At 40.1% G+C, this 115343-nt stretch carries 106 protein-coding genes and 1 pseudogene (2 of these 107 cut by a window edge); 58 read left to right on the plus strand and 49 right to left on the minus strand.

Translation table 11 applies throughout. The features are described from left to right. The 3 genes in view from recF to dnaA are tightly spaced (at most 9 nt apart) and all read right to left on the minus strand, a layout consistent with a single transcriptional unit that may run on beyond the window. Nucleotides 1-433, minus strand: the 5' portion of a protein-coding gene (recF, locus tag PR767_RS11765) for a DNA replication/repair protein RecF (RefSeq protein ID WP_004906804.1). 662 nt of this gene lie to the left of the window's left edge; the window shows 433 of its 1095 coding nt (coding positions 1-433); the start codon lies at nt 431-433; its stop codon lies beyond the left edge, outside the window. A gap of 9 nt (nt 434-442) precedes the next feature. Beyond that, a complete protein-coding gene (gene dnaN, locus PR767_RS11770) occupies nt 443-1543 on the minus strand; it encodes a DNA polymerase III subunit beta (protein WP_004906806.1) in 1101 nt (366 codons plus the stop codon). Nucleotides 1544-1548: 5 nt separating this feature from the next. Beyond that, entirely contained in the window at nt 1549-2940 is a 1392-nt protein-coding gene (dnaA, locus tag PR767_RS11775) for a chromosomal replication initiator protein DnaA (protein ID WP_109912543.1), read from the minus strand. A 759-nt stretch (nt 2941-3699) separates the two neighbouring features. Here dnaA and rpmH point away from each other — a divergent pair. The 5 genes from rpmH to mnmE all read left to right on the plus strand — a co-directional run bounded on the left by rpmH (nt 3700) and on the right by mnmE (nt 7591). Beyond that, entirely contained in the window at nt 3700-3843 is a 144-nt protein-coding gene (gene rpmH, locus PR767_RS11780) for a 50S ribosomal protein L34 (protein WP_004906236.1), read from the plus strand. A gap of 21 nt (nt 3844-3864) precedes the next feature. Further along, entirely contained in the window at nt 3865-4224 is a 360-nt protein-coding gene (gene rnpA, locus PR767_RS11785) for a ribonuclease P protein component (RefSeq protein WP_004906229.1), read from the plus strand. Continuing rightward, entirely contained in the window at nt 4188-4448 is a 261-nt protein-coding gene (yidD, locus tag PR767_RS11790; RefSeq protein WP_036959180.1) for a membrane protein insertion efficiency factor YidD, read from the plus strand. The genes rnpA and yidD overlap by 37 nt, the downstream gene beginning before the upstream one ends. Before the next feature lie 2 nt (nt 4449-4450). Next, the gene (gene yidC / locus PR767_RS11795) at nt 4451-6100 is read left to right on the plus strand and encodes a membrane protein insertase YidC (RefSeq protein WP_004906815.1); all 1650 of its coding nucleotides are present in this window, start codon (nt 4451-4453) and stop codon (nt 6098-6100) included. A gap of 126 nt (nt 6101-6226) precedes the next feature. Further along, complete coding sequence (gene mnmE, locus PR767_RS11800; RefSeq protein ID WP_004906817.1) at nt 6227-7591, plus strand: tRNA uridine-5-carboxymethylaminomethyl(34) synthesis GTPase MnmE; 1365 nt, start codon at nt 6227-6229, stop codon at nt 7589-7591. 137 nt (nt 7592-7728) lie between these two features. On the opposite strand, the gene fdhD is transcribed toward mnmE, so the two are convergent. Then, a complete protein-coding gene (gene fdhD, locus PR767_RS11805; protein ID WP_109912542.1) occupies nt 7729-8559 on the minus strand; it encodes a formate dehydrogenase accessory sulfurtransferase FdhD in 831 nt (276 codons plus the stop codon). Nucleotides 8560-8732: 173 nt separating this feature from the next. Here fdhD and fdnG point away from each other — a divergent pair, with 173 nt between their 5' ends. The 10 genes from fdnG to PR767_RS11855 all read left to right on the plus strand — a co-directional run bounded on the left by fdnG (nt 8733) and on the right by PR767_RS11855 (nt 22920). Next, complete coding sequence (gene fdnG / locus PR767_RS11810; protein ID WP_272520381.1) at nt 8733-11780, plus strand: formate dehydrogenase-N subunit alpha; 3048 nt, start codon at nt 8733-8735, stop codon at nt 11778-11780. A gap of 11 nt (nt 11781-11791) precedes the next feature. After that, a complete protein-coding gene (gene fdxH, locus PR767_RS11815) occupies nt 11792-12736 on the plus strand; it encodes a formate dehydrogenase subunit beta (RefSeq protein WP_004906826.1) in 945 nt (314 codons plus the stop codon). Next, the gene (fdoI, locus tag PR767_RS11820; protein WP_094961977.1) at nt 12733-13389 is read left to right on the plus strand and encodes a formate dehydrogenase cytochrome b556 subunit; all 657 of its coding nucleotides are present in this window, start codon (nt 12733-12735) and stop codon (nt 13387-13389) included. Before fdxH ends, fdoI begins: the two co-directional genes overlap by 4 nt. Nucleotides 13390-14045: 656 nt before the next feature. Continuing rightward, the gene (frc, locus tag PR767_RS11825) at nt 14046-15296 is read left to right on the plus strand and encodes a formyl-CoA transferase (RefSeq protein WP_004906829.1); all 1251 of its coding nucleotides are present in this window, start codon (nt 14046-14048) and stop codon (nt 15294-15296) included. 65 nt (nt 15297-15361) lie between these two features. Continuing rightward, complete coding sequence (gene oxc / locus PR767_RS11830) at nt 15362-17065, plus strand: oxalyl-CoA decarboxylase (protein ID WP_004906831.1); 1704 nt, start codon at nt 15362-15364, stop codon at nt 17063-17065. Nucleotides 17066-17167: 102 nt separating this feature from the next. Continuing rightward, on the plus strand, nt 17168-18112 hold the full coding sequence (yfdV, locus tag PR767_RS11835) for a transporter YfdV (protein WP_004906833.1): 945 nt from the start codon (nt 17168-17170) through the stop codon (nt 18110-18112). A 75-nt stretch (nt 18113-18187) separates the two neighbouring features. Then, complete coding sequence (gene frc, locus PR767_RS11840; protein WP_164529307.1) at nt 18188-19444, plus strand: formyl-CoA transferase; 1257 nt, start codon at nt 18188-18190, stop codon at nt 19442-19444. Nucleotides 19445-19668: 224 nt separating this feature from the next. Next, the gene (locus PR767_RS11845) at nt 19669-21402 is read left to right on the plus strand and encodes a nitrilase-related carbon-nitrogen hydrolase (RefSeq protein WP_272520382.1); all 1734 of its coding nucleotides are present in this window, start codon (nt 19669-19671) and stop codon (nt 21400-21402) included. A gap of 94 nt (nt 21403-21496) precedes the next feature. Beyond that, nucleotides 21497-22210 carry a potassium channel family protein gene (locus PR767_RS11850; RefSeq protein ID WP_196718927.1) on the plus strand — a complete coding sequence of 238 codons (714 nt, stop codon included), beginning with the start codon at nt 21497-21499 and terminating at the stop codon, nt 22208-22210. Further along, on the plus strand, nt 22207-22920 hold the full coding sequence (locus tag PR767_RS11855; protein ID WP_109912538.1) for a YoaK family protein: 714 nt from the start codon (nt 22207-22209) through the stop codon (nt 22918-22920). The genes PR767_RS11850 and PR767_RS11855 overlap by 4 nt, the downstream gene beginning before the upstream one ends. Nucleotides 22921-22964: 44 nt before the next feature. On the opposite strand, the gene PR767_RS11860 is transcribed toward PR767_RS11855, so the two are convergent. From PR767_RS11860 to manD, 4 genes are all read right to left on the minus strand, one after another. Further along, complete coding sequence (locus tag PR767_RS11860) at nt 22965-24452, minus strand: mannitol dehydrogenase family protein (RefSeq protein ID WP_115168225.1); 1488 nt, start codon at nt 24450-24452, stop codon at nt 22965-22967. Next, the gene (locus PR767_RS11865) at nt 24433-25842 is read right to left on the minus strand and encodes an MFS transporter (protein WP_004906844.1); all 1410 of its coding nucleotides are present in this window, start codon (nt 25840-25842) and stop codon (nt 24433-24435) included. Before PR767_RS11865 ends, PR767_RS11860 begins: the two co-directional genes overlap by 20 nt. A gap of 61 nt (nt 25843-25903) precedes the next feature. Continuing rightward, nucleotides 25904-26926 carry a Zn-dependent oxidoreductase gene (locus PR767_RS11870; RefSeq protein WP_109912536.1) on the minus strand — a complete coding sequence of 341 codons (1023 nt, stop codon included), beginning with the start codon at nt 26924-26926 and terminating at the stop codon, nt 25904-25906. Between the two features lie 24 nt (nt 26927-26950). Then, on the minus strand, nt 26951-28165 hold the full coding sequence (manD, locus tag PR767_RS11875) for a D-mannonate dehydratase ManD (RefSeq protein ID WP_004906847.1): 1215 nt from the start codon (nt 28163-28165) through the stop codon (nt 26951-26953). A 282-nt stretch (nt 28166-28447) separates the two neighbouring features. On the opposite strand from manD, the gene PR767_RS11880 reads away from it, so the two are divergent. From PR767_RS11880 to PR767_RS11920, 9 genes are all read left to right on the plus strand, one after another. After that, a complete protein-coding gene (locus tag PR767_RS11880) occupies nt 28448-29194 on the plus strand; it encodes an FCD domain-containing protein (RefSeq protein WP_042851476.1) in 747 nt (248 codons plus the stop codon). A gap of 17 nt (nt 29195-29211) precedes the next feature. Further along, complete coding sequence (gene uxuA / locus PR767_RS11885) at nt 29212-30405, plus strand: mannonate dehydratase (protein WP_109912535.1); 1194 nt, start codon at nt 29212-29214, stop codon at nt 30403-30405. Between the two features lie 602 nt (nt 30406-31007). After that, nucleotides 31008-31943: a formate dehydrogenase accessory protein FdhE gene (gene fdhE, locus PR767_RS11890; RefSeq protein ID WP_004906186.1), complete on the plus strand. Its 936-nt coding sequence runs from the start codon at nt 31008-31010 to the stop codon at nt 31941-31943. 22 nt (nt 31944-31965) lie between these two features. Further along, complete coding sequence (selA, locus tag PR767_RS11895) at nt 31966-33357, plus strand: L-seryl-tRNA(Sec) selenium transferase (protein WP_004906852.1); 1392 nt, start codon at nt 31966-31968, stop codon at nt 33355-33357. Further along, on the plus strand, nt 33354-35222 hold the full coding sequence (selB, locus tag PR767_RS11900; RefSeq protein ID WP_109912534.1) for a selenocysteine-specific translation elongation factor: 1869 nt from the start codon (nt 33354-33356) through the stop codon (nt 35220-35222). Before selA ends, selB begins: the two co-directional genes overlap by 4 nt. A gap of 69 nt (nt 35223-35291) precedes the next feature. Then, nucleotides 35292-36956, plus strand: coding sequence for an LTA synthase family protein (locus tag PR767_RS11905; RefSeq protein WP_109912533.1), 1665 nt, complete (start codon nt 35292-35294; stop codon nt 36954-36956). Nucleotides 36957-37179: 223 nt separating this feature from the next. Next, a complete protein-coding gene (locus tag PR767_RS11910) occupies nt 37180-38181 on the plus strand; it encodes an NAD-dependent epimerase (protein ID WP_109912561.1) in 1002 nt (333 codons plus the stop codon). 44 nt (nt 38182-38225) lie between these two features. Next, complete coding sequence (locus tag PR767_RS11915; protein ID WP_004906857.1) at nt 38226-39392, plus strand: nucleotide sugar dehydrogenase; 1167 nt, start codon at nt 38226-38228, stop codon at nt 39390-39392. A 200-nt stretch (nt 39393-39592) separates the two neighbouring features. Then, complete coding sequence (locus PR767_RS11920; RefSeq protein WP_109912532.1) at nt 39593-40297, plus strand: lipopolysaccharide core heptose(II) kinase RfaY; 705 nt, start codon at nt 39593-39595, stop codon at nt 40295-40297. Nucleotides 40298-40364: 67 nt separating this feature from the next. On the opposite strand, the gene thiM is transcribed toward PR767_RS11920, so the two are convergent. Beyond that, entirely contained in the window at nt 40365-41135 is a 771-nt protein-coding gene (gene thiM, locus PR767_RS11925; protein ID WP_004906861.1) for a hydroxyethylthiazole kinase, read from the minus strand. Nucleotides 41136-41212: 77 nt separating this feature from the next. After that, a complete protein-coding gene (locus PR767_RS11930; RefSeq protein ID WP_272520383.1) occupies nt 41213-42415 on the minus strand; it encodes an ROK family protein in 1203 nt (400 codons plus the stop codon). 189 nt (nt 42416-42604) lie between these two features. On the opposite strand from PR767_RS11930, the gene PR767_RS11935 reads away from it, so the two are divergent. From PR767_RS11935 to PR767_RS11945, 3 genes are all read left to right on the plus strand, one after another. Then, the gene (locus PR767_RS11935; protein WP_004906865.1) at nt 42605-43423 is read left to right on the plus strand and encodes a purine-nucleoside phosphorylase; all 819 of its coding nucleotides are present in this window, start codon (nt 42605-42607) and stop codon (nt 43421-43423) included. A gap of 67 nt (nt 43424-43490) precedes the next feature. Continuing rightward, complete coding sequence (locus tag PR767_RS11940) at nt 43491-44408, plus strand: DMT family transporter (protein WP_004906867.1); 918 nt, start codon at nt 43491-43493, stop codon at nt 44406-44408. Next, nucleotides 44405-45661: a nucleoside permease gene (locus PR767_RS11945; RefSeq protein ID WP_109912530.1), complete on the plus strand. Its 1257-nt coding sequence runs from the start codon at nt 44405-44407 to the stop codon at nt 45659-45661. The genes PR767_RS11940 and PR767_RS11945 overlap by 4 nt, the downstream gene beginning before the upstream one ends. Before the next feature lie 76 nt (nt 45662-45737). On the opposite strand, the gene PR767_RS11950 is transcribed toward PR767_RS11945, so the two are convergent. The 5 genes from PR767_RS11950 to PR767_RS11970 form a co-directional block, all read right to left on the minus strand. Next, the gene (locus tag PR767_RS11950; RefSeq protein ID WP_198642151.1) at nt 45738-46361 is read right to left on the minus strand and encodes a GntR family transcriptional regulator; all 624 of its coding nucleotides are present in this window, start codon (nt 46359-46361) and stop codon (nt 45738-45740) included. Nucleotides 46362-46523: 162 nt separating this feature from the next. Continuing rightward, nucleotides 46524-47315, minus strand: a complete 792-nt coding sequence (locus tag PR767_RS11955) for a carbon-nitrogen hydrolase family protein (protein ID WP_115168214.1) — start codon at nt 47313-47315, stop codon at nt 46524-46526. Nucleotides 47316-47324: 9 nt separating this feature from the next. Beyond that, nucleotides 47325-47972, minus strand: coding sequence for an RraA family protein (locus PR767_RS11960; protein WP_004906874.1), 648 nt, complete (start codon nt 47970-47972; stop codon nt 47325-47327). Nucleotides 47973-48016: 44 nt separating this feature from the next. Further along, entirely contained in the window at nt 48017-49327 is a 1311-nt protein-coding gene (locus PR767_RS11965) for an MFS transporter (RefSeq protein WP_109912527.1), read from the minus strand. A 454-nt stretch (nt 49328-49781) separates the two neighbouring features. Next, nucleotides 49782-50645 (minus strand): YicC/YloC family endoribonuclease, encoded by an 864-nt coding sequence (locus PR767_RS11970; RefSeq protein WP_004906895.1) that lies wholly within the window; start codon nt 50643-50645, stop codon nt 49782-49784. A 123-nt stretch (nt 50646-50768) separates the two neighbouring features. Here PR767_RS11970 and rph point away from each other — a divergent pair, with 123 nt between their 5' ends. Then, complete coding sequence (rph, locus tag PR767_RS11975) at nt 50769-51482, plus strand: ribonuclease PH (protein WP_004265108.1); 714 nt, start codon at nt 50769-50771, stop codon at nt 51480-51482. A gap of 112 nt (nt 51483-51594) precedes the next feature. Further along, nucleotides 51595-52239 (plus strand): orotate phosphoribosyltransferase, encoded by a 645-nt coding sequence (pyrE, locus tag PR767_RS11980; protein WP_004906896.1) that lies wholly within the window; start codon nt 51595-51597, stop codon nt 52237-52239. 49 nt (nt 52240-52288) lie between these two features. Here the strand turns inward: pyrE and slmA are convergent, their stop codons facing one another. The 3 genes from slmA to coaBC all read right to left on the minus strand — a co-directional run bounded on the left by slmA (nt 52289) and on the right by coaBC (nt 54758). Continuing rightward, complete coding sequence (gene slmA, locus PR767_RS11985; RefSeq protein ID WP_004906897.1) at nt 52289-52888, minus strand: nucleoid occlusion factor SlmA; 600 nt, start codon at nt 52886-52888, stop codon at nt 52289-52291. A 216-nt stretch (nt 52889-53104) separates the two neighbouring features. Next, nucleotides 53105-53560 carry a dUTP diphosphatase gene (gene dut / locus PR767_RS11990; protein ID WP_117162977.1) on the minus strand — a complete coding sequence of 152 codons (456 nt, stop codon included), beginning with the start codon at nt 53558-53560 and terminating at the stop codon, nt 53105-53107. Continuing rightward, nucleotides 53547-54758 carry a bifunctional phosphopantothenoylcysteine decarboxylase/phosphopantothenate--cysteine ligase CoaBC gene (gene coaBC / locus PR767_RS11995; RefSeq protein WP_272520384.1) on the minus strand — a complete coding sequence of 404 codons (1212 nt, stop codon included), beginning with the start codon at nt 54756-54758 and terminating at the stop codon, nt 53547-53549. Before coaBC ends, dut begins: the two co-directional genes overlap by 14 nt. 180 nt (nt 54759-54938) lie before the next feature. Between coaBC and radC the strand changes: the two genes are divergently transcribed. The 11 genes from radC to mutM all read left to right on the plus strand — a co-directional run bounded on the left by radC (nt 54939) and on the right by mutM (nt 64754). Further along, nucleotides 54939-55607 carry a RadC family protein gene (radC, locus tag PR767_RS12000; protein ID WP_004906900.1) on the plus strand — a complete coding sequence of 223 codons (669 nt, stop codon included), beginning with the start codon at nt 54939-54941 and terminating at the stop codon, nt 55605-55607. 274 nt (nt 55608-55881) lie between these two features. Beyond that, complete coding sequence (rpmB, locus tag PR767_RS12005) at nt 55882-56118, plus strand: 50S ribosomal protein L28 (protein WP_004265123.1); 237 nt, start codon at nt 55882-55884, stop codon at nt 56116-56118. An 11-nt stretch (nt 56119-56129) separates the two neighbouring features. Continuing rightward, nucleotides 56130-56297, plus strand: coding sequence for a 50S ribosomal protein L33 (gene rpmG, locus PR767_RS12010; RefSeq protein ID WP_004265124.1), 168 nt, complete (start codon nt 56130-56132; stop codon nt 56295-56297). A gap of 198 nt (nt 56298-56495) precedes the next feature. Further along, a complete protein-coding gene (gene rfaQ, locus PR767_RS12015; RefSeq protein ID WP_272520385.1) occupies nt 56496-57560 on the plus strand; it encodes a lipopolysaccharide core heptosyltransferase RfaQ in 1065 nt (354 codons plus the stop codon). Nucleotide 57561: 1 nt separating this feature from the next. Next, the gene (locus tag PR767_RS12020) at nt 57562-58686 is read left to right on the plus strand and encodes a glycosyltransferase family 4 protein (protein WP_117162979.1); all 1125 of its coding nucleotides are present in this window, start codon (nt 57562-57564) and stop codon (nt 58684-58686) included. Continuing rightward, complete coding sequence (gene rfaP, locus PR767_RS12025) at nt 58679-59476, plus strand: lipopolysaccharide core heptose(I) kinase RfaP (protein WP_004906907.1); 798 nt, start codon at nt 58679-58681, stop codon at nt 59474-59476. Before PR767_RS12020 ends, rfaP begins: the two co-directional genes overlap by 8 nt. Nucleotides 59477-59500: 24 nt before the next feature. Further along, complete coding sequence (waaO, locus tag PR767_RS12030) at nt 59501-60514, plus strand: lipopolysaccharide 3-alpha-galactosyltransferase (protein ID WP_117162980.1); 1014 nt, start codon at nt 59501-59503, stop codon at nt 60512-60514. A gap of 14 nt (nt 60515-60528) precedes the next feature. Further along, the gene (rfaL, locus tag PR767_RS12035) at nt 60529-61767 is read left to right on the plus strand and encodes an O-antigen ligase RfaL (protein WP_110731534.1); all 1239 of its coding nucleotides are present in this window, start codon (nt 60529-60531) and stop codon (nt 61765-61767) included. Further along, entirely contained in the window at nt 61760-62776 is a 1017-nt protein-coding gene (locus PR767_RS12040; RefSeq protein ID WP_109912524.1) for a glycosyltransferase family 8 protein, read from the plus strand. Before rfaL ends, PR767_RS12040 begins: the two co-directional genes overlap by 8 nt. A gap of 1 nt (nt 62777) precedes the next feature. Continuing rightward, nucleotides 62778-63923 (plus strand): glycosyltransferase, encoded by a 1146-nt coding sequence (locus PR767_RS12045; protein ID WP_227024237.1) that lies wholly within the window; start codon nt 62778-62780, stop codon nt 63921-63923. Between the two features lie 21 nt (nt 63924-63944). Next, on the plus strand, nt 63945-64754 hold the full coding sequence (gene mutM, locus PR767_RS12050) for a bifunctional DNA-formamidopyrimidine glycosylase/DNA-(apurinic or apyrimidinic site) lyase (RefSeq protein WP_004906918.1): 810 nt from the start codon (nt 63945-63947) through the stop codon (nt 64752-64754). A 10-nt stretch (nt 64755-64764) separates the two neighbouring features. On the opposite strand, the gene coaD is transcribed toward mutM, so the two are convergent. Beyond that, nucleotides 64765-65250, minus strand: coding sequence for a pantetheine-phosphate adenylyltransferase (gene coaD, locus PR767_RS12055; RefSeq protein WP_004906920.1), 486 nt, complete (start codon nt 65248-65250; stop codon nt 64765-64767). Between the two features lie 191 nt (nt 65251-65441). On the opposite strand from coaD, the gene waaA reads away from it, so the two are divergent. Then, complete coding sequence (gene waaA, locus PR767_RS12060) at nt 65442-66722, plus strand: lipid IV(A) 3-deoxy-D-manno-octulosonic acid transferase (protein ID WP_004906923.1); 1281 nt, start codon at nt 65442-65444, stop codon at nt 66720-66722. 199 nt (nt 66723-66921) lie between these two features. Next, nucleotides 66922-68382 (plus strand): glycosyltransferase family 39 protein, encoded by a 1461-nt coding sequence (locus PR767_RS12065; RefSeq protein ID WP_196719880.1) that lies wholly within the window; start codon nt 66922-66924, stop codon nt 68380-68382. Nucleotides 68383-68426: 44 nt separating this feature from the next. Here PR767_RS12065 and yibB read toward each other — a convergent pair whose 3' ends face one another. The 4 genes from yibB to rfaD all read right to left on the minus strand — a co-directional run bounded on the left by yibB (nt 68427) and on the right by rfaD (nt 72353). Then, nucleotides 68427-69287, minus strand: a complete 861-nt coding sequence (gene yibB, locus PR767_RS12070; protein ID WP_004906927.1) for a protein YibB — start codon at nt 69285-69287, stop codon at nt 68427-68429. A 95-nt stretch (nt 69288-69382) separates the two neighbouring features. Beyond that, nucleotides 69383-70345: a lipopolysaccharide heptosyltransferase RfaC gene (rfaC, locus tag PR767_RS12075; RefSeq protein WP_109912523.1), complete on the minus strand. Its 963-nt coding sequence runs from the start codon at nt 70343-70345 to the stop codon at nt 69383-69385. Next, nucleotides 70345-71391, minus strand: a complete 1047-nt coding sequence (gene rfaF, locus PR767_RS12080; protein ID WP_110731535.1) for an ADP-heptose--LPS heptosyltransferase RfaF — start codon at nt 71389-71391, stop codon at nt 70345-70347. The genes rfaC and rfaF overlap by 1 nt, the downstream gene beginning before the upstream one ends. Before the next feature lie 23 nt (nt 71392-71414). After that, a complete protein-coding gene (gene rfaD, locus PR767_RS12085; RefSeq protein ID WP_004906933.1) occupies nt 71415-72353 on the minus strand; it encodes an ADP-glyceromanno-heptose 6-epimerase in 939 nt (312 codons plus the stop codon). A 229-nt stretch (nt 72354-72582) separates the two neighbouring features. On the opposite strand from rfaD, the gene PR767_RS12090 reads away from it, so the two are divergent. Together PR767_RS12090 and tdh are read left to right on the plus strand one after the other, a co-directional pair. Then, entirely contained in the window at nt 72583-73779 is a 1197-nt protein-coding gene (locus PR767_RS12090; protein ID WP_272520386.1) for a glycine C-acetyltransferase, read from the plus strand. 10 nt (nt 73780-73789) lie between these two features. Continuing rightward, nucleotides 73790-74815 (plus strand): L-threonine 3-dehydrogenase, encoded by a 1026-nt coding sequence (gene tdh, locus PR767_RS12095; RefSeq protein ID WP_004906937.1) that lies wholly within the window; start codon nt 73790-73792, stop codon nt 74813-74815. A 61-nt stretch (nt 74816-74876) separates the two neighbouring features. Here tdh and PR767_RS12100 read toward each other — a convergent pair whose 3' ends face one another. Together PR767_RS12100 and envC are read right to left on the minus strand one after the other, a co-directional pair. Beyond that, entirely contained in the window at nt 74877-75935 is a 1059-nt protein-coding gene (locus PR767_RS12100) for a divergent polysaccharide deacetylase family protein (RefSeq protein WP_210850486.1), read from the minus strand. Between the two features lie 30 nt (nt 75936-75965). Next, nucleotides 75966-77255, minus strand: coding sequence for a murein hydrolase activator EnvC (envC, locus tag PR767_RS12105; RefSeq protein WP_115168198.1), 1290 nt, complete (start codon nt 77253-77255; stop codon nt 75966-75968). Between the two features lie 433 nt (nt 77256-77688). Here envC and PR767_RS12110 point away from each other — a divergent pair, with 433 nt between their 5' ends. The 6 genes from PR767_RS12110 (at nt 77689) to PR767_RS12135 (ending at nt 81361) form a co-directional block, all read left to right on the plus strand. Next, nucleotides 77689-78126 (plus strand): rhodanese-like domain-containing protein, encoded by a 438-nt coding sequence (locus PR767_RS12110; RefSeq protein ID WP_004265159.1) that lies wholly within the window; start codon nt 77689-77691, stop codon nt 78124-78126. A 129-nt stretch (nt 78127-78255) separates the two neighbouring features. After that, the gene (gene secB / locus PR767_RS12115; RefSeq protein WP_004906947.1) at nt 78256-78732 is read left to right on the plus strand and encodes a protein-export chaperone SecB; all 477 of its coding nucleotides are present in this window, start codon (nt 78256-78258) and stop codon (nt 78730-78732) included. Then, nucleotides 78732-79760: an NAD(P)H-dependent glycerol-3-phosphate dehydrogenase gene (gpsA, locus tag PR767_RS12120; RefSeq protein ID WP_004265161.1), complete on the plus strand. Its 1029-nt coding sequence runs from the start codon at nt 78732-78734 to the stop codon at nt 79758-79760. The genes secB and gpsA overlap by 1 nt, the downstream gene beginning before the upstream one ends. Before the next feature lie 23 nt (nt 79761-79783). After that, a complete protein-coding gene (gene cysE, locus PR767_RS12125) occupies nt 79784-80605 on the plus strand; it encodes a serine O-acetyltransferase (protein WP_004906950.1) in 822 nt (273 codons plus the stop codon). Nucleotides 80606-80756: 151 nt separating this feature from the next. Further along, nucleotides 80757-81002, plus strand: a complete 246-nt coding sequence (locus PR767_RS12130; protein ID WP_004906951.1) for an AbrB/MazE/SpoVT family DNA-binding domain-containing protein — start codon at nt 80757-80759, stop codon at nt 81000-81002. Then, a complete protein-coding gene (locus tag PR767_RS12135; protein WP_196719876.1) occupies nt 80999-81361 on the plus strand; it encodes a type II toxin-antitoxin system PemK/MazF family toxin in 363 nt (120 codons plus the stop codon). Before PR767_RS12130 ends, PR767_RS12135 begins: the two co-directional genes overlap by 4 nt. 29 nt (nt 81362-81390) lie before the next feature. Here the strand turns inward: PR767_RS12135 and trmL are convergent, their stop codons facing one another. From trmL to cpxR, 16 genes are all read right to left on the minus strand, one after another. Beyond that, the gene (gene trmL, locus PR767_RS12140) at nt 81391-81894 is read right to left on the minus strand and encodes a tRNA (uridine(34)/cytosine(34)/5-carboxymethylaminomethyluridine(34)-2'-O)-methyltransferase TrmL (protein WP_272520388.1); all 504 of its coding nucleotides are present in this window, start codon (nt 81892-81894) and stop codon (nt 81391-81393) included. A gap of 159 nt (nt 81895-82053) precedes the next feature. Next, nucleotides 82054-83079 carry a UDP-glucose 4-epimerase GalE gene (gene galE / locus PR767_RS12145; RefSeq protein WP_210782371.1) on the minus strand — a complete coding sequence of 342 codons (1026 nt, stop codon included), beginning with the start codon at nt 83077-83079 and terminating at the stop codon, nt 82054-82056. A gap of 17 nt (nt 83080-83096) precedes the next feature. After that, nucleotides 83097-85175, minus strand: coding sequence for a polysaccharide biosynthesis tyrosine autokinase (locus PR767_RS12150; RefSeq protein WP_272520389.1), 2079 nt, complete (start codon nt 85173-85175; stop codon nt 83097-83099). A 35-nt stretch (nt 85176-85210) separates the two neighbouring features. After that, a complete protein-coding gene (locus tag PR767_RS12155) occupies nt 85211-85639 on the minus strand; it encodes an arsenate reductase/protein-tyrosine-phosphatase family protein (protein WP_004906960.1) in 429 nt (142 codons plus the stop codon). Nucleotides 85640-85644: 5 nt separating this feature from the next. Continuing rightward, on the minus strand, nt 85645-86790 hold the full coding sequence (locus PR767_RS12160) for a polysaccharide export protein (RefSeq protein ID WP_272515900.1): 1146 nt from the start codon (nt 86788-86790) through the stop codon (nt 85645-85647). 48 nt (nt 86791-86838) lie between these two features. Beyond that, nucleotides 86839-87786, minus strand: coding sequence for an NAD-dependent epimerase/dehydratase family protein (locus PR767_RS12165; protein ID WP_117162988.1), 948 nt, complete (start codon nt 87784-87786; stop codon nt 86839-86841). Between the two features lie 3 nt (nt 87787-87789). Continuing rightward, nucleotides 87790-88524: a glycosyltransferase family 2 protein gene (locus PR767_RS12170; RefSeq protein ID WP_117162989.1), complete on the minus strand. Its 735-nt coding sequence runs from the start codon at nt 88522-88524 to the stop codon at nt 87790-87792. A 121-nt stretch (nt 88525-88645) separates the two neighbouring features. Further along, nucleotides 88646-89455 (minus strand): glycosyltransferase, encoded by an 810-nt coding sequence (locus PR767_RS12175; protein WP_117162990.1) that lies wholly within the window; start codon nt 89453-89455, stop codon nt 88646-88648. A gap of 52 nt (nt 89456-89507) precedes the next feature. Continuing rightward, on the minus strand, nt 89508-90248 hold the full coding sequence (locus PR767_RS12180; protein ID WP_117162991.1) for a glycosyltransferase family 2 protein: 741 nt from the start codon (nt 90246-90248) through the stop codon (nt 89508-89510). Nucleotides 90249-90580: 332 nt separating this feature from the next. Next, nucleotides 90581-91642 carry an EpsG family protein gene (locus PR767_RS21270; RefSeq protein ID WP_117162992.1) on the minus strand — a complete coding sequence of 354 codons (1062 nt, stop codon included), beginning with the start codon at nt 91640-91642 and terminating at the stop codon, nt 90581-90583. Nucleotides 91643-91851: 209 nt separating this feature from the next. After that, nucleotides 91852-92856 carry a glycosyltransferase family 2 protein gene (locus tag PR767_RS12185; RefSeq protein WP_117162993.1) on the minus strand — a complete coding sequence of 335 codons (1005 nt, stop codon included), beginning with the start codon at nt 92854-92856 and terminating at the stop codon, nt 91852-91854. Continuing rightward, on the minus strand, nt 92843-94396 hold the full coding sequence (locus PR767_RS12190) for a lipopolysaccharide biosynthesis protein (RefSeq protein ID WP_117162994.1): 1554 nt from the start codon (nt 94394-94396) through the stop codon (nt 92843-92845). The genes PR767_RS12185 and PR767_RS12190 overlap by 14 nt, the downstream gene beginning before the upstream one ends. A gap of 93 nt (nt 94397-94489) precedes the next feature. Next, nucleotides 94490-95623 carry a polysaccharide pyruvyl transferase family protein gene (locus tag PR767_RS12195; protein WP_117162995.1) on the minus strand — a complete coding sequence of 378 codons (1134 nt, stop codon included), beginning with the start codon at nt 95621-95623 and terminating at the stop codon, nt 94490-94492. 754 nt (nt 95624-96377) lie between these two features. Beyond that, nucleotides 96378-97817 carry a capsule assembly Wzi family protein gene (locus PR767_RS12200; RefSeq protein ID WP_117162996.1) on the minus strand — a complete coding sequence of 480 codons (1440 nt, stop codon included), beginning with the start codon at nt 97815-97817 and terminating at the stop codon, nt 96378-96380. 477 nt (nt 97818-98294) lie between these two features. After that, nucleotides 98295-99665, minus strand: a complete 1371-nt coding sequence (gene cpxA, locus PR767_RS12205) for an envelope stress sensor histidine kinase CpxA (protein ID WP_198635178.1) — start codon at nt 99663-99665, stop codon at nt 98295-98297. Then, nucleotides 99662-100360, minus strand: coding sequence for an envelope stress response regulator transcription factor CpxR (gene cpxR, locus PR767_RS12210; protein ID WP_004907000.1), 699 nt, complete (start codon nt 100358-100360; stop codon nt 99662-99664). The genes cpxA and cpxR overlap by 4 nt, the downstream gene beginning before the upstream one ends. Nucleotides 100361-100510: 150 nt before the next feature. Here cpxR and PR767_RS12215 point away from each other — a divergent pair, with 150 nt between their 5' ends. Then, nucleotides 100511-101098: a Spy/CpxP family protein refolding chaperone gene (locus PR767_RS12215; protein WP_164529273.1), complete on the plus strand. Its 588-nt coding sequence runs from the start codon at nt 100511-100513 to the stop codon at nt 101096-101098. Nucleotides 101099-101393: 295 nt separating this feature from the next. Here the strand turns inward: PR767_RS12215 and PR767_RS12220 are convergent, their stop codons facing one another. Then, nucleotides 101394-101675 (minus strand): type II toxin-antitoxin system YafQ family toxin, encoded by a 282-nt coding sequence (locus tag PR767_RS12220; protein WP_109912959.1) that lies wholly within the window; start codon nt 101673-101675, stop codon nt 101394-101396. Then, entirely contained in the window at nt 101656-101940 is a 285-nt protein-coding gene (locus PR767_RS12225; RefSeq protein WP_102140619.1) for a type II toxin-antitoxin system RelB/DinJ family antitoxin, read from the minus strand. The genes PR767_RS12220 and PR767_RS12225 overlap by 20 nt, the downstream gene beginning before the upstream one ends. 161 nt (nt 101941-102101) lie before the next feature. Between PR767_RS12225 and PR767_RS12230 the strand changes: the two genes are divergently transcribed. From PR767_RS12230 to PR767_RS12255, 6 genes and pseudogenes are all read left to right on the plus strand, one after another. Continuing rightward, complete coding sequence (locus PR767_RS12230; RefSeq protein ID WP_117162998.1) at nt 102102-102683, plus strand: HutD/Ves family protein; 582 nt, start codon at nt 102102-102104, stop codon at nt 102681-102683. Nucleotides 102684-102909: 226 nt separating this feature from the next. Then, nucleotides 102910-103662: a M48 family metallopeptidase gene (locus PR767_RS12235; RefSeq protein WP_004907010.1), complete on the plus strand. Its 753-nt coding sequence runs from the start codon at nt 102910-102912 to the stop codon at nt 103660-103662. A 237-nt stretch (nt 103663-103899) separates the two neighbouring features. Then, entirely contained in the window at nt 103900-104541 is a 642-nt protein-coding gene (locus PR767_RS12240; RefSeq protein WP_102140622.1) for a lysophospholipid acyltransferase family protein, read from the plus strand. Further along, nucleotides 104538-105482 (plus strand): annotated as a pseudogene (locus PR767_RS12245) (phosphatidate cytidylyltransferase). The gene PR767_RS12240 and the pseudogene PR767_RS12245 overlap by 4 nt, the downstream one beginning before the upstream one ends. Before the next feature lie 405 nt (nt 105483-105887). After that, nucleotides 105888-106865 (plus strand): 6-phosphofructokinase, encoded by a 978-nt coding sequence (gene pfkA / locus PR767_RS12250; RefSeq protein WP_004265237.1) that lies wholly within the window; start codon nt 105888-105890, stop codon nt 106863-106865. A 186-nt stretch (nt 106866-107051) separates the two neighbouring features. Continuing rightward, the gene (locus PR767_RS12255; protein ID WP_375372761.1) at nt 107052-108062 is read left to right on the plus strand and encodes a sulfate ABC transporter substrate-binding protein; all 1011 of its coding nucleotides are present in this window, start codon (nt 107052-107054) and stop codon (nt 108060-108062) included. Nucleotides 108063-108404: 342 nt separating this feature from the next. Here the strand turns inward: PR767_RS12255 and PR767_RS12260 are convergent, their stop codons facing one another. The 5 genes from PR767_RS12260 to PR767_RS12280 form a co-directional block, all read right to left on the minus strand. Then, complete coding sequence (locus PR767_RS12260) at nt 108405-109361, minus strand: OmpG family monomeric porin (protein WP_272520390.1); 957 nt, start codon at nt 109359-109361, stop codon at nt 108405-108407. A 125-nt stretch (nt 109362-109486) separates the two neighbouring features. Next, complete coding sequence (locus PR767_RS12265) at nt 109487-111367, minus strand: glycoside hydrolase family 3 protein (RefSeq protein WP_117163000.1); 1881 nt, start codon at nt 111365-111367, stop codon at nt 109487-109489. Between the two features lie 424 nt (nt 111368-111791). After that, a complete protein-coding gene (locus PR767_RS12270; RefSeq protein ID WP_272520391.1) occupies nt 111792-112736 on the minus strand; it encodes an OmpG family monomeric porin in 945 nt (314 codons plus the stop codon). Between the two features lie 434 nt (nt 112737-113170). Next, nucleotides 113171-113941 (minus strand): triose-phosphate isomerase, encoded by a 771-nt coding sequence (tpiA, locus tag PR767_RS12275; protein ID WP_272520392.1) that lies wholly within the window; start codon nt 113939-113941, stop codon nt 113171-113173. Between the two features lie 178 nt (nt 113942-114119). Beyond that, nucleotides 114120-114749: a DUF1454 family protein gene (locus PR767_RS12280; RefSeq protein ID WP_181937089.1), complete on the minus strand. Its 630-nt coding sequence runs from the start codon at nt 114747-114749 to the stop codon at nt 114120-114122. A gap of 35 nt (nt 114750-114784) precedes the next feature. On the opposite strand from PR767_RS12280, the gene PR767_RS12285 reads away from it, so the two are divergent. Then, entirely contained in the window at nt 114785-115204 is a 420-nt protein-coding gene (locus PR767_RS12285; RefSeq protein WP_004907027.1) for a DUF805 domain-containing protein, read from the plus strand. 73 nt (nt 115205-115277) lie between these two features. Here PR767_RS12285 and fpr read toward each other — a convergent pair whose 3' ends face one another. Then, a protein-coding gene (gene fpr / locus PR767_RS12290; protein WP_109912962.1) for a ferredoxin--NADP(+) reductase crosses the window boundary here: on the minus strand, nt 115278-115343 show its end. 681 nt of this gene lie beyond the right edge of the window; the window shows 66 of its 747 coding nt (coding positions 682-747); the start codon falls outside the window, past its right edge — the gene reads right to left on this strand; its stop codon occupies nt 115278-115280.

Raw genomic sequence — 115343 nt, forward strand, 5'->3', positions numbered from 1 at the left:
GAAAACAACCCCAATCAATAAAAGCACGTCGATATTTAGGACCACCATTTAGCAAAGTAAACCCTTCAGGGGTAATCAGTTGCATTGGCAATAATTTTGCTAGCTCTGCAATTTTATGGCCATCAGTACCGTCTATTCGAACTTTACTATCACCATCACGGTTTTTGCTTAAACCTAGTGAAAGGTCGTTTCGCTGTTCATCTAAATGGCTAAGTTTACCATGAAGAATGAATTGCTCTTGCTCATGACGAATAACTCGGTTCGCTTGAATGCTGCGAAATGCACGGCCATGACCGAGTGTATATATGGCTTCCAATATGCTGGTTTTACCGCTCCCATTGGGGCCAATTAAAAAATTGAACCCATTAGCAAGGGAGAGATCCGCATTTTCAATATTTCGAAAATCACGGATCAATAAACGCGAAAGGATCATAAATACCGATTACAAGCGCATTGGCATGACAACATACACCGCTGCTTTACTGTCAGCGTCTTCAATCTGCACACTGGAAACGGCATCGGTTAACAGAAGTTGCACATTTTCACTTTTTAGTGCATTTAAGACATCTAAGATGTAGCTGACGTTAAAGCCAATTTCCATCTCAGTACCTTGGTAGCTAACATCAACAATTTCTTCAGCTTCTTCTTGCTCTGGGTTATTAGCTGTAATGCGCAGTTGGTTTTCACTGAAATATAAACGCACACCGCGGAATTTCTCATTCGATAAAATCGCAGCGCGAGAAAAGGCTTGTTTGAGTAAATCACAGCGTGCTTCTAAGGTTTTGTTTGGATTTTTCGGTAGTACTCGGCGGTAATCAGGGAAACGGCCGTCAACCAATTTAGAGGTAAAGATAAAATCCCCAACGTGAGCACGAATATTATTACTGCCGATTTGCAGTTGTAGAGGGGTGTCACCACCATCTAACAAACGCATTAACTCAATGACCCCTTTACGAGGTACTATCACTGAATGAGAAGGTAGCGATTGACCAATATCCATCGCACACACGGCAAGCCTGTGACCGTCTGTGGAAACGGTTCTGAGCATTTGGTCTTCGGTTTCAAATAGCATACCGTTAAGGTAATAACGGACATCTTGGTGCGCCATTGAAAATTGAGTTGCTTCAATTAAACGTTTCAGTATTGATTGCGGAAGAGAAAATTCCACTTCGCTTTGCCAGTCATCCAAGTTTGGAAAGTCAGCAGCTGGCAATGTGGATAATGAAAAGCGGCTACGTCCAGAACGGACGAGCAGTCTGTCATCATTCAGCTCTACATGAATTTCAGAACCTTCAGGTAGCCCACGCCAGATATCAAAAAATTTGCGTGCGGGCACGGTGGTTGCGCCAATTTCGTGCTCCCCTGTTAGGGCAACATTGGCCATCATCTCCATTTCAAGGTCGGTCCCAGTGAGTTGGAGGGTGCCTTCTTTCACCTGTAATAAAAGGTTACCTAAAATAGGCAGAGTTGGACGCCCACCTAAAGGACCACTAACCTGTTGTAACGGTTTTAATAACTGCTCGCGTTCTATTGTAAATTTCATAGCAATTAAGATGATAATGTTCTGATTAAATTAGAAAAATCTTCTTTGATGTCATGGCTTTCTTCCCGTAATTGTTCAATTTTACGGCAAGCATGTAACACCGTGGTATGGTCACGGCCGCCAAAGGCATCCCCGATTTCAGGTAAACTATGGTTAGTCAGCTCTTTTGCCAGTGCCATTGCCATCTGACGCGGACGCGCGACAGAACGGGAACGGCGCTTAGACAATAAATCTGCTACCTTAATTTTATAATATTCAGCAACTGTTTTTTGAATATTATCAATAGTTACCAGCTTTTCTTGTAGTGCTAATAGGTCACGCAGTGCTTCTCTGACAAAATCGATAGTAATCGCGCGGCCAGTAAAGTTTGCGTTGGCAATCACACGATTTAACGCCCCTTCTAATTCACGAACGTTCGAGCGAAGGCGTTTGGCGATGAAAAAGGCCACTTCACCCGGAAGTTGGATTTCATTTTCATCTGCTTTTTTCATTAAAATCGCCACGCGAGTTTCTAACTCTGGTGGTTCGATTGCAACGGTTAGGCCCCAACCAAAACGCGATTTTAAGCGATCTTCCACACCGTTAATCTCTTTTGGGTAACGGTCAGAGGTCAAAATAATTTGCTGATTGCCTTCCAGTAGCGCATTAAAAGTATGGAAAAATTCTTCTTGTGAGCGCTCTTTGTTAGCAAAAAACTGGATATCATCAATGAGTAGCGCATCTACAGAACGGTAATAACGTTTGAATTCTTCAATTGCGTTGTTCTGTAGAGCTTTGACCATATCTTGAACAAAACGTTCAGAGTGCATATAAACCACGCGAGCGTTGGCTTTATGCTGCATAATACTATTGCCGACAGCATGTAATAAGTGGGTTTTACCTAAACCAGTCCCACCATAAAGAAATAATGGGTTGTAGGCACCACCTGGATTTTCTGCCACTTGCCTCGCAGCAGCGCGAGCCAATTGGTTCGATTTACCTTCAACAAAGTTATCAAAAGTGTGCTTAGGGTTTACATTAGAACGATAAGCAACTTCTGGTTGTACTTTGGCTGAGTTGTCCCAACTCGGTTTAATTGGGGCTGACGGAACGGCAAACGCAGGTACTTGTTGAGTTGTACGTGCTTGTGTTGCTGCCGGTGCGACTGTAATCGGTTTGTTGCCTACCTCAAAGTGTAGTGCAGGCGCGTCAGTTCCACAAAAGTCATTCAATAATTCATTGATATTATTGATGTACTTGTCTCTAACCCAGTCGAGAACGAAACGATTTGGGGCATAAAGTGCCAGTGTATTGTCGTTTAATTCAGCTTGAAGGGGTCGTATCCACATACTGAATTCTGTGGCAGGTAGTTCATCCTGCAATCGGGCAAGACATTGCTGCCAAAGCGAAAGTGACACGTTGGACTCCCCTAAACAAGGTCAATGGAACAAGAAGTACGGATGTAAACAAAGAGTTTCTCGGGCTCATTCTTAGTGCTATGACCCAAAAATATTTTAGATTAACGCTTACTTACTGCATATTGCCGATCGATGGATCAGAAATAGACCAGCGATCATACCGCAAAATTAGTCAGAGATCTCCATTCTTTTACACAGTTTTTATGCTTTTTATCCACAGGTAAATGTGATAAGGCCCCTCTTATAAAGAAGAAATAGACTGGGCTACCTAAATTTATCGTCATTTTTCCACATGCTGGGGATAACTTTAGACGATTTACAGTAAATATTCTGTATGATCAAAAAATATTTTTAGATCTCTTGAAGATCCTTGCGCTTTGGGTCGGAGTCCGTATAATCTTCCTCCCTGTGTACAGTACAGATGTGATTTTTACACGAAACTGAGGTAAACTTGTTGGGCTATATCGCTTTATTTTAACGTTAATGTTAGGTGGGGCGGGGCAAAAAACAGGTTTTCAGCCAGTATGCGAATGTAATCATTCGTCGGCTGTCACAACATATGTCGGCAAACCGGTCAGCCAGGCTATAAATAAAAGTGGTTTGATTGCGTCATTTCATTGACGTGACCCCCTATGTTTTATTACAATCCTGCCTCTTTCTATATTGTTGCGATAGAGGCACAGGTGTAAATCAGTTTCCACTGGTTGCCAACGCGTTTACTGAATCAGTAATAAATTTAAAAGTTAGGTAGAAATCGTTATGAAACGCACTTTTCAACCGTCCGTACTGAAGCGCAACCGTTCACACGGTTTCCGTGCTCGTATGGCCACTAAAAATGGTCGTCAGGTTCTGGCTCGCCGTCGTGCTAAAGGCCGCGCTCGTCTGACCGTTTCATCTAAGTAATAAAGCTAGCCCTCTATTCAAGTGGTTACGCTCGCTTTTACCCGGGAGTTACGTTTGTTAACTCCCAGGCATTTCGATAATGTCTTTAAGCAGCCGCAGAGGGCGAGTTCCCCAGAGATAACAATCCTTGGTCGCCTAAACGAGCTGGGGCATCCCCGCATCGGTCTTACCATCGCCAAAAAAAATGTTAAACGAGCTCATGAGCGAAATCGTATTAAACGGTTAGCGCGTGAATATTTTCGTCTGCATCAACATGAGTTGCCTTCAATGGACTTTGTGGTATTGGTAAGGAAAGGGGTCGCTAATCTCGACAATCAACAGATCACGGAAGCATTGGATAAGTTATGGCGTCGTCACCGTCGCTTGGCTCAAAAATCCTGATCATGCTGATCAGAGGCTACCAACTGGCAATTAGCCCGTTGTTAGGGCCTCGTTGTCGCTTCAATCCTACTTGTTCAAATTACGGAATTGAGGCATTGCGCAGGTTTGGTATGCTAAAAGGGAGTTGGTTAACGGCGAAACGCGTATTAAAATGCCACCCTTTACACGCTGGTGGAGATGATCCTGTCCCACCTAGAAAAACTGATGATAATAGAGAATTATAACGATGGATTCGCAACGCAATCTTCTACTCATCGCTTTGTTGTTCGTGTCGTTCTTAGTTTGGCAGGCCTGGGAGAGCGATAAAGTTGCTCAGGACGTTAAAACTGTTCAAACTTCGCAACAAGCGGATATGCCAAGCAGTGATGCTCAAGCCGTAACTGGCAGTGGGCAAGGTAAGCTCATCACAGTCAAAACTGATGTACTGGATATTCGCATCAATACTCGTGGTGGTGATATCGATGAGGCTGACCTGTTAGCCTATCCTGCGACCCTTCATTCGGAAAGCCCTTTCCGTTTACTGGAAACTAATCCAGGCTTTGTCTACCAGGCACAGAGTGGTTTGATTGGTCTTCATGGTCCAGACAACCCAGCAAATAATAATGGCGAACGTCCGCTGTATAGCGCAGATTCTACAACTTTCACATTAGAGAAAGGCCAAGACGTCTTGCGCGTACCAATGACATTTACTGATAATAACGGTGTTATATATCAGAAAACGTACATTGTTAAACGTGGCCAATATACTGTTGAAGTTGAATACAGTATTCAAAACCCAACCGCTCAACCACTGAGTCTCGCTTTCTTCGGTCAGTTAAAACAAACTATCGAGTTACCTAAAGAGCGTGACACTGGCAGCAGCAATTTTGCTCTGCATACCTATCGTGGTGCGGCGTATTCTTCTGATGAAAACAACTATAAAAAATATAGCTTTGGCGACATCGAAGATAAAAACCTCGACTTAACCACCAAAGGTGGCTGGGTAGCGATGTTGCAACAGTATTTTGCAACCGCGTGGATCCCGGCAAGTGCTGAAAAGAGTACTTTCTACACCATTGACCTTGATAAAAAATCTGCCATCATTGGTTATAAGAGTGAACCAATGACTATCGCAGCTAATGGCGCTGGTACTTATTCATCAACGTTATGGGTTGGTCCTGAAATTCAGTCTGAAATGGCTGCAGTTGCACCACATTTAGACTTAACCGTTGATTATGGTTGGTTATGGTTTATCTCTCAGCCACTGTTTAAACTGCTGAAATTCATTCACGGTTTTGTGGGTAACTGGGGTATTGCTATCATCGTTATCACCTTTATCGTTCGTGGTATTATGTACCCACTGACTAAAGCACAGTACACCTCGATGGCGAAAATGCGTTTACTGCAACCTAAACTGGCTGCAATGCGTGAGCGTATTGGTGATGATAAACAACGTATGAGCCAAGAAATGATGGCGATGTATAAAGCAGAAAAAGTAAACCCACTGGGTGGTTGTTTACCTCTGCTGATTCAAATGCCTATCTTCCTTGCACTTTACTATATGTTGATGGGTTCTGTTGAACTGCGTCACGCACCATTCTTTGGTTGGATTCAAGACTTGTCTGCACAAGACCCGTACTACATTCTGCCAGTATTGATGGGTGTGACGATGTTTGTGATTCAGAAAATGTCACCAACCGCTGTGACTGACCCAATGCAGCAGAAGATTATGACGTACATGCCAGTCGTGTTCACCATCTTCTTCCTGTGGTTCCCATCAGGTCTGGTTCTGTATTATATCGTGAGTAACTTAGTCACCATCATCCAGCAACAAGTGATTTACCGTGGTCTGGAAAAACGTGGTCTGCACAGTCGCGATAAAAAAGAGAAAAAATAGTCTCGCTTCTCAGTAAACTGAGAATGGCTTCACAAAGCGGGATTCTATAGTAGTATTAAGGCGACCAAACACGGTCGCCTTTATTCTTTTCAAAAAACAGTTTTTAAGTCAAAACAGAGAAACATCATGCAAATCAACGATACTATCGTCGCACAGGCAACACCTCCCGGTCGTGGTGGTGTCGGTATTTTACGTGTATCTGGCCCGAAAGCGGCGCAGATTGCCGAAATCGTGTTGGGAAAACTCCCTAAACCACGTTATGCGGATTACCTGCCATTTCGTGATGAGGATGGCTCTGTTCTTGACCAAGGTATTGCGCTTTACTTCCCTGGGCCAAATTCATTTACGGGTGAAGATGTGCTTGAATTACAAGGACACGGTGGGCCAGTTATTCTTGATTTATTGCTCAGAAGAATACTAACGATTGATGGTATTCGCATTGCGAATCCTGGTGAATTTTCTGAGCGAGCATTTTTAAACGATAAGCTCGATTTAGCCCAAGCGGAAGCAATTGCCGATTTGATTGACGCGAGTTCTGAACAAGCGGCGCGTTCAGCGATGAATTCGTTACAGGGCGCATTTTCTTCTCATATTCACCAATTGGTGGAAGCACTCACTCACTTGCGCATCTATGTGGAAGCAGCTATCGATTTCCCAGATGAAGAAATTGACTTCCTGTCTGACGGTAAAATTGAAGCTAAACTCAACGAAGTGGTGGCAGATTTAGAACAAGTTCGCTCCCAAGCGCGCCAAGGTAGTTTATTGCGTGAAGGAATGAAAGTGGTAATTGCAGGGCGCCCAAATGCAGGAAAATCGAGCTTGCTAAATGCATTGGCGGGGCGTGAGGCTGCGATTGTCACGGATATTGCGGGAACGACGCGTGATGTATTACGTGAACATATTCATATTGATGGTATGCCATTGCATATCATTGATACTGCAGGCCTGCGCGAAGCCAGTGATGAAGTTGAGCGAATTGGTATCGAACGAGCTTGGAAAGAAATTGAACAAGCGGACCATGTGCTGTTTATGGTTGATAGCACTACAACTAATGCCACGGAACCACAAGAAATTTGGCCTGAATTTATGGCGCGCTTACCTGATGAACTTCCGGTCACCGTAATTCGTAACAAAGCCGATATGACAGGCGAACCAGTTGAGTTTATTGATAATACTCGTTATCCGTTAATTCGTTTGTCTGCACGCGAAGAAAAAGGCATTGATTTGTTGCGCGATCACCTAAAAGAAACCATTGGCTTTAATAGCAATACTGAGGGTGGTTTCCTTGCTCGTAGTCGCCATTTACAAGCATTGAATGCGGCAGCTGTTCACCTAGAACAGGGCTATGACCAGTTAGTGAACGCTCGCTCCGGTGAGTTATTAGCGGAAGAATTACGTTTAGCTCAGCAAGAACTCAGCGAAATCACTGGTGAGTTCACTTCTGATGATTTATTAGGCCGTATTTTCTCAAGTTTTTGTATTGGGAAGTGATGCGGTATCGCCTAAAACCTACACGTCATACCGTGTAGGTTTGTTTTATCGGTAGTCCCCGCGTTTTTCCTGCCTTAATTCGCTATTAAGCTATTCTGACTTCTCTTAATCTAAAATGATTATCTTCAGTTGGAAAGTTAATCCCTTACCCGACTCCCGTGCGTAAACACCGTCGCTTTACCTTGACGACAAAAGCCGACTAAGGTCAAATTGGCTTTTTCTGCGACTTCAATAGCGAGTGCAGTGGCGGCGGAAACAGCAAATAGAATTTCTGCACCACAGCTAGCGGCTTTTTGTACCATTTCATAGCTAGCACGGCTAGAAACCAGTACTGCGCCTTGTTGCCATTGGTTACGATGTTTCATACCTAAAAGTTTATCCAGAGCCACATGACGGCCGACATCTTCACATCCACCGACTAATTGCCCTTCTGGTGAAATCCATGCGGCCGCATGGGTACAACCTGTCAGTGCACCAATTTCTTGCACTTTTTTCAATTCATGTAATGCATTATCGAGATGCGAGAGAGAGAAGGTTTGGGTGAAAGGTAGTGGGGCGATCGGTTTGAAAATTTCATCGAGTTGCTCAGTGCCACAAATACCACAGCCTGTACGCCCTGCTAAATTACGGCGACGTTCTTTGAGTTCCATAAACCGACGGCTAGATAATTCAACATGCACTTCAATTCCGCGGTTGCAGCCTTCCACGATATCAATTCCACGAATTTCATCATCTGACTGTATTATCCCTTCAGAAAGTGCGAAGCCGACTGCAAAATCCTCAAGATCTTTTGGCGTTGCCATCATTACCACATGGGATATGCCATTGAAGACTAAAGCGACAGGAGATTCTTCTGCTACATAGTCATTTACGAGTAAATTCAGGTTGCCTTTTTGTTGCACGGTTGTGTGATTTAAGCCAATCATTTTGGTTAATTTGGAGTCATTTGTAGTATTTGTTTCATACATTAGATGAATTCCTAGCATTAATGATACATAATATTAATTATGGGTAAAAAGAATTTACACCATTTGCCGGGCAATGAACCTGGGACGTAAGGAAGACGTTGAATAAAAACAGTTTACCTGATTATCGCGATTGGCGTTAGGTAAACATGAGCAATGTAAATGAGGAGATCCCCATGCAAGTCAGCAGAAGGCAGTTCTTTAAGATCTGCGCTGGCGGTATGGCAGGTACGACGGCAGCGGCCTTGGGTTTTGCACCCGCCACCGCGTTAGCGTCAACGCGCCAGTATAAATTACTGCGTGCGAAAGAGACCAGAAATACCTGTACCTACTGTTCTGTCGGCTGTGGGCTGTTAATGTACAGCCTCGGTGATGGCGCGAAAAATGCAAAAGAGAGCATTTTCCATATTGAAGGGGACCCGGATCATCCGGTAAACCGTGGTGCACTTTGTCCGAAAGGTGCTGGACTTATCGATTTCATCCACAGTGAAAGCCGCTTGAAGTATCCTGAAGTGCGTGAGCCGGGTACTAATGAGTGGAAACGTATCACGTGGAACGAAGCATTTGACCGTATCGCTAAGTTAATGAAAGAAGACCGCGATGCGAACTTTATTGAGAAAAATAAAGACGGTGTCACGGTAAATCGTTGGCTGACCACCGGTATGCTATGCGCATCGGCGGGGAGTAACGAAAGCGGATTTGTAACGCAAAAATTCACCCGCGCTCTCGGCATGCTTGCCGTTGATAACCAAGCGCGTGTCTGACACGGACCAACGGTAGCAAGTCTTGCTCCAACATTTGGTCGCGGTGCGATGACCAACCACTGGGTTGACATTAAAAATGCAAACCTAGTTGTCGTTATGGGTGGAAATGCAGCAGAAGCGCATCCAGTCGGTTTCCGCTGGGCGATGGAAGCTAAAATCCATAATAAAGCCAAACTTATTGTTATTGACCCACGCTTTACCCGTACTGCGGCAGTGGCGGATTTTTACACGCCTATCCGTTCGGGTACAGATATCGCGTTCTTATCAGGTGTTATCAAATACTTACTGGATAATGAAAAAATTCAGCGTGAATACGTGGAAGCGTATACCAACGCCAGTTTAGTTATTCGTGAAGATTATGGTTTTGATGACGGCCTGTTTACAGGTTATGACGAAGAAAAACATCAATATGATAAAACCACGTGGAACTATGAGATGGATGAAAACGGCCTTGCGCTGCGCGATCCGACTCTGAAACACCCACGTTGTGTGTTAAATCTATTAAAAGAACACGTCAGCCGTTATACACCTGAAGTGGTGAATAACATCTGTGGTACGCCAATTAAAGATTTCTTGCAAGTCTGTGAATACCTTGCAGAAACGAGTGCTAAAGATAAAACAGCATCGTTCTTATATGCATTAGGTTGGACTCAACATACCGTGGGTGCGCAAAATATTCGTACCATGGCGATGATCCAATTACTGCTGGGTAATATGGGGATGTTAGGCGGTGGTGTAAACGCACTGCGTGGTCACTCTAATATCCAAGGTCTAACTGACTTAGGTTTGCTATCTCAGAGCTTACCGGGTTATTTAACCTTACCATCAGACAAACAAACCACATTAGAAAGTTACTTAGCTGCAAACACGCCAAAAGCAACGGTTGAAGGTCAAGTTAACTATTGGGGTAACTACCCGAAATTCTTTGTTAGTTTGATGAAGACTTTCTACGGAGATAAAGCGCAGAAAGAAAATAATTGGGGCTTTGATTTATTACCGAAATGGGATCAAGGCTATGATGTGCTGCGTTATTTCGAAATGATGGATAAAGGGGAAGTTAACGGCTATATCTGCCAAGGCTTTAACCCATTAGCATCATTCCCGAATAAAAACAAAGTCGTTAAGTCGCTGTCAAAACTGAAATTTTTGATTACCGTTGACCCACTGAATACGGAAACCTCGAATTTCTGGCAAAACCACGGCGAAATGAATGATGTGAATCCGGAAGAAATCCAAACTACGGTATTCCGCCTGCCATCTTGCTGTTTTGCTGAAGAAAATGGTTCGATTGTTAACTCAGCGCGTTGGTTACAATGGCACTGGAAAGGTGCGGATGCCCCAGGTGAAGCGATCAGTGATGGTGAAATTCTGTCTGGTATTTTCCATCGTCTACGCCAACTGTATGCCTCTGAAGGTGGTGCAGTACCTGAACAAGTTCTAAGTATGACTTGGAATTACTTCGACCGTGATAACCCAACGCCAGAAGAAGTCGCTCAAGAAAACAATGGTTATGCTTTAGTTGACTTAAAAGATGCGGATGGCAACGTTATTGCGAAAAAAGGTGAGCTGTTGAGTTCGTTTGCCCAATTGCGTGATGATGGTACTACTGCAAGTGGTTGCTGGATTTTCACCGGTAGTTGGACGCCGAAAGGTAACCAAATGGCTAACCGTGATAACTCTGACCCAACGGGTCTAGGTAACACATTAGGTTGGGCATGGGCGTGGCCTCTAAACCGTCGTGTGATTTATAACCGTGCATCGGCAGACCCAATGGGTAAACCGTGGGATCCGAAACGCCAAATCCTCGAGTGGAACGGTAGCAAATGGATAGGAATGGATATTCCTGACTATAGCAATGCTGCGCCGGGAAGTGGTGTTGGTCCGTTTATCATGCAGCCAGAAGGTATGGGACGTCTATTCGCACTGGATAAAATGGCTGAAGGCCCATTCCCAGAGCACTACGAACCAATTGAAACGCCGCTGGATACTAACCCATTGCATCCAAAAGTCGTATCAAACCCTGCTGCTCGTGTGTTTAAAGATGACTGGGCACAAATGGGTAAAGCGACAGAATTCCCTTATGTGGGAACGACTTATCGTTTGACTGAACATTTCCACTATTGGACAAAGCATGCCTTGTTAAATGCCATCATTCAGCCACAACAGTTCATAGAAATTGGTGAACGTCTGGCGAATGAAAAAGGTATCAAACAAGGTGATACGGTGAAAGTCAGCTCTAAACGCGGTTATATCAAAGCAAAAGCGGTGGTCACCAAACGTATTCATACGCTGAAAGTGGCGGGTAAAGATATTGATACTATCGGTATCCCTATTCACTGGGGCTTTGAAGGCTTGGCTGTGAAAGGCTTTATTGCTAACACGTTAACGCCGTATGTGGGTGATGCGAATACTCAGACACCGGAATTTAAATCGTTCCTTGTCAATGTGGAAAAGGTGTAAGGAGATAAATTATGTCAATGCAATCTCAGGACATTATTCGTCGCTCTGCCACCAATTCCCTGACTCCCGCGCCTCAGGTGCGGGACTATAAGGAAGAAGTTGCAAAGCTTATCGATGTGACGACCTGTATCGGCTGTAAAGCTTGTCAGGTCGCGTGTTCCGAATGGAACGATATCCGTGACAAAATCGGGACGAACGTTGGGGTATATGATAACCCAACAGATTTAACCGCTAAATCATGGACGGTAATGCGCTTCTCTGAAGTGGAAGAGAACGATAAATTTGAATGGCTGATCCGTAAAGATGGTTGTATGCACTGTGCTGACCCAGGCTGTCTGAAAGCGTGCCCTTCGGAAGGCGCGATAGTACAGTACAAAAACGGTATCGTTGATTTCCAATCAGAACATTGTATTGGTTGTGGTTATTGTATTGCGGGTTGTCCGTTTGATGTACCGCGCATCAACCCAGAAGATAACCGTGCATACAAATGTACGCTGTGTGTTGACCGTGTTGAAGTCGGTCAAGAGCCTGCGTGTGTGAAAACGTGTCCAACCGGCGCTATCCACTTCGGTAGCAAAGAAGACATGATTAACATGGCTGGTGAGCGTGTTGAAGAGCTGAAAACTCGTGGTTATGCAAACGCAGGTTTATATGACCCTGAGGGGGTTGGTGGTACGCACGTGATGTACGTTTTACACCATGCAGATAAACCGCAGTTGTATCACGGATTGCCGGAAAACCCGACAATCAGCCCTACAGTCACTTTCTGGAAAGGTATCTGGAAGCCGTTAGCAGCGGTTGGTTTTGCTGCAACATTTGCGGCGGCCATCTTCCACTATGTGGGTATTGGTCCGAACCGCGTCTCCAAAAAAGATGAAGAAGAAGCTTTAGAAGATTTGCATAATGCAATGTCCTCTGACACTTCGAAATCAAAAGAAGGGGAGGATCAGAAATGATGCCAGATGATAACGACAAAATCATCCGCCATAAACCGATTGAAAGGATCAATCACTGGGCGGTTGTGATTTGCTTTTTGTTCACCGCAATCAGTGGGTTAGGGTTCTTTTTCCCTTCACTAAACTGGTTTATGAACATTTTAGGCACACCACAGCTGTCGCGAATTTTGCATCCATTTGTGGGTACGGCGATGTTCTTGCTGTTCGTATTTATGTTCTTCCGCTATTTCCACCATAACTTCATTAATAAAGAAGATATCAAGTGGGCAAAAAATATCGGTAAAGTACTGAAAAACGAAGAAGCAGGTGATGTAGGTCAATATAACCTCGGCCAAAAAGGGGTGTATTGGGTAGTCACTATCTGCTTATTAGCGCTGGTGGTCACGGGTGTGATCATGTGGCGTCCTTATTTCGCCGATTACTTCCCAATCCCTGTTTATCGTGCAGCTATTCTTATTCACTCGCTCTCTGCGATTGCGCTGATCATCATGATTGTGGTTCACGCTTATGCTGCGATTTGGGTGAAAGGTTCAGTGCGTGCGATGGTTGAAGGTTGGGTGACTCGTGGTTGGGCTAGAAAGCACCATCCATTGTGGTACCGTCAGCTTTTGGAAAAAGAAAAACAGCAAAAACAGCAACAAGAGAAAAACTAAGTTTTATTATTGTTGTTATCAAACCCACAAATGACTAATGTTATTTGTGGGTTTTTTATATCTAAAAAATATAAACATTCAATTTATTTGAAAGAAAGAAAATTAGATATATTTATTTGATGACCTGTTTACGATTTATTATCATTATAGTTAATCAAAATAAGATTAATACAAAATACACATCAAATAAAGATGCTCTTATTTCGCGTATAATTTACATTGGTTTTTAAACCAAGAATAAACAAATAAATATTTATTTGTTTTATTTTTATGTAAAAAAAAGATGATAATTCTTTAATTTGTTGATAATAAATAATTTTTATAATTATTATTTCTTTGTGAATAGCTATTGAATATTGATATTAGATCAATAAATAGCTATCTTAAATGAACGTTGTTGATTAATTCGATATTTTGTTTCTAATTGCAAGTTTAAGTTGAATTAATATGCTGGCGTTGGAGTATTTTAAGAATGATATGGTTTACATATATTAATAGAATTAATTACTGGACATTGGTGATATTATTTAATAAAAATAGTCATGTAGTTAGTAATAAATATAAAAACCATCATATATATAAATATCTTTTTAACGCAGCTAAATAATTGAACCGTCATACATTCCTTTTACGACAGCTAAATAAAGAGGTAACACATGGATCTTCCTTTACAAGGTATTAAAGTACTGGATTTCACCGGTGTACAATCAGGGCCATCTTGTACTCAAATGTTAGCGTGGTTCGGCGCGGATGTTATTAAGATTGAACGTCCGGGAGTTGGAGATGTCACGCGCAATCAATTAAGGGATATCCCTGATGTGGATGCGCTGTATTTCACAATGCTTAATAGTAATAAGCGCTCAGTAGAATTAAATACCAAAACACCAGAAGGTAAAGAGGTGATGGAGCGGCTGATTAAGCAAGCCGACGTCCTCGTTGAGAACTTCCATCCAGGTGCAATTGACCATATGGGTTTCACTTGGGAACACATTCAAGAATTAAATCCTCGTTTGATTTTCGGTTCCATCAAAGGTTTTGATGAAGACTCTCCTTATGCAAATGTTAAAGCCTACGAGAACGTTGCCCAAGCTGCTGGTGGAGCTGCCTCTACGACAGGTTTTTGGGATGGCCCACCATTAGTGAGTGCCGCAGCGTTAGGTGATAGCAATACGGGTATGCACTTGCTCATAGGCTTACTTGCAGCGCTATTACACCGCGAAAAAACAGGCAAAGGTCAGCGAGTGACTATGTCGATGCAAGACGCTGTACTCAACTTGTGCCGAGTCAAACTTCGTGACCAGCAACGATTAGAGAAAATTGGCTACCTTGAAGAATACCCGCAATATCCAAATGGTACGTTTGGTGATGCTGTTCCTCGTGGTGGTAATGCTGGCGGCGGCGGCCAGCCAGGTTGGATTTTAAAATGTAAAGGCTGGGAAACTGACCCAAATGCTTATATTTATTTTACTATCCAAGAACAGGACTGGGAGCAAACCTGTGTCGCTATTGGTAAGCCTGAATGGGCAACTGACCCTGCTTACAATACACCAAAGGCTCGTCAACCTCATATTTTTGATATTTTTGCTGAAATTGAAAAATTCTTAGCAGATAAAGATAAACATGAAGCAGTCGAATATTTGAGTAAATACGGTGTACCTTGCGCCCCTGTACTCAGTATGCGTGAAATTGCACGAGACCAATCGCTGCGTAAGAGTGGAAGTATTGTTGAAGTTGAACAACCAAAACGCGGGACTTACTTGACGGTGGGTTGCCCGATGAAATTCTCCTCATTTACACCTGATATCAAAAGCGCGCCATTGTTGGGTGAGCACACAGATCAAGTCCTAACTGAATTAGGCTATAGCGCAGATGAAATTGCAGCTATGCGCGCGAACAAAGCGATCTAATTTTAAAAATTGGGAGTGGCTTATCACTCCCTTTAATCTTTTAATCAGTTAATTATGAGGTAGACATGTCTGCTGATCAAACCCAAAACCTGACTGATGGTATGCATATTATTGTCGATGCGCTTAAAAAAAATGGCATTGATACAATCTACGGTGTTGTTGGAATTCCAGTGACTGACATGGCAAGGCATGCACAAGCTGAAGGTATTCGCTATATTGGATTTCGCCATGAACAATCCGCGGGTAATGCGGCTGCAATTAGTGGTTTTATCACCCAAAAACCGGGTATCTGCTTAACGGTTTCGGCGCCAGGTTTTTTAAATGGCATGGTGGCGCTGGCTAATGCAACCACCAACGGTTTTCCAATGATTCAAATCAGTGGTTCGAGCGACAGAGCAATAATTGATTTGCAGCAGGGTGATTACGAAGAATTAGACCAAATGAACACGGCAAAACCCTTTGTAAAAGCGTCTTATCGTGTGAATAAACCCGAAGACCTTGGTATCGCACTCGCGCGAGCAATCCGCGCTTCGGTATCAGGCCGTCCAGGTGGAGTTTATCTTGATTTAACAACGGAAGTGTTGTCTGCCGTGATGGATAAAGACGCGGCGGATAAAACCATTTTTACAGTCGAAGACCCTGCGCCAAGACAAATTCCATCACCCGATTCAGTGAATAAAGCCCTTAAGCTGCTCGCCTCAGCTAAGCGGCCATTAATTATTTTGGGTAAAGGCGCCGCTTATGCTCAAGCAGATGACAATATTCGTCAATTTATTGAAACGACGGGTATCCCTTATTTACCGATGTCAATGGCAAAAGGGCTGTTACCAGATACGCATCCTCAGTCAGCGGCATCTGCTCGTTCATATGCCTTATCCAGTGCGGATGTTGTGGTGTTAATGGGAGCTCGCCTTAATTGGTTACTTGATCATGGTAAAGGTAAGCACTGGTCACCAGAAACTCAATTCATTCAGTTAGATATTGAACCTTCTGAAATTGATAGTAACCGCCCAATAACCGCACCTGTTGTTGGTGATATTTACTCAAGTATCGAGTCTTTATTGGCAGGGCTTAAATCAATCCCTGTTAAATCTCCAACGGAATGGCTTGCTAGTATTGATGAGCACAAGAAAATTAATGTCGAGAAAATGGCAGTTAAGTTAAACACTGACACTTCTCCTATGAATTACTTTAACGCCTTACGTGCAATCCGTGATGTGCTGGTCGATCACCAAGATGTTTATGTCGTCAATGAAGGTGCTAACACGCTTGATAACGGACGAAATATTATTGATATGTACCAACCACGTAAACGCTTAGATTGTGGAACTTGGGGCGTGATGGGCGTTGGAATGGGCTATGCAGTTGGTGCTGCTGTAACCAGTGGTAAGCCTGTTGTAGCGATTGAAGGCGATAGTGCATTCGGCTTTAGTGGTATGGAAATTGAAACGATTTGTCGTTACAAATTGCCGGTCACCATTTTGATTTTCAATAATGGTGGGATTTACCGTGGTGATGGCGTAAATCTCCATGGTGACCAAGACCCTTCCCCTACAGTTTTAATGGGTGGAGCGCGTTATGACAAAATGATCGAGGCTTTTGGTGGCATTGGTTATCAAGCAACAACGCCAGCAGAGATACAGGAAGCCTTGAAGGCAGGTTTAACATCGGGTCATCCAACCTTGATAAATGTCGTTATTGACCCTGCTGTTGGAACGGAAAGTGGCCATATTGGTAATTTAAATCCGAAGTCTGTAGTGAAGAATTAACGCAGCATCACGTTAACTAACAAAGATTACCTTACGCGGCTCATATTGATGAGCTGCGTACGGGGTCTTATTGCCAAATAGGTGGGTCTTATGGCTGATTTTATGTATAAGATTTTTATGAGCGACCTATTACCTATCATTATTATTATGGTACTAGGTTATGTGAGTGGTAAACGAAATGTGTTTACCAGTGACCAAGCGAAAGCATTTAATAAGTTGGTATTAAATTACGCATTACCTGCTGCATTATTTGTGTCTATCGCGCGTGCTAATCGAGAAATGATATTTGCAGACGCTAAATTGACTATTATTTCATTTGTGGTCTTGCTCGTTTGTTTCTTTTTCTCTTTCTTTAGCTGTAAATATATTTTTAAACATAGTCGTGGCGAAGCTGCGGTATGTGCATTAATTGCAGGTTCTCCGACAATTGGTTTCTTAGGGTTTGCGGTTCTAGACCCTATTTATGGTGAAACCGTTTCAACGGGGTTAGTTGTTGCCATTATATCCATCATCGTTAATGCCATTACAATCCCTATCGGCTTGTTCTTACTGAACCCATCTGATGCAGAAGGGAAAAAAGGCGGTGGCGGTATGGATGCATTAATCTCAGCCTTTAAAGAACCTGTCGTATGGGCTCCGGTACTCGCGACTGCTTTGGTACTGGTTGGTGTGAAAATTCCAACGGTTTGGGACCCGACATTTGATTTAATTGCGAAAGCAAACTCCGGTGTTGCGGTATTTGCTGCGGGCCTGACATTAGCCGCGAATAAGTTCGAGTTCGATGGTGAGATTGTCTATAACACGTTATTAAAGCTAGTGTTAATGCCAGGGTTAATGTTACTGGCAGGTATGATGTTTAATATGGGGACAGAGCAACTGCAAATGATGGTATTAGCCGGGGCGTTGCCACCTGCTTTCTCTGGAATAATTATTGCGAGTCGCTTTAATCTGTATACCCGGACAGGAACAGCATCGCTGGCGGTGAGTGTGCTTGGTTTTATCATCGCAGCTCCAGCGTGGATCTATATCTCTCGACTTGTTTCATAGAAAGAATAAATAGGTCAAAATGAGTTGCCATGGCGTGAGAAATGACGCCATGGCAGTTTTGTAAAAAGGTGAATTATGACTTCTTCAAAACCGCTTGATGGGATACGTGTTCTTGATTTTACTGGAGTCCAGTCAGGCCCATCTTGTACACAAATGCTTGCTTGGTTCGGTGCTGATGTAATCAAAATTGAACGTCCAGGGGTTGGGGATGTAACTCGTAATCAATTACGAGATATCCCTGATGTCGATGCGTTATATTTTACGATGTTAAATAGTAATAAACGCTCTTTAGAGCTTAATACCAAAACCCCAGAGGGAAAAGCCGTGATGGAGAAATTAATACGTCAGTCTGATGTATTAGTTGAAAATTTTCATCCGGGGGCTATCGACCATATGGGGTTTACGTGGGAGTACATTCAAGAACTTAATCCTCGGTTAATTTTTGGCTCGATTAAAGGGTTTAATGAAAATTCGCCCTATGCGAATGTTAAAGCCTATGAAAATGTTGCTCAATCTGCAGGAGGATCAGCATCAACGACAGGTTTTCCTGATGGCCCTCCGACGGTAAGCGCTGCGGCATTGGGGGACAGTAACACGGGGATGCATTTATTGATAGGCATACTGACGGCATTATTACACCGAGAAAAAACAGGTAAAGGGCAACGTGTTACGATGTCGATGCAAGATGCGGTGCTTAATTTATGTCGTGTGAAATTACGTGATCAACAACGTTTAGAAAAACTCGGTTTCTTAGAGGAGTATCCTCAATATTCCAATGGAACATTTGGTGATGCAGTTCCCCGTGGGGGAAATGCGAGTGGGGGTGGCCAGCCGGGGACGATGCTCAAATGTAAAGGCAGTGATGTTGATCCAAATGCCTATATTTATTTTATTAATCAAGATCATAATTGGGAAAATACCTGTGATGCAATTGGGCGCCCAGAATGGAAGACTGACCCTGCTTTTGCTACTACACAGGCACGTGCAAGCCATATCCAAGATGTATGGGATGCAATCGAAGAAATCGCCAAAGACAAAGATAAACATGCACTAACCGATTATTTTGATCAGTTTGATGTGCCATGTTCTGCAGTATTAAGTATGAAAGAAATTATGGAAGACCCTTCTTTGCGTCGTAGTGGCTCAATTGTCGAGGTTCAACAACCAAAACGAGGCTCATATTTAACGGTGGGTTGCCCAATGAAGTTTTCAGCGTTTATTCCTGAAATTAAAAGTGCTCCATTGTTAGGGGAACATAATAACGAAGTGTTAAAAGAGCTTGGTTATAGTGATGAACAAATTATGGAAATGAAAAAAAATAATGTTATTTAATTAATAACATTAAATTCGCTCTTAATATGACTCTCTAAAAAAGAAAATTAATATTAGCGGCTATATTTAGATACTCGATGTATTCAAATATAGCCGCTACACTCAAGCTATTATTACCTAAATTATTTGGAATTATAGAAATGTTCTTCCTATTTAATATTTATTTTTATTAATAGCAAAAAATTATTTATTTACTAATAAATTCTTTGAATAAGGATTATTGTATGAGTATTGCTGAAATAAAAAAAAGTAGTAAGGTGGCAGCCGTTGATTTTATTCCTGCATGGGGAGATTTAAATGGAAATATTCAACGTTTAGTTGAAGCGGCAGAAAAAGTGGCCGCTCAAGGGATAAATTATGCCGTATTTCCAGAAACGGCTGTGAGTGGTTATTTATTTTCGGACTCTACAGAATTAGCACCTTATTTAGATACTATTCCTGGCAAAACGACCGCTGCAATACTGCCTGTATTGGCTCGAACAGGAATGTATATGAGTGTGGGTATTGCGGAGCGGGATAGCGAAACTGGACTGGCTTATAATTCAGCTGTTTTGATGGGGCCGGAAGGCATTATTGGTAAATATCGTAAAATAGGCCTAAATTCTCAAGATCAAAAAGTATTTGCTCCAGGTAATACTGGCGTCAAAACCTTTGAAACACCAATTGGCCGTATTGCATTACTGATTTGTTATGATGATACCTACTGGCAATATGTACGTTTAGCCGCATTAGAAGGGGCACAAATCATTGGTTGGCATTCAGTATCCGACCGTATGATGCCTAACGCGAGTCCTGCTGAAATGCTTGGGGATCACTCAACCGTTGCGCATGTACAGCATATGAGTGCTTTCAATGGTGTTTGGGTAATTTGTGCAACACGTAGTGGAATTGAAACTAATCCAATTACCAAAGGGCAGCTCTATTATAATGGTGGTTCGAGCGTATGGGCGCCATCAGGACATAAAGTGGCTCAATCTCCAGTGCTTAGCCCATTAGAGTTAGAACCGGGGTTAAATGGCATATACAGTGCGATGATTGACTTAGATGAAGCGGATAAACAGCGCGATGCATTACTGGCGAAGCGTTGGCCTGAATTATATTTCCCAATGCTTGCTTTTCATCGTAGCCCGACAGATATCAATGCCACATCAACAATAACGCAAACAACGCTGATTGCGGCGCAGTGGGAAAAATCAGTTTCTAAGCTAGACTCAATCCAAGTGGGAGAAAATGAGCTGCTGGTTCTTCCTGAGCTTTCTGCGCTACCTTATACCAACGATCCCAACATTATTTTGTCTTATGCCGAACAACAAGGGGGCATTTTTGAGCAAACATTGAGTAAGGCGGCTCAAAAGGGGAAAGGGTATATTGTTGGAAGCTACCCTGAAATTGAAACGGATAGATTGTTCCATACGGTGGTGCTTGCAGGGCCATTAGGGGAAATATTAGCGCGCTATCGCGTTACACATCTTAATGAGCGAGATAGTGGCTGGGCAACAGCGGGTAGTTCTGTGAGTGTGACAGCAACGCCAATTGGGCGTATTGCACTGGCGGCTGCACATGAATTAGATGTTCCTGAATTAGGGGGGTTATACAGTACGTTACGCGCTGATATCCTTGCTGCGCCAGCCGGTATCCCGAGTGATTTAAAAGTAGAAATTGATAGCCATCTTTTTTCGGTTGAAGAGCCGCCGACAGGACGTGCCGATTTTATCCCTTATGCCATCGCGACATTAAACCAATTATGGGTGGTTTGTGGAGGACGAAACGAACGTGATTCTACGTCAGCGGCTATTTATGGGCCAGAGCCTGTCGTGCTTACTCCAACCTTAACAGCACAACGAGGGGCTGAAGATGTGCGTTTGCAAGCTCAGGTACCTGCTCCTTTTACGTGGATTAACCAAGAACGGTTGGTGAGTGGTCAGCAAGCTATTTGGTTTCCCCCGTTAACACAGTAATGTTTATATTTTCCCGTTGTTGTTAGAGAAATAGCAACGGGATCTTATCATGAATAAAAGCCCTATTAATGGCTTCAATAATTAGATTATTAATATGCTGACTTTTCGACAGTTTGGTAGTCAAGAAACGTGGATTAAAACACTTCATTTTTTAGGGATTGTGGCCTCGTTGGTTTTAATAGCGAGTATTTCTATTGAAACCTTTAATCATGACCCCTTTCTTAAGCGGTCAATTTACTTTGATATTCAATTTTGGATCTGTATTTATTTTACATGTGATTTTTTTATTTTTTTATTTATTTCAAAAAATAAAAAAAAGTTTGTCAAAAAATACGCGATTATCGTTTTGTTATCTGTTCCGTATTTAACCATATTGGATTACACATCGATAAAATTTACTGAGGAGCAAATTTATCTTATTCGGTTTATCCCCTTATTTCGTGGTGGTGCAGCGTTTGTCATGCTTATGATGATGGTTGTAAAACGAAATACGACAGCATTATTTTTATCTTATATGATTTTGTTATTTTCAACGGTTTATTTTATTAGCTTAATTTTTTACATTTTCGAAAGGGGTCTTAATGTTGATGTTAAAACGTATGGGGATGCCATTTGGTGGGCGGCAATGACTGTCACCACATTGGGTTCAAATATTATCCCTGTGACGAGTGCTGGCAAAGTCATTACCACTATTCTAGCGGCTACCGGTATGACGGTTTTTCCTATTTTTACGGTATACATCACCTCGATTATTAGTCGACTAAGTCAGTCAGAAAAAGAATCATCAAGACAGGTAAGTAAACTATGATTTCCTCTCCAAAAGTTCCTTTTATGCAGCTACCCACTATCGCATTTTTATTAGCTATTGCGTCAGGAATGCTCGATGGATATGCCTTTTTTACGACTAAATCATTCGCTACTTTTCAGTCAGGCAATATTATTATGTTAGGCTATGAGTTTGCTAAGCACGGCCTAACCGCAGTGTTGCCTTATATTATTTCTATTATTTCCTTTGGTGCGGGAGCAATGCTGTTGGCATGGATCCGTTATCGCTATAATACTGATGAAAAAACTTGGACATTTACGTTATTGTCACTGGAAATTGTCCTTTTATTATTACTTATTATTTATATTTTTTTATTTAACGTACAGTCAAATGGGTTTCATGCTGTTTGGGCTCTTTCTTTTATTGCGGGAATGCAAGGTAATGCGTTTCATAAGATTAATGGCATGCTATATGGCAATATTGCGGTTACTTTGAATGTGCAACTTGGCTTTAGTTCATTGGCAGAATCTATTGCATTTAAAGGCCAAGAAAGAAAAAGTGCATTATATAAAAGTTATTGTTATTTTCTGACGCTATTGGGTTTTGCTGGCGGGGCTTTCATGATGGTGTTATTAGCTGATTTTGCAAAGGAATACGCTTTATTTGCTACATTAATCCCATTGTGTTTGATATTTTTCTTTGGACATCAGTTTTCGAAAGAAAATAAAGGAATGCCAATAGATTCAAACTAGTTTGAGTGAAAGAGGCGGGGGAAGCCCCGCCTACTAAGATGTTGTTACAAGGCGTGCTGGTGGTTAAGCGCTTCAACCGTTTTTTGGGCACCGTTATCACGTAGTGAAAGGTAGAATGCAGTCACCTTTTCAGTAAACAACGAATTATTAACGAGTTCTTTGGTAAACAAACTGTTGAGAGAAAGCAGTGCATGAACACGACTTTCATCATCAGTGCTGTTTGCAACTAGTTCAGCCAATTTTACAGCCTGTGGGTCGCTGACTTGAATTTCTGCACCATGATCATCTTTTCCGCTGACATAACGCATCCATCCTGCAACCGCTAAGGCTAAATAATCAAATGATCGGCCGTTTTTAAGATGAATTTGGATAGAGTCGAGTAAACGTTGAGATAATTTCAACGTTCCATCCATCGCGATTTGCCAAGTTCGATGTTTCAACCCCGTATTTTTGAAACGCTCAATCAGGGCATTAGCATAGGCGGGTAAATCCACATTTTTGATGGATAACGTTGGCGCTTGCTCATTGACCATCAAGTGATAAGCCGCTTTTTCATAAGCGCTATCCTGCATGCACTCATTAATGTATTGATAACCAGCCAAATAACCTAAATATGCAAGGAAAGAGTGGCTACCATTTAACATGCGCAGTTTCATTTCTTCAAATGGAATGACATCTGTCACTAATTGAGCGCCCGCTTTTTCCCACTCAGGACGACCCGCGACAAAATTATCTTCAATCACCCACTGGCGAAATGGCTCACAGGCAATGGCGACGTTATCGACGATAGGGCCCAGTTGAGATTGAATTTTCTCTGCAGTATCTGGTGTCATGGCAGGTACAATTCTATCCACCATGGTAGATGGAAAAGTGACGTTGGCTTCAATCCAATTGGCCAGTGCGATATCCTGTTTTGCGGCCATCGCTAAAATGACATTTTTCGTGATATGGCCATTTTCAGGCATATTATCACAGGACATGACTGTAAATGGTGCAATACCCAGTGCTTTACGGCGTTTTAACGCTTCAACAATCAGGCCCGGCAATGATTTTGGAGCATTTGGTGAGGCTAAATCATGTGCGATAGCGGGGTTAGCAAAATCAATCGAGCCTGTCGCGGGTACATAGCAATAACCTTTTTCAGTAACAGTCATGGAAACGATGGCAATGTTAGGGTCTAACATGCGATTGATAACAGCATCAATTCCGTGAATGGTTGGGTGTAATGCTTCTTTTACCACCCCCACCGTACGGGTTTGCCAATTATCGCCTTGCATTTCAACTACGTTATAAAGGCAATCTTGAGCGAGTAAATCTTCAATTTGTTGCTCGCCACCGACTAAATTGACTTCGCAAAAACCCCAATTACTCTGCTGTTCTGTAGCTAAAATATCCGCAAAGATGGCTTGGTGGGCGCGATGGAACGCGCCGAAACCTAAGTGAAGCATTTTTACCTTTATCTGCTCCCTATCATAGCTTGGTACTTTGATATTCGCAGGTAATTGGTTTAGGTTATTGGTTGACAGTTGCATATTTCACTTTACCTTTTTGTTGTTCAGCCTCTTCAACAGCATCCAACGTACTGGTTAAATCACGATCTTTCACTTCAGGCATGATGATGGCGCTGATTAATGAAATGGCAGAGTAAATGATGATCATGATGGCAATTGGCCACCAGCTTCCGGTGACACTACAGAAAATACCTGCTAGAACTGGGCCTAAGCCAGAGGCAATTAAGCCACCAATTTCTTTGGCCACAGCCATACCGGTGAAGCGATTACGTGAGTTGAACATTTCAGCCATCGTAATATTTTCTAAGGCAAATAATCCGAGTACTGAACAGTTATGAACGATAATAATACAGATGGTAATTAAGCTAACACTGTTCGCACCATCGACGATGACAGATAACATCGGATAGGCGAGCAACATAGCAGATAAGCTAAGAATAATATAAGGAATACGACGACCAAATTTATCGGATATCAGACCAATCACAGGAATAGTTAGGAAACCGACAACGGAGCTGATCATGATCGCATCAGTTGGAATACTCTTATCAAACAACAGGCTTTGAACCAAATATCCTGCTAAGAAAGTTTGAATTAACCCAGAGTTACCTGCTTGACCGAAACGAATGCCAGTCGCTAACCAAAATGCTTTAGATTTAAACATGGCAAAGAAACTTTCTTTCGGTGGTGTTTGTACTGCAACTTTGGCTTCTTGTTCTTCCGTATTTTGCACTTTCTCAAATACAGGGCTTTCTTTCAGATTCAGTCGTAACCATACTGCAAACAGCATTACCACGAAGCTTGCCAAGAAAGGTACACGCCAGCCCCAAGCCAATAAGTCTGACTTATCTAACCAGAAGAACATGACAGCCCAAATTGCAGTTGCGCTTAATGTGCCACAGTTTGTTCCCAGACCCACTAATGAGGCCACAATACCACGACGGCCTTTTGGTGCATATTCTGCTAGCATGGTACCTGCACCCGAAATTTCAGCGCCTGCCCCTAAGCCTTGAATAATTCGCAAGAGAACTAATAACAGCGGTGCGAGGATACCTACCTGTGCGTAGGTTGGTAATACCCCGATTAATGTAGTACACACCCCCATCATGGTGATGGTGATAAAGAGTACTTTTTTACGGCCGATTCGGTCGCCCATTTGACCAAAGAAAATCGCACCAACAATACGTGCGACATATCCGGCACCGTAAGTTCCCATCGCAAGAATTAATGCCATTGAAGCGGATTGTTCAGGGAAAAATATTTCATGGAAAACAAGTGCTGCACCTAACGAGTAAAGCTGGAAATCCATAAACTCTAGAGCGGTTCCTAGCCAGCCAGAAACTGCAGCTTTGGTTAGATCGCCAGAACTGCGTTCCACTTTCCCTGATGGGTCAATTGACTGAGTATTCATATTATTATCCTATTAATCACGTAGGGTAGTATCCAAATCGGATTTAGTTTTTTTAATTAAATTAAAAGGTTAAAAGAATTTTACAGCAGGTTTTCTGGTCTTTTTCAAAGGTTAAGATTGCCTCTTGCGCTTCAGTGAATGGGAACTGATGCGTCAAGATTTTCGTTGGGTCAATTTTTTTAGATTCTATCCAGCTAATCACCTCAGGGAATTTTTTGGCATTCAAACGTGAAGAAAACAATGAAATCTCTTTGCTGGTGATACTTTGCTGTGTAACGGCACTTGCTTCACTTGAAAAGCCCATAATAGAAACTCTTGCTGCGGGAGAAGCAATCAAGACGGCTTCTTGTAAGATAGCGGGATGGCAAGCTGCATCAAGTACTAACGTTGGGCGAAGACCCAGTGTTTTGAGTTGATCTGGTAGTGGGGTTTGTGAGTTATCAATGACAATATCAGCACCACAATCTTTTGCTCTAGCTAAACGCTCAGCCACGCGGTCAACCATGATCAAGGTTTTGACTTGATAAACCCCTTTGAGAACCTGTGCGCAGGTTAACCCAATCGTACCCGCACCATAGACTAATGCGATGTCATCTTGAGTTGGATGAACATGCGAAGTCACGTTGGCGGCAATAGAGTATGGCTCAACGGTAACGGCACACTCATCGCTGATTGAATCAGGAATAGTATAAGCATTAGCCGCAGGGACATTGACATATTCAGTGAACCCGCCATCAGTATGAACACCCAATACTTCTAGTGTTTCACACACATTTGGTTTACCAATTGAGCATGGGTAACAATGACCACAGCTAAGGACAGGGTCGATAGAGACTCGTTCACCAATGCGTTTGCTATCTATGCCTGAACCCACTTTTTCAATGACACCGAAAAACTCATGGCCAATCACACGTGGATATTTTGCAAATGGGTTATGGCCACGGTAGATATGGCTGTCAGAACCACAAATACCAGCTAAGCGAACTTTTATTTGTACTTGGTTTTCAGCCGGTTCAGGAACTGAACGTTCTTCAATCAATAATGTATTGGGTTCTTTGATTACTACCGATTTTACAGCTTTCATATTTGACTCCGAATAAAATAAAAATTACCAGTTCCACAACGTGCCGTCTTCGAGACGAGCGACTGGAAGATAAGCTGGGTTGTACGGGTATTTCGCTGCCAGTTTTTCATCAAAATCGATACCTAAACCGGGCTTATCACTTGGGTGCATATAACCATCGTTGAACGTCCAGTTAGTCGTAAATACGGACAACATTTCTTCTGAATAGCCCATAAACTCTTGAACGCCGAAATTGGGTACCCAAAGGTCAAAGTGTAAGGCGGCAGCATGGCAAATTGGGGATAGGTCAGATGGACCATGAGAACCGGTTCTGACTTGATAAAGCGATGCAAAGTCCGCAATTCGGCGCATGCCTGTAATACCTCCGGCATGGGTAATTGTGGTGCGGATATAATCGATGAGTTGCTCTTCAATCAGTTGTTTACAATCCCAAATGCTATTAAAAACTTCACCTACGGCGATTGGGGTGACGGTATGTTGACGAATTAATCTAAAACAAGCTTGGTTTTCTGCTGGTGTTGGGTCTTCCATCCAAAATAATCGATAATCTTCAATACTTTTACCGAAGCGAGCCGCTTCAATAGGGGTCAAGCGATGGTGCATATCGTGTAGAAGGTGTTCATTAAATCCGTATTTGTCCCGAACGGCTTCAAACAGTTTGGGCATAAAATCCAGATATTTTTCGGTTGACCAAAGTTGTTCTTCGGGGTGATGGCCTTTTGTGGCAGGTTCATAAGCAAGGTTTTTTCCTTTACTCTGTCCATAGGTAGTTGCCATTCCTGGAATGCCACACTGCACACGGATCGCTTTAAAACCTTTTTCTTTATATTTTGCGTAGTTATCTAGTGTTTCAGCAATATCGGTACCCGTGGTGTGGCAATAAACCATCACTCCTTCACGAGAAGCGCCACCGAGTAACTGATAGACCGGAAGGTTGGCAATTTTGCCTTTAATATCCCACAGTGCCATATCAATCGCAGAAATGGCGGACATCGTAACTGGGCCTCTACGCCAGTAAGCTCCCTTATAGAAGAACTGATAAATATCTTCAATTTTATGTGGGTCACGGCCTATTAGCTGAGGACAGAGGTGATCTTGAAGATAGGATGCTACAGAGAGCTCCCTCCCGTTAAGGGTGGCATCACCTAATCCATATACGCCTTCATCGGTTGTAATTTTTAATGTGACAAAATTACGACCGGGGCTACATACAAAGACTTCTGCTTTTATAATTTTCATTTTGGCCCAAATCCCTATTACTTGTTAACCAACTGATCAACCAAATTACCATGAAATACTCAAAGTGGTTTATTTATTGGTTGACCAAATTCTCTTTTTTTCACTCTATCAATCGGTAAATTAAAAAACAATGACTAAAAAGACGACAATAAGTGAATCTGATCACAAATTGGTTAACTAATTTTGCGGAAATAGTGGATAAATTGGTTGACCATTGTAATGAGGGACGATAATCTACAATGGAAGAACTAAATTTAATTCGACAACGCGTTGTACATATATATGAAAACTCAATACCGCTCGTACCAATACCTAGGTCAGCAGTTAAAAGAGCTCATTGCATCTGGTGAATATCCGATAGGAAGTCGTTTAATGCCAGAGCGTGAGATCGCTAAAAAATATGATGTTAGTCGCTCATTGGTACGTGAAGCACTCATCATGTTGGAAATTGAAAAATTGGTTTCTATCAAGAAAGGTTCTGGGGTTTATGTCATTAATCATCCAGACCTATTGATTGATGAAATTAAAAGTTTAGATCATGGCCCTTTTGAAATACTGCAAGCTCGCCAAGTGATTGAAAGTGCAATAGCTGCATGCGCTGCTTTGTCAGCAACAAAAGCCGATATCCAAGAGATCCGCGCATTATTAGAAGATGAGCGAATCAAAGTCGCGAATAATGAAAGTGACGATGCTAATGATCATAAGTTCCATGTGTTAATTGCTCGCGCAAGCAAGAATGACATGATGGCGAAGATTATTGATGATATCTGGGCTGTGCGGTTACAAAGCCCTATGTGGGATAAGCTTCACGAACATATTGACAACACGACTTACCGAAAAAAGTGGTTGGTTGATCATGAAAATATTTTAAATGCACTACAAAAACGTGATCCGGAGTTGGCTAAAAAAGAGATGTGGCAGCATTTAGAGAATGTCAAAAATACGCTAATGCAGCTTTCTGATTTTGATGACCCCAATTTTGATGGTTACCTATTTGAAACAATTCCTTATCAGACTATTTTTGAATAATCGAAGGAGAAGTACTCATGGAGCATACGTGGCGTTGGTACGGTCCTAATGACCCTGTTTCTTTAAGTGATGCTAGGCAAGCAGAGGCGACAGGTATCGTCTCTGCGCTCCACCATATTCCTAACGGTGAAGTTTGGAGTGTCGAGGAGATTTTAAAGCGTAAGGCTATTATTGAAGATGCTGGGTTAGTTTGGTCTGTCGTGGAAAGTATTCCTGTTCACGAAGATATTAAAACTCAACAAGGTAATTTTGATCTCTATATTCAAAATTACCAACAGAGTATTCGTAATTTAGCATCCTGTGGTATTAAGACCATTTGCTATAATTTTATGCCAATTCTAGATTGGACGCGTACTGACCTTGCTTACACGCTACCGGATGGCTCCAAAGCGTTACGGTTTGATAATATTGCTTTTGCTGCGTTTGAAATTCATATTTTAAAGCGTGAAAATGCGGCAGAGAGTTATTCAGAACAAGAAGTTAAAGAAGCGGCTGAGTATTATGCCAATATGTCATCTGATGACATTGAAAACCTGATTAAAACCATCATCGCAGGGCTACCGGGTGCGGAAGAAGGTTATACATTAGACCAATTCCGTGAGCGCTTGGCGCTGTATAATAATATTGATGAAAATCAGTTACGTGAGAACTTACGTTATTTCTTGCAGAAAATCGTTCCTGTCTGTGAAGAAGAAAATGTGGTTTTAGCTATTCACCCTGATGACCCTCCACGCCCAATTTTAGGCCTGCCACGTATTGTTTCTACCATTGAAGATATGCGGTTTATTAAGCAAAGCTGCGATAGTATTCATAATGGGTTTACTATGTGCACAGGTTCTTATGGTGTACGAGCCGATAACGACCTAGTAAAAATGATTAATGAATTTGGTGATCGCATTCATTTCACGCACTTACGTTCAACGGTGAGAGAAAATAACCCGAATACCTTCCATGAAGGCAATCATATTGCAGGTGATGTTGATATGTTTGAAGTGGTCAAAGCCATTTTAGCGGTTGAACAAAAACGCTATGCTGCGGGACTTGCACCCATTCCAATGAGACCAGACCATGGCCACCAAATTTTAGATGATTTGAAAAAGGTGACCAATCCAGGCTATTCCGCTATTGGGCGCTTAAAAGGTTTAGCAGAAGTTAGAGGTTTAGAGCTCGCAATTAAGCGTATGTATTACCCTGAATTACTGAAAATCTAAAACCTAATTCGTTGTTAACAATATTGGCTTTTTATTTGGTATTTTGATGATACCAAAGGGACTGTTATACCCCTAAAGAAGCAAAACTGTTATTTCATTGTTACGCGACCGAATAGTATTTGGTCGCGTATTCTATTGACCATAAATGCTTTTTATATTTATTTTTATCTAAAAGGTACAGTAGATATGATATTAAATATATTTATGTTTTTATTTATTTCTTATTGAAGAACGGCAATAAAAAACTCCTGAGATAAGAGTGAAATACCTATTCCTGTTGCAAATAGAAGGCTGCTTGCAGCATAAGCTTGTAGTCATAACCACTTCAAACCATAACTTCAGAATTTTTATCCTAGTGATAACAATTTATTTATATCAAATAAAACAATCATCATCCTGATTTACATTTACCTTGATCTACTCCGGGTTAATGGAAGGGATAATTCAGGGGCTAGAGTAGCCTCAAGATGACTTTTGTTTTATCCTGAACATTAGAGAACCGCTTTCGCGGATATAAATATGATGAGCAAAACGCTTTCGAGAAAATAAATAGCCTTTTCTCGGGAATTGTCGTTATAAAAAAATAGAAAAGAGAGAACGCAATGGGTATTCGTATCGTTCCTAAAGAAGAGTTAGGACAAGAAAGATTGAAAGAAAAAGGAATTGGTTTTATTCCACCAGTTCTGTTTCCTAACTTAAAAAGCTTATATCAGCGCCGTGCTGAGCGACTTAAAGAACTTGGTGCGGGAGAACATCCTTTTGCAGATTATCTGAATTTTGCCGCTGAAGTGGCAACCGCGCAACATAATGCACAGCATGATAATCCATTAGAAATGGATATGGCATCTATCCTTGAGCGTTCAACAAATACCAATAATTCGCCATTGGATGCAAAAACATTTCCACGCACAACACATTGGCACAAATTATTGACGGCAATTATTGCCGAATTAATGCCAGTCGTGCCTGAGTCTGTACGCCCTGCGTTAGAAAACCTGAATAAAGCGTCTGAAACAGAACTTGAAGCTATGGCAACTGCGCTGCTAAATGAAGAATTTGAAAAAGTTCCTGCGGATAAATCGATGTTTATTTGGGCTGCATTATCGGTGTATTGGGCACAAATGGCAGCAAATATCCCGGGTAAAGCGCGTGCAGAACATGGTGACCATCGTCATTTCTGCCCTGTATGTAATAGCATGCCAGTGTCGAGTATTGTGCAAATTGGTACATCACAAGGTTTACGTTATTTGCACTGTAATTTATGTGAAACTGAATGGCATATGGTGCGCGTTAAATGCAGTAACTGTGAGCAAACGGGTAAATTGAATTATTGGTCATTGGATGATGAAAATGCGGCTGTTAAAGCTGAAAGCTGTGGTGATTGTGGTAGCTATCTGAAAATCCTTTATCAAGAAAAAGAAGCTAAAGTTGAAGCTGTCGCTGATGATTTAGCGTCAATTATTTTAGATGCTCGCATGGAAGAAGAAGGTTTTGCACGTAGCAGTATTAATCCGTTCTTGTTCCCTGGTGAAAAATAAGCGGTAAAAGAGAATCGTGACTATGGCTGAATCAGACTTGGTTTTATATCGCCAACTTCCTGCGATTGATAAATTATTGCAACTCGATGAAGTGCAAATATTGATTGAACAATCAGGGGCTCACTGGGTCACTGCATGTTTACGTGAGATGCAAGAGCAAGCTCGAACCTGTATTGCACAGGCAGGGAAATTACCTGCCTGGCAGGAAGATTGGGTAAAAGAGTTAGCTCAACGCCATCAAGCTTTAGGGCAAAGTGCCCTAAAAAACGTGTTTAACTTGACCGGTACGGTGTTACATACCAATTTAGGCCGTGCGGTAATGTCGACCACAGCCGTGAATGCGGTTAGCCAAGTGATGAGTTCGCCTGTCACATTAGAATATTCTCTAGATGGCGCGATGCGTGGGCATCGTGACCGTGCGATTGCTGATTTACTGTGTGAGCTCACTGGCGCAGAAGATGCGTGTATTGTTAATAATAATGCTGCCGCAGTTTTATTATTGTTAGCAACGGTTGCGAATGGCCAGCAAGTTATTGTTTCTCGTGGTGAATTAGTTGAGATTGGCGGGGCTTTTCGAGTGCCTGATGTCATGGCTCAGGCTGGCTGCCAATTAGTTGAAGTGGGAACAACAAATCGGACCCACTTACGTGACTATGAGAATGCGATTAATGATCAAACTGCACTATTAATGAAAGTGCATACCAGCAATTACAGTATTGAAGGATTTACTGCTGAAGTTGAAGGTGAAGAGCTTGCAGAGCTAGGTAGAAAGTACCAATTACCAACGGCAATTGATTTAGGCAGTGGTTCGATGATTGACATGACGGCTTATGGGCTACCCGCAGAGCCCATGCCACAAAGTTACCTTTCTCAAGGTATTGATTTAGTTTCAATTTCTGGAGATAAACTTCTCGGTGGTCCACAAGCAGGGATTATTTTAGGGAAGAAGAAATGGATTGATGCAATTCAAAAACATCCATTAAAACGTGCTTTACGGGTTGATAAAATGGTTCTAGCTGCACTTGAAGCAACGCTAAAACTGTATTTAACGCCCGAAAAACTCACAACAGAATTACCCACATTACGTTGGCTAACACGAGATCCTGAAACTATTCGTGATAGCGCAGAAAGCATAGTTGTTGCTCTACAAGCCTTTTACGGGGATAAATTTATTGTTGAAGTTGAGCATTGCCTCTCACAAATAGGTAGCGGCTCACTTCCCATCGACCGTCTTCCAAGCTTTGCGGTAACCTTTACACCATTAAATGGAAAAGGTAGCACATTAGAGCAACTCGCTACGCAATGGCGTCAGTTACCTCAACCTGTGATTGGGCGTATGAAAGAAGGTAAATTGTGGCTTGACCTGCGCTGTCTTGATGATGAACATGCGTTATTACAGGCTTTACTTTCATGATTTTTGCGACAGCAGGCCATGTTGACCATGGCAAAACCTCATTAATTCAAGCTATTACTGGCGTAAATACCGCACACCTCCCCGAGGAAAAAAAGCGCGGAATGACCATTGACCTAGGGTATGCCTACTGGCCGCAGCCTGATGGTAGCTCGATTGGTTTTATCGACGTTCCAGGACACGAAAAGTTTTTAGCCAATATGTTGGCTGGGATTGGCGGTATAAATCATGCGCTTTTGGTTGTCGCTTGTGATGATGGTGTAATGGCGCAAACCCTAGAACACCTTTCTATTTTAAGACTAGCGGGCTGTGAAAATGTCAGTGTCATACTGACGAAGGCTGACAGAGTTGATCATTCGCGAATTGAACAGGTCACGGAGCAAGTTACCTCTGAGTTGGCTCAGCAAGGTTGGCCAGATGCAAAACTATTTATTACGTCTATTGAAGATGGGCGTGGCATTGATGCGCTACGGTTATATCTGCAACAGCTTCATCAGCAAAGTGGTTCACATCCCAATATCCAACGTCGTTTTCGTTTAGCCATTGACCGCGTTTTTTTGGTTAAAGGTGCAGGGATTGTGGTGACTGGTACCGCGTTAGCGGGAAAAATTCACGTTGGCGAGTCACTTTGGGTGACTGGGGCGGATAAGCAAGTTCGTGTCAGAGGTATTCACCGGCAAAACCAAATATCTGAATTCGCTGTCGCGGGGGACCGTGTGGCTTTAAATTTGACAGGTGATATTGATAAAGAAAATATCACTCGAGGTGATTGGTTACTTGCAGAGCAACCCGCATTTATTGCAACACGGGTTATTGTCGAACTGGAATGCGATACATTAATTAAGCACTGGCAGCCTGTGCATCTCTATCATGGTGCAAGCCATATCACTGGCCGAGTATCATTATTAGTGGAACAAGGAGAAACCCCTGTTCTCGCAGAATTAATTTTAGATACCCCATTATGGTTAGTAGAGAATGACCGGTTAATCATTCGTGATATTAGCGCTCGCCAAACGTTAGGTGGGGCTCGAGTGATACGTTTGGTTTCCCCACGCCGAGGTAAAAGACTCCCAGAGTTTTTGGATTGGTTATCTAGGCTTTGCCGAGAACAAGACGAACTGGCTCACTTTAAGTTACAACTTCCACAAGGTGAACTTAATTTACGGGATTACAGTTGGGCGCGGCAGCTCACCCATGAGGCGTTAGATAACTTATTAGCAAAAACGGATGTGGAACGGGTTGGCAATCACGTTTTATCCATATTTAAAACGCAAATAGCGAAAGAACATATCGTTCAAACTCTTGAAAAATTTAATGAAATACACAGTGACCAAATTGGTGTTGGCAAAGCACGTTTAAAACGTATGGCTCTGCCTTCAATGAGTGAAGCATTAGCCTTTAAATTCATTGATGACCTAATTACTGACAATGTTATTAAGCAAACACGTGGCTGGTTGCATATGCCTCAACATGGGTTGGTTTTTGATGCGCAACAGCAGCTGATTTGGCAACAAATATACCCATTATTTTCACGTAATGAGGCGTGGTGGGTGCGTGATTTAGCATTAGAAAGTGGTTATGAAGAAGATACGATGCGCCGCGTGTTAAAAAAGGCGGCACAAATGGGGTTAATTACAGCAATAGTTCGTGACCGCTATTATAGTCATGAACAAATTAATTATTTTGCTTCACTTATTCATCGTTATTGCTTGGAAAATGAAGCTATTTTTGCGGCTGATTTTCGTAACGAATTAGGGATTGGTCGAAAACTCGCGATTCAAATTCTTGAGTTTTTTGATAAAAGCGGTTTTACTCGTCGTAAAGGCGATGGTCACCATTTACGAGATAAAGGCATTTTCGTTGAATAAATTGAGTGTTTTAATCCGTTATAGTAGTGCTTCATAGCAACCTCCAATATTAAACTTGTGGTAAAACTAATGAAGAAAAAGTTATTTGCAGGCTTTTATCTGGCATTGATCTTTATTGGCTCCCTTTTCTTAGTCTTTGAAAAAGGTAGTGTAATTTATCCTGCACTCATATCGGTCAGTGTATATGCCGTTTTATTCGGTATTTTAATGGTGCTAACAGCCCGCTGGTTATTTTCTGTGATTATTACCAGTACATTATTTATCATCATTAAATTCCTGAACCAGTTAAAAGTTCATTATTACAAAGAACAACTCTTCTTTAGTGATATCAATATCATGACGGACACTTCCAATATGGGGACCTTGGGTCATTATTGGTTAGCGGGTGTCGCATTGGTCGGGTTGCTTATATTATTAGTCATTAATGGGGTTATTAGCTGGCGGTTGGTCAAACCAAGTAAATCAAAGATTACTCGCGTTATTGGTGTCGTTCTTATTGTTGCAGGTTATTTTAGTATTAACTTCACAAGCTCACATTATTATGACAGATGGTCTCAGACGTTGCCAAAAGGCCGAGGGACAGTGACCAATATTATTATGTCAGCACAAAATGCGAGTTATCAGTCTCCTGAATTTGCAGGTTCAGCTGATTACTTTGTGAAAAAAGCAGCTGCTATCTCCCTAGAAAATAATGTGGTATCAGAAAAGCCAGACATCGTTTTATTACTACAAGAATCTACTGTTGACCCACATATTTATGATTTACCTGAAGGAACCAAGCTTCCCAATTTATTTATGTTCCAGCAAGATAATGGCGTAAGTGCGCATAGTCAGATGCGGGTACAAACTTTTGGAGGGGGAACTTGGTTATCTGAATTCTCCGCCTTAACTGGCTTAAATAGCGATGATTTCGGTGCGCAAAAAAGCGGTGTATTTTATTTTATCGTTGACCACCTTAAAAATAGCTTATTCAAAGAAATGAAGGCCAACGGTTATTATACTGTGGTACTTACTCCTTTTAATAAAGGTGCATACCATTCAGGCCATGCCTATGAAACGCTTGGGGTTGATAGAATTATTCAACCACAAGAACTTGGCTACCCAGGAAAACTACAAGATAACTTATGGACGATCAGCACCGATGATATGCTGAAATACGTGAAAGAAATCTTAGCTCAAGAAACAGATAAACCTGTATTTATTTTCTCTCTTACCATGTATGAACATGGCCCTTATAAAGAGAGTCATAGTGATGACTATGGCATAAAAGACAAAATTAAAAACCCTGATGCTGCGGGTGAATTTAGCCATTATATGGACAAAATCGCCACTTCAGATGCATCAATACGCAATTTTGCAGACTTTATTGAAAAACGTGAGCGCCCGTTGATGTTTTTATATTTTGGTGACCATCAACCAGGCATTAGTTTAAATCAGTATAATTCTTCATTTTCATCTCCCGCTTACTTAACACAATTTACCTTACGGGATAATTTAAAATCAGGGACGGTGATCAAAACGGGCCAGCTAACCGATATTTCCTTCTTAGGTGGTATTTTATTGGAAAGAGCGAATTTAAAAATATCCCCATTTTATGAGGCCAACATCAAAATGCGTCACTTATGTGATGGCAAGCTGAATGATTGTGAAGACCAGAAGTTACTTGATAGCTACCGTAACTATGTTTATGGAACTTTAGAAGCGGCTAACGCCAATAAAGGTGATATGCAATAGTATGTTATTATCAGCCGTAGATATTTACGGCTGTTCCCCTCTTTTTTGTTATTTCCTACCTAAAATATTAATACTTTCTTAAAATTTATTATTTTTTTAGGCTTTCTTGTTTTAATAACAAAACCATTCGTTATTATTTTTGTCTTAATTTTAGGTATTTTTTCTGTGAAATTTGGTGCTCATTCAGAGCTTAAGAATGGTTTAACGCTAGAAGACAATGAATATGAAATATTTGGTCACGGGAAGTGCGGGTTTTATTGGTTTTAAGCTTTGCCAGCGTTTATTAGAGGACGGACATGAAGTTGTTGGGATTGATAACTTAAATGCATATTATGATCAAGGGCTTAAACAATCCCGTTTACATTTATTGGAGCAGTTCCCTTTATTTCGCTTTATTCATCTTGACCTCACTGACCGTGAAACCGTTCGGGTATTGTGTACCCAAGAGCAATTTGACCGAGTCATTCACCTAGCAGCACAAGCGGGGGTCCGTTACTCATTGGAAAACCCATTTGCTTATGCAGACAGTAATTTGACTGGTCACCTCGCTATTTTAGAAGGCTGTCGCCAAGCAAAAGTGAAGCATTTGGTCTATGCCTCTTCAAGTTCGGTGTACGGAGTGACCGATAAGACGCCATTTACCACGGACATGGCAACCGATCACCCTATTTCACTGTATGCGGCAACGAAGAAAGCCAATGAATTAATGGCGCACTCCTACTCGCATTTATACCAGCTTCCAACGACTGGGTTGCGCTTCTTTACGGTTTACGGCCCATGGGGGCGCCCAGACATGGCTTTATTCAAGTTTACGAAAGCTATTTTGGCGGGCGAGCCTATCGATGTCTATAATAACGGCAATCTCAGTCGTGATTTCACTTTTGTTGATGATATTGTCGAAGGTGTGATCCGTATTTCAGATATAATTCCACAAACAAACCCGAATAACCCTTCGGCATCACCGGCAGAAAGCAGCGCGCCATATCGAATCTATAATATTGGTAATGGTCAACCCGTTAAATTGATTGAATTTATTTCTGCACTGGAAAAAGCACTGGGTAAAGAAGCGATTAAAAATTTTTTACCTATGCAAGCGGGTGATGTATACACCACTTGGGCGGATACAGAAGACTTGTTTAATGTGACTGGTTATCGCCCACAAGTTTCTATTGAGCAGGGTGTTCAGGCATTTGTGGATTGGTATCGTTCTTATTACCACCAATAATATCAATAAGCTGTAACATCTTTAGCAGGATTTGAGAGGCAAGTTTGAAAATAGCAATCGCAGGAACCGGTTACGTCGGCTTATCTAACGCCATGTTGCTGTCACAACACCACGAAGTGGTCGCCGTGGACATCATCCCTGAAAAAGTGGCGATGTTAAACAACCATCAATCACCGATTGTTGATGCAGAAATTGAGCAATTTTTAACGGAAAAGACGCTCAATTTTCGCGCTACAGAAGATAAAACAGAGGCCTACACAGGCGCTCAGTACGTGATTGTGGCTACACCAACTGACTATGACCCAAAAACCAATTACTTCAATACTAGATCGGTTGAGTCTGTTATTCATGATGTGAATGAAATTAACCCGCAAGCGACGATCATCGTAAAATCCACTATTCCGGTGGGCTTTACCGCGCGTTTACGTGAAGAATTTGGTTATACCAACGTGATTTTCTCTCCTGAATTTTTACGTGAAGGCCGCGCTTTGTGGGATAACTTGCACCCGTCCCGTATCGTGGTAGGAGAGCGTTCAGAGCGCGCGAAAATTTTTGCGGATTTACTGCTTGAAGGTGCGATTAAAAAAGACGTTCCCGTGTTATTTACGGATGGCACCGAAGCCGAAGCCATTAAGCTGTTTGCCAACACCTATTTAGCGATGCGTGTGGCATACTTTAATGAGCTCGACACCTATGCAGAAAGCCGCGGTCTAAATGCACGCCAAATTATTGAAGGGGTCTCTTTAGACCCACGTATTGGCAGCCATTATAACAACCCATCATTCGGTTACGGTGGTTATTGTTTACCAAAAGATACCAAACAACTGTTAGCTAACTACGATGATGTGCCAAATAACTTGATTAACGCCATTGTGGAATCGAACCGTACCCGCAAAGACTTTATTTCCGATGCGATTATTGCTAAAGCACCACGTAAAGTCGGTGTTTATCGCTTAGTGATGAAGGCTGGCTCTGATAATTTCCGCGCCTCTGCGGTACAGGGTGTGATGAAACGCATCAAAGCCAAGGGTATCGAAGTGGTGGTGTATGAGCCTGTTTTAAAAGAAAATGAATTTTTCCGCTCTAAAGTTATTCGTGACTTAGAGACTTTCAAAGCAGAAAGCGACATTATTTTAGCCAACCGGATGGTGCCTGAGCTGGAAGATGTGGCAGAGAAAGTCTATACCCGCGATTTATTTGGTAACGACTAAGCGGTTTTTATGAGAGTAGGTTGGCACTATGGTGACCTGCTCTCATAGATAGAGCCGTACAGCTTTTCTAAAACCTTACCAATTTTGAGGTATATCGCACAACTTACCTATTTTTAGACGCCATTTTGCAACAATCGCTAAGAAATGTCGTTTGCCATTTGCTAGCATCCGTCAATTGATTAAAAATTGGCTATTTTGCTATGCAGAACATAATAAAAAAACAAAGAGACGGTTTTATCACCTATCAAAAAGAAGGTGAGATAGATTTTTGGCAAATTGTTAATGATTATATTGATGGGAAGATCTCGGGTAAGAATTTAAGTAGCGGAAATATTGAGAGAAGTGTTGCTCGTATTCATGTAGATGGGCAAAACTATATTATTAAATGTGAAAAAGAACGGGATAAGCGTATTGAAAAACGGTTGATGCGTATTATTTCAGGACCTTTTTATTCACAGTTATTAATGCGATTAGTCTCTGCTCAAAATAAAGGTTGTATGGTAACCAATGACATCTATTTCGTTGCTGAAAAAATGGTCGGTCGTGAGTCAGTAGAAACATGGATTATTGCGGAATATGTGGAAGGAACGGTTTTATCTGAACTGGATGATATTACGCCTTACTATGCAGAAATGAAGTCTGTCATTAACCAATTACATAACTATGGTTTATCTTCTAATGACATCCATGCAGGAAACTTTGTTGTAACCAATGTGGGGCTAAAGGTTATTGATTTATCAGATTATGGTAATTTTGCTATTTGCAAAGCGAATGATTTAATTGCATTACAGCGTTTTTACGATATTGAACCCGATAGCAAAAATTGTGTTTATCGCTTTATTCGTTTTAGAGATAACTTTCGTCATTGGTCAAGAAAAATAAGAGGAAAGAAAACTCGGCTTTAGTGTGCTATGCCAAGTTTTCATTACTACTAAATTACCGAAAATAACAAAGTTACCGATCACAACAAAACTATTGATAAAGCGCATCTAAAAATTCAGGGATAAAACTACCTGTCCCATGGCAGCGCTGGGTTGCGGTTTCTCCGGCTTGCTTCATGATAGCGCAAGCAGCGGCAACATTTTGCAGCCTATCACCAGGTAGAGCACAACATGCAGCAACCACCGCAGAAAGAGCGCATCCCGTACCGACCACCCGAGTCATTAAAATATGGCCGCCAGTCACCGCAAAGGTGCGTGTTCCATCGGTGATGTAATCCACTTCACCGCTTATCGCAACAATAGTCTTAGCTTGTCTCGCTAATAATTGTGCCGCGGGGAGTGCATCATCAGTGGAGTTAAGGGAATCAACGCCTCTGCCACCTGCACTGCTTCCTGCTAACGCCATAATTTCAGAAGCATTACCGCGAATAGCGGCAGGTTTGAGTGTCAACAATTCATGGCAAAAATGGGTACGAAAGCTGAGCGCACCTGCAGCGACAGGGTCAAGTACCCAAGGTTTTTGTGCTTGATTTGCACTGTTAACCGCACATTTCATCGCATATCGACGCTCTGTCGTTAATGTGCCCACATTAATTAGTAAGCCATGTGCGATAGCGGCAAACTGCTCAGCTTCTTCGGGTTCAATCACCATGGCTGGGGAACAGCCGAGTGCTAATAGGACATTGGCAGTGAAGGTCTGAACAACATCGTTTGTCATGCAATGAACAAGAGGAGATTGAGAATTAAGTTGCTGTAGTACCAGTGATTTCGCCGTGTTACTGATGTGTTCAAATTCTAACATGATCCCCTCATTAATAGTGATAGAGTATAGGTTTGTTGATTTATTCTACACTCTATCTGTTTTAATGAAAGAACCGCTTAATCAGCAAGGTACTTCTCCATTACCATTCCACCAGCACCCTGAGCAACGATTTCATATGAATCATTGGCGGGATAAATGCGTGTCTTAATATGGGGGAAAATAGCGAGTTTTTCTTCAATCGACTTTTTGGTCATCTCAAAAAAGTGATTTTTAGGTGTCAGGGTGCCGCCGCACACCACCACATCGGCTTGAGTCGTTAAAATAGCATTAGCGATGGCGATACCATAATAATAGGCCGCTTCACCAAGCGCTTCGAGGCACAGGGCATCGTCCAATGTGAGAGCTTGGAAAATAGTATGGTAGCTAATTTCAGACTCATTATTAACTAATTCATTGATTATTGAACTTTTACCCAACCTGAGTTGGTGGATTACTCGTGCCTTAATCGCAGACAGTGAACTATATTGCTTTAAACAGCCAAATGACCCACATTCACAGCGCTGGCCATTAATATCAATCGTTGTATGGCCAAAGGCTTGAGCTGTACTAATGGGGGCCGGAGCGTATTGGTTATTGATGATGGTGCAACTGCGAATATCAGTATCACAGGTTGTGAATAAAAATCTTTGGCTATCAGAGGTATAGCGCAAGCGATACTCAGCAAAAGCCGCAAAACTAATCCCACTTCCGAGTAACACAAAACAAGGAACTTTACTGGAAATGTAGTCGTGAAGTTCTTTTATTCTTGCGTGGTATTGATGATATGGCAGTTTATCACGTTCTAAAATATGGTCGATGGCGATGCCGATACCCAACAAGCTTTCTACGCTAAGTCCATGTTCAGCTAATAAAATATCTAATCTGTTGAGCAGATGATCCACCATATTTTCTGCGGTTTCTAGGTGCTCATATTTCACTTTTACCATACCTAAAATATCCAATTTTAGGTTTTGTAAAACAATCGTTGAATATATATCACTCATTTCAATGCCAACAAGATAACCATCTGCAGCATTAATGTTATAGAGGATTGGTTTGCGGCCACCGGTCGACTCTCCGAGCTCAGAAGTCGAAATTAAGTGATTTCTCCCAAGTTCGTCGAGTAACCGAGCACAAGTTGCTGGTTTCATGCTAGCCAGTGATGTCAACGTCTCTGCCCTAATGGGACCATGGTTTAAAATTAATCGGTAAAGCGTTTTGAGTTTTTGTGTTTTTGAATTTTTTGAGGTGCGAAATTCATTTAATAGTGTATGTAACAAGCGCCTCACTCCTTTTCATTCCGACTCTATCGATAAAGATTAGCAAATATACGCATAAGATTCTGCTTCCTGTGACACATCATATCGAAATACTTTTTATTAAAATGAGATTAAGATCGCTGTTCTGTTTCTAAATTGCTTTATGATCAATTTTAACAATTTTTAGTCGATGTCAATTTGGAGACAACCATGCATCATACAAAAGATATTCTAGAAAGCTTAAGCTTTATTCAGTCTCGCACAGATATTAAACCAACAGTGGGCATTATTCTGGGTTCAGGACTCGGTCCGTTCGCGGATACATTAGAAAATGCAGTGCATATTCCTTATAGCGAAATTCCACACTTTGCTAAATCTGAAGCGGTAGGGCATGCCAATGAATTGGTGATCGGCACCATCGCAGGTAAAAATGTGGTTGCCATGAAAGGCCGTTTCCACTATTACGAAGGCTTTACCCTTGACCAAGTCACTTTCCCTGTGCGTTTGATGAAAGCGTTGGGTGTTGAAAAATTGATTATCACCAATGCCTGCGGTGCGGTAAATACCGACTTCAACCCAGGTGATCTGATGATTATTACCGATCATATTAATTTAACTGCAAATAACCCACTGATGGGGCCAAATAACCCTGAATTAGGGGTGCGTTTCTTGGATGTCAGTGAGGTGTATAACAAAGAATTACGCCAAACAATCAAGAATGTAGCGGCTGAACAAGGTGTTTCTGTCCGTGAAGGTGTTTATGCATGGTGGACAGGCCCAACTTATGAAACACCTGCCGAAATTCGTATGATCAGAACCTTAGGCGCAGATGCTGTTGGTATGTCTACCGTACCAGAAGCTCTGGTCGCTCATCATTCACAAATTAAAACAGTGGGCATTTCCTGCTTAACCAATATGGCTTGCGGTATTTTAGAACAGCCACTTAGTCATGACGAAGTTATTGAAACAGCTGAAAAAGTTAAAGCGACCTTCTTGAAATTAGTGACAGGCGTGATCGAACGCTTCTAATTTTTTAGGTTCTTTTTCTCAAACTAATATAAAGATGTCCATGACACTAAATAAGGTGAATATTGAAATGAAATTTAAAGGTCTAATTTTAGTTTCTTTAGGCGCTTGTAGTTATGGCATCCTTTCAACACTCGTCGTGTTGGCCTACCGCGCAGGGTATTCCTTGAATGATGTCATCGGTAGCCAAACGGTATTAGGTGCGATTTTACTGTGGTTTTTTGTTGTCGCAGGCGTATTAGTTAAAAAAGCACGTCTAGTATGGCCAACACGTCGGCAAGGCCTACTAATGTTACTCACTGGGACGACAACCGGGTTAACCGGGCTTTTGTATTATGCATCATTGCAATATTTATCCCCTGCACTTGGTGTCGTACTCTTTTTGCAATTTACATGGATGGGGGTTGCAATTAACGCATTTATTGACCGCAAAATTCCTCCCGTAATGACCATGGTGTCAGTTGTGGTGATATTAATTGGAACAGTATTAGCGACAGGTTTGTTAAACAGTTCAGGGATCGTGTTTCACTGGCTTGGTGTGCTATTAGGATTATGTGCAGCATTATCGAACGCTATTCGTGTTTACGTCAGTGGAGCATTAGCGGTTAAAACAGATCCTATGATGCGTTCTGCAATTATGGTAACAGGGGGCGCAATTTTGACATCAATTGTTGTTCCGCCAACATTCTTATTGAGCGCTTCAACGTTTCAATCTCTATTTTTCTCATACGGATTACCTCTGGCTTTCTTTGGTTCTTTCTTCGGTATGTGGATGTTTGCCAAAGGTACTCCACTGATCGGTACCAGTTTAGCGACCATTGTTAGCTCAATGCAGTTACCTGTCACGATTTTATTATCCGTAACGGTATTGCATTTACCTCTTGAATTCATTCAGTTTGTTGGTGTTGCTGTCATCCTTATGGGTGTTACCATTGCTGAATTGAAAATAAAAACAAATAAATATAACTCCAAACGGAGCCTTGTATGAATATTAAATCCCGCTTGAAAATCATGCTTTTCCTGCAATATTTTGTTTGGGGAAGTTGGTTAGTTACACTCGGCTCGTACATGATGAAAACATTGAGTTTTTCAGGTGCAGAAGTCGGTATGGTGTATAGCTCAAAGGGTATTGCTGCTATTTTAATGCCCGGGCTTATCGGAATCATTGCAGATAAATACATTCCAGCAAATCGTTTATATATGATTTGCCATTTGATTGGGGCTGCTGCATTGTTTTATGCCGCAACAGTCACAAGTTCAACTATCATGTTCTGGGTGATGTTAATTAATGCAATGGCCTTTATGCCAACAATTGCACTCTCAAATAGCATCAGTTATTCATCATTAAGCCAATATCAGCTCGATTCAGTGAGTAACTTTCCACCTATTCGTGTGTTTGGTACGGTAGGCTTTATTGTTGCAATGTGGAGCATTAGCTTATTGAAATTTGAGCTAAGTAGTATGCAGCTTTATATTGCAGGTGGTTGTTCATTGCTTTTAGCGCTTTATTCACTAACTTTGCCAAAAATTGAAGTCAATAAAAAAGCGATTTCAAGTAGCTGGATCAGTAAGCTAGGTTTAGATGCTTTGGTGTTATTTAAAAAGCCTATTATGGCGGTATTTTTCTTATTCGCTATGTTACTTGGCGCTGTTTTACAAATCACGAATACATTTGGTAACCCATTCTTGCACGACTTCGGGCTGAACCCGTTATACCAAGATAGTTTGGTGGTACAGTATCCATCGATATTATTATCGATCTCTCAGATGGCTGAAGTGTGTTTTATCTTAGCAATTCCATTTTTCTTGAAACGCTATGGCATTAAAACAGTCATGTTATTAAGTATGTTCGCTTGGACACTACGCTTTGGTTTCTTTGCGTTTGGCGACCCATCAGCCATTGGTTTGATGTTCTTGATCATGTCGATGATTGTTTATGGCTGCGCATTTGATTTCTTTAATATTTCAGGCTCTATATTTATTGAAAGAGAAGTAGATACGCGTATGCGTGCGAGTGCCCAAGGCTTATTTATGACAATGGTTAACGGTGTTGGGGCCTATTTTGGTGCGATACTAAGTGGATTGGTTGTCGACTATTACACCGTGGATGGTATTAAAGATTGGCAAATGATTTGGTTAGTTTTTGCTTCTTATACTGTTGTATTGGCAATAATATTCCAATTTACGTTCCATTATCACCATGATAAAGACGCAGCACTGAAAGAAGCCAAATCTAGCTAAGATAAATCGTTATAAATAACATTCAATTTAAGAGAAAACCATAAATTTGGTTTTCTCTTTTTTGTTAGTTTTAACATTAAACATAATTACGTTTACCGCGTAAAATATGCTCAGTCAGCGTTTCTTCCGCAAGGGTAAATTCTTTTGCTTTGAGTTGCTCAACCAATTGCTGATGTTGGCGTGTAGATTCATAATAATATTCATTGCGATAAATAGGGTCGGGCTGAAAATATACTCGCTGGCGAATATTGTCCGCTAAATCTAAGAAAACTGAGTTATCCAATAATTCTAAGAAGAAACGGTGGAATCGTTCATCTTCTTTTATCCAACCTTGATAGTCATTTTCCTTCAATAGTTCATTTTGCTGCTCAATAATGGTCTCTAAAATAGAAAAATGCTCATTAGTTAAATATTCACGCACTAATTTAATTGCATGTGACTCAATTGCTAAGCGTAAATCATAATTATCTCGAGTCTCTTTTAACGATAGTTTCTGAATAAAAACACCTTTTCGAGGGATAATTTTGACTAAGCCTTCATTTTGCAATTGATATAAGGCTTCGCGAATTGGGGTGCGACTCATACCGAGTTCCTCAACTAAGCTATTTTCAGAGGTATAACTTTCCTCTCCAAATTGCTTACTGAGAATTTTATGCTTAATTGCGGTATAGGCTTGTTGGCTTAGTGGTTTATCTTTCATCAGGATCTTGTGTTAATAATAGAAATTTTAGTGAGTATAGAAAGGAATAGGCTGGTATACAAGTAATGCACTAGTTTTATATTATTTAGGGCGCTGTTAAATTTTGGTGGGTAATTGAACTTAACTTGTTGAATAAACCAGCATCCTTGCCAGTTTTTTAGACTAATACAGCTCAGGGCGCCGGTTTTGCATGCAAGGTAATTTTTCTCGTGTTTCTGCGGTATGCTGCGTTGATATTTCAGCAAAAAATAGTGTTTCATCGTAGCCAGCAGAGGCAATGGTTACGCCAAGCGCATCACAAACAAGGCTGCGGCCAATAAAAATATTACCAGTTTGGTCACATGCGCAGACAGGAATTGTGTTCTCCAAAGCGCGTGCTTTAACTAATGTTTGGTAATGCTCCTCTTTAAGTGGCCCACTTACCCATGCTGTGGGAACGAGTATAAGGTCTGCGCCAGCTAAGGTTAGTTTTCGAGCAACTTCTGGGAAACGCAACTCATAACAGACTAAAACGCCAATTTTGCCAAATTCAGTTTCCACAGGTTTTAACGCATTATTACTTTGAATAATGTTGAGGGATTCCTGATATGAAAAGGCATCGTACAGGTGGGTTTTTTGGTAATGATAGATAAGCTCACCTTGGCGGTTCAACATAACTGTCGTGTTGAATGCTCTTTTCGGCTCATTCGGGGCACTTTCATAAATTCCACAAGTCACATAAATACCGCATTGTTTAGCGGTTTTTGCCAACTCGGAGACAAAAGGGCCATCAACAGGCTCTGCGACATCGGCATAGCTAATACCGCTATCTGCAGGAACAAATGCCATGAACATTTCCGGCAATAGGACGAGGTCGGCACCGCCTTGAGCAGCTTTTTGTATAGCGTCACAGGCTTTTTTTAAATTTAGAGCTTTATCTGGGCTACTGGCAAGCTGAGCAATTGCAATTTTCATGGAGTCTCCTTATTCAAAAAATTTAGCTGCACCTGAAATCGCCGCTAATGTTTCACCAGCATCAATACGCTTTTTAACATCAATTTCAGCATGTTGAGCATTAAGGGCTCGTTGACGATATTCTTGCAGAGTAACTTCATCGGCGACTAAAATGCCATCACCATCTGCGATGATTAAATTACCGGGATGAATCGTTACGCCATCTATACTAATTGGCACATTAATTGCGCCTTCAATACCTAAGATTCGCGTCGTCAACGGGCTCACTTTACGTGCATAAATAGGAACACCAATCTCACGTAATGCTTTGATATCAGTGACACAACCATCAATAACTGCGCCGGCAATTTTCTTTGCCCGTGCCATGTAAGAAACCATTTCGCCCCAACAAGCACGATCATAATCCCCAGACATATCGATACAGACAACATCGCCTTCTTGTACGATGTCGAAAACCTTATGTACAGCAGATGAATCCATATGCGGAATACGTACAGTTACAGCATTACCAATAAATTGGCACTGTTCAATTTGTGGGCGTAATGTTTTTAGAAAACCGAAGTCAGTCATGTGTCCAATAGTTGACGGGCAAACATCACGGCAACTTTCGATAACTTCTGGGCTAAAACAGGCAACTCGAGGATTTAATGTAAACATAGGGACACCTTTATTTATTGAATATAATGTGTTTTGGGTAAAAATTAGTCAGGATTAACGGCAGCAGCTAAAGGTTTATCAGGCTGAATGAAAAACCAGCAAACAATCGCTAAACTGATAGGTATCACATTGAAAAGTAAAGCGACGGTCCAGCCAAAATGCTGTGCAAGCCAGCCACATAAAATAGGGGAAATAACACCACCGAGATTACCCCACAAGTTCATCCATCCACTGACCGAGCCAGCATATTGGCGGCCTTTATCTGCTGCGATTGCCCAAGAGGTCACAACTGGTAATCCTAGAGAGCCGAGCGCAAGGGTTAGCCATGCAACACTAGCGATGGCACTTTCAGTTTGAGCTGCGCCGCAAATCCCCACGATAAATAGAATAAAACCGGCAATCGCGATATAGCCCCTAGCGACTAACTGCGAGTACCCTTTGTTGAGTAACCAATCAGAAATTGAGCCTGCAGTGAGTACTGCGATACAAATTGCTAACCAAGGAAAACTGGCGGCTACGCCCATTTGGGTTAATGAAAAGCCTCGAGCTTCTTGTAAGTAGGTGGGTAACCAAATCATGAATAAGGTGGTCATATAGGCAACAAAAAAATATTGGAAGCCAACAGCCCAGAAAGGACGTTCTTTCATAAATTTGCGCCAAGGGGCTTTAACATCAGTACCGCCTTGCTCACTAATTGTTCGGCCTTCATGGATGAATGCGATTTCACTTTGAGAAATTTTAGGGTGTTGCTCAGGCTTATTTCTGGCAAAAAAATACCAAACCATGCCGATAAGAATGCCAATCACACCAAATATATAGAAAACGGCATGCCACCCGAATGAAATCATAATAAATACGGTAAGAGTGGGGGCAATCACAGGCCCAAAATAGGAACCGGCAAGTAAGAAGCTAGCGGCTCGTGCCTTTTCATTTTGGCGAAACCACCATGTATTAAAAACGGCATTTGCAGGGTAGAGCGGCGCTTCCCCAACGCCGAATAGGAAGCGTACGATACATAGCCAAATATAGGTAGGAGCCACGACAGTTAAGATGGTAAATGCAGACCAAATATATAGGCTGATGGTTGCGATTAGTCTGCTACCAAACCGCTCTGCAAGTATCCCGCTTGGGATTTGGGCTAGTGCATAGCCAAGAGAAAATAACGCACCCAAAAAGCCAAATTGAACTTTGCTCATTCCTAAATCGGTCATCATATGTTCGGCCACAATGGAAATATTGGCGCGATCCATATACGCAATCAAACCGATAATAAAAAATATTGCTGCTAATCCCCAACGTAAACGCCCTGGTGAGTCTTTCGTTGCTGGTGTTACAACAGAATCATTATGTGACATAGAGTTACCTTTTTATTGGTTTGTCGAGGTAATCAACCTTATTGTATTTATATTGAATTCAACTTGTATACAAGACGGATGTTAATAAGCAGTTATTGAGGTGTCAAAGATCTGTTTTGTTATCTGTGACTGAACTCAAAACATTTGATTGATTTATGAGCGAGATCTTATTTTTAGGAAAATAGATAGGTAATAAATTTTATTATGAAAAATCAAGTTGTTATGATTTCATGGGGAACGATTTAATCGACGTTACTAATTATTTGAGAAAGAATAATTAATACTGCTTCGGTATAAATTTTTTAATATCGTCGAAGGGTTGTTGTGGAATATAGCTTCAAAAATCGTGACAACTAGCACCTATTTCGAGTAAATATTGAGAATATCTCCAAAAAAAGCCAAACGATAATTAAGGTCGATTAGCTTTTTATGGATTAAAATCGTCAAGGAGTGATTATTCAATATTCTGAATTTGTTCTCTCATTTGCTCGATTAATACTTTGAGTTCAACTGCAGAGGTTGTAACTTCGCTATTAATTGATTTTGACGCTAACGTATTAGCTTCGCGGTTGAATTCTTGCATCATAAAGTCAAGGCGGCGACCAGTTGCCTCTTTTTTCTTCAAGATATTACGCGTTTCTTTAACGTGAGCTTCTAGTCTATCCAGTTCTTCTGCAACATCAACACGTTGAGCCAATAGAATAAGTTCTTGTTCCAGACGGTTGTTATCCACTTGAATATCAGCTTCTTCTAACTTATTTTGTAAGCGTTCACGTTGCCACTGTAAAATTTCTGGCATATGTTGACGTACTTTTGCGACTTCAACTAAGACGCCATCAAGGCGTTGTTCGATGAGTGCATGCAATGAAGCACCTTCAGCTTCACGGCTTTGAATGAAAGCATCAATAGCTTCATCTAAGCCTGCCAGTAGCTGTTCGCTGATGACATCTAAATCTTGTTCACCTGCTGACATCACACCCGGCCAACGCAAAATTTCTAATGGGTTTATTTCACCTTCATGGCTGTAATTTTTAACCCAATTCGCAGCACTGATTAATTGGCGTGCTAATTGTTCATTTAGGATTAATTCACCACGATTTGCGCCATCTAACTCAAAGCGTAGGCTACATTCTACCTTTCCACGTGTTAGGCGAGAACGCAGACGTTCGCGAATAACGGGCTCAAGGCTTCTGAATTGCTCAGGTAAGCGAATATACGTTTCTAAATAACGTTGGTTCACGGAACGCAGCTCCCAGGCCGCATTCCCCCATTCACCCTTGATATCCCGACGGGCAAAAGCGGTCATACTACGGATCATAATTCGTTCCCATTATCGTAAAGATTTAGGCGATTATAACGCTATGCAGGATGACAGGATAGGCATTATCGCTTGAACAACGTATAATGCGTCCCAATTTGAGTTGATAATGGAGATAACACCATGCGCCCAGCAGATAGACAAGCAGACCAAATGCGCCCGATTACCATCACGCGCAACTATACTAAGCATGCAGAAGGCTCTGTTCTTATTGAGTTTGGCGACACGAAGGTGTTATGTAATGCAACTGTTGAAGAAGGGGTTCCTCGCTTTTTAAAAGGGCAGGGGCAAGGTTGGGTTACAGCGGAGTATGGCATGTTACCGCGCGCAACAAACTCACGTAATCAACGTGAAGCTGCACGAGGAAAACAAACCGGTCGTACGATGGAAATCCAACGTTTAATTGCACGTTCTTTACGTGCTGCGGTTGACCTTAAAAAATTAGGTGAATACACCATTACTTTAGACTGTGATGTTATTCAAGCGGATGGTGGTACACGGACAGCAGCGATTTCTGGTGCTTGTGTGGCGCTTGTTGATGCACTGAATAACATGGTTGAGCAAGGTAAAATTGCAAAAAGCCCACTAAAATCAATGGTTGCTGCCGTTTCGGTTGGAATTGTAAACCAAGAAGCTCTATGTGATCTTGAGTATGTTGAAGATTCTGCAGCTGAAACCGATATGAATGTTGTCATGATGGATGATGGCCGAATGATTGAAGTACAGGGCACCGCAGAAGGAGAACCGTTTAGTCATGAAGAGTTATTAGCCCTATTGGCGTTAGCTAAAACAGGTTTAAATACCATTTTTGAAGCTCAGCGAGAAGCGCTGAAGTAAGTTAATCATTAATTAGGCGGCTGAAAAGTCGCCTTTTTTATGCCTGCTGGTTCATCAACTAGTGTGCCAGCTTTGAAAATAGATAAATAATCATCAACGAGGAGAATGACCAATGAAAGCCTATCAGCGCGATTTTATTGAACTTGCCATGAAAAAACAGGTACTTAAATTTGGTGAGTTTACGCTGAAATCAGGTCGTAAAAGCCCTTACTTTTTCAATGCGGGGTTATTTAATACAGGGCGTGATCTGGCACTTGTCGGTCGTTTTTATGCACAAGCATTACAAGATAGCGCAATTGAGTGTGATGTCATTTTTGGTCCAGCGTATAAAGGGATCCCCATTGCAACGACGACAGCGGTAGCACTTTCTGAGCACCATGACATCGATATGCCATACTGCTTCAACCGCAAAGAAGCTAAAGACCATGGGGAAGGCGGCGTGTTAGTCGGAAGTCCTTTACAAGGGCGTGTTGTGGTAGTTGATGATGTGATTACCGCAGGGACGGCAATTCGTGAATCAATGGAAATTATTAAACAACAACAAGCTACGTTGAATGGTGTTCTGTTATGCCTTGATCGCCAAGAAAAAGGCAAAGGTGAAATTTCAGCAGTACAAGAGGTTGAGCGTGATTATGGTTGTAAAGTTTACTCAATTATTACCATGAGCGATTTAATCACCTATCTTGCTGAAAAGGAAGGTATGCAGGAACATTTAGCGGCTATGAAGGCTTATCGCGAACAATACGGAATTGAATAAAAAAAGCCCTCGCCCAATGATGGGCGGGGTGAGTAGTATAAATAATCGGTTATTGTAACTGAGCTAGAATTAAAGGCCAGCGCGATTCAAACTCGACGGTTGGCCGATAACGAAACTCAGAACGCACAAAACGAGAGAGCATCCCTTCACAAAAGGCTAGTAACTGAGAAGCAAGTAATGACTCATCATGAATAAACCCATGGCCATCACGTATTTTTTTCTCTTTTAAGACCTGCCGTAATTGTGATTCTATACGTTCAAATAATTGGTTAATACGATCTTGCAGCCTATCTTGCTCAAACATCAGAGCATGGCCAGTCATTATACGCGTAAGCCCAGGATTTTTCTCGGAAAACCCAAGTATTAGGGCAAGTATTAGTTTAATTCTAATTATCGTATCTTTTTCATCAGTTAAAATCAGATTAATGCGTGAAACTAATGAGTCTTCAATAAACCCAATAAGGCTATCGAACATTTTCATTTTACTCGGAAAATGACGATATAGCGCAGCTTCTGATACACCAACCGTAGCAGCAAGTTTTGCTGTTGTAATACGTTGGCTGCCATCACTACTTTCTAACATTAACGCAAGAGCCTGTAAAATCTCATCACGTCTGTTACGTTTTTGTGTTATCGCTTTTTCTGCCATGTCTAATAAGACCCCTGCTAAAACAGCAAAACAAACTATCCAAAATTTTGCTCTTAGTAAAGAGAGTTTCGAAGCAAAATGGATTTAAAAAATGTTTAAAATATAAGTAATGTTGAGCAAGCTTCCTGAAAGAAATATGCGGCTGATTGTTTTTATTCATAAAGATAGAACCTAATTTAGGTTCTATCTAGCATATTAGTTATCAGGATGTTCTATTTATTGACGGCCAGAATGACCGAAACCGCCAGTTCCACGCTCGGTTGTGTCAAAATCATCAACAATATTAAATTCCGCCTGAACAACCGGGACAAACACCATTTGTGCCATACGTTCACCAGGTTCAATGGTAAAAGCTTTGTCACTGCGGTTCCAGACAGACACCATGAGCTGGCCTTGATAATCAGAATCAATGAGGCCAACGAGGTTGCCCAGTACAACGCCATGTTTATGACCTAAACCGGACCGAGGCAAGATGACTGCAGCAAGACTTTCATCTGCAATGTGAATGGCTAAACCTGTTGGAATAAGTTCTGTTTGACCTGGTGCCAAATCGATTGGTGCATCAAGGCATGCACGTAGGTCTAAACCAGCAGAACCTGTGGTGGCATAGGCTGGTAGAGGAAATTCATTACCGATACGGCTATCGAGGATTTTTAGGTCAATTTTTTTCATAACGTTGAAGTATCTCGTCAAGTAAATAGTGGCTTAATTCGTTTTTATTACAGTGAGGCAAACGGGTATCACCGTTTGCATCAAAAAGATGTAACGCGTTGTTATCGCTATTAAACCCGTTGTCTGCTAGTGAGACGTCATTGGCACAAATGAGGTCGAGTTGCTTTTGTTGTCGTTTTTGGCGTGCATATTCTTCCACATTTTGGGTTTCAGCTGCAAATCCAACAACATATGGCCTATTGTGTTTTAGGTTTCCGACACTAGCCACGATATCTGGATTTTTGATAAGTGTAATCGAAACTTCATCACCTTGTTTTTTTATTTTATTTTCAGCAATGTTTTTTGCGCGATAATCTGCAACTGCAGCGCAACCAATAAAAATATTTTGTTCAGCAATGGTTTGATGCACTTGTTCATACATCTCTAAGCCACTCATGACATCAATTCGGTTAACGCCTTCTGGTGTTTCAATATTTACAGGGCCCGCAATTAAAGTGACATCTGCACCACGTTGACTGGCTGCTTTAGCAATGGCAAAACCCATTTTCCCCGAACTATGGTTACTAATAAAGCGAACTGGGTCTAGCGCTTCCCGTGTTGGGCCCGCAGTGATCATTAATTTGATGCCTTGTAAGTCGAGTTTAGGGGTAAAAAACTCATTGGCTAGACGAACAATTTCTAGTGGGTCAATCATGCGACCAGGGCCAATATCACCACAGGCTTGGCTACCTGCATCTGGCCCCCAAATCATACATTGACGTTGTTGCAATTTGATTAAATTTTCTTGGGTTGCTTTTGCTCGGTACATTTGTTGGTTCATTGCTGGCACAAGTGCAATCGGTGCTGCGGAAGCAAGGCAAACTGTTGTGAGTAAGTCATTTGCCATTCCTGCACTGAGGCGAGCAATTAAATCCGCAGTAGCCGGTGCTAGAATAATGAGATCTGCCCATTTAGCCAGTTCAATATGGCCCATAGCAGCCTCAGCAGCAGGGTCTAGCAGGTCATCAGAAACGGGATGCCCTGAAACGGCTTGCAAGGTTAAAGGTGTAATAAAGGCTTTAGCACCTTGAGTCATCACAATGCGTACTATCGCACCTTTATCACGCAAACGGCGGGTGAGTTCAGGGATTTTGTACGCAGCAATGCCCCCACTAATACCAATAACTATCTGCTTACCTAATAGTGACAGTTGATTCATTATTTTTATCCAATTCGGTCAACATGGGAGGCATATTACCACAGAGAAGCGCGAGGTGGCGCGCTCGATTTTTCATCACAATACTATTTTTGCGAAGCGCTACGCAAACCCTTATGAGAGTGATTGTGAATGTTTTTTAGACTAGATAAAAAGGAAGCAAGGGATTTAGGGACAAAAAATATGATGAGTGAACATCTAGACCTACCACCAAGGGAAAAGCTACTCGCATACGGGGCAGCTGCGTTATCTGATGCTGAACTACTCGCTATTTTTCTACGTACAGGGAGCCAAGGCGAACCCGTTTTACAGCTTGCGAAGCGTTTAATACAGGAGTTTGGTTCAGTATATTTGCTTCTACAAGCAGACTACGAAAAACTCAAGCAATGTAAAGGAATGGGGAGTTGTAAATTTACCCAATTACAGGCTGTGAGTGAATTAGCTCGCCGTTTTTTCTCTGAACAATTTTTACATGAAGATGTGATGACTGGGCCTGAACAGTTGAAAGCAAAGTTGTTGGATTTGTTCGCAGGGCAAGAGCGTGAAGTTTTTGTCGTGATATTTTTAAATAATAAAAATCAAATTATTTGTCATGAAGAGTTGTTTAAAGGTACTTTAAACAAAGTTGAAGTTCACCCCAGAGAAATCATTCGCTTTGCCATAAAAATGAATGCAAACGGGATTATACTCGCCCATAACCATCCATCAGGTAACCCGGAACCAAGCGTAGCAGACAGGCAAGTGACAGAGCGTATCCAACGTGCTTGTACTATTATGGGGATTAAATTGCTTGACCATTTTGTCGTTGGGCATAAGCAATGTGTGTCATTTGTGGAGCGAGGATGGTTATAAAATTATTTTTTTGCCTAAAAAATGACAACTTTCTTTGTGTTGGGCTTGAGTGAAAACGATGGAAAGCGTATACTACGCCACCTTTAAGGATCTTGGGTTTGGCGAGAAGGGCCTATCTCAGTAAATTTTTACGTTTTAGTAAAGTAAATCTTTATTTAGGTATCAACGGTTTTTTCAGTCAATGAAAGTTTGCTGAGATGGGCTCCTAAGCCTGACGAGGCGGCCATACCCAGAACAAAAAAGCTCGAGCTGATTAGATTTTTGGAGAATAGACATGTCACGAGTCTGCCAAGTTACTGGCAAGCGTCCAATGAGCGGTAACAACCGTTCACACGCATTAAACGCGACCAAACGTCGTTTTTTGCCAAACCTGCACTCTCACCGTTTCTGGGTTGAGTCTGAGAAACGTTTCGTAACACTGCGTGTATCTGCTAAAGGTATGCGTGTTATCGATAAAAAGGGTATTGATGCTGTTCTTGCTGAACTGCGTACCCGTGGTGAGAAGTACTAAGGAGCTAAAAAATGGCTAAAGGTATTCGCGAGAAAATCAAGCTAGTCTCTTCTGAAGGTACAGGTCATTTCTATACCACTACGAAGAACAAGCGCACAATGCCAGAAAAACTGGAACTGAAAAAATTCGATCCAGTTGTTCGTAAGCATGTGATCTACAAAGAAGCAAAAATCAAATAATTTTGCTTTCTGCGTTAAAAACTCAGCTTCGGCTGAGTTTTTTTTTACCTAAAATTTGGGTTGTCGCGGATATGTGCATTCGAAGCTATGACCATTATTATGAAAGTAGTAACATAGTGAGTATTCATTGAATTAATAATGATATTTGTTGTCGAATGACTATTGTCTTTTACATATAGACTTGATTAAGAGTGCCTGGTGAAAAAACAGTTTAAAAAAATTCTTGTGATCAAGATGAGGTTTCATGGGGACATGTTGCTGACAACACCCGTTATCAGCTCATTAAAACACCGATATCCTGATGCTGAAATTGACGTTTTGCTTTATCAGGATACTATCCCCATTCTCTCTGAAAATGCTGAAATTAACGCTTTGTACGGCATGGCGGGGAAAAAAAGTAGTGGGCTGAGTAAAGCATATAATTTTATTAAGCTACTGCTAAAGCTGCGTAAAAATAAATACGATTTAGTTGTTAACCTTGCAGATCAGTGGATGGTGAGTGTATTAGTTCGGGCTATTCCTGCTGACACAAAAATTTCCCATCAATTTACCCATCGAGATTCTAAATACTGGCGTAATAGTTTTACGCATTTGATAGAACCTGAAGGCGAACACGTTGTTCTGAATAACCTATCAGTGCTCAAGCCGTTAGAAATAAAAGAATTAAAAACGCATCTAACGATGTCTTATTCAGAGCAGGATTGGAAAAATATTGATGAAAGGTTACTAAGCTTAGGTGTCCATAGCAGCTATGTCGTTATTCAACCAACAGCGCGCCAAGCTTTTAAGTGTTGGGATAATGAAAAGTTTTCAGCCGTCATTGATGCATTGCAGTCTCGTGGTTATCAAGTGGTTTTAACATCGGGACCGAGTAAAGAAGATTTAGAATGTATCAGTGATATTGCAAATGGTTGCCAAACAACGCCTGTTACTGAGCTTGCAGGAAAGACTTCATTTCCAGAGTTAGGCGCACTGATTGCTCATGCCGCTCTATTCATCGGTGTTGATTCTGCACCGATGCACATTGCTGCTGCAGTCAAAACACCAATTGTGTGTCTTTTCGGTGCGACAAATCATATTTTTTGGCGGCCTTGGAGCGATAATAGTGTGCAATTCTGGGCCGGAGACTATGAACCTATGCCTCCGCGAGATGAACTTGACCGCAGTAAAAAGTATTTATCTATTGTCCCTGCATCCGATGTAATTAAAGCCACAGAGAAAATATTGCCGATGAATATTCGCTATATGATGACAAGGTATTAACATGAATCTGGCATTTTGCTTATATAAATACTTTCCGTTTGGTGGGTTACAGCGGGATTTTCTACGTATTGCAACGGAATGCCAATCACGTGGGCATCACGTACGTGTCTATACCCAATCATGGGATGGTGATAAGCCTAGCGGCTTTGAAATTATTATCGTGCCGGTGACATCAAAAACGAATCATGGACGAAACGCACAATATTGTGACTGGGTGTTGGCGCATTTAAAGCAGCATCCTGCTGAGCGGGTAGTTGGTTTCAATAAAATGCCAGGACTAGATATTTATTATGCAGCAGATGTTTGTTATGCACAAAAAGTCGCTGAAGAAAAAGGTTTTTTTTATAAGCTGACGCCTCGCTATAAACACTATGCTGCATTTGAAAAAGCTGTTTTTGCAGTGGGGAAACCGACGCAATTACTCATGTTAACACCGCATCAAATTAGTCATTTTAAAAAGCATTATGGGACAGAAAATGAGCGTTTCCATATGCTGCCACCCGGTATTGCCCAAGATAGAAAGTATGATAAGCAAGTTGCGGAAGCTAAAAAAGTTTATCGTGAAAAAAATCAAATACCTGAATCTGCATTTTTAGTATTGCAGGTGGGTTCTGACTTCAAACGTAAAGGCGTCGATCGGACCATAAAAGCCATTGCGGCATTGCCCGATGATATTAAGAAAAACACGCTATTGATGGTAGTCGGTCAAGATAAACCAGTGAAATACCAACAGTTAGCGAAAACGCTAGGAATCGGCTCACAAGTCTCTTTCTTTAGTGGACGTAATGATATTGCAGAATTAATGGCTGCAGCCGATATATTAATGCACCCGGCTTATCAAGAAGCTGCTGGTATTGTGTTATTAGAGGCAATTACCGCGGGTTTACCGATTATTGTCACAGAAGTGTGTGGATATGCTTCATTTATTAGCCAAGCCAAATGCGGTATTGTGGTAAATGAGCCCTTTGAGCAAACGGTTCTGAACTTGGCTCTAGAAGATAGTTTAAAAAATCCGGTTCAATTAGCACAATGGGCAAGTAATGCGCGATATTTTGCCGATACAGAAGATTTATATAGTTTACCAGAAAAAGCCGCAGATATTATTTTAGGGGAAGCGAATGATTGAGTTAAAACCCCCTTTTAGTGAATTGTGGAAGAATAAAGATCCATTTATCGAGGCGGATAAGCTACAAGGTGAAGTTTTTCGTGCGTTAGAATCGCGTAAAACTCTGCGTTTTGAACTTGAGGGACGCAGCTATTTTATAAAAATTCATTATGGGACTACACTAAAGGAAGTTCTTAAAAATCTATTTTCTTTTCGGTTGCCAGTATTAGGCGCTGATCGAGAGTGGAATGCTATTCATCAACTGACTCAAGTGGGAGTTGACACGATGAATGGTCGAGCTTTTGGGCAAAAAGGGATTAACCCTCTTCGTCGTCACTCCTTTATTATTACTGAAGATTTGACCCCGACGGTGAGTTTGGAAGATTATTGTGCAAATTGGCTAGATAACCCACCAACTTTTAGTACCAAACAAATGATTATTCGTCGTGTTGCGAAGATGGTGCGTAAAATGCACGCGACCGGTATTAACCATCGTGATTGTTATATTTGCCATTTTTTACTGCATTTGCCATTTACGGGAAATGAAGAACAGTTAAAAATATCAGTAATTGATTTACATCGGGCACAACTCAGAAATTCTGTTCCAACCCGTTGGCGCAATAAAGATTTAATTGGTTTATATTACTCATCATTAAATATTGGGCTAACTCAGCGTGATATTCTTCGTTTTATGAAAATCTATTTTGGCTTATCGCTGCGAGTTATTTTGCAACAAGAAGCATCATTGATAGCTAAAGCGGAAAGCAAAGCTGCACAAATTAAAGAACGCACAATTAGAAAGTCATTGTGAGTCAAAGAGAGAAGAGAGATATAAATGTTCTTCAATAAAGAAAATGCGGTTACACAGCAAATTGATTTATCGTCACCAGACGCTATTGTTAATAATGATAGCTTACATATTTCCTATGGGATTGACCGTAATTTTCTATATGGTTGTGGGATCTCGATTGCTTCTCTATTAAAAACAAATCCTGATATCTCTTTTTCATTTCATGTGTTTACTGACTACTTTGATGATGAGCAAAGTAAATTATTTAAACAGCTCGCAGAGCAATATAAGACGAGTATTAAAGTTTATTTAGTTGACTGTGAACAGCTTAAATTGCTCCCAAGTACCAAAAATTGGTCATATGCAACTTATTTCAGGTTTATTATTGCGGATTACTTTTCAAACCAGCTAGATAGAATGATCTATATGGATGCAGATATTATGTGTCAAGGAACGCTGCAGCCACTGTTAAATATTCCGTTTAAAGATGATGAAATAGCTGCAGTTGTGCCTGAAAGGGATAGTATTTGGTGGCAAAAAAGAGCTGATGCGTTAGGGATCCCGAGCATCGCTTCGGGGTATTTTAATGCAGGTTTTTTAGTCTTAAATTTAGTGAATTGGTCAAAATTTGATATCTCAACGAAAGCAATGGACTTACTTTCTCAAGATGTTGTTAAAGCAAAATTATCCTATTTAGATCAAGATATCTTAAATATGCTATTAACAGGGAAAGTCATTTACCTTGATGGCAAATACAACACTCAATATAGTATTAATTATGAGCTGCAAAAAGGCAAAAAAGAGAACCCAATAACGTCTGAAACTGTATTGATTCATTATATTGGCCCAACTAAGCCTTGGCATGAGTGGGCAAATTACTCAACAGCTCAGCCCTTTACTAATGCAAAAAATGCATCACCTTGGAAAGACATTCCGTTACTGAAGGCTAAAAGCAGTAATCATTTGCGCTATTGTGCTAAGCATATGTTTAATCAGGGAAAAATTCTCTCTGGTATAAAAAATAATCTTCAGTATTTTTTGGTTAAATTAAGTAAATAATAATTGGGCAAGTTATGTCTTTTTTAGATAGAAATGAAAGTATTCTCTCAAAGTATAACAAAGCTTTGGTGCTAATCTTTATTGTTCTTTTTTTTGTGGAAAATGTAACCAGATATAAGCATATTCTGTTCTATTTGATGATAGCCACATCTTTGGTTTATCTGTCTTTAGATACAAAAAAAGTGCTAAAAAGATTAAATAATAAACTTTTATATTTAGTTGTTGCTTTTTCTATTTTTCTTTATATATCAATATCTTATTCAAACATATTAAGTGTATCTATTAAAACTATTAACAATAATTTATTGAATTATGGAATACTAAGTTTATCACTTTTATTGCCAATTATTTTATATAGAGAAAGCCTAAAAGAGATTTCAAAACTATTATTAACGAGTTTTACTGTATCGTTAGCCTTAGTTTTACTTGTTGAGTTATGCCGCTACTATATAGCCTATCAGCAGGGTATTTTACCGTTTACTACCTATGATTTTAGGCATGTTTCGGATGCGTTAGTTTTCTTCTTTCCAATACTTCCTATTCTTTGGTATTTATTGCCTAAATCTAGACTTATTTATTTCTATATTTTAAGTATTGTATTTCTGTTTGTTTTACTTGGAACGTTAGCTCGAGGGGCATGGGTTGCAGTCGCAGTCGCGGGGTTATTATTTTTGTGTTTTAAACGTCCTTGGAAGCTAATTGGGGTTGTATTATGCCTTTCGGTAATTTCACTTATTTCAATTAAACTAATTTATCCCGATACAAGTAAAAAACTGTTTTATAAGCTAGAGCAGACAGATAGCACTCACCGTTATACTAATGGAACCCAAGGAACCGCTTTTGAGCTTATACTGGAAAATCCAGTTATCGGTTATGGTTTTGGCGATAAAATCTATCATGAAAAATACAATAGTGTTGTAAAAAATCATCCGGAATGGACATTTAAGCAATCTATCGGGCCCCATAATATTTGGCTTTATATTTGGTTTGGTGCGGGTATTGCAGGGTTAGCGATATTTAGTGCGGTATTTTTGTCAATGTGCTATTCCTCAATGCAAGGGATAAAAAATAGGTCTGATGAACCGGAAATTTACTTTGCTTTCATTGCATTGCTGTTAAGCCTTATTAGTTTCTATCTCGTTCGTGGGATGTTTGAACAAGTGGACCTTAAGCCTTTAGGTATTCTTTTAGGTTTTTTAATCGCCATGATGGGACATAGTTCAACTAAGCAGAAAAGAGTGTGCCATGAATAACCTGATAACAAATAAATACCTACTAAATGAGGGGTCTAATACGAGTAATTCCTCATTACCATGTCTTGATGTTATTTATGGTTCGGATGAAAACTATCAGTTTGGTGCTGGTGTTTCAGCGGTCTCTTTACTTATTAATAACCCAAATACGCTCTTCAGATTTCATTATTTTTTAGATAAAGTCAGCCCTAGCTTTTTAGAGAAGCTGAAGGTTATTTCTCATCAGTTTCCAGCTGAATTTCATATTTATGAATTGGATAATCAATTACTAAAAACATTGCCAGCTTCTGATATTTGGTCTTCAGCAATGTATTTTCGGTTAGTTGCTTTAGATTATCTCTCGAAAGATTATGATGTTGCTCTATATTTGGATGCGGATGTTATCTGTAATGGCCAATTGAATTTGGCGGCTGATTTAATTAAAGATAAAGTTTGTGGTGTTATTGCCGATGACATCGGTGTAAGAACAAAAAGTGAGACACGGCTTCACACTCCAAAGTTAGCTGAGACCTATTTTAACTCGGGTGTTATGTTTGTGAACTTAAAAAAATGGCACGAAAAACGAGTTACTCAGCAATGTTTTGAATTGTTATCTGCAGAAAATGCGAAACAACGGTTTAAGTACCCAGATCAAGATGTGTTAAACCTTATTTTAAGGAATGACCTGATATTACTTAATCAGAAATTTAATACGGTTTATACACTAAAAAATGAACTGTATGACCGAACTCATCAAAAATATCAAACCATTATTACACCTGAAACAGTTTTAATTCATTACACGGGGGTGAGTAAGCCTTGGCATAAATGGGCGAACTATCCTTCTTCTCAGCCTTTTTATAAAGCATTAGCACAATCACCTTGGACAAAGGATGATTTAAAGTGTGCCACTAAATTTGCTGAAAGGAAAAAAGAGTACAAGCACTTATTAAAGCAAGGCTCTTATTTATCAGGTATTTTGTCAGGCATATATTACTTGTTTGAAAAACACACAAAAAAAAGAAAATAATATGATGATTAATAAGATTGTCTTAACAGTTTCACCTATATTTTCTATACCCCCTAAAAGTGCGGCTGCAATTGAATCGTGGATGTACAATGTCGCTAAACGATTAGACATTGAAAACCGAATCGTTTGTATACGAAATGATGGATATAGCGCTCATTCTGTTGTTAATGAGTATTGTGAAATTGAGCGTATTAAGTTTGGAAAAGTGTATACAAGACTATTTAAGAAATGGACAAGGTTAGACCCATATTCTTATGCAGATAGAATTGTCAAAATTAAACATCAATTTTCGCCAAACCCGAATAAAAGTGTTATTTTTGTTCACAATCATATTAAATCCTTCAAAAAAATAATTAAGAAAGAAGGACATAATAATGTTGTGTTACACATGCATAATTTGTACGAGCCTAAAGATGTCCCTGAAGACATAAAAATCATTGTGCCAAGCCATTTTATGAAAAATTGGTACAGAGAACGTTTACCAAATGCGCTTATTGAAGTTGTTCGTAATGGGTTTGATGGTGAAATTTATGCTCAGCCACCTGAGGTCAAGCGTGAGGATTTTGGGCTAACAGCAGAAGATAAAATAGTTTTATTCGCTGGCCGGATCGCTAGAGATAAAGGATTACTTGAATTAATGCAGGCGTGCGAGACTTTCTTTAAAGAAGACCCTCGTTATAAGCTCGTCATTGTAGGTGACCCAAATGCTGCATTAAAAGGTGAACTAGCGCAATATCAAGACGAAGTAAAAGATTATGCAAAAAATTTGGGTGAGCAGTGCATTTTCTTAGGTGGTGTTCATCCTGAAAAAATTCGGCACTATTATTCTCTTGCGGATGTGATTGCTGTACCTTCCATCGCTCCAGAGCCATTTTGTATGGTTGCATTAGAGGCGATGGCTTCGGGTCGCCCTGTGATAGCGAGCCAGCGAGGAGCAATGGTAGAGTTTATTTCCCATAATGAAACTGGGTTTATTTTCAGGGAGCCACTTTCGCCTTTGAGTATGGCGGAGGATATTACTAGCGCGTTAAATCACCCAAATAGTCAAGAAATAGCTTACCATGCTAAAAAACATGCTTATGATAATTTCACTTGGGAAATTGTCAAAGATGAGCTCATGGGGGTAATTGCGAAATGGTATCCCTAAGCGAAAAATGCGAGTTTATATATGCCAGAACTACCAGAAGTTGAGACCAGTCGTCGTGGAATAGAGCCACATTTAGTCGGTAATACAATCTCTTACGCCATTGTACGTAACGGTCGTTTACGTTGGCCAGTTAGTGAACAAATTAAAAGTTTATCAGATGAAGCGGTTTTGAGTGTTCAACGTCGCGCTAAGTATTTGCTGATTGAGCTACAAAAAGGCTGGATTATTGTTCACTTGGGAATGTCTGGTAGTGTGCGTATTCTGACCGAAGAATTGCCTGAAGAAAAACATGACCACGTGGATTTAGTCATGCGAGATGGCAAGGTATTACGCTATACGGATCCTCGCCGGTTTGGCGCTTGGCTCTGGTGTGATGATTTAGAAAACAGTTCGGTACTTGCACACTTAGGGCCTGAGCCATTATCAGACGCCTTTAACCCGCAATATCTTTATGAATTAGCGCAAAAGAAAAAAGTGGCAATTAAGCCATGGTTAATGGATAACAAAGTCGTTGTTGGTGTAGGCAATATTTATGCTAACGAAGCATTATTTGCAACAAAAATATCACCTGAAAAAATCACAAATACCTTAACGTTAGCTGAAATTACTGAACTAGTGTTGCAGATCAAAAAGGTGTTACAGCGCTCTATTGAACAAGGCGGTACGACACTGAAAGATTTTTTACAGTCGGATGGTAAACCGGGTTACTTTGCCCAAGAATTGTTTGTCTATGGAAAAAAAGGTGAACCCTGCTCAATGTGTGGTACGCCAATCGAAAGCATTAAACAGGGGCAACGTAGCACCTTCTTTTGTCCGCAATGTCAAAAATAGCGAAACCTTGCTATTTTTTATTGAGTTTCTTTAGCATTGCCTCAGCAACCACTGGGGGTAGGAAAGACGAAATATCACCATCGTGAAGTGCAACATCCTTGATTAAAGATGAGGAAACAAAGGATAAACTCTGCGATGGTAATAAAAATACGGTTTCCAAGTCAGGAACAAAATGGCGGTTCATATTCGCTAATTGCCACTCATATTCGAAATCAGCCACAGAACGAACGCCCCGAATAAGAATATTTGCGCCATTTTTTTGCGCAAAATTAGCCATAAGCTCAGAAAACCCAACAACTTCAACATTATCAAGGTGAGAAGTTACTTCTTTAGCAAGGGCTACGCGCTCATCAAGGGAAAACATCGGGTTTTTTCGTTGGCTATTAGCAATAGCCAACAGGACATGGTCAAACATTGCTGCTGCTCGGGTAACAATATCAACATGTCCTGATGTTACTGGGTCGAACGTACCAGGGTAAATAGCCTTGTGTATCATGATGATAGTATCTCGTTGTTTGTATTATCTATTCGAAAAAATAGCATGAATAAGCGTTAACATTATCGGCTATCTAGTAGGGTTGCAACTGTATATGAGATTTTACTGCTATTTTTAGGTGCATATTCTACACACTTTTATTTGAGCTTTATGGTAAGATAGCGCCAATTTTGGTAAGTGAATCAGATCGAATGTTATTGCTGCGTCTATATCAGGTACTTCTTTATCTTATCCAACCATTTATATGGGTTCGCCTATTGCTGCGCAGCCGTAAAGCGCCTGCCTATCGTAAACGCTGGGGTGAACGATATGGCTTTTGTGCGGGAAAAGTAAAACCTCAAGGTATTTTATTACATTCAGTTTCTGTCGGGGAAACCCTCGCAGCCGTTCCACTAGTCCGCGCACTTCGCCATCATTATCCGTCTTTGCCAATTACAGTAACCACGATGACACCAACGGGCTCAGAGCGTGTTCTTTCTGCATTTGGTGATGATGTCGACCACGTTTATTTACCTTATGACCTTCCTGGCTCAATGCACCGCTTCCTGAAACAAGTCGACCCAAAACTTGTGATCATAATGGAAACTGAGCTATGGCCAAATATGATTAACCAATTGCATAAACGTAAAATTCCATTGGTTATTGCAAATGCAAGACTTTCTGAGCGCTCTGCTGCAGGGTATCAAAAGCTAGGCAGCTTTGTGAAACGAATGCTTCGTAATGTCACCATGGTCGCAGCACAGCATCAGGAAGATGGTGAACGTTTCGTTCAATTAGGGTTGCGGCGAATGCAATTGAGTGTCACGGGGAGCCTGAAGTTTGATATCTCTGTGACGCCTGAATTAGCTGTCAGGGCAATAACTTTACGCCGACAATGGGCGGCGCATCGCCCAGTCTGGATAGCGACCAGCACTCACGAGGGTGAAGAAGCGATTGTCTTAGAAACACATCAAAAATTATTATCTCGTTTTCCTGATTTATTGTTAATTTTAGTCCCTCGTCACCCAGAACGCTTTGCCAAAGCAGAAGAACTAACTCAAAAAGCCGGTTTAACCTTTATTCGTCGCAGTGCGAATACGATTCCTTCCGCAGAGGTTCAAGTGGTGATTGGTGATACCATGGGTGAACTGATGCTGTTATATGGAATTGCAGACATTGCTTTTGTCGGGGGAAGCTTGGTAGAAACTGGAGGGCATAATCCGCTCGAAGCGGCAGCTCATGCGCTACCTGTGTTAATGGGGCCTCACACATTTAATTTCAAAGATATTTGTGGAAAACTAACTCAAGCAGATGGCTTAATTACGGTGACAGACAGTGAATCAATGGCTCAAGCCGTGACCAGTTTACTTTCTGATGAAGATTACCGGTTATATTATGGGCGCCATGCCGCCGAGGTTCTTCATGAGAACCAAGGCGCTCTTCAACGATTATTAAAACTGTTACAACCCTATTTACCCCCGAGAGAGCAATAAAGCTAAGTAATGTCTTTTTTTGAGTATTAACTTGAACATTACAGCAATGAATTGCGAATATTTTATGGCACATCCTAGTATTGCATTTAAACTATAGTAGACTGCCTCGTTTATTATAGAGTCATTCGATTTGGTTTATTACTATTAGGGTAGTATCCAAATGGAATGTTGGAACTTTTGCTTATCTTTTTAAGACTATATGCCAGCCACTAATCAATCAATTTCAAATAAATATGTTTATTTATGGGTCATAAGCTATGCCATAGTTTGGATCTTAGCGAGTTTTTATTTCGACCCAACCGTACCTTATGACACAGTAGAAGCAGTGAACTGGGGAATGAATGGGGAGTGGGGATCACCTAAAAACCCATGGTTTGTTGGCGTCATGATGTGGCCTGCAATTTACCTTGATATCTCCTACAGCTTTTATTGGTATTTTAGCCATTTTGTCGGTATTGCATTTGGTTTACTTGGGGTGTGGAAGCTAACCTTTCGTTTGACTGGGCGTCGTGATTTCGCTTGGTTTGCAATGCTAATGTTGAATTTATCTGGTGTCATTAATTTCGATATCATTCCTTATAATGATAACTATATTTTAGTGACATTATGGCCTTGGGTTATCTATTTCTTTTTACGTGCTGTTGATGATAACCCTGCATGGTGGTTACCGTTTGCCTTATTTGCGGGTCTTGCAACTATGGGTAAATACTCAACCTTGGCGCTAGTTGGGTCTGTTTTCTTATTGACCCTATTTGTAAAACAAGTTCGTCAAAGTTATCGTCATCCTGTTTTTTACCTTGCGATTGCTTTATGGCTTGCTTTGGTATTGCCAAATTTCTTTTGGTTGATGGCAACGGACTTTTCGGCGTTCAAATGGGTAGATTCACAAATCGACCCTGGGTTTAATCTTCATACCACACAAGCCGCACTTAGCGTGTTTTATCCGTTAGTGATTGCTGCGATTATTGTTTATTGCAGTGGCGGAAAGTTAGGGTGGCCTAAAGCGTTGCCTAACCGCATGGCTAACTTTATCCTTCTTTTTCCACTGGTTGTGATATACGGCTGGTTCTCTTTCCACGATGGTGGTCGAATAACTGAATGGTTACAGCCATTTATGGCTATTAGTGCGCCTTTATTTGTTGGCTCAATAACCGTGATGCCAAGAAAACCGTTTAAGAAGTCATTGGTTGGTTTTGCCATTTTTGGTGTTTTAGTCGTGGTTGGTTATATCACGGTTCAGGCAGCGAATATCCGTGGAGCAGGGCAAAAATTTATTGGCGTAAAAACCTTGATAGCAGACGGGGAACAGCGTTGGTATCAGCGATATGGCACGCCAGTTAAATATGTTGGTGGAGAAGATAACCAATATCAATGGTTTATTATTTATGGCAAGGATAGACCGCATGTGATCCAACCCTGGTCAATGGAAAAACATATGCCGCCAAATGTGTACAACCGTGATATTACTGAAGCCGAAATTCGTCAACATGGTGCATTATTGCTGGGCAAGAAATATGATGATTGCGCCCATGAAAACTTTGCCAAGGTACGTAAGTTCTGGCCACAATTTACGATAGAAAAAGAAGATGTGATTTATCGTTCTGAACCGGATGCCGCCCCTGAAACCATGTGCTTTGGGTTTATTGCGCCAGAGAAATAGAGAAAACCCACCTTGTAGAGACAAGGTGGGCTTTTAATTAAATATTATTTAATTCTTCTCAGTAAAATTTTTAGACGTGTTAAGTAATTAACTTTTGAGCCTTTATTAAATAATCTAAATACTTTAAACCACTCCATATGGCCGAGATAGTTTAATTTAAATAAACTAGGTTTTTGACTAGCACAAATTAAAAATACGCCTTGGTCATCATCAATAACACCAGATTGTATTAATTTTTTCTGTATTTGAAAAACAAGCTGGTAAAATTCAATCCACTTTTCTTTAGTCGCAACAATCACACCACCAATAATATAGGTTTCATTGTTGATGACTTTGTCCATTACAGCTTGTTCATTTTGTAAATCCAAATCTTTTTTTATAGAAAAAAGATGAACTTTACTACGATCAAATGGATGAGCCCACTTAACCAATCCATACCGTGTTTTTTCTCTACGGATGTAACCAAAATCGACCCATGCAATGAGTTCCTGACCCGTGAGTCCGGACTTAATGGCTTTATGAATAAAATAAGGTTTCAAATTGTTAATTAATACATATTCGGCAGACCAATATTCAGGATTTTGTAATTGATCTGTCTTTATAAGACTTTTAAATGAATCACTGTGCTGAATAGAAGATATTTTTTCTATTATAAATTTAAATTTTTGATGTAGATTAATGGTAATTATATGAGTAGGTTTACCCTCTCGAAGTTTAAGGATTTTATCTTCTAAATCTGGGGAGGTAAAAACAATGATTTTATTATCAAGTTTAGCCAATCGTTGAAAGTGTTCAAAATAAGTATCTGCAGTTCTTTCTAATCTATCGGATCGACCACTCTTGGCATTCCAATTTCCTCTACCGATGTCAAAAAATGCCGTTATGATTGTAATTGAATTATTCATTATAATTAATGTCTGGTATTGAGTAGACGAAAAAAGATTGCCTACGTAAATGATGCGGTAAAAGACTAAAAGGCTTGAGTAGCTAAGATACCTTTCTATAGAAAATGTTTCAACTGTTCATAAGTGTAGATAGCACTTATATCCTCAATATGGTTATTCGGAGATTTAATCGTATGTTGCCCTTGCCCATATCCCCCAATCAAGCCGGGGTCGGTGGGGCCAAACAGGGTAAAATTAGGTTTATCAAGTGCCGCTGTTAAATGGCTAAGCCCAGTATCGACAGAAACCACCGCTTTAGCGTTTGCAATTTGCTGTGCAACTTCAGCTAACGTGAGTTTAGGTAAGACCTCAACAAAATCAAAGCCTTTTGCTAATCGTTCTGCACGTTGCTGCTCATGAGGTGCTCCCCAGGGCAATTTGATTTTGATACCACTTTCAGCCATCAGTCCAATAAGTTCTCGCCAATTTTCTTCAGGCCAATGTTTGTCATCACGGGTAGTTGAATGCAAAAAAATGACATAAGGGCTTTGATGCTCTTCTGCAGACTGCAAAAAGTGTCGAGCAATCGCGTAATCGCCTTGTTGTGTTGGGCAGGTGTAACCAAGACTTTTGGCAAATAACTGGCGAATACGTTCAACGGCGTGTTGTTGCTTGCTGATTGCGTAACGATGGTCATAAAAGAAGCTGGCTAATGGTTCGCGAATACTATGGCGGTCATAGCCATGTTTATCACCATGCGCTAAGCGGGTGACAAGAAAAGCGCTCTTTAATAACCCTTGTGCATCAATGACAGCATCATAATGTGTTGCTTGTAATTTCTTGCGAAATTCGGCACGTTCGGCTCTGATCGGCGCAGAAAACCAATTTTTTCGCCAGCGGCGAATGGCCACAGGGATCACCTGGTTAACGGCACTGTGCCATGTTGGAATTTGCGCGAAGCCTTCCTCAACGACCCAATCGAATTGAATACCCGATATGGCTTGCTGTGCATCGGTCAGTGCAGGTAATGAGTGTAAAACATCCCCCATTGAAGATGTCTTGACTAATAATACTCGCATCATTCAATACCTATATTTAACCGAGCTAACGCATCGATAACTAATTGAGGTTGGATATCAATCAAACTTTGGTGATAACCACTTTCACCGTCACCTTTACGCACTTTGTGATACCCCGTAATTAGGCGGATCACTTCTGCTTTATCTGATAATGGTGGGGTAAAATCAGGGCTACTTGGGCCATACAAGGCGACAAGAGGTTTACCTAGCGCTGCCGCGACATGCATCAAACCAGAGTCATTACTGACAACTGCATTACAGGCATCGATTAGATTAACGGCTTGTTCTAAAGATGTTTTACCTGAAAAATTATGGCAATGTAATTTCGCATCATCGGTCAGCTCTAGACGAATGGCTTCACCTGCCTCGTGGTCTTTTTGTGAACCAAATAGCAGTACTTGATAGCCTTTTTGGCTAATCAGTGTTTGAGCAAGAGAGGCGTAGTGATAATGGGGCCAACGTTTGGCGGGGCCGAACTCTGCGCCAGGGCAAAAACCAATAATAGGGCGAGAACCATCAACCCCAAAGGTTTGCAGGGTTTCAGTAACTTCTTGCGGCACCGTCACCAGTTTAGGCGGTAAAATGGGTGTCGGAATATCGGAAGCTGATTTAATAGTTTGCTTATCATAAGCAAGAGCAACATATCTTTGCACCATTAAAGGAAAAGCTTCTTTATTTAGTGGACGAATATCATTGAGTAGGCCATAGCGCATTTCTCCACGCCACCCTGTTCTTTTGGGGATGTTTGCAAAGAAAGGCACAAATGCAGACTTTAAGGAATTTGGTAACACAATAGCTTGATCATAGCCATTTGCCCGCAAACTCTTACCTAATCGACGACGTTCCCCAATTTCCAAAGCACCATGTCCGAGAGGCATAGGAATGGCTTCGTTAACCTCGGGCATTTTGGCGAGTAAAGGACGACACCATTGTGGTGCCATCACATCAATCTGTGCATGGGGATGCAACGCCTTGATCGTACGATAAAGGCTTTGTGACATCATCATATCCCCTACCCATGAAGGGCCGATCACCAATATTTTCATAAATAATTTTTCAGAAATAAGCGTTACGCGTCTTTATTGAGCAGGTGCATATATTCGGTGACACCTTCTGCAACCGTTTTAAATGGTGCGGTATAACCGGCGGCACGTAGCTTAGTGAGGTCAGCTTGTGTGAAGCTTTGGTAGCGACCTTTTAATTTTTCAGGGAATTCAATGTATTCGATAGCCACATTTTTATCTTTGTGGAATTCAGTGACTGCATCAGCAACAGCTTGGAAAGATTCCGCACGTCCTGTTCCGCAGTTAAAAATACCTGAAACATTATTTTCCCAGAACCATAAGTTTACCGCAGCCACATCACCCACATAAATAAAGTCACGGCGGAAAGTATCGCTCCCCTCGAACAGTTTTGGACTTTGCCCTTCATTGATTTGTTTATTTAAGTGATAAGCAACGCTTGCCATGCTGCCTTTATGGTCTTCATTCGGCCCATAGACATTGAAATAGCGGAAACCACAGATTTGTGAGTTAGCTTCAGGCAGGATTTCACGCACATATTGGTCAAATTGGAATTTCGAATAACCATAGACATTTAATGGTTTTTCAAATTGGCGCTCTTCAATAAAATTATCGCTACGACCACCATAGGTTGCCGCGGAAGAAGCATACAAGAATGGGATTTCGCGATCCAAACAATAGTGCAGTAACTCTTTCGAATACTGATAGTTATTGTCCATCATATACTTGCCATCCCACTCCGTGGTTGACGAGCAAGCACCTTCATGGAATACCGCATCGACATCGCCGAAATCATCACCCGCAATGATACTGCCAATAAAATCTTCTTTATCTGCATAATCCGCAATATCAAGGTCAACAAGGTTAGCGAATTTAGTCCCGTCTTTCAGATTATCAACGACTAGGATATCTGTACGGCCGATTGCATTTAGGGCTTTAATAATATTGCTGCCAATAAAACCAGCTCCGCCAGTGACTATGATCATTGGGTATACCTCAAATGGGTTAAGAAAATAGGATCGTAATTGGTGACTATAATAACATCTCTTGGCGCTGACGGTAGCATTGATAGAAGAGAATTGAGCTAACACTTAAATGAGAACAAGGGAAATATCGTGATCTTGGCTACAAACTTAACTTATTTATGCTGTGAATATCGCTACGTGTAGAGACTATTATTAAACTCAATTAATAGTCACTTTACAGGAAGAAATCATGTCAGAAAGATTTTATCAGCAGATTCAAGAGCAATTGGTACAAATTGAAGCCGACGGGTTATTTAAAAACGAACGCATTATTACGACTTCACAAGGTGCTGACATTGAAATTGCAGGTGGCCAGCGAGTTATTAATTTCTGTGCTAACAATTATCTTGGTCTTGCAAGCCACCCCGAACTCATCGAGGCCGCTAAACAAGGAATGGATAGCCATGGTTTTGGGATGGCGTCTGTGCGCTTTATTTGTGGAACGCAAGACAGCCACAAAACTTTAGAGCGTAAATTGGCGGATTTTCTGGGTATGGAAGATGCGATCCTTTACTCATCCTGTTTTGATGCAAATGGTGGGCTGTTTGAAACCTTATTAGGGCCGGAAGATGCCATTATTTCAGATGCATTAAATCATGCATCAATTATTGATGGGGTTAGGTTAAGTAAGGCTAAACGCTACCGTTACAGCAATAACAATATGGTGGAATTAAAAGCACGTTTAGAGGAAGCCAAAACAGCAGGGGCTCGCCATATTTTGATTGCCACAGATGGTGTGTTCTCGATGGATGGTGTTATCGCGGATTTAAAATCCATTTGTGACCTTGCCGACGAATACCAAGCATTGGTGATGGTGGATGATTCACATGCTGTTGGTTTTGTTGGGGAAAATGGCCGTGGTAGCCATGAGTATTGCGATGTAATGGGGCGTATCGATATTATCACGGGGACATTAGGTAAAGCCCTCGGCGGTGCATCCGGTGGTTATACGGCAGCGAAAAAAGAGGTCGTTGAATGGCTGCGTCAGCGTTCTCGCCCTTATTTATTTTCGAACTCACTCGCTCCTGCAATTGTAGCCGCATCTATCAAAGTGATCGATATGATGAAAGAAGGTCATTCATTACGTGAGAAGTTATGGCGTAATGCTGTGTTATTTAGGGAAAAAATGACAGCAGCGGGTTTCACCTTGGCTGGAGCAGACCATGCCATCATCCCAGTCATGTTAGGTGAAGCTAAACTTGCCCAAATTTTTGCAGAAGAGTTACTTGATGAAGGTATTTATGTCACGGGCTTTTTCTATCCTGTTGTACCGCAAGGTCTGGCACGTATTCGCACTCAGATGTCTGCAGCGCATAGTGAGGAGGATATTTTACACGCTGTTGATGCATTCACCCGCATTGGTAGAAAACTAAAAATAATCAAATAAAAGGTCTTTTATGAAAGCACTGTCCAAACTGAAAGCTGAACCAGGTATATGGATGACGGATGTTCCGAAACCGGAACTCGGGCACAATGATGTGATGATCAAAATTCGTAAAACTGCGATTTGTGGTACGGATGTACATATCTATAACTGGGATGAATGGTCACAAAAAACTATTCCTGTTCCAATGGTTGTCGGTCATGAGTATATAGGGGAAATTGTTGCAATTGGGCAGGAAGTCAAAGGCTTTAAAATTGGTGACCGAGTGTCAGGGGAAGGGCATATTACTTGTGGCCATTGTCGAAATTGTCGCGGCGGGCGTACCCATCTTTGCCGCAATACAATTGGAGTTGGGGTTAACCGAGAAGGGTGTTTTGCTGAATATTTGGTGATCCCCGCATTTAATGCTTTTAAAATTCCCGATAACATTCCTGATGAAATAGCGGCGATTTTTGACCCATTTGGTAACGCAGTTCATACGGCACTTTCCTTTGATTTAGTGGGGGAAGATGTGCTGGTTTCCGGCGCTGGGCCTATTGGCATCATGGCAGCCGCAGTGTGCCGACATGTGGGAGCACGACATGTTGTTATCACGGATGTGAATGATTATCGACTTGAACTCGCGAAAAAAATGGGGGTTTCCCGTGCCGTGAACGTCAGTCGTGAAAATTTAAAAGACGTGATGAACGAATTGGGAATGAAAGAAGGTTTTGATGTTGCATTAGAAGTTTCTGGTGCTCCAGCCGCTTTTCAGACCATGTTAGACACCATGAACCACGGTGGCAGAATCGCCCTATTAGGGATTCCTCCTGCCTCAATGGCAACGGATTGGAGCCAAGTGATCTTTAAAGGGTTATTTATTAAAGGGATCTACGGCCGAGAAATGTTCGAAACATGGTACAAAATGGCGACACTCATTCAATCTGGTTTAGATTTATCACCAATTATCACTCATCAATTCCCCATTGATGAGTTCCAAAAAGGCTTTGATATCATGCGTTCAGGCCAATCTGGTAAAGTGATTTTAAACTGGGATTAAATTTTTATCATATCCAGTCCCCTTCTTGGCTTTTGCACTAAGAAGGGGGAATACAAATGGCTTACTGCTGTTGCTTGAAAAGCGGGCGTTTTTGCGCTTTATCGCCCGAAACCAGCAGGGGTTGTAAAGCCTTATCGTTATAAATACTCTCAACAACAAACATAATAAAATCAATTCCCTGTCGCTTAGAGGTTGGTAATGTAAACTCACATATACCGAGCTCTTGCGGAATAATCACATTTTCTGGTTGGCTAACGGTCTCAGGTTGCCCAATAACAGCTTCTTCGGTTGGCGCTGTTTTTATTTCATTTTGCATTGGTTGTTCGGACTGAGGCTGTGCCTTCTTCGCTTCTTCAGATAACATTCTTAATGATGTTGATTGTTTAGTTTTAGATTGAGGGCTTAGCAGAGCACTAACGGCAACTAATTCAACATCAGCAGGAAGTTGGGCAAGGTATTTTTGCAAGGCTCGAACGGTAGATGGGTGCGGATGGCCAATGGCAACCGCACTGCCGTGTTTACGCGCGTAAGCAACGGCTTTATTCAACTGAGTGCGGGTTTCTTCTTCCGATTGGTGGTTATCAATAAAAATATGGCGACGTAACGTGGGAACGCTGTACTCTTTGGCAGCATTACCTGCTTGAGTATTGCCAATAGTCACGCTATCGAGGAAAAACAAGTTTGACTTTGACAGGCTGTGCATCACATGGCGCATTCCTGCCAAGTTAGACGTCATCTCACTTCCCATATGGTTATTCATACCTTTTGCATAGGGAACCCGGCTTATCGCATTTTTAATAATACGGTCAATTTCCTCTGAACTCATCGATGGGGCCAATGTGTCTTTCTCTAATGGTTGCTTGCTCAATGGTTTCATTGGCATGTGAATGAGAATATCACGTCCTTGCTGATGCGCTTTTTCTGCGACTTCACGGCCATGAGGTGAGCTTGGCAAAATGGCAATAGTCACCGCTGGGGATAAGGCTAAAATTTGGTTATCTTCCTTGACGCGATATCCGAAATCGTCAATCACAATCGCTAATTTTGCAGCACTCACCGGTAGACACATCATCAATAATGAGAAGAGAATGAGTGGCCGAAAGGGAAAGTGCTTCAACATAATGTTATCCTAATTAATTGAATTTAAAATTTATCGTCCTAACCATGGACGAGGGTTCACGGTTTTACCTTGTCTGCGAATTTCAAAATAGAGGGCAGGACGTTCTTGGCCGCCACTGCTACCCACTAAGGCGATAGGTTGGCCCGCTCTAACCTCTTGGCCAACATTCACTAAGGCACTTTGGTTATAACCATACAGGCTCATATCCCCTTTACCGTGCTCAACGACGACAACGAGCCCATAGCCTTGCAACCAGTCAGCCAGTAACACACGCCCATCAGCGATGGCTTTGACTTGCGTTCCTTCATTAGCGGCGATAACCATGCCTTTCCAACGTAGTTCGCTGGAAATGACATCACCGTAGTTATGAAGCAATGAGCCGCGAACTGGCCAAATAGCTTGCCCAGCAGGGCGCCCTAAACCGCCAGTACGGGACATCAGTGAACGTTCACTCTCTGACGGTTTATAGGTTGAGCCTTTTTGTTTGGCTTGGCGCTCTTTTTCAGCGACTTGTGCGCGAATACGTGCCGCTTCTTTTGCCTCTCGCTCTGCTCTGGCCTTAGCTTCACGTTCGGCGCGAGCAATTTTGTCGCGTAATCTCGCTTCGTTTTGTTTTAGAACAGCAAGATTTTTTTGGTCTTCTTTTAATGTACTTTCAAGGGCATTTAAGGTTTTTTGCCGTGAAGCACGTGCATTATCCAACTTTCGTTTTTCTTGTTGCTGGCGAGCCAGCGTTGTTTTTTGTTCGGCTTGTTTTTTTTGTTCGAGTTGTTTTTGTTCTTGTAGCTCTTTAGTGGTTTCTTCTAATGCGGCAATGTTTTTTTCACGCGCCTGATTTAAATAGCTGTAATAGGCCAAAATACGTTCTTCTCGCTGGCCTTCTTCACCTTTGAACATGAGGGTTAACCCTTGGTGTTTACCTAACCGGAAGGCAGCGTCTAGTTGGTCAGCTAATAATTTTTCTTGTTGTTGTTTTTTGGTTTGTAGCTGCTTGATATTGCTATTTAAGGAAACAATTTCTTTATCTAATTGTTTTAGCTGATTTTGAGTTTCATGCAGGCTACGCCCTGCGGCGGAAATGCTTTGCTCTTGTTGTTTAAGTTGTTCAAGCAGTGCTGAGCGCTTGGCTTGTTGTTCTTTTACGCTTTTTTCTTTTTCAGCAATACTTTTGAGTAAATCATGTAATTGCCCTTTATTTTCAGTGATCTGGTTGGCAAACACAGTTTGTGTTGGGGCGAGCGCAAGCAACCCTAACCCAAAGAGAGCGCTAATAGCCTGACGAATAAATGAAATTTTCATTCGATGATGTGTATTGGCCATCGTGATAAATCACCTCAATTAAATGCAATAACTGATTATTTCATCTGCAAGTGATGGTTTCCAGCACTGTCTAACAAATAGTATTGAAAACATTTATAAATTCGGACTTTTGCCCTGAATCAGAACTATATTAAGTCAAATAACACAGTTTTATTATCACTGATTTATTTTGTATAGCCAGTATTCAATACTTTTTTCTTATTCACTGCCTATTTGAAGCACGATTTAGACCTGTTTCGCACGTTTATGATAAAATATTTGCGTACCGCTTCGAAACAGAAAAGCGATTTTTCACTGAACGGTGTTAATTTTGCGTGCCTTAGCGCAAAAAAAATAAGCTAGTTTGCGGGAATTGGCTGTAATTAGCTCAACACAAAGGTATACTCAGAACCCTTTGATATTCGTTTTTAACTAACGGGAGTGATTGCCCCCCATGATCCAAGAAATCATGCAATTTGTAAGCCGGAACATGTTATTGAGTCTGGTTTGGATAGCGCTATTAGTTGCTGTGGTTGTTATGACCTTTAAAGGCCTTTTCTCTAAAACGAAAGTGATTGCTCGTTCACAAGCGATTACACTGATTAATAAAGAAGAGGCGGTTGTTGTCGATTTACGTTCTCGCGATGATTTCCGTAAAGGGCACATTATTGATTCTATTAACTTAACACCGTCTGAAATTAAAGAGAATAATTTAGGTGAATTAGAAAAACACAAACAGAAACCAGTGATTATCGTTTCTGCGAGTGGTATGGAATCAGGTAAACCTGCTGAACAGCTGGCACAACACGGTTTTGAAAAAGTCTTTGTCCTGAAAGAAGGGATCTCTGGCTGGGCAGGTGAAAACCTTCCGCTAGCTCGTGGTAAGAAGTAGTTATCCAGCATGTATTTGCTCCCAAGTTATATTCGCAGTATGTGACTTGGGTAGCGCAATGCAGCGAACACCCCTGTAGCTCAAAGAATGACAGGGAAAATTCATATGGAAGTTAAAGGTACATAAACTATGTCAGAACAAAACAACTCAGAAATGGTTTTTCAAATTCAACGCATTTATGCAAAAGACGTTTCATTTGAAGCACCTAATGCACCACACATCTTTCAACACGAGTGGCAGCCAGAAATTAAATTAGATTTAGATACTTCTTCAACTCAGCTGTCTGAAGGTGTTTATGAAGTTGTTTTACGCGTCACAACGACTGCAACTTTAGGTGAAGAAACCGCTTTCCTGTGTGAAGTCCAGCAAGCGGGTGTTTTCTCTATCGAAGGTATTGAAGGTACTCAAATGGCACATTGCTTAGGTGCATATTGCCCGAACATCCTGTTCCCATATGCACGTGAAGCAATCACTAGCTTAGTGGGCCGTGGTACATTCCCACAATTGAACTTAGCGCCAGTTAACTTTGATGCACTGTTCATGAACTATTTACAGCAGCAACAAGGTGAACAAGCGCAGAACTCAGAAGCTCAACAGGACGCTTAATGAATACTGCTTCAATGACAGTGATCGGTGCCGGCTCGTACGGCACCGCTTTAGCCATTACGCTTGCACGTAATGCACATCAGGTTGTGTTATGGGGCCATGACCCAAAACACATTCATCAATTAGAACAAGATCGCAGTAATCAGGCGTTTTTGCCTGGCGTTTCTTTTCCTGATAGTTTATCTCTCGAAACGGACTTAAAACGCGCCGTTGAGGCGAGCCCCAATATCTTGATTGTGGTACCGAGCCATGTTTTTGGTGATGTACTAAAACAAATCCAGCCATACTTACGCGCAGACTCCCGTATTATTTGGGCGACTAAAGGCTTAGAAAGGGATACTGGCCGTTTGTTGCAAGAAGTGGCACGTGAGGTATTAGGTAATGAAATTCCTCTGGCTGTGTTGTCCGGTCCAACGTTTGCAAAAGAGCTCGCCGCAGGTTTACCAACAGCAATTTCTGTTGCCGCAAGCGATAGCCAATTTGGTGATGACTTACAAAAGTTATTCCATTGCGGCAAGAGCTTTCGCGTCTATAAGAACCCGGATATGGTTGGGGTGCAACTGGGCGGTGCAGTAAAAAACGTGATTGCTATTGGTGCCGGTATTTCTGATGGCATGGGCTTTGGTGCGAATGCACGTACTGCATTGATTACCCGCGGTTTAGCTGAAATGAGTCGTTTAGGTGCAGCTTTGGGAGCAGACCCTGCAACTTTTATGGGTATGGCAGGCTTAGGTGACCTTGTGTTAACGTGTACAGATAACCAATCCCGTAACCGCCGTTTTGGTATGATGCTAGGTGATGGCGTTAGCGTTGAAGATGCAGAAAAAGAGATTGGCCAAGTCGTTGAAGGCTATCGTAATACCAAAGAAGTCCGCGCACTGGCTGAGCGGGCAGGTGTTGAAATGCCAATTACTGAGCAAATTTATCAAATCCTTTACCGCCATAAAAATGTGTTAGAGGCGGCGCAAGCACTACTAGGGCGTGCGACGAAAGATGAAATTGCTGATATGCCAAAGCTGCATGATTAATAAAAATAGATAGGTGAGTGATTATGTCGCGTGAAGAACTGGATAGAATTTGGGGTTTCATTAAAGATGAAGCGAAGTCTCTTGCGGACTGCGAACCACTCCTCGCCAGCTTTTTTAACGCGACATTGTTAAAGCACGACAATTTAGGCAGTGCGCTCAGCTATATGCTAGCCAATAAACTGAGCTCGCCGATTATGCCAGCGCTTGAAGTGCGTGAAATTGTTGAAGAAGCTTATCGCAATGACGAAGGCATGATTTTCTCTGCAGCAATGGACTTAGCCGCGGTTCGCCTACGTGACCCTGCCGTTGATAAATATTCCACTCCATTATTGTATTTGAAAGGTTTCCACGCCTTGCAAGCCTATCGCATCGGTAATTGGCTGTGGAAAGAAGGCCGCCAAGCGCTGGCGGTTTACCTGCAAAATCAAATTTCTGTATCATTTGGGGTCGATATCCACCCAGCCGCCCGTATTGGTTGTGGCATCATGCTTGACCATGCAACTGGCATCGTGATTGGGGAAACGGCCATTGTCGAAAATGATGTATCAATCCTACAATCCGTCACACTCGGTGGTACCGGGAAAACCTGTGGTGACCGCCACCCGAAAGTGAGGGAAGGGGTGATGATTGGTGCAGGGGCAAAAATACTCGGTAATATTGAAATTGGCCGCGGCGCAAAAATTGGTGCAGGTTCAGTTGTGCTTCATCCAGTTCCACCGCACACCACAGTGGCAGGGGTTCCCGCACGTATTGTCGGCAAACCCACCAGTGATAAACCGTCCTTAGAAATGGATCAAAACTTTAATGGCAGTATTTGGGGTTTTGAAGATGGGGATGGGATTTGAGTTGTGAGGGTTCTAGTTCGATCGTTTTCATTTTTGATTTCCTTCATTTGTATATAAATCGACCAAAAATTTGCTTTAACCTCAATGAAGTTATACAATGTTTATACATTGAGAAACTAATATACTCAAAAATAAGTATGGGGTAAGAGAAATGAGCGTTGCTATAAAAAAATGGGGAAATAGCCAAGGCATTGTTATCCCATCAGCTATCTTAAAACAATTAGGTATTGAGGTTGGTCAACGTCTTGATATTTCTGTTAATAACGGTAATTTGGTTCTTTCTCCCAAAAAGAAGATAAGGATGTTTTCTGAAGCTTATTTGCTTGACAATATGAATGAATATAATAGTCATTCAGATGAACTTGCTCAAATTAATGATATGGAAATTGGTGAATGAGTAAAAGTTACATACCAAGGCGAAATGATATTATTTGGTTAGATTTTGACCCAACGAAAGGAAAAGAAATAGGAAAATATCGGCCTGCACTCGTTTTATCCAGTGTGGAATATAATAAAAAATCAGGCTTGGTAATTTGTTGTCCTATTAGCACAAGCATTAGAGGGCACATAACAGAAGTAGGGATAAATAATCTTGATACTCAGTGTGTTGCTGCGGCAAACCTTATTCAAACACTATCTTGGAAAGATAGAAGTATGAAGTTTGGGGTAGTTGCTGATGAGGGGGTTCTTGATGGTGTGCTCGCAAGGTTGATCCCATTAATTGGTGGAGAGCATTTTTTTATTGATTCAAACTAAAGGAACTCAAACTGAGCTCCTTTTATAATCTAGTCCTTTAGCAGCGCCCCTGCATACCCCAACTGCCTCCATGCTTCAAACACAACCACTGCCACAGAGTTGGATAAATTCATACTGCGGCTGTCTGCCAACATAGGAATACGAATTTTCTGCTCCATTGGCATGTTATCTAGCACATAAGGCGGTAAGCCGCGAGTTTCAGGGCCAAACATCAAATAGTCATTTTGTTGGTAGCTGACATTGCTGTGGCTTGGTTTACCTTTAGTGGTTAAGGCAAACACGCGAGCCCCACTTTCAGATTGGTTATTATCCGAGTTTAGCCCTTCACTTTTTAAAAAAGTAAAATAATCATGGTGGTGCTTGATATCGGCAAATTCGCTATAGTCCAACCCTGCACGGCGTAAGCGTTTATCATCCCATGTAAACCCAAGAGGGTGAATAAGATGCAAATCAAAGCCAGTATTAGCACAAAGACGAATGATATTGCCAGTATTTGGCGGTATTTCTGGTTCGAATAAAACAATGTGTGGCATAACGTTAAGCTGATATTTTTGATAAGAAATGATGGGAAGAGTTTACGCGCAAATGGGTTTGTTTTCATGTGGAACTTTTATTTGTACTGTAAAAATTATTTGAACCCTGAAAACAAAAAACGAGCCATAAAGGCTCGTCTCTGAAATAACTCGTTGAGGTTAGCTATTATAACCATTAGGGTTCATGGACTGCCAACGCCAGCTATCATTCACCATATCTTGAATAGAATACTGCGCCTTCCAGTTTAAATCTTTCAACGCTTTTTCTGGGCTAGACCAGCATTCCGCAATATCACCGGGGCGTCTTGCTACAATCTCATATTTAATTGGCTTGCCTGCTGCTTTTTCAAAAGCAGTAATAATTTCCAGCACACTTGTGCCAGTTCCTGTACCAAGATTGTAAACATGTAATCCTGCTTGTTGGCTAACTTTATTCAGTGCGGCAATATGGCCATCGGCCAAATCCATCACGTGAATATAATCACGAACGCCAGTGCCATCCGGTGTTGGGTAATCATTACCAAATACCATGACTTGTGGGCGGCGGCCTACAGCGACTTGTGAAACAAACGGTGCCAAATTATTTGGAATACCTTGCGGGTCTTCCCCCATGGTTCCGGATGGGTGTGCGCCAACAGGGTTAAAGTAACGCAGCAATGTTAGTGACCAATCATCTTCCGCAGTATATAAATCCGAAAGGATACGCTCAACCATATACTTACTGGTTCCATATGGGTTGGTGGTCCCACCGACTTTGGAATTTTCTGTTAATGGTACTTCTTCAGGGTCGCCATAAACGGTTGCCGATGAACTAAAAATCAGGCTTTTAACACCCGCTTTTTTCATGCTTTCCACTAATACCAGTGTGCCATTGACGTTAACATCATAGTATTCAATCGGTTTCTGTACTGACTCACCAACAGCTTTTAACCCAGCAAAGTGAATGACGGAATGAATTTGATGATTAGCAAAAATAGACTCTAAAATTTGGCCATCACGCACATCACCTTGGTAAAAAACTGGCTTAACACCTGTGATAGCTTCAATACGGTTAAGCACCTCAAGGTTAGCATTATGCAAGTTATCTAAAATAACCGGCTGCATCCCTTGCTGGATCATCTGTACACAGGTATGGCTACCAATGTAGCCAAGACCACCAGTAACGAGAACGTGTTGATTATTCATCTCAATATTCCTGAGTCTTAATATTCGTAATGGTAGTTATAATCGTCAGATCTTGCATCGATACCATTCAAGATCACACCCGTAATTTCGATATCATTTTGCTTAAAGCGTTTCAGTGATAAATCGACATCTTTCACGGTATTCACCCCGTAGAAAGCAATCAGTAATGAAGTACCGACATATTTACCAATAATCGCCGAGTCAGTAATTGCTAAGATTGGTGCGGTATCGATCACCACAATATCGTATTGGTTTTTGACTTTATCCAGTAACTGCTTAAAGCGCTCACCCATTAATAACTCAGACGAGTGAGTAACATTTTTACCACGGCAAATCACATCGAGGTTTTCAATTACGTTGGCATGAATAGTGGGTGATTCTATGCTTTGCTGTGACAGATATTCAGATAAGCCCGCTTTATTGCTTAAGCCAAAGGCTTTGTGCAAACGGCCTTTACGTAAGTCAGTGTCAATTAATAACACTTTCTTACCTGCGTTAGCCAGTACCACCGCCATATTGGAGGTAACAAAACTTTTCCCCACACCTGGCGATGCACTAGTCACCATCACCAGGTTGTTACCTTGGTTCATAACCGAGAAGTACACGCTGGTACGTAATGAACGGATAGCTTCAACGGCGGTATCTGCTGGGTTTTCTATCGCTAATGGGCTCTTATTGCCTGCTTCAATCAGTTTTTTCTCATGGGCTGAGAAAGGAATGGTAGCGTAGACGTTGACACCCAATGCATCGATATCTTCCGTGCTCTTAATTTTATTATTAAAGAACTCGCGAGCAATCACATACGCGCAGCCGACAATAAAGCCAAGGATAGTGGCAAGAGCAACAATCAGTGATTTTTTTGGTGCTACAGCATTTGGTTGTGACTCCGCGGAGTCAATAATACGCACATCGGCAGTAATACCAGAGTTCAATACGCTGAGCTCTTGTTGTTTCGCGACTAATTGAGCGTAAATCGCTTGTTCTGCTTCAACATCACGAGTTAAACGGACGATTTCTTGTTGGGTATTCGGTAATTTTTGAATATTTTTACTAATTTTTTCTTTCTCACGTAACAACTGTTGGCGTTTATCTAACAGGGACTGATAAGCGGGGTGGTTACGAGTATATAACTGTTGAATTTCCACTTCTTTGAAGGTCAACTCATTGAGTTTCTCTTCGACCTGCAAAGCAGTATCTAAAGCCGCTTTAGCTTCTAAAGAAAGGTCAATCGATTCATTCTTTTTGCGAAAGGCATTGAGCTGGTTTTCGTAGTTATCTAATTTCTTTTTAATAGTCGGTAAATAGCCATCTAAGAACACGAGTGTATTGTTGGTGACTTCTTTTTTACGTTCGGTATTTTGGTCTACATAGTTTTGGATAACACTGTTGAGAATGTTAACATTCTCAGTCTTATTCGCCCCTTTAATGGCTAAACTGATAATACCGGTACCTTTGCCCACTTCCGCGATGGTTAGGGTATTGCGTAAGTTTTCAATGGTAGAGTAACGGGCATTTTTGATTAACGAAAACTCTTCACCAGTTTCAGCTGCGAAACTGGAAATTAATAAGTTAATTTCCCCTTGTTTGAGCACTTCACCGACTTTACCTTGCAAGACTTGGCCATCCACATTGAGGGAATAATTATTATCCCCCAGATACGTCAGGATTAATGGCTCACCAACTAAGTTTTCAGGTAATTGAAATAGGGAAATATGGACGGGAGCCACTTCACCAAGTAACTTACTGACAAAGCCTTCAGGGGCTGCTTGAGTGTCTAAGTTCAAGTCTGCAACGGTTTTACCTAACACCATGCGGGACTTGATGACTTCAATTTCAGAGTCGACTTGGTTATTGCTGTTACCAAATGGCATGACATCACTCATTTGGTCGAGTAATGAAACCTGACCTAATTTGTCATACTGTAAGGTCGCATTCGCTTGGTATATGGGGGTTGCTAATAAACTGTATGCAATGGCGATAGCCGCAAAAATAACAGTAAAAAACCCAATTTTAATGGTGTTGGATTTCAAAACTTTAAACAGAGCGAGCAGATCGATTTCATCTGAGGCAGGGGAGCTATTTTTTGTTGTGTTCATAATAGGTTAAATGTTAAGTCATCCAATAAATAAAATTAAATTTTGCCTTGCCAAGCAATCGCGGCTTTTTCCATCAACTGGTAAACATGTTCAAACATTTCATCGCTGCGTTTGTGCGGGTCAGGAATTTCGGTTTTATTGATCCATTGCCCAAATAACATCACCTTACCGCGAGTTTCAGGAAACTGCTGGTGGATTTTAGCAATATGATCGTTTTCCATCACTAGGATTAAGTCTGCTTTATGGCATATTTCGCTGGTTAATCGACGTGATTGATGGTTTTCAAGGGAAAGGCTATGTTGCTCGGCAATCCGGATGGCACTGTCATAAGCAGGCATATCATTTTTAGCGATAATACCTGCCGAATGAACAGTTTTTTCGGGAAAATACTGTTGTAATAAACGCTCCCCCGTAGGAGAGCGGCAGATATTTCCCATACAAACAACGAGAATATTATTAAACATATCGATTACCAGTCGTGAATACGCTTGGTACCTTCGGTTAACTGATTATAAGTTGCGATAGTTGGTAACAGTTGGGTAATCAAACGGTTCCAACGTACTACAGGCGCAGCGGTAACATACACTAAGTCATAAGGCTGCAGTTTAAATTCAGTACCCATTACAAGCGATGTCGCATCTGATAGGTCTAACTGATAAACAGCGGCCATTTTTTTCGGTAATAGAGCTTCGAGTTCTTTGTCTTCTGTTGGTTGGTTTTTAATTGGGCGGATAACAAATACACCTGTTGCATTAGCAGTGGATTGGTCAATACCTCGAGCTTTACTTAGCGCTTCTGTAATGCTCATACCGGCACGGTCGATAGTTAAGGTGTCTGGTTGACCCACTTCCCCCATCACAAATACTTTTTGGCTATCATTCCGCGGCACATACAGCACATCACCCGGTAGCATCAGGTAGTTTTGGGTTAAATCACCATACTGAACTAAATCTTGTAATGACACTTTAATTTCTTTGCCGTTACGGGTAAGAACGACATTATCCCAATCGGCTTTTTCGGTTAAGCCACCGGCATTATTAAAGGCTTCTAAGATAGTTAGTGGCACGTTGGTAATTGGCAAGGTACCTGGTTTTGCCACTTCACCCGACACATACATTTTTTGTGAACGGAAGGCGGCGATACTGACATCCACTTGTGGGGATTCAATATAGGTGGCTAAACGGTTGCTGATCAGAGTACGGATTTCAGTGACGGTTTTACCGATCACTTTGACTTTACCAATATACGGGTAGTAGATAGTCCCATCGGAATGTACCCAGTTACCGGAGTCTTGCGCACTACGGTAAGAACCCGCAGGGATAGTCAATTCAGGGTGGTCCCAAACCGTAATGGTTAATACATCACCCGCACCCACGCGGTATTCATAGTGAGTCAACTGCTTTTCTAACTGTGCATTCGGTTTAGCAATGGTGGGCGCGGTGTACATATCATCTAACAATTTTGGTGAAATGGGGTAGATATCAACCAATTTGGTAATATCACGGTCACCGGTATCAACCACATTTTTGCCTGAGGTTGATATATAGGCACCGGGGGTGACGGTGCAGCCCGTTAATGCGGTTAGCATGAGTACAGCAACAGAAAGACGCTTCATAAATACACTCTATCCCTATAGCAATATGGTTAAAGGCACTCGCCTATTTTATTTGAATTCGTATTGAACTGTATTAGCGATACCTTTTTCCAGTGTAACTGGTGGTGTAAATGAGGTATCAGCAATGTAGTTTGATTTAAATTGTGTTCTTGCACAGAATTTTTTCACTCTAATACTGCTGACAGGAAACTCTTTGCCTGTCACTTTAGAAAGAATGTCAAAACAGTAACCACCTAATATCCCGATTGGGTAAGGAACGCGAATATTTGATTTTGGTTTATCTAACGCACCACAAATGACAGTGGTTAGTTCATTCATGGTAAAGTCAGGCTTATCAATATAATTGAAAACATGTTTTCCGGTTGTAAACGTGGTCGCAAAATAAATAAATGCGGCGACATTTTCAACATAAGCCATCGATTTTTGGTTATTCCCTGCTCCGATCATTAAGAAACGGCCTGAAGCAATTTGGCAGAATAAATTATAGACGTTACCACGGTTATTTTCACCAAAAACAACCGTTGGTCGAATAGTGACTAAAATATTATCTGCTGACTTTGCTTGCCATGCATCATAGACATATTCGGCTTCAAGTTTTGATTTGCCATAGTCATTAAACGGATGGTATTCACCGTCTTCGCCAGTTTCTTTTTCAACAAAGCCATAAACAGCGACAGAAGAGGTAAATACAATATGTTTAATGCCAAGCTGCTCAGCCACATCACAGACATTTTTAGCACCATCAACATTCACTTCATAGTAAAGGCTAATTGGGTGCACATTATCTTTATGTTGAGCAGATAAATTAATAATAACATCACTGCCTTTTAATGGCTCAACAAGTGTTTCGGGTTTGGTAACATCACCAAACTCCCACTTTTCAGGGTGAGTTTCACTTTTTTGAATATCAACAATTTTAAAGTCGATATTTTGCGATTTTAATTGATTAGAAAGACGGGTGCCGATAAAACCAGAACCACCGATTATTGTAAGCATAGTTTATCTTCTTTTCTTTAATGCGTTTAAAATGTAATGTGAAAAATAATATAGTGACTTTATGTTAGATAGTTTCAATTCGTTTCTATAAATTGACCATTGCCATTTTATTGTTTTAAGCTTATTCGATGAAAGAGATGTATTTGAAACTCTGTATTTCGCCAACACTTCTTGAATACAAAAAGCTTCATCTGTTTTTTTTAATATTTCTAGCCACATAACATAATCTTCATGTCCAACTTTTTTTTGAAAAACTTTTCCTATGCTATGAGTATTATATGTGCCAGTTAGATTGCCAATGAAATTAGATTTAAGCATGGATGTATATTTAATAATATCAGGTGACTGCCTTAGGCTTAGGTCAGAGTCATTATTAAAGGTAATATAATTAGAACAAACAACATCATAACCTTCATATAACTTATTTAATTGACATTCCAATTTCTTAGGTAACCATAAATCATCACTATCAAGAAAGGATATATACTTTCCTGTACAATGTTGTATTCCTAAATTTCGAGCATATGCTACTCCAGAATTTTTAGGTGTTTCTAGATAAACTATTCGCTCATCATTAAAGGATAAAATTATATCTTTAGAGTTATCAGTGGAGGAATCATTGATTACATATAATTTAAAATTAGAATAAGTTTGATTTAGCACGGAATATATGCTGTCAGATACTGTTTCCTCTGAATTGAAAACAGGCATTATAATAGAAAATTTCTCATTCATCATTTTTATTAGATACTAAATGTTAATTAAAATACATAGAGAAATATACTGTTCTATAGTATATTTTTGTAATTAAATATTTTTAACGTAATAATTCATTGTTAAAGGTTATATTATGATATATTTACAATTTATTAGCATGAAAGAATTTTGAAAACATATTTAAAATACACATTCTAGGGCTAAACATAATTTTATTATTATGGATGAATTTAAAGTAATCATGAGCATAAATTTGTTTTTTTAATATTCTGGATAATGACATCTTACTAGAGTCATTAGAACCATGTATGAGTCTAAAAATACACTCGTCAATATATTCTACATCATGATGATCTAAAAGGCATGCTAACATATTTAATCTTGAATCAAGCCAAACATCATCGAATCTATCATCAAAAATATATTGCTTATTAGTAAGAAGAAACTCGCCAGAAACTATAATTGAAGATGTTACAGATATTGATGGGAATAAATTTTTGCTTTTAAGAACAGTTCTTTTTATTTTAACGTCACTTATTATACCATCTCTAGTAATATTTTTCACGGTTGTAAAACAGATTTTTTTTGATTTTATTTTTTCTATAAAGCTAGAATCTAAAGTAGAAAACCTACAGTAATCATCCGCATCCATTAACCAATAGTGTTCAGAAGTAGAAAAAAAATTACTATTCATTACGTTATTTAAGCTTTCAATCTGGCCCAAATATGGTTTTTCCCTTCCTTTATTAGGTTTATTGCTTTCAAAAATAAATATATTCTCAATGTTAAATTTTGTTATAACATTATTGACCATTTTCAAACTATGGTCAGTAGAACCATCATCACAAATAAGAATTCTAAATTGCGGGTTATTGAATAAGACCTGCATTTCACTTAAGAGTTTCTTTAAAAACTCAGAATAGTTCCAATTAAAAACCACTATATTTAACAAGTTATACCCCTAGCTAACTATAAGCTACATATATTTTTCTACGAAAATACTTTTATTTGTACAAGTTTTCAACCAAATTGTGGCTATTGAGGTCGTTAATGTAACGAATTCTCTTAAAATGAATAAAACAAGGTGTAAAGATAGTAGATCTAAATTGCTCCCACTTTGACAGTTTGTAATTGAATCTTAGTTCTTCGTATAGATTCCCATCAGCGAAGGTAAAAGACGAATCATTTTTGAATACATATCTTTCAAAAGACAGTTTCATTCCATAAAGTTCGACACCTTTAAATATTATAACTCTTTTTCCTTGTTTAAGCTTACATTGAATTTTTTTTAGAGCTAATGGGGTATACAATAAGTGTGCATCAGCTTTCATTACATAATCTGAAGTTGCTTTAGAAAAAGCAAATGTATAGTAGGCAGCTAGTGAATTAGATGCAGATAAATTTCTATGATAATTTTCACCAGCAATAGCCAATTTGTTCTTATAAGAATAAATTTTTATATTACAAATATCTTTAAAGTATTCTTGTAGTTTATAGCATATTTCTAAAGAACTATCTGATGAATCATTGTCAACTATAATAATCTCAGTACATATTGGGGCTATAGACATGACTGATGTTTCTATATATGTTTCTGCATTTTTGATTCTAAATACAGCAGATAGAGATGGTATTTTTTTTCTGTTCAATATTAGTTTTTTTTGAAAATTGCCCACTTGATTATCAAATTCCAATCTTTTTTTTGTTTTTTTTAGTTCCAGTTTAAACATATTTAAAGCTGACATAGAAAACCTTATTAGTTAAAAATATCATATTATTCAATATACTGACAATAGGGTTAATTGATTTTTTTCTATATATCAGAATTATAGTTGAATTTAATAACTGCCAGTTGGATAGTAAGTGAAATATAATTAAATTAGTGTTTCAGGTATGGTGTTAATCGGCGACGTGGTTTCTATAGAAATCTTAATTAAAATTGGTTGTCAATATTTATTGAATCTAATATAAAAATACAATGTTACTTTTTATTTTTTAATTATAATATTATCTCAGCGATAAAATCATCATTAAATAAAAAAAGTCAATGGTGAAATATTAGAGTTATTTGGGAAAGTTAATTGAAGATGTAACTTTGATACAAAAACTCAGCTTTAGCTAGAAACGTGACTTTAGCTAAATATGGTAAGGTACAATATATAAAGATAAATAGAAACTCGAAAGTTTTCTTGTTCTGTAATGCATTGATTAATAAATAGAATAAAGGGAAAATAACGAAAAACCAAAAATAGCTTGCTAACCTTGAGAGCAGTGGGATATCTAGCCCCATAGTAAATGACCAGAAAGTTACTATGAATATAGCGATACAAAAGTTTAAATAGCTTGAGTGAACCTGTTTATTTTTATTGAAGGTAATAAAAAAATATAAAATCAAGGGGAGGTAATATAGTTTTGTTATTATGGTTGATATGTCCAAAGGTTGAAAAAAATCCCCCTCTAAGTATGAGCTATATTTCATGCTGGTTATTTCAAGTATAAATGGAACTGACTGTGATAGAAGCAAGAAAAATGGTAAACTTAGAATGAACAATAGAAAAGGATGACGTAATATAAATCTTATAAAAGGCTTAATAAAAAATAAAGTAAAGAAAACAATAGCCGTAGAGTGAAATGTCATAGCCAATAAACAACCAGTAATATAATTTTTGTATCTTTGCTCGTAAAGAGAAATGGTCAATAATGGTAATAACGTTAAAGCGGCATACTGGCGTATTAAATTTAATTGATTATTATATATATTTGTTACAGTGATAAATAGAGCAAAGAACAACCATAGAGTAATGTGATATTTTCTTAGTTTTATAAAATAAAGAAAGATAAAAACTGACTGTATAAAAGAAAATAATATGAATATGAACTGAGGTGGTAGTTCTAAATTGCTTAATATTATGTTGGAATAATAAAAAAAGAACTCTCCTGAGTTAAAGTACCTTTCTAAAGTCCATGGATTCTCATATATATATATATATGAAGGGTAGTCAGTTCCAACATTATATTGCAATCCAGCTATTAAAAAATAAACAATAAATGCAGGAAGGTATGATATAAAGCTGGGTTTGTAATTTTTTATTATATAAAAATAAAAAGTACAGAAGAAAAGCAAGAATATAAATACCATATTTGTTATTTTTCTTTTTGTGTTAAGTTAAATGGAAATATGCTGGTTTTCATATAAGAGTATATTAAAGAAAGAATACATTTAAACTAATGATAGAGATGAAATATATCCTATCTAATAGAATGAGTGATTTTAAAAAGCTTTAATCGAGTAGTATAAATACTTATAGACAACTTCATCTTAGTCTTTTCTTTTAATTCGGGCTTGATTCAATTATCATTTTTCACACCGAATTTTTTAATTAGCGAGATTGAATTAACAGCAAAGGCTGGGCTTATTGAAAAAAAGGTTATTTTTATTTTATCAGCAAGGCTGAAATGCCCAAATATAAAATAATAATAATGTTTTCTAAGGTAAGATATATATTCTTTAACTTCTTTTGAATATAATTCTCTTTCCCCTGTAATGTATATTGTATGTAAGGCTAAATATGTTGTTATATATTTATGATAAATAATGGATAGGTCAATTATTTTAGACTTTAGAATTTTATTCTGATCAATGTTATCTATTGCTCGTAATGCATTAATATATTTAGGAATGTTTACAACTGTAGTTGCGCTTTGTTGATTATCTTTTCGGTAATTATATACCTTTTTACTTCCTACACATACTTTATTAGCTTTTTGTGCCGCCGTGACTATAAAGTTTAATCCCTCACCCATATAAAGTTTTTCAGGAAATGTTATATTATTATTAATGATGAATGCTTTTAAAAATAATTTATTCCAGCAACCAATTTCAATTTTTCCTGGGTAAAGTAGTTCTGACGCAGCTTTTTCAGGACTCCAAACTTCAACATTATCTATTAATTCATCTGAGTATATTTGTGAGTTTGGAAATAGCTGGCAATTTTTAGACATTGTGAACTCAGCTCCGGTATTGATGGCTAGGCTCATCATATATTCAACATAATCTGAAGATAGGTAATCATCGCCATCGACAAAAACTAAATATTCACCTTTAGATTGTTCAATTCCTAGATTTCTTGCATGGCTAACCCCACGATTTTTGGTATGAATAACTTTAATCCGTTGATCGGTTAAGCTAATTTCTTCAGCAATACTACCTGATTTATCAGGTGAACCATCATCAATTAAAATTATTTCAATGTTTTTATATGTTTGCCCTATTATTGAATAGATGCATTTGCCTATAAATGCTTCGACATTGTACATAGGTACTATAATTGAAACCAGTTTAGTATTTTTCATTATTTTTTCGCAAATTTAATTTTTTAGCCATTATCAATAAAATAGAATTCACTTCTTTTTTCTCCTGTCTATTCAAACTAAATAAATAAGACATGGTAATATATGAGAGTAAACTAAAGATTATTGTTAAGAAAACTCCATCTAGCATGAAATAATCTATCACTCCATATAGCAATAAATTAGTTGCCAAAAATGGGAAAACCATTCTAAATATTACGTTTTTTATATACCATGATATTTTCACTGAAAGTATTTCACTGAAAAACCAAATCTTCATTATACCTGTAATTATTTCTATAAAAATCAAAAGATAAAGGACATAATATATAGAAAAATTATAATGCAGCAAAATATATGAAATGGGAAGAACAATCAAAGCGGTTGAACCAATAACCATTTGAAATCTTTTTATTTTACCAACGGCTTGAACTGCAGGGGTAACACCAACCGTTAGCTGATTTATTAAATTAGCAAATAAGAAAAATATAGTAAATAAGACTACATACTGAGGAATAATACCTAACCATAACTCTATTAGATTCGGTAGTATATATAAACACGGTATGGTAACAAGAGCTACTAAAAAGAAACCTATTTTGCTTGCAGCGACTGAGACATGAATAGCTCTTTCTCTGTTTGACCTACCTTCACTTTTCATTATTTGAGGGTTCATAGCTGATAATAATGTTTGTGATAGGTTTTTTACTTGTCCATTTACTTGAAAGGCTATTCCATAAGCTGCATTCATTTTGGCACCAAAAAACTTATTAATAACTATATTTATTCCCTGAGTATTTAGTACATAGCACAGGTTGGTGTATAGATTCCATAGTGCAAAAAAAGTCATTTCTTTTAATAAGTGAATGTCCGTGATAGAGTTAATATTACATTCGCTGTATTTTTTACTACAGTAAACTAAGTAACAGAAAAAAATAATAATATTTATGCTTGCAAGAATAATAGAAAATGCAATAAGGCGATATTCTTCTGCTACTAAGTGAAGGGTTATTGAAAATGCCAGTAGCAAAAAAGCTTTAAAAACTAGGATGAAAGCGTCGATTTTAAAGTTTTCGTGTGATACAAGTAATGCATTGAATGGAACTGTAATAATGGTGAAAAAAATTGAGATAATAACGCCACTGTATAAGTAATAAGTTCGCCCTATTAGACTTACATTAATATTTAAGAAATTATTTATGAGTGGAAACATAGTTCCAAATAATATAATTACTAAAACTAAACCAATGAGGATATGTAATAATAAGCTACTTTTAAATATTTTTTTTAGATTTTGTATATCTCCAGTACCTTGATGAAAAGATAGATATCGCTGTGTCGAAACAGTCATGGCTGAGTTTAAAAATGCAAGTATTGTCACGACTCCAGTGACTAATGCATAAATGCCAAATTGTTCAATTCCTAATGCTTCGATCAAATACCTCACTGTTAGAAGAGAAAAAATTGTTGTGCAGAAGATTCTTAAGTAAGAAATTATTGAATTGAACAGAATTTTGACATTTTCACTTTTGTTTCTTTCCATTATTATGCCTAAATTTAGCTACAAAATAAAAACGTCAGTTTAAAGATGTTTTATTTTTGATTTTAAAGTTTCCAATATAATTAAAAATTAATTTTAGTCAGATAAAGAATTTTTTAAATATTCGAATGAGTCCGACCTGAGTTTTTCTAAATTTAGTTGTTCTTTTTCTACATTATATACAGGCTGTATATCATCAAAAGGTTTATTCAAAGGAACAAGACAGTGCTCAATTTCTAGTTTGTGCAATAATGATACTTGCCTATCATCAGTCGTATCTAAACTATCAATCACAGAGTACAACGGAATTCCAAAGTTTACAGCAAATGCAGTACCGTGGAAGGATGATGTTACAACATATGAAGATTTTTCAAATAATTCAATAAAATCTTCAGCACCTATATCATGACAGATCTCGTAGTTAATTCTAAATGAACTTGGAATTTTACTGAAAGAATATACTTTTAGTCCCGTTTTTTCTTGAAGGTTTTTTAGTAGTTGATAAATATATGGAGTTACGTCAAAGGAATGTGTAATTAAATAGAATACTATATAACTATTATCAGAATATTTTGAATCTCTATTTTTTGAGAATAAAGACCATTCATTTCTATTCATCATCAATGTTGGGTCTAATGTTACATTAGCTTCTTTCCCAATAAGTTCTCTTATAATTTTATTTCCACCAGAATCTCTTATTGCGAGATTGTCATATTCTAACAGGAATTTTTTAAATAAAGATTTATATTTTTCTTCTAAATTATTACCAGCAAGACTGGCTGAGAATGAAATCTTCTTTGCATTATCAGGTGCAAACGCTAGTAAAAAAGTATCATCTCCTTTTGTATGCTTAGGATTCCATGTTTGGTCACTTCCTGTGAGGTAAATATCATAAATGGGCGGGTCATTTTTAATCTCTGTTGGATTGTTATATCTTTTTGATAAGTTTAAATATTTATTAATAGCCTTATTCAGCTTTATTTTTTTTCTATGTCCAGGTTTAATACCTAGTTTATAAACTATATTTGATATATTTTTTTTGATTCCCCTTGCACCGACGATACCTCTTTCAATATGCCACTCATTAGGAAATTGATAATCAATAATATCACATTCGAACCCTAATTTTTCTATTACATACTGAGTTGCATACGCTTGTAAAAATGAGCCATAGTTAACTACTTCATGCATTGTAACTACGCCAACTTTCGTTAATGCTTTTTTTTCCATTTTATTTAATTCACTTCACATTCATGATGATATTAGAAGTATAAAAAATACTATCTATGTAGTGTTTTTTATTTTTAGGGGAATGAAACTTAATTAATACAACAAAAAATTAATAAAAAGTACTACTAACAACTAATATTTGGTTGGGGTAGTTACTTTTTTAATTTTTAATACCCATAGCTACCGCACTGGGTTGTCGGGCCCCAGAGCACCATTGAATTTGTAAACGCATACTTATCAATTGAAAACATTGCATTTTTTGCTAACTTGCTCAATTGATAAGCAAAGCTTATTGTTTTTTTACCGCCAAAGGGTATGCCTCAGCATTTATTTGGTCAAGTAAAAAGCGATTAATAATACCATTAAAGCTAGTTACTGACTATCACTGCGATAGCGTTAGAGAATAGTCCTAACACAATCACCAATAGAATAAGTTATTTTAAATTATTAGGTTATAATCCTATTCTTACGCTTTGTACGCGATTAAATATTTAAGTTAAGTTATTCCTTGTATATCATTGCTTTTAGTGTGGGTTCAATAAAAGCCAGATCCTAATATTTCTATATTTATCCGAATTCCGCGTAGGAATAGATTAATAAAATGCTTAATTGATTATATTAATTAACTTGGTTGTCATAAGGGATTATATGAATGGCATATTTTTGGCTAGAATAATAATGTTCGAGGGATAAAAAAACGGATTATGCTAAAAACATAACCCGTTTTTGATAAAATATGCTTAATATCTGCTAACTACCACTTAAACGGCACGTTTACCGTAACGGCAGCGCCTAAATCATTGCGTGTTTCGTAATCAGTTTTAGATACCCAAACTTTCGCATCAGTGCTGACGTCATTGTCAAAGTTATGCCACCAACCGAAATCAACGCCTTTGATGGTTTCTGATTTAGGGAACAACTTGTTGCCTTCAAAGTTAGATTTATTCACTTTCGCGTACATCAAGCGAGAACTGACGCGGTTGTCATCATCGAGAGTGTATTCCACTTTGGTGGTGAGCATGCGCCCGTCGCCGCCCATCGCGTGGCCTAGTGATGCACCTTGTTGGTAATAACCATTTTTGTAGATAAAGTGGCGATACATTACGCCGTCTTTGTCCCACTCAGTATGGGTGTTCGCGCCTTCAATGTACCAATTTAATGGTTGGCCCCATAGTGTGTGATAACCTTCGATACCACCCATAAAGGCGTTTTTCGATGGGAAAAGGTTGGCTTCATCTTCACCGACCATTTGGCCATATAGGCTGACAGGTAGGTCGATTAATGGGTAAAGTTTCAGTTTGAAGTCTAAACCTGCCAGTTGGTTACCCGGGTCATCGTTATAGTCGCCAGTATTATCCCTACCGCCCATAGCATTCCAGAAAGAATTCCAGTTATTAGGGCGGCCATCGCCTCCCCACATGACCACGCGAGAACCACCGAGTTCGAAGAAGTCAGTTGGGTTCATGGTCATACGTAAACCAATCAGTTTAGTGTTGGGTTGGGAAGAATATTGTTTGATTTGCCCTGCGGTGAGCTGGTATTGCCATGAACCAATCCAAGAAAGCCATGGAGTTTCAAATGGGCTTTGGTCAGCACGTTGAATTAAGAAGCCAGTAACAGGGCGAGCCGCATCGGTACGAATTAAGCTACCATCGTGGCCCGGTCCCCACCATTGTGGGATTTCACCAAAGGATACCCATTGGTTCCAAATTTTTACACCACCATATGAGCCATTGAGGTTGTAATCAGAACCATTTTCAACGCGTAAAGCACGTTCACCATTTGCGGTGAGGTTTAAGTCTACGTCATCAGTGCTGTAGTTACCTGAAACGGTATAGCGAATATCACTATATTCACTCTGGGCAAAGCCCTGTGGCATAGAGTTGTGGCTAGATGCAAGGTGAGTTTCTAGTTGAACACTGTTTTTCTTACGGTCAAGGTTCTTTTTAATGCGCTGAATAATGGCTTCTTGTTCGCTATTAGTAATATTTGCATTATTTAAAGAACGTGTGATTTCTTCTTGGGATAGTGGCCAAGTTGATAAGCTAATTTGGATGACGTTACGTTCAGAAAGCCAAGCAAGGTCGCTGCGTAAGTTGTTATCGGGTAGAACTAATCCCCCCGCAACGCTTTGTGCACTTATGGCGCCGAACACAGCAAGTATGGCTAGCTTAGTGAGCTTGAATTTTTTCATTGATAAATCCATTTGAAGTTGAGTTCGCCTAATATTGAACAGGTTAATAAGGGAAAACCTGTAAATTAAATAAAGTTAAAATATGATTATTATCAGCCCACATTATAAGTATCTTAATTTGCATTGAGTTGGGCTTCTGTGCTTTCTATGAATATCAATTATCACACTTTAACTAAGTAAAACAGAATATCAGATTAATATAGTCGGTGTAGAAGTTAGTAACATATTAAGATATAAAACGATATACTTTTTGTTGGATTACCACATGGTTAATTTTAAGTATTCTTCTCTATTATTCTTTTTTTATGGGTTAAATAGTATAAAAATAGAGTTTTATATTGGTCGGGTATTTAGGAATTGTTGTTTTTAGAGGCAATATAGGACTATTCTCTATTAATAATGGTAGATGTTGATTAAAAAAATAACCCCCTTCTTTAATAAAAAGAAAGGGGGTTATTGGTAATGAATAAAGCTAATTTATCGGCCGTGTTCAGGTAGCCAGATTTGTAACCTTAAACCACCTAATGGGCTGTCATCCGCTTTCACCCAACCTTTATGTTGTGTTATGGCGGTTTCAACAATTGCAAGACCTAAACCAGTACCGCCTGTTTCTCGGTCTCGAGCTTCATCAGTGCGGTAGAATGGGCGGAAAATGTGCTCGCGGTCAGCAGGGCTAACACCGGGGCCATCATCATCGACTGTGATGAGAATACCGCTGTTTTCTTCTTTGAAATCAACGGCAATGTGTGTATGCGAATAACGTAATGCGTTACGCACAATATTTTCAAATGCACTACCGACGGCAGAAGGGTTGCAATATAACGGCCAAGGCCCTGGGTGAGAAGTGACTTCGAGCGTTTTGTTCATTTGCTCAGCTTCAAAGCTAGCATCATCTAAGATATCGCCCCAAAGTTCATCGGCTTTGATATTCTCACGCAAGATTTCGTTTTTATGCTGGCTACGGGATAACACCAGTAAATCGTTAATCATGCTATCTAGGCGATGGGTCTCGGTTTCGATACGTTCGAGCTCTTTACTTTCCCCATGGCGACGGCGTAATAAGGCGGTTGCCAGTTGCAAACGAGTCAGTGGAGTGCGTAATTCATGAGAAATATCAGAGATTAAGCGTTGCTGCGCGCTAACCATACCATCAAGGGCACTGATCATCTGGTTAAAGCTATTTCCCGCAGACAAGAACTCTTGCGGACCGGCTTCTAGTTCTGGGTGTGGACGTAAATTTCCTTTCGCTACATCGTCCGCGGCCATTTTTAATTTACGAGCAGGGCGGGCGAGACTCCAAGATAACCATAATAATAGTGGAGCACTGATCAGCATGGTGGCAATCAGCAATAAGAAAGGCCTATCAAACAATAAATTAATAAAGTCAGATTGTGGGCTGCTTGCTGGGCGAACTAAATACAGTTGGTAGTGGTCTTCCCCATCACGAATGGAGAAAGGGCCGAGGATTTCGGCTCGTCCATATTTTTTCTTTTTCGGGTGATCCGCGTTATCGGACTGCCCAATAAAGTTACGTATTACCTGCATTTCACTTGGCATTGCACCAATCACGCGGCCTTCACTGGTGACGATAATCAACCGTTGGCCGGGAGGTGCCCATTTTTTGATGGCGTTAGAAATACGCCGCCACCAAAGTAGGTCATTCATCGGAGCTTGTGCGAGTTCGGCTTCAATATGCTGCTCAAGCATCTCCCCTTGGCGTTGTTCACTTTCCATCAGGACGGTGATTTGCCGAGAGTCGAGCTTGGGCACCATCAGCACTAGCATTAATACTAGTGCGAGGGTAAACCAGAAGATCGCAAAGATCCTTGCGGTTAAGCTGTTGATCATGTGGCAGAAACCATTAAGTATCCGCGGCCACGTAGAGTTTTAAACCACGGCTGGCCATCAGTGCGTTCTGGAAGTTTGCGGCGTAAGTTTGAAATATGCATATCAATAGCACGGTCAAACGGTGTTAAGCGCTTCCCAAGTACTTCTTGGCTAAGGTGTTCACGAGAAACCACTTGGCCTAGGTGCTGTGCGAGTAAATATAACAACGTAAATTCTGTCCCTGTTAAGTCCAAAATTTCCTCATCAAAGCTGGCTTCTTGGCGACCTGGGTTAAGTTGCAGTTTATCAACTTGTAAAACAGGGGTATTGCTATTGTCGCCTTGAGTTTGCTCGCTCCAGTTAGAACGGCGTAATAAAGCACGAATACGTGCTACCAGTTCACGGTCATTGAACGGTTTAGGTAGATAGTCGTCTGCACCGAGTTCTAGGCCCAGAACCTTATCTAACTCACTACCGCGAGCCGTTAACATGATAACGGGGGTCTGATGGATTTGGCGCAGTTCTTTTAATGTCTCAATACCATTTTTTTTCGGCATCATGACATCAAGTAGTAACAGGTCAATGGATGAGTCAATTTGCTGTAATGCCTGTTCACCATCATAGGCGATGACAACATTGAAACCTTCCATTTCCAGCAGTTCTTTTAACAGCGACGTGAGTTCACGGTCGTCATCAACTAATAGGATTTTATGCATTTTTTAAGTCCTCCAACTGCCAAAATACGATAACAATCTGTACGATTCCATGACTTTACGTTCTTTTACATGCTCTGACGCTAGTTTGCAGCCACAGGTGTATATTTGTTCACATTGAATCACGAGCACAGTTCGGAGACAAGGTGTCAAATGCTGAGAACAACACATAGCAAAGTACATAATACAGTACATAAAACCGCAATGTTAGTTTTAGCTTCTGCGTTTGTGTTCGGACCAGCGGTTGCTTTTGCAGAAGAGCCACAAAGTGCTGCAAATGAAAGTTCAACACCTTTGATGTTACAGATGCAGTCCGAGCCAACGACTAAGCCAACAGGCAATGCGGTTGTGCCCTTTCAACATCATGAGTTATTTAGCAGTGAAGAACGTGCCAGTACCTTTATGTTTAATGGTATCACGTTAAATGAAAAACAGCGTCAGCAATTACGTGATTTAATGGCAACACAGCGCCATTATCATGTTGATAACTCTGCTTTAGTTAAAGAACGTGAAGCACTGCACAAATTAATTATAGCGGATAACTTTGATGACAAAGCGGTTCGTGAAGAACTTGAAAAACGAATGCAAAAAGAACTGGAACAACGTGTCGAAATGGCTCGAATTCACCATGAATTGTACCAGTTGTTAACGCCAGAACAGAAAACAGAGCTTGAACACATTCACCAACAAGAAATGAATCAGCATAAAATGGCAGAATTTCAAGCGATGCAGTTTCAGTAAGTTTAGTTGTTAGTACCTGTAGTAATGCAAGTTAGTTAGTTTCATATCCTGAGTTCCATAGTAAGTAGTGAAGTAGCAATAAGTGAAGTTTTTCCTTGCCATAGACACCATCCCTGTCTTTTATAGCCCCTTTTAGGGGCTTTTTTTTTAATAAATTATATCTTCAATTCTTTAAAAACAGTAACTTATCAATATTTAAAAGGCTATGAAAGTTCATCAAAGTTCGCCGAGGTGGACGGTAAGTGGACGGTCGCCTACGTCGATTTAATTGTTTTAGGTTGGGAAATGTGATGAATTAGCCAAATAATTCAGAATGAGAACCACAGCGAACTAATATGATTTCATTGGTTTGGTAGTTTATATCCCAAATTAATAAAAAATCGGGTTGTATGTGATATTCATAGCAAGGTCTCCAGTTTCCTTTTAAGGGATGAGGCAAATATTCTGCTGGAACAGAGCCAGTAATGCATAGGTGGTTATCGATTAGCTCTTTTAATAGCTGAGTATTTCTTTTTTTGTCAGATAACGACTTTTTTAAGTCTTTTTTGAATTGGGATTTAACGCGAATTTTCAGCATCGGACTTGCTCACTTGGCTAAATAAATCTTCAGCAGAGTCAAATGTTTCGTCTGTAGTTGGTGCATTAATAGCTTCTAATGTAATTGAGTTTGGTGTTTTTAACTCAATAGGAAAAGCTTGTCGCAATGATATTTGCTTGACGAAAATACGAATAGCATCAGACATGCTAATCCCTAATTCAGATAACACTGCTTCAGCATTTTCCCTGACTTTAGGCTCAATTCTGGCTCTGACAATATCTGTTTTATGTTGAGTACTGGCCATTACCGTTATCCTCTTCTTATGGTGAATGTTTGAATTGTGGCACGCATGGGCTACAATTTGAAATTGATTTTTAAAAAGGCGTTTTTTTGTTGAAAGTCTGCTATTTTCATTTCTCATTCTCACTATAAAAATAATGTATCCACCAAAGTAGGGTTCACCTTATGACTCAGATATTAACGACGCAAGATTATCGCAATATGCCTTGGAAAAATGGCCAGGGGTCGACACTTGAATTGGCGCGCAGCCATGGTGAAGGTTTAGATGATTTTGATTGGCGAGTGTCAATAGCAGATGTTAAAACGGCGGGCTCGTTTTCCTTTTTCCAAAATCGGCAACGTATTATTGGTGTATTGGAAGGAGAAGGACTTATTTTGCATGTAGATAAGAAACCGGCGGTGACCTTACAGCAAAAAGAATTTTTTGCTTTTAATGGGGAAAGCGAGGTTTATGCGGAACTCGTTCAAGGTGCAATTCGTGATTTTAATGTCATCTATAACCCTGAAAAATATCAGGCTCGTTTACAATGGGTGAATACTGCGTTCATTAATTCTTGGGTGAGTGGGGCTAGTGAGATCTTAATTTTTAATATTACACCTCGTTTGAGTATGAAAATTAATTCAGATTCCTTTTATTTAAAGCCATTTGACACTCTATTAATTAAAGAAAATCGAGAAGCTCTGCAATTTATTGTTGAAAAGAATACAGAAAATGATTTTTGTATTATTGAGTTATTTATTAAGTAGTTAGAGTGATTTTTTGGCCATTGCCCTAATGGCCATTTGCATGCAATCTGTATGTGTACCTATTATTGGAATAATATTCTGTCTATTTTGCAATTTTAATAAAAACGTTATCAAATTCATATATTGGATAATTATGGCTTTATTCCTATTGTTATTTTTCGCAGAATTTATAGTCTTTAGCGTCATTAAAAAATAATACCTATATATACTAAAGGAAAAATGTTCTATGAAGATGAAAGCGCTTGTGGCAGTTGCTGTTTCTGCTGTCATTTTAACGGGTTGTAAAAATTTAGACCAAGGGATGTTGACTAACTCAGGCATGCAATTATTCCAAGCTGCGACACTGACTGACTCTGATGTTAAACAATTAAGTGACCAATCTTGTAAAGAAATGGATGCGCAAAACAAAATTGCTCCAGCGTCTAGCAAGTATGCGAAACGCTTAGACAAAATTGCAAAAGCACTGGGTAACGAAGTTGATGGTACTCCAGTAAACTATAAAGTTTATCTGACTAGCGATGTCAACGCATGGGCAATGGCAAATGGTTGTGTGCGTGTATATAGCGGCCTGATGGATGTGATGAACGATAACGAAGTTGAAGGCGTTCTGGGTCATGAAATGGGCCACGTTGCATTAGGTCATACACGTAAAGCAATGCAAGTTGCTTATGCGGCAGTTGCTGCGCGTACTGCCGCAGCATCAGCGGGTGGCGTTGTAGAACAACTGAGTGCATCACAAGTTGCAGCTCTGGGTGAAAAACTGATTAACTCACAGTTTTCTCAACACCAAGAAAGCGAAGCAGATAACTTCTCTTATGACTTACTAAAAAAACGTGGTGTTAAAACTGACGGTTTAGTCACTGGTTTTGAAAAATTAGCGAAAATGGGTAGCGGCGAGACAAGCATGTTTGACTCTCACCCACCATCAAGCGAACGTGCACAAAACATCCGTGACCGTATTGCCGCTGACAAAAAATAATATTTAATTATTGACGTTAGTTGAGTGTTATTTTGGTGTAGTAATATGATGATATATTGCTACACCAATCACGTATTTCCTGCTATTTATCTCAATATTACTTTTCTTATATTGCAAATCAGAACTTATCCCGTTGTGCTCCTGTAACCGACTCTCTATCTTGTTAATTAAACGATATTCAGGTCTTTTCGTAATTTTGCAAATTTTCGTTTGATAAAACGTTAGCAAGGAAAAAAGATGGAAAAAGTGCAGAGAATTTCTCTTTTAGCTAAGGGAATGGGCATGCTGTTATCGGGAACCTGCCGTTTATTAACGGGTGTTCGCACTCGTTGGGTAGGGTGCCAACCTTCAATGACCACACGTATTTATTATGCCAATCATTCAAGCCATCTTGATGGTTTGGTTATTTGGTCTGGGTTACCACCGTTAATGCGTCATTTTGTTCACCCGGTTGCCGCTAAAGATTATTGGGTCAAAACACCGTTTCGACGTTATTTAGTTAATAAGGTTTTTCGGGCGGTATTGGTCGATAGAAAAGGTGATAAGCCAGCTCAAAATAATACATTAGCTCCTTTAGAGTCAGTATTAGAGGCAAAGCATTCATTAATATTTTTTCCTGAAGGCACGCGTGGTGATGGGGAAACTTTAAGCCAATTTAAAAGTGGGCTTTACCATCTCGCGAAAAAATACCCTGATGTTGAAGTTGTTCCCGTTTATTTGGAAAATTTAAATCGTGTGTTACCGAAGGGGTCAAAGCTTGTTGTGCCGGTGATTTGTTCAGCTATCGTTGGTAAGCCTCTGGAGCCTCTTATGGAAAATGAAAATAAAATCGCCTTTTTGCAGCGAGCAAAAGTAGCGCTTGAGGAGCTAATGCCATGAATATTGGGGACAGGGAATTAGTATTATTGTTGTCAGGTGTTTTTGGGATACTGGTATTTGCTAGTGTTATTGGTGGTATTCTTGCATACCGTTATTCAGGTGAAAAAAGCAACCCAACTATTGATAATTTGAATGCGCGTATTCGTGCATGGTGGGTCATGTGTATTATTTGTGTACAGGCTGTTGTGCTTGGCAATATAGGTGTGGTGATCTTATTTGCGCTGATATCGTTCTTTGCACTCAGAGAGTTTATTACCTTAACGCCAACACGGCGCAGTGACCATGAAGCATTATTTTGGTGCTTTTTTGTTTTTATTCCATTGCAATATGTCTTGGTTGGTATTGAATGGTATGGGTTATTTTCAATTTTTGTACCTGTTTTTGTCTTCCTTTTCTTGCCAACTCGCATTGCTTTAGCGGGAGATACCTTTCATTTTCTTGAGCGAACAGCAAAAATTCAGTGGGGAATGTTGGTGGCGGTTTTCTGTTTGAGCCATGTACCCGCGTTGTTGATGCTGAATATTCAAGGTTATGAAGGCGAAAACGTAAAATTATTACTTTTCTTGATTATTGTGACGCAAATTTCAGACGTGTTGCAGTATGTTTTTGGTAAGTTAATGGGTAAACGGCCTATTGTGCCTAAGTTGAGCCCAAACAAGACCATTGAAGGCTTTATTGGCGGCGTATTATCTTAAGTGCTTATTGGTATTTGCCTTTACTGGGTAACTCCATTTAGCTGGTGGGTTGCGGGACTGATGTCATTAGCGATTACCATTATGGGGTTTGTGGGAGGGTTATGTATGTCAGCCATTAAGCGTGATAGTGGTATTAAAGATTTTGGGGCGATTATTGAAGGACATGGGGGCATGCTGGATCGCATTGACTCATTGTGTTTTGCCGCGCCTATTTTTTTCCATTTAACGCGTTATTACTATACATAGGCCAATTTTATTTTCGTTTTTGTTCGTTAATTAAAAGAGCACCAAATGGTGCTTTTCTTTTGTTTTATAGGTACAGCATCGAAGGAATTTAAGTGTTATCATCAATACTTAATTTTTATTTCAAACTAAGATTCAACTAGGGTAATTCGCTTTAGTTGGTACTCTAGGGCTTTTTTTGCATTGAAAGATTTACCTATTGGGGTGATCGGCTAGAATTATGTAAACTGGATCACAATAAAACATAAAAGCTTGATGGAAAGCAGATGCATAATTCACTCTTTGCCGTATTATGCTGCTAGGTGAATCAATTCAGCACTAGTAAGCCAGCGTAATTAGCGTTAAAAAGATTAGCAGCGTAACGGTTTTATCGATTTGCAATTTTATGTTCATTAATCAGAGGTCATCATGGTCAAGCAGATTAAAAGAATTGGGGTTTTAACGAGTGGTGGTGACGCGCCAGGCATGAATGCAGCGATCCGCGGTGTGGTTCGCGCGGCATTAGGTGAAGGTTTAGAAGTCATGGGTATTTTTGACGGGTACCTTGGCCTATATGAAAACCGCATGAAGCAATTAGACCGGTATAGCGTGTCAGATATGATTAACCGTGGTGGTACCTTCTTAGGCTCAGCTCGTTTTCCACAATTCCGTGATGAAAAAGTGCGTGCTGTCGCATTCGATAATCTGAAAAAAAATCATATTGACGCATTAGTTGTTATTGGTGGTGACGGTTCTTATTTGGGGGCTAAAGCACTGACGGAAGCTGGTTTCCCATGTATTGGATTACCGGGAACGATTGATAATGACGTTGCTGGCACAGACTATACCATCGGTTATTTCACTGCACTTGAAACGGTTGTTGAGGCTATTGACCGCCTTCGCGATACCTCGACGTCCCATAAACGTATTTCTATTGTTGAAGTGATGGGACGTTACTGTGGTGATTTAACGCTATCTGCTGCGATTGCTGGGGGCTGTGAGTTCTTAGTGTTACCTGAGCAGGAAATGGCTTTTGACCGCGAAGAACTATTATCAGAAATCAAACGTGGTATTGAAAAAGGCAAACGCCATGCGATTGTTGCTATTACCGAACACGTTTGTGATGTGGGTGAATTAGCGAAATATATTGAGCAGGAAACACACCACGAAACCCGTGCAACGGTTCTAGGCCATATCCAACGTGGTGGTTCTCCGGTTGCTTATGACCGTATTTTAGCATCACGCATGGGGGCTTATTCTATTCAACTTCTGTTGGAAGGCTACGGCGGGCGCTGTGTGGGTATTCAAAATGAAAAATTAGTCCATCATGACATTATTGATGCGGTTATGAATATGAAGCGCGTCTTTAAGAAGGATTGGTTTGATACGGCGAAGAAGCTGTACTAATCCCTCTATAATTGCAAATCTCTCCTGCATAGTGATTTCCCGCTATGCAGGTTTGATCCTGTATTCCAGATAATACTCTGTTCATATATTCCTCATTCTTATAAGTTTTTCTTTTTAATTATTTCCCGTAATTGATGCTATCTGTCAGCCTCTCCTTATCGCAAATTTAATGAGGGAAGGCAAATGATACGTTCATGGCAGGTAAAAAAATCACAATTCACGACAGCATTGCTATTGCTGTTAGCGACAGGGACATGGGCGAAAAACATTCAATTGTTGAATGTGTCTTATGATCCGACTCGTGAGTTTTATCAGCAATATAATCAGGAATTTAGTGATTATTGGCAAAAGAAAACGGGGGATACCGTCACTGTTCGCCAGTCTCATGGTGGCTCAGGTAAGCAAGCTATATCAGTGGTGAATGGGTTAGAAGCCGATGTTGTGACGTTAGCTTTAGCCTATGATGTTGATGCTATTGCACAAAGTGGTCGTATAGATAAAAACTGGATAGAAAAACTTCCCGATAACTCAGCTCCTTATACATCGACTATCGTCTTTCTAGTTCGTAAAGATAACCCGAAAAACATCAAAGATTGGGATGATTTAGTCCGCAAAGATGTCTCTGTGGTGACTCCCAACCCGAAAACCTCTGGTGGAGCTCGTTGGAATTATCTAGCAGCATGGGGATATGCATTAGATAAAAACCAGCAAGACTCTGAAAAAGCGAAGCAGTTTGTTAAACAGCTGTATCAAAATGTGGAAGTCCTCGATTCAGGGGCTCGTGGCGCAACCAATAGCTTTGTTGAACGTGGTATTGGCGATGTATTAATTGCTTGGGAAAATGAAGCGTTATTAGCCATCAATGAGTTAGGGGAAAGCGGGCAGTTTGAAATTGTGACGCCAAGTATTTCGATTCTCGCTGAGCCAACCGTCGCTGTTGTCGATAAAACCGTCGATAAACGTGACCGCAGGGCGGTTGCAGAAGCTTATCTAGAGCACCTCTATTCTGCGCAAGGGCAGGAAATTGCAGCTAAAAACTACTATCGCCCACGAAATAGCGAAGTGGCCAAAAAATATCAACAACAGTTTCCTGAACTAAAACTGCTGACGGTTGATGACAGCTTTGGCGGCTGGCAAGCCGCGCAAGCAACCCATTTTGCGAATGGAGGGGTGTTCGACGAAATCATTCAACGCTAATACTCGTCATATTTCAATTTGTAGGGGTGTTGGCTGCACGCACTCGCCCTAGTCACATACTGGTGTATGCTCCTAGGGCCTCGTTTGTTTGCCGCCTAAATACTCGTCATATTTCAATTTGTAGGGGTGTTGGCTGCACGCACTCGCCCTAGTCACATACTGGTGTATGCTCCTAGGGTCTCGTTTGTTTGCCGCCTACCTACAATTTGAACTATTTAGAGTATTATCTTAGGTGTAATAAATATTTTGAGTAATGATAGTTAAGGGCGGGGATAATAAAAACAGGATTAAAATGGGGTATTATTCCTAGCCTGTGAGGGGCAGACTAGGAATGAGGTTAATTTATTGCCACTGGTATTTGACACCTAACTGGCCAAGATAAAATGTTTGACGGTTATTGCCACCAGAGGTGATACCTGCATTTTTTGGGTTTTCCCAAGTACTAGGTTCAACCGCGAAGCCGCCCCATAGCGTTAGTTTTGGTGTTAAGTTATAAAAAACCTGTGTCCCGACACGGTAGCCGTCTTTAACTTTCTGAGTTGTACGTTTGTTGCTATCGTAGTTATGTTCATTTAAATAATAGCGAAAATAAGGCATTACGCTCCAATCCTGGTTTAACGTGATAGGAAAATAACCGCGAATTTGGTTTTGTTCCCATGTCTTATTAAAGTCTTTATCCCATGTCCAATCGGTGTATAGATAGACTTTGGCGGTTGCGGAATCATTGACCTTATAAACAAGCCCGTGCTCGGATTCCCACTCATAACTGTTGGGGGCGTGGAAATTGTCGTAGTGATAAACTGCATCCCAAAAGTTAAACGCCCACTTATCATTGAAATTGTATGTCCCGCTAGGCATTAACCAAAACATCGTATTCGATGGGCGCGCTTGTGTACCTGGTGCGGAGTCATTGGATTCTTTGCGGTAGGTGACATTTAAATTGAACTGGCCAATCTCGCTGGCATACATTTTCCGAGTAGCACCAATTTGTGTACGATTACGAATAAAAGAGTCTTTGGATGTTGAAAAATTATGGTTGTAGCTTCTTAATGATTCCTTATGTTCCAGAAAAAAGCTCCATTTTGATTCAGGATTCACTAAAAATAGCTGCCCAACCATCGTGGTTTTGTCGTAGACCTTACGACCGCTGGTATTATGATGCCCTTCAAATTTTTCGAGTTCCATATAGACGGTGGAAGAAACGCGCCAGTAATCATTATTGACTTGATCGGCTGCGAAAACGGATGTTGCCAATCCTGTGAGCGTAACAAAAAGTAAACCATTCAGTGAAGTTTTCATTTTAACCCTTTAATTTTTATGTGTATTTTATTTTTTTATACCTTTATTCAAGGCGTTAGTATCTGGCCTTTATACCGTGGAGGTATAAAGGCGGAATCAGTGGTAATAATTAATAGGCTGTGTAATTAATTGATTGTTGAATAGGTTTCGCCATGACCATAAGGGAACAGGACTTTGTTACCTTGTGGGTTTTTGATATTAACGGGTAGCACCCCTTGAGGTGGGTTTAGCGGCTGGCCATGAGTGTTGGCAAATAATGTCCGTAACCCGCTACGAATATTGGTTTCTAACGAATTGCGGTTATTATTGGTGATATCAAATCCAGTGATACCATAGATGGCAATATTTGCGCTTACATTGTTTAGGTATGCAATGTCATAGGGGTTACGTGAAGAGATAACAACAATCGGGGTTTTAAGCTGGTTTGCAGCATCAATGATACGCTGAGCATTCGTTGGCGTATCCTTTAAATTATAGGTCGTCAGTAATACCAAATCTTGGTTTTGCACCAGTTTTTTTGCTTCATCTTGAGTTAGTGTGTTTTCATTTAATTTAACGACACTTTCGCCCGTAATAATCGCAACTCCCGTTTCTTGTGCGATATCATTTAACTGTTTTTGAATTAAAGAATTACGTGGCTTTTCATCAGAAATAGTGAAAATTCGATTGAGTGGTTTTAATTGATAAGGCAGTACATTCTCATTCTTAATTAATGTGATAGCCTGCTCAGAAACCATATTTTCAATATCTTTATGACCTTTTGATGCGACGACTTGTTCCGCTTTCACTAAGTCTACAGGTTGTGCCGTAATTTCTTGCTGAAGCTTTTTCAGCACCACACGTTTTGCGGATTCATCAATACGTTTCTTCAGTTCTGGATTTTTTTCTGCTTGTGTTTCTAAATAGCGGTACATGTTATCTAAACGAGAAACCGCTTGGGAGTCCCACATTTTGATTGGCATAAGAATAATATCTGAGCCAGCAAGTAACGAGGTTTCTACCGCCCAATTAATATCGAAATTGTCTGCAATAGCCCCCATATCCATGGCATCTGTCACTATCAAGCCGTCATAGTTGAGCTCATCACGTAAAATATCATGCAAAATAGGTTTGGAAAGCGTCGCTGGGGTGCCAACTTGTTTACCTGCAAGTGTGGTGATTTTATGGTCATCCAGTGCTGGTACAATAATATGTGCGGTCATGACGGCATCAGCACCATGAGATAACGCGTATTTGAATGGGACGAGTTCAGTATCTCGCCATGTTTTTGCGTCAGAATTAACAACGGGTAAATCAACATGAGAGTCAGCAGAAACATTTCCGTGACCGGGGAAATGCTTAAGTGACGTCAATAAATTATATTTATGAATACCTTGAATATAGCTGGTGGCCAGAGTTCCAACTAAATTTTTATCATCTGAGTATGAACGTACCCCTATCACTGGGTTATTTTGATTGTTATTAACATCAACAACTGGGCCAAAATTGATATTAAAACCAAGACTGGATAGCTCATATCCGTGGATCATCCCTGTTAGCTCTGCAAGGGCTGGGTTACGTGTTGCGCCTAGTGCCATATTACCAGGCATTTCGGTACCTACGCGTAAGCGGGTGACATAGCCCCCTTCTTGGTCGGTGCCAATAAATAATGGAAGGTTACTGCGGGAAGATTGAAGTTTATTAATTAACTCCACAGTTTGTGGTGTATCAATCAGATTTTCTCTAAATAGGATCACTGAACCGAGATGGTACTGATTGATAACCTTAGAAACTTCATCATTCATAACGAGAAAAGGGGCGGGTTCTCCATGGCTGTCTTTATTCCAATATCTGAAATCTAACATGAAGAGCTGACCAATTTTCTCAGCCTCGGACATATTATCCACTATTTCTTGAGCAGACTTTTGTTTGTCTTGCCATAATTCATTCAATTGGGCTTGTGTTATTGGGTTAGCCATTGAAAATGCACTGAAAATACAAGCACTAAGTAAAGTGAATTTCTTCATTTTTATTTTCTCTAGGTTATTTTTCGAAAAATAATAAGTGGCTGAATATATTTATGATGTGAGAGTGCTCACAGTTGGTAGTATTCTCTCTTTTAGAGTAAGAGGAATAGAGTGCAAATAAATGTTGAGATGGTTTTTATTTATCTAATTGATATTAAATAGTAAATTTTTGAGAATAATTGATTCTAATCTAGAATAATTTCAGTTTGATATTATTTTGTTATGTGACGTAAGTATAAATTATAATTAAATGATATTTAAATCGACAGTGGAGCGTAAAAAGTTAATGTTTTCACTAATTATTTACTTTTCGAAATATTTTATTCTTATATTTAAATGATTTTGTAATTTAAAATATATAAGCCATATGATATTTCATATGGCTTGTTTTTTTATGAGAAATAAGTTGATGGCAAATTAAAGGTTACCATTGGTATTTTACGCCAATTTTACCGAGGTATAGCGTTTGTTTATTATCATACCCTGACGTGATCCCATTCTTTTTTGGTGATCTCCATGTTGAAGGCTCGTAGGCGAGTTCACTCCATAAAGTCAGGGATGGTGTAGCTTTGTATTCCACGCGGGAGCCAATGCGGAAGCCATTTTTAATTTCCTGTGTTAAATAATTATTTTTGTCATAGGTATTTTCTTGTAAGAAATAACGTACATATGGTGTAATTTTCCAGTTAGGCTTAATGGTAATGGGTAAGTAAGCGCGAACTTGTGATTGTAAAAAGCGGGTACTGAAATTTTTATCCCATTGGTTATCAATATAAACAGTGAGTTTTGCTTTTAGTGCATCTGAGTATTTATAGGTCACGCCATATTCGGTTTCTGCTTCATGGCTACTGTCATTGAAATAATTACTGTAATAAAAATAAGAAAGCCAAAAATTAAAAGACCAATCATCGTTGAAGCGGTACTCACCGGCTGGGGTTAAGCCATATAAGCGATTCGATGAGCGCGCTTTGGCGTTGGGTTCGACATCGTTTGACTCTTTTCTGTAACGAAAACCAAGTTCTAAGTCTGATTTTGGAGTGTTGAGATTTTTTTTGATAGCATCAATTTGTGTACGGTTTCGAATGTAAGAATCCCGTGAAGTTGTGAAATTACGGCCATGATTCCTTAAGGATTCACGATGATCTAGGGTGAAGCGCCAGTCAGATTTAGGGTTGTATAACTTTAATTGCCCAACTGTGCTGATTTTATCGTAGACTTTATTTTTAAATGAATCACGTTGACCTTGGTATTCTTCTATTTCCAAATAGATATTGGTATTAACTCGCCAAGAGTCATTATTTAATTCAGAGAAACAAATTGTAGGGAATATAATTATGATGCTATAGATTAAACTAACTATATATTTCATATTTATCCTTCAGGGTAAAAGTTATTAATGTTAATTATCTAGTTGAGCGATTAGCGAGATAAATGTGTATTAACTTTTATAGGTTGTCTACCGTTATTATTTAATAAATGATGGATAGTATATATAAAGCAAAGTGCTAATAATCTATATCCTACTGTTATTATGGTTGTTTTTATTTATTTGGGAATAAACTTATATTTTTATTAATACTTTTCTTTGAGATTTTTAATCATTTGTTTGTTAATTGATTTTAAATTTAATTAATTGCTTATTGTTTTATTAAAAATTAAATTATAATTATTTATATGGTCTGGAATCATGGGAGGATAAAATTTTAGACATTGACTATTATTATTAATAGAGGCATTAATTAAAAAAAATAAAACAAAAAACCGCCAATATTTGGCGGTTAATTTCAAGGTATTAAAATAACCTTACTTGTTTTTTTTCGCTTCAGCGGCTGCTTTAACAATAACAGCAAAAGCGTCAGCTTTCAGAGAAGCCCCACCCACTAAGGCACCATCGATATCTGGTTGGGTGAATAGCTCAGCCGCGTTGCTAGCATTAACAGAACCGCCGTACTGGATGATAACTTGTTCGGCAATAGCAGCGTCTTTCTTCGCAATATGAGTACGAATAAATTTATGGATTGCTTGTGCTTGCGCTGGTGTTGCAGACTTACCAGTACCGATTGCCCAGATTGGCTCATAGGCGATAACGGCACCTTGGAAAGCTTCTGCACCTAAAGAATTCAATACGGCATCAATTTGACGAGCGCATACTTCTTCGGTTTTGCCTGCTTCGTTTTCAGCTTCAGTTTCACCAATACACAATACTGGGATCAGGCCTTGCTCTTTTAATACAGCAAATTTCTTAGCGACAAATTCATCACTTTCGTTGTGATAAGTACGACGCTCTGAATGGCCGATAATGATGTATTTGGCGCCAACATCTTTTAACATTTCAGTAGAGGTTTCACCTGTAAATGCACCTGATAGGTTAACGTCAACGTTTTGTGCACCTAACGCAATACGGCTACCTGCTAACGCGTGTTTAGCTTGGGTTAAGTAAATTGCAGGTGGTGCAATAGCTACATCACAGCCATCAACGCTGCTTAGTTCATTACGCAAGCCAGCGACGAGGTCATTGACCATCTGTGTGCTGCCGTTCAGTTTCCAGTTACCCATTACCAATGGATGTCGCATGTTATTTCCTCCAACCAGAGAGTTTTAATGATTAATCAATAAGTTATTCATCACACGCTTATGTTACACGCGCAACGTGACAATGTTGTCGCCATTCACCTTCCGCATTATAAGAACAATAGATAATAATAGCTTTGCTTTTCATCATGCTTGTTCTTAGAGCGTGATCACAGTCAGTTTAGGGTGTTTGTTGTTCTAGCTTAATCGGTTCAACAGCAAAAGTAAGCACATTATTGTCACTTTTTACTAAAATATATCTTAAAGCCCCTAATCGCGCTTCTTCAGCATGAGTCGCATTATTATTGGCAATAAATTTATTTAAAGCTTCTGTAAGTGCGGGGGCGTTGTCCAATGAAACTTCCGGGGCAAATATATGGATCATTGCAATAGTATAGTTTTCCATTAACTGCCGATTTTTTTGGGTTTCTTGTGGGTCATCTGATGGCAGTAATGTAATTTGTAAACTTTTAATTTTTTCACTACCGCGCTCTAACACTGCTGAGGAGTATATCTGTTGGTTAATACGAGACGCTGCGCGAATATAGGGCGCGGAGATATCTTGGCTAGCAATAACTTTATATTCATGGAGATATAAATCTTTATTAGCCTGATTGAATTGATTGCGTAATTTTGGAATGGTGAGTTCAAAAGAAGGGGCATCTGGGGCTAAGTAGGCGACTTTGAAATCGGTATCAGGCAAAGTGGGTACTTTTTGAGCGATAGCCAGTTGTGGCGCACTAAGTACAAAAATGGTTATGATGGCGTATACAGAACGAAATAAAATTTGGGTCATTTTTGAACCACTCATTTTTAGTTTTCCACATTGTATCAGGATAATAGGTAATGACATTACAACAATGGGCTTTTTCCTTCAAAGGCCGTATCGGTCGCCGGCCATTTTGGGTAGGTATTGCGGTCATTTTTATTTTAATGACGGCAGTTGCCCTGTTACAAAATGTACTGCTATTCTCTGAAACGCTTGCTATATCGTTATTTATTTTACTACTTTACCCTTTGGCCGCTATCTTTGTGAAGCGTTTACATGATCGTGGTAAATCGGGAGGGTGGTTTGCGCTAATTTTATTGGCATTTGCTCTCTTTTCAATCGATGTCAGTCAATTTGAACCTGTGTGGCAATGGGGTATAGGGCGTTTCTTACCCTTATTTATTACGATGATTATGGTGATAGATTGCGGCGCTTTTCTGGGAATGGAGGGTGTTAACCGCTATGGTGAAGAAACAGAAACGGTAGATTATCTATAGCGTCGATACCATATGCGCGAATACCACATAGAGTGAATACTACCCTGAAAATGCTTCAGGGTAGTGCATTGCATTACCAATATTGCTCACTAGATATATGGCCGGGTTTACGGCGCAAATGTTTAACCATTTGATGACT

It is taken from the genome of Providencia sp. PROV223, from assembly GCF_028479245.1.
Lineage (GTDB): Bacteria > Pseudomonadota > Gammaproteobacteria > Enterobacterales > Enterobacteriaceae > Providencia > Providencia rettgeri.

Bases quoted from the DNA above. Each gene is read 5' to 3' on its own strand.
- dnaN (WP_004906806.1), bottom strand. From the start codon at position 1,543: ATGAAATTTACAATAGAACGCGAGCAGTTATTAAAACCGTTACAACAG.
- rpmH (WP_004906236.1), top strand. From the start codon at position 3,700: ATGAAACGCACTTTTCAACCGTCCGTACTGAAGCGCAACCGTTCACAC.
- yidD (WP_036959180.1), top strand. From the start codon at position 4,188: ATGGCGTCGTCACCGTCGCTTGGCTCAAAAATCCTGATCATGCTGATC.
- yidC (WP_004906815.1), top strand. From the start codon at position 4,451: ATGGATTCGCAACGCAATCTTCTACTCATCGCTTTGTTGTTCGTGTCG.
- mnmE (WP_004906817.1), top strand. From the start codon at position 6,227: ATGCAAATCAACGATACTATCGTCGCACAGGCAACACCTCCCGGTCGT.
- fdhD (WP_109912542.1), bottom strand. From the start codon at position 8,559: ATGTATGAAACAAATACTACAAATGACTCCAAATTAACCAAAATGATT.
- fdxH (WP_004906826.1), top strand. From the start codon at position 11,792: ATGTCAATGCAATCTCAGGACATTATTCGTCGCTCTGCCACCAATTCC.
- fdoI (WP_094961977.1), top strand. From the start codon at position 12,733: ATGATGCCAGATGATAACGACAAAATCATCCGCCATAAACCGATTGAA.
- frc (WP_004906829.1), top strand. From the start codon at position 14,046: ATGGATCTTCCTTTACAAGGTATTAAAGTACTGGATTTCACCGGTGTA.
- oxc (WP_004906831.1), top strand. From the start codon at position 15,362: ATGTCTGCTGATCAAACCCAAAACCTGACTGATGGTATGCATATTATT.
- yfdV (WP_004906833.1), top strand. From the start codon at position 17,168: ATGTATAAGATTTTTATGAGCGACCTATTACCTATCATTATTATTATG.
- frc (WP_164529307.1), top strand. From the start codon at position 18,188: ATGACTTCTTCAAAACCGCTTGATGGGATACGTGTTCTTGATTTTACT.
- PR767_RS11845 (WP_272520382.1), top strand. From the start codon at position 19,669: ATGAGTATTGCTGAAATAAAAAAAAGTAGTAAGGTGGCAGCCGTTGAT.
- PR767_RS11850 (WP_196718927.1), top strand. From the start codon at position 21,497: ATGCTGACTTTTCGACAGTTTGGTAGTCAAGAAACGTGGATTAAAACA.
- PR767_RS11855 (WP_109912538.1), top strand. From the start codon at position 22,207: ATGATTTCCTCTCCAAAAGTTCCTTTTATGCAGCTACCCACTATCGCA.
- PR767_RS11860 (WP_115168225.1), bottom strand. From the start codon at position 24,452: ATGCAACTGTCAACCAATAACCTAAACCAATTACCTGCGAATATCAAA.
- PR767_RS11865 (WP_004906844.1), bottom strand. From the start codon at position 25,842: ATGAATACTCAGTCAATTGACCCATCAGGGAAAGTGGAACGCAGTTCT.
- PR767_RS11870 (WP_109912536.1), bottom strand. From the start codon at position 26,926: ATGAAAGCTGTAAAATCGGTAGTAATCAAAGAACCCAATACATTATTG.
- manD (WP_004906847.1), bottom strand. From the start codon at position 28,165: ATGAAAATTATAAAAGCAGAAGTCTTTGTATGTAGCCCCGGTCGTAAT.
- PR767_RS11880 (WP_042851476.1), top strand. From the start codon at position 28,448: ATGAAAACTCAATACCGCTCGTACCAATACCTAGGTCAGCAGTTAAAA.
- uxuA (WP_109912535.1), top strand. From the start codon at position 29,212: ATGGAGCATACGTGGCGTTGGTACGGTCCTAATGACCCTGTTTCTTTA.
- fdhE (WP_004906186.1), top strand. From the start codon at position 31,008: ATGGGTATTCGTATCGTTCCTAAAGAAGAGTTAGGACAAGAAAGATTG.
- selA (WP_004906852.1), top strand. From the start codon at position 31,966: ATGGCTGAATCAGACTTGGTTTTATATCGCCAACTTCCTGCGATTGAT.
- selB (WP_109912534.1), top strand. From the start codon at position 33,354: ATGATTTTTGCGACAGCAGGCCATGTTGACCATGGCAAAACCTCATTA.
- PR767_RS11905 (WP_109912533.1), top strand. From the start codon at position 35,292: ATGAAGAAAAAGTTATTTGCAGGCTTTTATCTGGCATTGATCTTTATT.
- PR767_RS11910 (WP_109912561.1), top strand. From the start codon at position 37,180: ATGAAATATTTGGTCACGGGAAGTGCGGGTTTTATTGGTTTTAAGCTT.
- PR767_RS11920 (WP_109912532.1), top strand. From the start codon at position 39,593: ATGCAGAACATAATAAAAAAACAAAGAGACGGTTTTATCACCTATCAA.
- thiM (WP_004906861.1), bottom strand. From the start codon at position 41,135: ATGTTAGAATTTGAACACATCAGTAACACGGCGAAATCACTGGTACTA.
- PR767_RS11935 (WP_004906865.1), top strand. From the start codon at position 42,605: ATGCATCATACAAAAGATATTCTAGAAAGCTTAAGCTTTATTCAGTCT.
- PR767_RS11940 (WP_004906867.1), top strand. From the start codon at position 43,491: ATGAAATTTAAAGGTCTAATTTTAGTTTCTTTAGGCGCTTGTAGTTAT.
- PR767_RS11945 (WP_109912530.1), top strand. From the start codon at position 44,405: ATGAATATTAAATCCCGCTTGAAAATCATGCTTTTCCTGCAATATTTT.
- PR767_RS11950 (WP_198642151.1), bottom strand. From the start codon at position 46,361: ATGAAAGATAAACCACTAAGCCAACAAGCCTATACCGCAATTAAGCAT.
- PR767_RS11955 (WP_115168214.1), bottom strand. From the start codon at position 47,315: ATGAAAATTGCAATTGCTCAGCTTGCCAGTAGCCCAGATAAAGCTCTA.
- PR767_RS11960 (WP_004906874.1), bottom strand. From the start codon at position 47,972: ATGTTTACATTAAATCCTCGAGTTGCCTGTTTTAGCCCAGAAGTTATC.
- PR767_RS11965 (WP_109912527.1), bottom strand. From the start codon at position 49,327: ATGTCACATAATGATTCTGTTGTAACACCAGCAACGAAAGACTCACCA.
- PR767_RS11970 (WP_004906895.1), bottom strand. From the start codon at position 50,645: ATGATCCGTAGTATGACCGCTTTTGCCCGTCGGGATATCAAGGGTGAA.
- rph (WP_004265108.1), top strand. From the start codon at position 50,769: ATGCGCCCAGCAGATAGACAAGCAGACCAAATGCGCCCGATTACCATC.
- pyrE (WP_004906896.1), top strand. From the start codon at position 51,595: ATGAAAGCCTATCAGCGCGATTTTATTGAACTTGCCATGAAAAAACAG.
- slmA (WP_004906897.1), bottom strand. From the start codon at position 52,888: ATGGCAGAAAAAGCGATAACACAAAAACGTAACAGACGTGATGAGATT.
- dut (WP_117162977.1), bottom strand. From the start codon at position 53,560: ATGAAAAAAATTGACCTAAAAATCCTCGATAGCCGTATCGGTAATGAA.
- coaBC (WP_272520384.1), bottom strand. From the start codon at position 54,758: ATGAATCAACTGTCACTATTAGGTAAGCAGATAGTTATTGGTATTAGT.
- radC (WP_004906900.1), top strand. From the start codon at position 54,939: ATGATGAGTGAACATCTAGACCTACCACCAAGGGAAAAGCTACTCGCA.
- rpmB (WP_004265123.1), top strand. From the start codon at position 55,882: ATGTCACGAGTCTGCCAAGTTACTGGCAAGCGTCCAATGAGCGGTAAC.
- rpmG (WP_004265124.1), top strand. From the start codon at position 56,130: ATGGCTAAAGGTATTCGCGAGAAAATCAAGCTAGTCTCTTCTGAAGGT.
- PR767_RS12020 (WP_117162979.1), top strand. From the start codon at position 57,562: ATGAATCTGGCATTTTGCTTATATAAATACTTTCCGTTTGGTGGGTTA.
- rfaP (WP_004906907.1), top strand. From the start codon at position 58,679: ATGATTGAGTTAAAACCCCCTTTTAGTGAATTGTGGAAGAATAAAGAT.
- waaO (WP_117162980.1), top strand. From the start codon at position 59,501: ATGTTCTTCAATAAAGAAAATGCGGTTACACAGCAAATTGATTTATCG.
- rfaL (WP_110731534.1), top strand. From the start codon at position 60,529: ATGTCTTTTTTAGATAGAAATGAAAGTATTCTCTCAAAGTATAACAAA.
- PR767_RS12040 (WP_109912524.1), top strand. From the start codon at position 61,760: ATGAATAACCTGATAACAAATAAATACCTACTAAATGAGGGGTCTAAT.
- PR767_RS12045 (WP_227024237.1), top strand. From the start codon at position 62,778: ATGATGATTAATAAGATTGTCTTAACAGTTTCACCTATATTTTCTATA.
- mutM (WP_004906918.1), top strand. From the start codon at position 63,945: ATGCCAGAACTACCAGAAGTTGAGACCAGTCGTCGTGGAATAGAGCCA.
- coaD (WP_004906920.1), bottom strand. From the start codon at position 65,250: ATGATACACAAGGCTATTTACCCTGGTACGTTCGACCCAGTAACATCA.
- waaA (WP_004906923.1), top strand. From the start codon at position 65,442: ATGTTATTGCTGCGTCTATATCAGGTACTTCTTTATCTTATCCAACCA.
- PR767_RS12065 (WP_196719880.1), top strand. From the start codon at position 66,922: ATGCCAGCCACTAATCAATCAATTTCAAATAAATATGTTTATTTATGG.
- yibB (WP_004906927.1), bottom strand. From the start codon at position 69,287: ATGAATAATTCAATTACAATCATAACGGCATTTTTTGACATCGGTAGA.
- rfaC (WP_109912523.1), bottom strand. From the start codon at position 70,345: ATGCGAGTATTATTAGTCAAGACATCTTCAATGGGGGATGTTTTACAC.
- rfaF (WP_110731535.1), bottom strand. From the start codon at position 71,391: ATGAAAATATTGGTGATCGGCCCTTCATGGGTAGGGGATATGATGATG.
- rfaD (WP_004906933.1), bottom strand. From the start codon at position 72,353: ATGATCATAGTCACTGGCGGAGCTGGTTTTATTGGCAGCAATATTATT.
- PR767_RS12090 (WP_272520386.1), top strand. From the start codon at position 72,583: ATGTCAGAAAGATTTTATCAGCAGATTCAAGAGCAATTGGTACAAATT.
- tdh (WP_004906937.1), top strand. From the start codon at position 73,790: ATGAAAGCACTGTCCAAACTGAAAGCTGAACCAGGTATATGGATGACG.
- PR767_RS12100 (WP_210850486.1), bottom strand. From the start codon at position 75,935: ATGTTGAAGCACTTTCCCTTTCGGCCACTCATTCTCTTCTCATTATTG.
- envC (WP_115168198.1), bottom strand. From the start codon at position 77,255: ATGGCCAATACACATCATCGAATGAAAATTTCATTTATTCGTCAGGCT.
- PR767_RS12110 (WP_004265159.1), top strand. From the start codon at position 77,689: ATGATCCAAGAAATCATGCAATTTGTAAGCCGGAACATGTTATTGAGT.
- secB (WP_004906947.1), top strand. From the start codon at position 78,256: ATGTCAGAACAAAACAACTCAGAAATGGTTTTTCAAATTCAACGCATT.
- gpsA (WP_004265161.1), top strand. From the start codon at position 78,732: ATGAATACTGCTTCAATGACAGTGATCGGTGCCGGCTCGTACGGCACC.
- cysE (WP_004906950.1), top strand. From the start codon at position 79,784: ATGTCGCGTGAAGAACTGGATAGAATTTGGGGTTTCATTAAAGATGAA.
- PR767_RS12130 (WP_004906951.1), top strand. From the start codon at position 80,757: ATGAGCGTTGCTATAAAAAAATGGGGAAATAGCCAAGGCATTGTTATC.
- PR767_RS12135 (WP_196719876.1), top strand. From the start codon at position 80,999: ATGAGTAAAAGTTACATACCAAGGCGAAATGATATTATTTGGTTAGAT.
- trmL (WP_272520388.1), bottom strand. From the start codon at position 81,894: ATGCCACACATTGTTTTATTCGAACCAGAAATACCGCCAAATACTGGC.
- galE (WP_210782371.1), bottom strand. From the start codon at position 83,079: ATGAATAATCAACACGTTCTCGTTACTGGTGGTCTTGGCTACATTGGT.
- PR767_RS12150 (WP_272520389.1), bottom strand. From the start codon at position 85,175: ATGAACACAACAAAAAATAGCTCCCCTGCCTCAGATGAAATCGATCTG.
- PR767_RS12155 (WP_004906960.1), bottom strand. From the start codon at position 85,639: ATGTTTAATAATATTCTCGTTGTTTGTATGGGAAATATCTGCCGCTCT.
- PR767_RS12160 (WP_272515900.1), bottom strand. From the start codon at position 86,790: ATGAAGCGTCTTTCTGTTGCTGTACTCATGCTAACCGCATTAACGGGC.
- PR767_RS12165 (WP_117162988.1), bottom strand. From the start codon at position 87,786: ATGCTTACAATAATCGGTGGTTCTGGTTTTATCGGCACCCGTCTTTCT.
- PR767_RS12170 (WP_117162989.1), bottom strand. From the start codon at position 88,524: ATGATGAATGAGAAATTTTCTATTATAATGCCTGTTTTCAATTCAGAG.
- PR767_RS12180 (WP_117162991.1), bottom strand. From the start codon at position 90,248: ATGTCAGCTTTAAATATGTTTAAACTGGAACTAAAAAAAACAAAAAAA.
- PR767_RS21270 (WP_117162992.1), bottom strand. From the start codon at position 91,642: ATGGTATTTATATTCTTGCTTTTCTTCTGTACTTTTTATTTTTATATA.
- PR767_RS12185 (WP_117162993.1), bottom strand. From the start codon at position 92,856: ATGAAAAATACTAAACTGGTTTCAATTATAGTACCTATGTACAATGTC.
- PR767_RS12190 (WP_117162994.1), bottom strand. From the start codon at position 94,396: ATGGAAAGAAACAAAAGTGAAAATGTCAAAATTCTGTTCAATTCAATA.
- PR767_RS12195 (WP_117162995.1), bottom strand. From the start codon at position 95,623: ATGGAAAAAAAAGCATTAACGAAAGTTGGCGTAGTTACAATGCATGAA.
- PR767_RS12200 (WP_117162996.1), bottom strand. From the start codon at position 97,817: ATGAAAAAATTCAAGCTCACTAAGCTAGCCATACTTGCTGTGTTCGGC.
- cpxA (WP_198635178.1), bottom strand. From the start codon at position 99,665: ATGATCAACAGCTTAACCGCAAGGATCTTTGCGATCTTCTGGTTTACC.
- cpxR (WP_004907000.1), bottom strand. From the start codon at position 100,360: ATGCATAAAATCCTATTAGTTGATGACGACCGTGAACTCACGTCGCTG.
- PR767_RS12215 (WP_164529273.1), top strand. From the start codon at position 100,511: ATGCTGAGAACAACACATAGCAAAGTACATAATACAGTACATAAAACC.
- PR767_RS12220 (WP_109912959.1), bottom strand. From the start codon at position 101,675: ATGCTGAAAATTCGCGTTAAATCCCAATTCAAAAAAGACTTAAAAAAG.
- PR767_RS12225 (WP_102140619.1), bottom strand. From the start codon at position 101,940: ATGGCCAGTACTCAACATAAAACAGATATTGTCAGAGCCAGAATTGAG.
- PR767_RS12230 (WP_117162998.1), top strand. From the start codon at position 102,102: ATGACTCAGATATTAACGACGCAAGATTATCGCAATATGCCTTGGAAA.
- PR767_RS12235 (WP_004907010.1), top strand. From the start codon at position 102,910: ATGAAGATGAAAGCGCTTGTGGCAGTTGCTGTTTCTGCTGTCATTTTA.
- PR767_RS12240 (WP_102140622.1), top strand. From the start codon at position 103,900: ATGGAAAAAGTGCAGAGAATTTCTCTTTTAGCTAAGGGAATGGGCATG.
- pfkA (WP_004265237.1), top strand. From the start codon at position 105,888: ATGGTCAAGCAGATTAAAAGAATTGGGGTTTTAACGAGTGGTGGTGAC.
- PR767_RS12260 (WP_272520390.1), bottom strand. From the start codon at position 109,361: ATGAAAACTTCACTGAATGGTTTACTTTTTGTTACGCTCACAGGATTG.
- PR767_RS12265 (WP_117163000.1), bottom strand. From the start codon at position 111,367: ATGAAGAAATTCACTTTACTTAGTGCTTGTATTTTCAGTGCATTTTCA.
- PR767_RS12270 (WP_272520391.1), bottom strand. From the start codon at position 112,736: ATGAAATATATAGTTAGTTTAATCTATAGCATCATAATTATATTCCCT.
- tpiA (WP_272520392.1), bottom strand. From the start codon at position 113,941: ATGCGACATCCATTGGTAATGGGTAACTGGAAACTGAACGGCAGCACA.
- PR767_RS12280 (WP_181937089.1), bottom strand. From the start codon at position 114,749: ATGAGTGGTTCAAAAATGACCCAAATTTTATTTCGTTCTGTATACGCC.
- PR767_RS12285 (WP_004907027.1), top strand. From the start codon at position 114,785: ATGACATTACAACAATGGGCTTTTTCCTTCAAAGGCCGTATCGGTCGC.